The sequence below is a fragment of the Paracoccus broussonetiae genome (genome assembly GCF_031854425.1).
Lineage (GTDB): Bacteria > Pseudomonadota > Alphaproteobacteria > Rhodobacterales > Rhodobacteraceae > Paracoccus > Paracoccus broussonetiae.
In genome coordinates this window covers 1-115,343 of sequence record NZ_JAVRQI010000016.1, presented here as the reverse complement: position 1 = coordinate 115,343, position 115,343 = coordinate 1, and the positions used below count along the sequence as shown (strand labels likewise).

Here is a 115,343-nt window from a genome sequence, read left to right as displayed (position 1 = left end):
CGGCCATGCCGGGTGCGCCCCAGAAGTCGCGGACAGCCCGGCGATGGTCGGGGTTCTCGATGTCCAGGTGGCAAGCCAGCATGTTGGCAAGACCGCCCACCTCACGTCCGCCCATGGCATTCGGCTGGCCGGTGACGCTGAATGGGCCCATACCGGGCCGACCGATGCGCCCGGACGCCAGATGGCAATTCAGGATCGCGTTCACCTTGTCGGTGCCGCTGTCCGATTGGTTGATCCCCTGTGAATAGACAGTGACCACCTTTTCGCTGCCGCACCACAGGTCGTAGAACTGCCACAACTGGCTGTGCGCCAACCCCGTGGCCTGTGGCGAGACCGCATTTGCCGCGGTCAGCGCATCCTCGATGTTATCGATGTCATCACGGCAAATAATTGATCTGCGCGACAATTCTGACAGCAGCAGGTTGAACAAAGCGGCATCCGAACCCGGCGCGGGTCGCAAGTGCAGGTCCGCAATGTCGCAGGTCGCAGTGCGGCGCGGATCGATCACCACGACGCGCAGTCCTGGTCGCTTTTCCTTTGCGGCCGCCAGGCGCTGATACAAAACAGGGTGGCACCAGGCAAGGTTTGAGCCGACCAGCACGACCGTATCGGCCAGCTCGAGATCCTCGTAAAGCCCCGGAACGGTATCGCTGCCAAAGGCGCGCCGGTGCCCCGCGACCGAAGACGCCATGCAAAGACGAGAGTTCGTGTCGATGTTCCCGGATCCGATGAATCCCTTCATCAGCTTGTTGGCGACATAGTAGTCTTCTGTCAGCATCTGACCCGAGACGTAGAAGGCTATCGAATCCGGGCCGTGGCGGGCGATCGTCTGCGCAAAGCGGCGGGCGACAAGGTCCAAAGCCTCGTCCCAGGTGGCAGCCCGCCCGCCTATCTGCGGCGCGAGCAGGCGACCGCCATGCCCGACCGTCTCGCCAAGGGCCGATCCCTTGACGCATAACCTGCCCAGATTGGCCGGGTGATCGGGGTCGCCCCTGACACTCAAGCCACCCTGACCATCAGCATTTGCAAGCACCCCGCAACCAACGCCGCAGTAGGGGCAGGTCGTGCGGATTGTCGGTTTCGCGGGATGCGTCATATCCAACCCTCACTCGGCCGGGACAGCCAAAGGTTGCTCATCCGCCGTATCCGGGATGCGCGCGGGTGAGGTTTTGTAGTGCGTCGCATAGATCATTGCGCCGACAAAGGTCAGGCCGCCGACCATATTGCCCAGAACCGTCGGAATTTCGTTCCAGATCAGGTAGTCCATGATCGTGAACTTGCCGCCCAGCAGCAGTCCGGCGGGAAACAGGAACATGTTCACGATCGAATGCTCGAACCCCATGTAGAAAAAGATCAGGATCGGCATCCACATCGCCATGATCTTGCCCGAGACGCTCGTGGACATCATCGCCGCAACGACCCCGGTCGAGACCATCCAGTTGCACATGACGGCCCGCACGAACAGGGTCAGCATCCCCGCCGCGCCATGGGCGGCATAGCCAAGCGTCCGCCCCTCGCCGATATGGCCGATCTTCTGGCCGACCTCGTTCGGAGCCTCGGAAAACCCGAAGGTCACGATGATTGCCATGAAGACGGCGACGGTGAAGGCACCGGCGAAATTCCCGGCGAAGACCAGCCCCCAGTTTCGCCATAGCCCCTTCATCGTCACGCCGCGGCGGCGGTCGATCAGCGCGAGCGGAACAAGCGTGAAGACCCCTGTCAGAAGGTCGAAGCCCAGCAGGTAGAGCATGCAGAACCCGACCGGGAACAGCAGCGCGCCGATCAGCGGATTGCCCGTGTTCACCGTAACTGTCACAGCAAAGGCCGCGGCGAGGGCGAGGATCGCGCCTGCCATATAGGCGCGGATCAGGGTGTCTCGGGTGGACATGAACACCTTCGCCTCACCAGCGTCGACCATTTTCTTAGCAAAATCAGTAGGATTGATGTAAGACATGATATGACTCCTCAGGCTGCCCGGCGGGCCATCAATTCGGCGCTGATCAGGATGCGGCCATTTTCGACGCGGATCGGATAGGTGCGGACGGCGCCTGAATCTGCGCCCTGCGCCTCACCCGAATTCATGTCAAAGACCCAGTTGTGCAGGGGACAGGTGACGCGATCGCCATGGACGATCCCTTCGGAAAGCGGGCCGCCCTTGTGCGGGCAGCGGTCATCCAGTGCAAAGACCCGGTTATCGGCGGTGCGAAACACCGCAATGCAGCCCTGCTGCGTTTTCACCACGCGCGCGCCCTGCTGGGGCACATCCGAAAGCGCGCCGATATCGATGAAACTGGTCATTCGGCTGCCTCCAGCGTCAGGTCTGCAAGGGGGCCCCATTTGGGCGTTTCGGCGGGGGTGGACAGCTCGGCCCAGGGGTCGGTGCGATAGACCGACTGGCTGATCTCGAAACGCTCGACCAAGGCCTTGCGGTTTTCCAGATCATCGACGACCTGCGCCTTGATCCAGTCAAGGCCGACCTTGCCCATCCACTTCCAGAGCCGGTCCAGATATTTGCCGTTCTCACGGTAAAGCTGGGTCACGGCCAGGATGATCTGGATGGTTTCTTCCTCGGAGGGGGTCGAGGCCAGATGCTCGGTTTCCTTGACCTCCATCCCCGCCGCGCCGCCGATCGAGATGTTGTAGCCAGAGTCGACGCAGACGACGCCGATATCCTTGCAGGTCGCCTCGGCGCAATTCCTAGGGCAGCCGCTGACGCCGAGTTTCAGCTTATGCGGCGTCCAGGAACCCCACATGATCTTTTCCAGCTTGATGCCAAGCCCGGTCGAATCCTGCGTGCCGACGCGACAAAATTCCTTGCCGACACAGGTTTTGACCGTGCGCAGACCCTTGGAATAGGCGTGGCCCGAAACAAGGCCCGCCTCGTTCAGATCGGCCCACATATGCGGCAGGTCTTCCTTCCTGACGCCCAACAGGTCGATGCGCTGACCGCCGGTCACCTTGACCATCGGCACGTTGTATTTGTCGGCGGCATCCGCGATCGCGCGCAATTCGTCCGGAGTGGTCACGCCCCCCCACATGCGCGGCACGACGGAATAGGTGCCGTCCTTCTGGATATTGGCGTGGTTGCGTTCGTTGACGAAACGCGACTGCCGGTCGTCCTTGTACTCCAGCGGGTATTCGGCCAGCAGGTAATAGTTCAGAGCGGGACGGCAGGAATGGCAACCGCCGACGGTCTTCCAGCCCAACTCCTGCATGACGGCGGGAATGGATTTCAGCCCCATAGTCTTGATCAGGCGACGCACGTCCTCATGCGTGTGATCGGTGCATTTGCACATGCCGTCGGGGGCGTCCTGCACCTCGCCGCCCAGAGCAAAGGCCATGATCTGTTGCACCAGCCCCGTGCAGGTGCCGCAAGAGGCGCTGGCCTTGGTGCAGGCGCGCATCTGGTCCAGCGTGCAGGCTCCGCCCGCGACCGCGTCCATGATCGAACCCTTGGAGACGCCGTTGCAGCCACAGATCTCCGCCTCAGGCGGCAAGGCTGCAACGGCCGCCATAGGGTCCAGCTTGGACCCTCCCTGGAAGGCCGGGCCAAAGATCAGGGTCTCGCGCATCTCACTGATGTCGGTTGCGTCCTTCATCAGCCCATAGAACCAACTGCCGTCGCCGGTCTCACCATACATGACGGTGCCGATGATGCGGTCGTCCTGCAGGACAAGACGCTTGTAGATGCCACGGCCCGGGTCGCGGAAGACGATGTCCTCTCGGCCCTCGCCTTCGGCAAAATCGCCCGCGCTGAACAGGTCGCAGCCGGTGACCTTCAGCTTGGTCGCGGTCTGGACCGGGGTGAATTCGGCGGCGTCACCCAGCAAGGTTTTCGCCAGGACCTTGGCTTGGTCGTAAAGCGGCGCGACCAGCCCGAACAGCTGCTTGCGATGTTCGACACATTCGCCCAACGCGAAGATATGCGGGTCGCTGGTGCGCATCGCGTCATCGACGACGATGCCGCGCTCGACCTCCAGATGGGCGTCATTGGCGAGGCGGGTTTCCGGACGGATACCGACAGCCATGCAGACCAGATCGGCGGGATAGACGGTGCCGTCTTCCAGCAGCACGGCCTCGGCGCGGTCGGTGCCAAGGATCGCCTTGGTCGCACCCTTGCAATGGACGGTGATGCCGCGCTTCTCCAGATCCTTCTGCAGCAGATAGCCTGCGGCGGGGTCCAGCTGACGCTCCATCAGGTGGCCCATCAGGTGAATGACGGTGACGCGTGCGCCGCGTGCCGCCATCCCTGCCGCGGCCTCAAGACCCAGCAGACCGCCACCGATCACGACGGCATCCTTGCCCGCCGTGTCCATCATTGCCTGCGTATCCTCGAGGTCGCGATAGGCCACGACGCCGGGCAGGTCCTTGCCGGGGACAGGGATGATGAAGGGGGCCGAGCCGGTCGCGATGACCAGCGCGTCATAGGGCGCGCCGCCCTTGTTCGAGTAGACGATCCGGCGCTTGCGGTCGATCTTGACCACCGGCTCGCCAAAGCGGCAATCAACGCCGTGCGCGGCATACCAGTCATCGTCATGCGTGACGATCTGCTCATAGGTCTTTTCGCCCGACAACACCGGGGACAGCATCAGGCGGTTGTAGTTCCCGCGCGGCTCGCCGTTGAACAGGGTGACTTCGTAGGCATCCGGGGCGGCGTCGAAGAGCTGTTCGAGCATTCTGCCCGAGGCCATCCCGGCGCCAATGACCACTAGTTTCTTTTTCATGGCTTGGTTTCCTTTCAGGCGGTTTGCAGGGCGGGGGCGCGGTTTAGGCGGCGGATCGAGACATGCATCCAGGTCAGGCAAGCGGCGACGAGCAGGAACAGGACCGCAAAGCAGCTGGACCACAGCCCGGTCGTGTCCTTCAGCCAGCCGAACAGCAGCGGCAGGACAAATCCGCCCAAGCCTCCTATCATGCCGACCAGCCCGCCGACCGCGCCCACGTTCTGGGGGTAATAGGTCGGGATGTGCTTGTAGACCGCCGCCTTGCCGAGGCTCATGAAGAAGCCGAGGACAAAGATGACCGCCAGGAAGACTGGCGTCGGAACGCCCGTGGGAATGGCAAGGATCGCGGTCGCAAGCAGCGAAACGGTCAGCGTCCAGTACATCACGGTCCGGGCACCGATCCGGTCCGACAACACCCCGCCATAAGCGCGGAAGATCGAGGCGGGGATGGAATAGGCCGCGCCGATCATGCCTGCCGTTTTGACCCCGAAGCCATAGACCCCGATCAGGTAATGGGGCAGCCAAAGCGCCAGCGCGACAAATGCCCCGAAGCTGAAGAAATAATAGGCCGAGAAGCGCCACACCTGCAGGTTTCGCAGCGGTGCGAATTCGGCCTTGAGGCTGCGCAACGGGGCGCGGGTGCCGCGTCGCTGGACGGTCACCGGGTCATCCTTGCTGAAGACCCAGAACAGGACCGCCGTCAGCGCCAGCGCACCGGCCCAGATCTGCGCGGTCGCCTGCCAACCCCAGGCCAGCATGACGAAGGGGGCCAGGAACTTGGTGACCGCCGCCCCGACATTGCCGACGCCGAAGATGCCAAGCGCCGTGCCCTGTCTGCCCGCGGGATACCAGCGCGAGACATAGGCGACGCCCACGGCAAAGGATCCTCCGGCCAGGCCGACACCAAGCGCGGCCAACAGCATTTGCGGATAGGTGGTGGCCCAGCTCAGCAGGAAGGTCGCGCAAGAAGCGGCCAGCATGGTCAGGGTATAGACGGTGCGCCCACCCATCCGGTCGGTCAGGACGCCCAGGATGATGCGGACCAGTGACCCGGTCAGGATGGGCATCCCGACCAGCAGGCCGAATTGCGTCTCGGTCAGGGAAAGCTCTTCGCGGATCTGGATGCCGATGATCGAAAAGATCGTCCAGACGGCAAAACAGACAACGAATGAGGTGGTCGAAAGACTCAGCGCGCGGCTGGCATCGTCGGTCGAGGCGGACATGGGTGCTCCGATGGCAAAACTGGGGTGCAGTGGCTGTCGGAAAGCGATGAACAAAGAACGTGCCGCCAAAGGGCGAACAGTCACGGCGTCAACGCTTTCGGGGATTCCGCGTCCTCGCGGGATCAGTCATGCCGCATCTTTGCGAGCGGGCCGGTGGCGCGCCATTGCGCCGGGCCATGACCAAAAGATGTCAGCATCGCGGCATCGCAGCAAGCTTTCGCGCCATTGCAGCATGGCGGGCGCATATCAGGCATCTGATCGACACGGAAATTGCGCGATTTCGCGGCAAACTGCCCGGCGAACGATCAGCCTTGGGTCAGGGCGCCACCGGGGGTTCGAATGTGAAGCCGTCGAAGAAACGGTCGGCGCGCAGAATCATCTGCCCCTTTTCCGCCGGGACGACACGATCTTGCGACAGCGCACCTTCAAGCCGCAGGGACGCGCCAGGCAGCGCGGCGCCAGCAGGACGCAGATGCTGGCGGTAAAGATCGGTGCGAAAATGCGGCATCGCGCGCGCCATCGCCTCGGCCACGTCCAGCCCGCGACGCCGCGCGATCCTGTCCGCGATCATCGCCGCAATGCTTTTCCACGGAAAGCTGGCCGCTCCGGCGTGAAAGGCGATGAAACCCGGTGCCTCGCGCAGCTCTCCACCCGAGGCGATCATCAGCCTGCCGGCGAAGCCACGCTCTGCCAGTTCAGGAGGCAGGTCCAGATAGGCGGGACGCGACAGGATTTCAGATGCAAGGGCGCGGTGGCCGAGTTCGTCCAGCCAGCGTCCGGCCCGCCACAAGGCCCGCATCAGCGCGCCGGTCTCGTCCGGGCGGGTGTCGGCAAAGTCGCGGCGCAGGACCAGTCCTTTTTCCGGCGCCGCCGACCAGATGGCCGCGCCGGGCAGAAGCAGGGCTGCGCCACCGCTATCGACGGCGAATGAGGCCCAGGGCTCGCCCACGCAAAAGGCGTCCACCTCGCCCGCGGCCATGACCTCGGCCATCTTGGGAGGCGGCACGGTCACAAGCTCAAGCTCGGCCGCGCCAAAGCCGCTGGCCAGAAGCCAATGGCTGACCAGTTCCAGCTGCGTCGAAAACAGAAACGGCACGCCCACGCGCAACCGGCCCTGCACGACCCGACGCAGGGCACGGCCAGCGGCCAAAGCATCCGCGAAGTCGAAAGGATGCCCGATTGCCCGCAACTGCTGCTCGATCCGGTTGTTGACGGCGATGGCCTGACCGCCCTGCGACAGGAACATGACCAGGTCGAAGGCCGGCAGATCCGGACCCAGCCCCAGCGCCTGTCCGACAGGCATCGGCACCAGCATATGCGCCGCGTCGATCAGCCCCGCCCCCAGCATGTCGCGGCTTTGAGCCCAGGCCGTCAGGCGGACCAGGTCCAGCTGCAACCCCTCTTCCGCGGCAAAGCCCATTTCCTGCGCAATGACCAGCGGGGCCGCATCGATCAGCGGCAGATAGCCAAGGCGCAGCCGGGTCAGCGGCATGTCAGCAGCCCCGCCGCCATCACCAGTTGCTGGGCGATGTCGGCCACGCGCTTGCCCTGATCCATCGCGGTCTTGCGCAGCAGCGCATAGGCGGCCTCTTCATCGATCCCGCGCGCTTTCATCAACACTGCCTTGGCGCGGTCAATGATCTTGCGCTCTTCCAGCGCGGCGCGGGTTGCGGCCAGTTCCGTGCGCATCCGCTGGAACATGTGGAAGCGCGCAATCGCGGCGTCCAGGATCGGCTTGATCCGGTCGGGGCGCAGCCCGTCCACGACATAGGCCGATACACCCGCCTCAATCGCGGCGCGGGTCAATTGCTCGTCCGAGCGGTCGACGAACATGGCGACCGGTCGTTCGGTCGGGCCAGAGGCCAGCGCCAGTTCCTCAAGAATGTCTCGGGAGGGATTTGCAAGATCGATCAGCACGACATCGGGCCGAAACTCGGCGATCTGGCGGGCCAGACCGGTTTCCTCGGCGATGATGCGGATGTCATGGTCACCCAGTTCGCGCAGCCCGTCGACAATGGGCAATGCGCGTTCCTTGTCGGGTTCGACGATGACGATCGTAAGACGCTTTTCCATGCCCGGCCCAGTGGATCCGCCCCCGCCTTGCCATTCCCCGTGTGTCAAAGGCAACGCAGGGCAAGGCGCCAAGGATCCGATCCCGCTGCACTGCCGCATCCTTGTGCAGAGCTTGCGACGGTGACGGATTTCAGGGCAGATCAGGCAGCGAAGATCGCGTCAACGATCTCGGCCTCGATAGCGGCGATTTCGGCGCTGCCACGCCGCACGGGGCCGACGCGCAGGATATCGACGCGGTGCAGGATTCCGCCCTGCCCCAGCACGATAACCCGGTCGGACAAGGCCACGGCCTCGGCCACGTCGTGGGTGACAAGGACGGCAGTGAAGCCCGCTTTGGCATGCATGTCGCGGATCAGGTTCTGCATGGTCAGCCGCGTCAGCGCGTCCAGCGCCCCCAATGGTTCGTCAAGGACCAGCAGCTTCGGGTTACTGACCAATGCCCGTGCCAGCGCGACGCGCTGACGCTGGCCGCCGGACAACTGCGCGGGCCAATCCCCGGCCTTGTCGGAAAGCTGGACCGAGGCCAGAGCGCATTCCACCGCCGTAGGATCGGGCCCTTCGCGCAGGCCGACCGCGACATTATCGGCCACTGAGGCCCAAGGCAGCAGGCGCGGTTCCTGGAACATGATGCGCAGGCGGTCTCCGGCCCGTTCGGCTGGCACTCCGTCCACGGTCACGCTGCCAGTGGTCGGGCGGTCCAGCCCCGCGATCAGGCGCAGCAAAGTGGACTTGCCGCAGCCGCTTTTCCCGACGATCGACACGAACTCGCCCGGCCGAACCTCAAGGTCGAGGTTGTTCAGGACGCGGTTCCCGTCGAAGCTGCGCGAGACATTCGCCAGCCTTACGGTGACGCCGGTATTCTCGCGCAGCATTGGCGGGACCGGGATGTCGCGGGGCAGGATGTTAACGGCCTGCATAGGCGGGGCTCCATTGCAGCGCGCGGCGTTCCAGCGCGCGGGTCAGCGTATCGGCAAGCTTGCCAAGTGCCGCGTAAAGCAGGATCGACAGCACGACGACGTCCAGCACCATGAATTCGCGGGCCTTCATCGCCATGTAGCCAAGCCCCGAAGATGCTGAAAGCGTTTCGGCCACGATCAGCGTCAGCCACATGATCCCCAGCCCATAGCGCAGCCCGACAAAGATCGACGGCAGCGCCCCCGGCAGCACGATCCGCCGGAACAGTTGCCGCCCGGTCATGCCATAGGCCCGGCCCATCTCGATCAATTGCGGATCGACATTGCGGATGCCGTAAAGCGTGTTCAGGTAGATTGGAAAGAATACTCCCAGCGCGACAAGAAACAGCTTCGCGCCCTCGCCAATCCCGAACCACAGGATGACCAGGGGGATTAGCGCCAGGTGCGGAATGTTGCGGACCATTTGCAGGGTCGAATCCGTCAATGTCTCGCTAAGTCGGGAGACGCCGTTTCCCACGCCCAAAGCAAAGCCGATGCCGCCCCCGACCAGAAGCCCGGCCAGCGCGCGCATGGCCGAAACGCCCAGATGGGTGAGCAACTCCCCCGACAGCGTCATTTGCACCGCGGTCGACAGGATCGTCGACGGGCGCGGCATGATGGTGTCGGCGATCAGGCCTGCCGCGCCCGCGATCTCCCACAGTGCAAGGATTGCGGCCGGGACGGCGTAAGGCAGCAGGCTTTCCGCCTTGGGAAGCCGCAGCCGCCACCCCGCGCTGCGATCCCGGGCGGGACCAAGGCTGTCAGTCAGACTCATCTGCTATCTCCGTCAGCTCGAGGTTTGCGGGGTCCAGACAACCGAAGCGATGTCAAGCTGGCGGGGAATGATGCCCAGCTTGTAGAATTCGTCAGCGACGCCCTGTTCATAGGTGACGTGCCGATCCTCGACGAACCCTTGCTTGCCCAGATCGGCGCCCTTGCGGGTCAGCGCGCGTTCCAGAACCGCCTCGCTTAACCCCGTTTCCTTGGCGAAAGTCTTGATCGTGGCGGGCAGATCGGCCTGGCCCTGCTCACCAACCTGACGGATCGTCTCGACCACGCGGCGAACCAGAAGGGGATTGTCCTTGGCGTAATCCTTATTTGCGGAAAAGAAGCCGTAATCCGGCTCGACAATGGCGGTCGTCTGCAGGACGCGTGTGTTCGGGCGTGCTTCGGCCATCGCGAAATATGGATCCCAGATCGCCCAGGCGCCAATCGCACCGGCATCGAAGGCGGCAATCGCGTCTGGTGGCGACAGGTCCTGCGGCTGAATGTCATCCAGCGTCAGCCCGGCCGTCTGAAGCAGCTTGATCGTCGCATAATGGGCCGAGCTGCCACGTTTGAAAGCGACCTTCTGGCCCTTCAGGTCCGCAAGCGACTGAATGGCCGAGTCCCTCGGAACCAGGATCGCATGGCCTTCACGGGATCCTTCGCTTGCCCCGACGAACACCAGGTTGCCGCGCGCCGCATGGGCGAAGATCGGCGGGACGTTTCCAGTATAGCCAAAATCCAGTGCCCCCGCCGACAGAGCCTCAAGCAGCGGCGGACCCGAGGTGAACTCGGACCAGCTGACGGAAACGCCCTGATCGGCAAAGGTCTTTTCGAATGCCCCGGCCCCCTTCACCAGCCCCAGAAGACCACCTTTCTGCCAGCCGACGCGCAGCTTGGTGGCGGGTGCTGCCCGCAGCAGGCCCGGGGCGGCCAGCGCCGCCAGCCCGAAGCCTAGCGCCGTGCGGCGCGTGAATGTCGTCAAGGTCATGGGCTTTGATCCTTTTACAGGGCGTGCAGGATCGGCGCGGCACTCTCGCCTCGCACCGGGACAGGGTAATCGCTGAGGTATGGCGCAAACTGGCCAACGGCACGGCTCAGGCGGGCGCGCGCGGCTTCGTCCACCAGCTTACCGCCGACGAAGTCCCGGTCCGAGACATAGACCCCGGTGGCCAATGGCTGCGCCTCGAAAAAGCCGAAAAGCGGGCGAAGCTGATGTTCAACCACCAGCGCATGGCGGTCGCCGCCGCCGGTGGCCGCCAGCAGAACAGGCTTGCCGTGCAACATGCCCGGATCGAGCAGGTCGAAGACATGCTTGAACATGCCGCTGTAGCTGCCCTTGTGGACGGGGCTTGCGATCACCAGCGCGTCCGAACGGACAAGTGAGGTGACAAGCTCCAGCGCCTCAGGGGAAAGATCGCCCAGCTGGCGCGCCGCACCAAGCGAGGGGCCAAGCTCACTCAGGTCAAAGACCTGGCCCACCGCGTTGAAGCGGTCCGCGGCAAGGTCCACGGCCTGCTCGACAAGGGCCCGCGTGCGCGAGGGCGCAGAAAAGCTTCCGGCAAAACCGGTGATGGTCAGGATCGACATGATGATCTCCTGTGGTTCGAGGTGATTCCAGCCCTTCAGGCCGGGTTCGCTGCACGGCCCTCGGACAGGCCGGAATGCCGCAGAATGGGGGCAAGGATAGCGCGTTTGGCGATTTCGCGGGCAATCGACCGGGCGTGTGCCGCACATTCCGGCGCGCCGATCAATTCCCCCACATGGCCACGGGCGAGGGGTCCGGCGACCAGAATGCGTTCGCTTGCCTGACCCCTGACATCCAGTGCGCGGCAGGTATCGGTTGTGGCCAGCCCCAGCCCCAGCGGATCGGGGGCAATCATGCCCAGCCGGGCCAGAGCGGCAAGCGCCGGGTTCCAGTCGATACACCGTCCTTGCGCAGGGCCGGTGGTCACGACGATCTGGTCAAAGACGCCGCTGACCAGATCCTGCCCGCCACGGCGCCGCCAGGTCACGCGGACACCGTTCCATTCCCGCTCGGCCGAAATCAGATGCGCGGCCTGATAGTCCAGACGCCCGTCATCCTCCAGACGGTCCAGAATGGCGCCGATCTGCGGCGCAAGGCGATAGCGGTGGACGTCCCAATAGGTGCGCAGGTGACGCAGCAGGCGCGCGCGGGCCCGATCATCCAGCCCGGACCAGATCTGCTGGCCCTGCGTGCGCAATCGGGACAGCGTCGCGTGCCAGCTTTGCCCGCGCGCCTGATCGTCCACGATCGCGTGGCGGACCCGACGCAGCAACTCGGCCACGCTGGTGATCGGCGTCTCGGTAAAGTCCTGCGTGCTTTCCTGTGCGACGATCCCGTGCGACCGAGACCGCAGACCGTGACGCGACAGGCAGGTGATGCTGCCTTCGAACCCCTGCCCGTCCAGTGTCGCGATGACATCGGCGGAACCCAGCGCCGCGCCCAGGACCAGAACACGCGCATCGCGGCGGATACCCGCGATCCGCACCGGGTCATAGGGATCGGCCATCAGCTCGGGCGCGCCGGTCAGCCCGGCCAGAACCTTCGGCACCGCCGGCGGCGGATGTCCCGTGGCCAGCACCAGAAGATCGGCCCGGATCCGGCTGTCGTCCGACAGCAGAAGCACCAGCGCACCGTCGGGCGCGCGCTCGATATCGCCGACGCGGGCGCGGATATGCCGGATCCTGCCCGCGCGCAGATGCGGCGCGATCCTGTCGGCCACATATTCGCCGAACAGCTCGCGGCGCGGGAAACGCTCGCCCTGCGCGGTCAACGAGGAGGCGTCGTGGTCCAATCGGCCTTGCGCCTGTCCCTCTGCGATCCAATCGGCAAAGTCCTGGGGCCGGTCAGGGTCCATCGTCATGCGATGCGCCGGGACATTGATCCGGTGCGCGGGCTCGGTCGTCGAATAGGCCAGGCCCCGGCCCAGTTCGGCGCGCGGCTCGACCACGGTTACGATCGCCTGCACATGCATCTCGGCAAGTTGCCAGGCCAGTGAGGCGCCGGTGAAGCCGCCACCCATGATGACGACGCGCAGGCGCGGGGACTGGATCATGTTCATGCCCTAACCTCCTGTCACCAGAACCGGGCGCGGCATGATGGGCTCAGCCGCGGGGCGATAGTCATTGCCGACCGTCTCGCCAAATGGGCCCATGTTCGCGGCCGCGCTGGGTTGTGCCACCGGATGGTCCAGCGGCAGCAGCGGCAGCACGCGTTCGCCGAAGCTGTAGGCTTCCTCAAGATGCGGATAGCCCGACAGGATGAAGGTATCGATCCCGATGCGCCTGTATTCGTCGATACGCTCGGCCACGGTTTCGGCGTCGCCGACCAGCGCAGTGCCCGCCCCACCCCGGACAAGGCCGACCCCCGCCCACAGGTTCGGGCTGATCTCTAGCCCGTCGCGGCGACCGCCATGCAGTTCGGCCATACGCCGCTGGCCGACCGAGTCCATCCGGGCGAAGGTTTCCTGCGCGCGGGCGATAGTGGCATCGTCCAGCTTGCTGATCAGGCGGTCCGCTGCCTGCCATGCCTCGGCCTCGGTCTCGCGGACGATGACATGCAGGCGGATCCCGAAGGTCACTTCACGTCCTTCAGCCTCGGCCAGGCGGCGGACGCCCTCGATCTTGTGACGGACCTGCTCGGGCGGCTCGCCCCAGGTCAGGTATTTGTCGACCTGCTTGGCCGCCACGGCGTTCGCCGCCTCCGACGAGCCGCCAAAGAACAGCTTCGGCCCGTTTTCCTGCAATGCCGGAAACAGAAGCTTCCCGTCCACGATCCGGAAATGCTTGCTTTCGTAATTGACGGTCTGCCCCGCGAGCAATGCCTTATAGATGTCCAGGAATTCCCGCGTCACCTCGTAGCGTTCGGAATGGCTCAGGTGGATGCCGTCGCCCGCATTCTCGACCGGATCGCCGCCGGTGACGACATTGATCAGCAGCCGGCCACCCGAAAGCCGGTCCAACGTCGCGGTCATGCGCGCGGCCAATGTGGGCGATTGCAGCCCCGGACGCACCGCGACCAGAAAACGCAACTTTTCGGTTTGCGAGGCCAGAGCGGCGGCCACGATCCAGCTGTCTTCGCAACTGCGGCCCGTCGGCAGAAGGACGCCATAATAGCCCAGAGAATCTGCCGCCTGCGCGATCTGCCGCAGATAGGGCAGGTTCACCGCCCGCCCACCATCGGCAGTGCCCAGATAACGGCTGTCGCCGTGGGTCGGCAGGAACCAAAGGACCTTGATCTTTTGCGGAGCGGGAATGGTCATGTCCGTCCTTTCGTCGTTGAGCTTGGACAGGCGCAAGGGGCGCCGCGGCTACGAGGAAAGAATACATCAAATCACTACTGAGTATATAGAGATTTAGGAGTTTCCAGAAATGAAGATGGTTTTCCTCTCTCATGCCCCTGTGCTGGAAACCTGTTTTCGGCATGGGATCACGGCAAGAAGGCAGTTCGGAGAGATCGATGATAGTCAGGTAAGCGTTCGTAATTACGAGACAAATCCTCCGTCACCTTGCTTTTGCATCAGATCTTGGAAGTACGAGTGATGACAAAGCGGGCATTGCCTCCACCCACGCGACCGCCCATCGCGCCTTCCGCGCATGGTTGAGACATGTCCCCGACCTCCCTAGATTGAAGGATCAATCCTCAGACCAAGGAACCCGCTTCATGCCCCCTGCGCGCCCAGGATCAGCCGCACCCGCCCCGGCCGATACCCGGCCGATGACGCGCCGGGAAAGCGAGATCGGCCGCTTTGTCGCTGACCGCTATGGCATCCGCGGCACTCTTGCCCTGCATCGCGCAGCCATCGGCGCAGACCTGCTTCGCGCCCCGGCGAACGTGGCGTTGTCGCCCGTTTTCCTGCTGTTGCGTTTCGTCGCGATGATGTTGCGCCTTTGCGGCGCCCGGGGCGCAGCCAGCTGGCTGGACCGTCGCCAGATCTTCCTGACCACCGATGTCGCGCGCCGCATCGAGTCGGATCTAACCGAACTGCTCACGCACCTCGATTCGCAAGGGATCGCGCCCCGCGCGCCCGCTCCCTTGATCCAAAGCGCGATCCGATCCTATGCAGAAACCCGCAACGCGGTTTCTGAGATCACCACCTCGATCATCGTGCTTCTGTCGGGCTTCCTGATCTTCTATCAAGCGACGCCCGGCGTTTTGTCCTTGGCCACCCCCATCGCCGAAATGCGGGCGCACTCCCACGCGGTCGCGGACTTCGCGCTAGGAAGCTGGGCGGGCGGGATGTGGTATTCGGTTTTCCCGACGCAATTCTCGACGCTGGAACTTGTGCTGACAGGAATCGTGCTGTCCGTCTTGGCCGCGCTGATCACGACCTTTGCCGGAATCGTCGCCGATCCCGTCCAGGTCTGGAGCGGCATCCACAAGCGGCGCCTGCTGCGGTTGATGGCGCGGCTTGACCGGCAACAGGACGCCTCGGGGCTTGGCCGCGAACATGTTCTGGCGCGGCTGGGCGATCTTGGCGACCTTGCTTCGTCGATCTGGCGGGCGCTGCGCTAGGCCCGCGCCTTCACCGCGAAATCACGCGCATCCTGCGGGGCGGTGCCCAAGCCACCCGCTGCGGACAGGTCAAGCGCCGGAAAATCCCGCGCGACCAGTGCTGGCAACGAGCTGCCGCCCTTCACTGCCTCGGCGCAAAGCGCCTTGATCCTGGCCTGTGCTTCAGGACGGGGCATGTGCCGGGCCAGCGCAAAGGTGAATGCCTCGGCATGGATCAGTCCCGTTCCATCATCGATGCCGCGTGCCATCGCCGCCGCGTCCGGCGCAAGACGCCCGGCGACATCCAGCGCCAAGGCCATCGCGCGGCCGGCCGAAATGCAAAGCTGCGGCAGGGTCATCCATTCGACGAACCAGGCGGAGCCGTCGCGTTGCTGCCGGTGCAGCCCCGCGCCCTGCATCGCGCCCGCCAGCGCTACGGATTGCCGTGCCAGCGCAACAAGGACCGAAGGGCCGACGGGATTTTGCTTCTGCGGCATGGTCGATGATCCACCGGCACCCGAGATGCGGATTTCCTCGATCCCTGACTGGGTCATCAGGATCAGATCCTCGCCCATCTTGCCAAGGCTGACGCAAACTCCTGCCATCCAGGCGGCAAAGCCATCGATGCGGTCGCGTTCGGCGTGCCAGCTGTGGCCGGGATCGGCCAGTCCCAGCGCCTCGGCCAGGGCGGAGCGCACCGCCGGCCCTTCGGAACCCATCGCGGAGAGCGTTCCGGCCGCTCCGCCCAAAGAGACCGTCGCCAACTGCGGGCGCAGGGCCGCTAGCCGGTCCCGATGCCGCATCAGGGGATGACCCCAACCCGCCACCACGGCTCCGAAGCTGGTCGGTGTCGCTGCCTGCCCATAGGTCCTCGCCGCCATCGGCAGTTCGGCATGGGTTTCGGCCAGCTCTCCGAGGGACCGGATCAACTGGCCAAGCCGGTCGTCCCAGATCTCGATCAGGCGCCGCAAGCGCAGGGCAAGCGCGGTTTCCATGATGTCCTGGCTGGTCGCACCCCAATGCAGGAACTGCGCATGTTCCGGGGCCTGCATCGCCTTGCGAAAGGCTGCGACCAGCGCCGGGACCGGCACACCGTTGGTCGCAGTCTCAACCGCCAGTGCCGAGGGGTCGATCTGCACTTCGCGGCTGGACCGGTCGATATAGGCGGCTGCGGTTTCGGGAATGATGCCAAGCCCGCCCTGTACCCGCGCCAGCGCGCCTTCGACCAGAAGCATGGCGCGGATCTCGGCGCTGTCGGTGAACAGCGCAGCGCTGGCCTCGTCGCTGAAAAGCTGACGATAGATGGCACTGTCGGCGGCGGAAGCAGGCATGGATACGGTCCTTTGGATCGGTCGAAGCCGGGGGGCTGTCTGCCCCCCGGTCCCCCCGAGGGTATTTTCAAAACAGTGAATGGGGTGAAGGGGATCAGGCCAAGGGCGGACGCAAGCCAAGGATCTGTCGCGCCTGCTGCCAGTTTGCGACGGGGCGTTCGAACCTGTCGCAGATCTCGGCCGCGCGCCTGACGAGCGCCGCGTTCGAGGGAGCAAGCCGGTCGCGGTCCAGGCGGACGTTATCCTCGAGCCCGGTGCGCGCGTGGCCACCGGACGAGATCGCCCATTCGTTCAGTTGGATCTGGTTCGGACCAATCCCAGCGGCGCACCAGGGCGCGTCCGGGCCAAAGAGGCGCTGCACCGTATGGATATAATAGTCGAAAACATCGCGATCCGCGGGCATCGCATTCCTCACGCCCATCACGAACTGGACATAGGGCCGGTCCTTGATCCGACCATCGGCATGCATCCGGGCCGCCTGCAGGACATGGCTGAGATCGAAGGCCTCGATCTCGGGCTTCACATCGTGGCGGATCATTTCGGACGCCAGCCAGTCGACCAGATCCGGTGGATTTTCGTAGACACGGGTGGGGAAATTGTTCGAGCCCACCGAAAGCGAGGCCATGTCGGGGGCCAGAGGCAGCATCCCGCCCCTGGCCTGACCGGCGCCCGAACGGCCGCCAGTCGAAAGCTGGACGATCATGCCCGGACAGTGCTGCTCCAGCCCTTCCTTGAGGCGGGCGAAGCGGTCCGGGTCCGAGGTCGGTTTCCCCTCGTCGTCACGGACATGGCAATGGGCGATCGTCGCGCCGGCCTCGAAGGCTTCCTGCGTGGATTCGACCTGTTCGGCGATGGTGATCGGCACCGCCGGATTGTTTTCCTTGGTCGGAAGCGATCCGGTGATCGCCACGCAGATAATGCAGGGCCGGTTCGTCAGATCGCCCATCCTGTCCTCACATGTCGAAGAATACGGTTTCGTTCTCGCCTTGCAGGATAATATCGAAGCGATAGGTGCCGTCACCGGTTTTCCGGGCGATCAGCGTGTTCACGCGCTCGCGATGCTCGATCCGTTGCAGGACCGGGCAAGACTCGTTGTCCTCGTCCTCGAAATAGATCCGGGTCTGAAGGCCAAGGTTGATCCCGCGGGCAACCACCCACAGCGCGACATGCGGCGCCATCATGCGGCCATCCGGAAAGGGAACGCGGCCCGGCTTTACCGTCTTCAGCGTCCATTCACCGCTGTCGAAATCGGCAATGATGCGGGCCCAGCCGGAGACGTTCGGATCCGCCCCGCCGCGCGGGTCATTGCCGGGATAGATCCCTTCGGCGTCGGCCTGCCAGCTTTCGATCAGCGCATCGCGCAGGATCATGCCCGCCCCGTCGCGCACGGTCCCGATGATGGTGATCGCCTGCCCCTTGGCACCATCGCGGATCGGGCTTTCGCCCAGATCGACCGGATAGATGCCCGCGTTGCCCAGCTTGTTCGGCGTCAGGCCGATATGGACATAAGGTCCGGCCGTCTGCGAGGGGGTTTCCTTCAGATAGTCCAGCTTCTGCATCACAGACCCTCCTTGCGGTTTTCGAAGAACGACTGGCGACGGCCGCGCAGCACGATGTCGAACTTGTAGGCAAGGCAATCCATCGGGATCGCCCTGTTCAGGTCCAACGGCGCGACCAGGGCCTGAATGGCGCGGTCCTCTCCGATGGTCTTGATGATCGGGCACCGCTGGATCAGCGGATCGCCCTCGAAATACATCTGGGTGATGAGGCGCTGGCCGAATCCGGAACCGAAGACCGAGATGTGGATATGCATCGGGCGCCAGTCGTTGACCCGGTTCGGCCAGGGATAGGCGCCGGGACGGACGGTCAGGAACTCGTATGAGCCATCGGGACCGCTGATGGTGCGCCCGCAGCCGCCGAAATTCGGGTCAAGCGGCGCGGCATAGCCGTCCTTCTTGTGGCGGTAACGGCCCCCGGCATTGGCCTGCCAGATCTCGACCAGAACGTTGGGAACACCGCGGCCGGTTTCGTCAAGCACCCGGCCATGCATGATGATCCGTTCACCGATGGCGGGTTGGCCAGTGAAGTTCAGGATCAGGTTGTTGTCGAGATTACCGACCATCGAATGGCCAAAGGCCGGGCCGGTTTCCTCGCTCAGGGTCGAGCCAAGGGCGACAAGTGGCCGGAACGGCGCACGCGTCATCGAGGTCTTGTAGCCCGGCGTATAGGCGGCGGGGTGCCAGTCGCGGTCGCGGAAGAACAGGGGCCCGCGGTCGACTTCGTTGTTCTGGGTCATCACTTGCTCTCCATCTCCGCGAAGGTCTCCTTGGCGATCTTGATCGCATGGTTGGCGCGCGGCACCCCGGCATATATGGCGACGTGCAGAAGGGCATCCAGCACGTCCTCCTTGCTGGCGCCGGTATTGGCGGTGGCGCGGATATGCATTGCCAGTTCGTGATCGTTGCCCAGCCCGGCCAGCAGCGCGATGGTCAACATCGAGCGCTCACGGGCCGAGATCGTGTCGCGCGCCCAGACCGAACCCCAGGCGGCTTCGGTAATGAGCGTCTGGAAGGGTTCGTCGAAGGCGGTCTTGTTGGCCTCGGCCCGGTCGACATGGGCGTCACCAAGCACCCGGCGGCGCGTGACCATGCCCTGATCGAATCGTTCGGTCATTTCGAATTTTCCCTGAGAAAGTCCCGGAGGATCGCGGCGAATGCCGCGGGCTGCTCGACGCAGGGCAGATGGCCCGCATCGGGAATGACGTGGAAGGCGGCGCCCGGGATCAGGTCGGCGGTGGCCTTGACCAGTTCGGCTGTCGAGGATCCGTCCTGATCGCCCGCGATCACCGCGACCGGCAAGGAAAGGCCACTGGTCGCCGCGGTCAAATCAGCCGAAGCCAGCGCGCGGCAAGCCCCGACATAGCCGATGGCCGAGGTCCGCAGGACCATGTTGCGCCAGGCGGCCAACTCGGGGCGCGCGCGAAAGACCGGGGCGAACCAACGCTGCATGATGATATCGGCGATTGCGCCGATCCCGGTCGACTGAACGGCGGCGATGCGCTCGGCCCAGCTTTCCTTTGTCCCCATGCGGACTGCAGTGTTCGACAGGACCGCCGCGCGGACCAGGTCGGGACGGAGCGCCGCCAGCGTCTGCGCGATCATGCCGCCGATCGACAGGCCGACGAAAACGACGGGGCCAACGCCAAGATGTTCGATCAGCGCGACGGCATCCTCAGCCAGATCCTCGACACCGAAATCGCCGCCTTCGTCCGACAGGCCGTGCCCGCGCTTGTCAAAGCGGATCGCGCGAACCTCGGGCATCTCGGCAATAAGCTGGTCCCAAAGCCGCAGGTCGGTGCCCAGCGAATTGGCGAAGACGACGACAGGCCCATCGGCCGGGCCGTCAATCCGGTAATGCATCGCGCCCCAGGGGCGGGTCAGAACTTGCATGATGCTCTCCCTCTTTCCATAATCTCGCATAACGGTTCCGGCTTGGATAATGCAAAATCGGTCATGATGGATAACCATTCTGCTATGCATCCTGGGGTCAAGTTGCGCCATATCCGCGCCTTTCTGGACATCGCGGCCGAAGGTGGTCTGTCTGCGGTCGCCCGCGCGCAAGGCATCACCCAGCCCGCCCTGTCCCGCACCTTGGCCGAGCTTGAGGCGCTGCTGGGTCAGCCGATGTTCCTGCGCCAGGGCCGCAGGCTCGTCCTGACCGAAGGGGGGGCGGTCTTTCGACGCCACGCACTGACCGCCATCCAGGCGCTTGAGGCGGGTGCAGCGGCCTTGCGTCCCGGTGTCAGCGGCACCCTGCGGGTCGGCGTCCTGCCCACGGTCGCTACGCGGTTCATGCCGCGCGTGGTGCTTCGGTTCCGCGACTTGCGCCCCGAAATCCTGCTGGCCGTCGAGACAGGTCCCCATTTCCACCTGATGCGGATGCTGCGCGAAGGTCTGGTCGACCTCGTCGTGGGCCGCCTGCCCGGCGCGGCCGAGATGGCCGGCCTAAGCTTCGACCATCTTTACGAAGACGAAGTCGTGCTGGTCGGGCGCGCCGACCATCCGTTTCGCCATCGGCCAGCGCAAGAGGCCCTTGCGGCCTCTCCGGTGATCCTTCCACCCACCACCGCACTTATCCGTCCGGTGGTGGAAGATTATCTTGCCGCGAACGGCCTTGCCGGGTTGCGTCCCGCGGTCGAGACAGTGTCGCTGGCCTTGGGGCGCGGGATATGTCTCAGCTCGGACGCGCTGTGGTTCATTTCGCGCGGCGTGGTGGCGCATGAACTGGACCGCGGCGACCTGGCGATCCTGCCCACCGGAGCGCGTTTTCTGTCGGGCGCGGTCGGGATGACGCAACGTCAGGGCAGCGCTCCGACCGGGCTGGCCGATTTCGCGGAAATCGCCCGGGAAGTGGCCCGCGAGCGGCCCTGAACCCTCATCCCATCGACGATCCGGCGCAAGCTTGCCGTCCTCGCTTTGCCATTTACCACCATCGATCCCGCTGATAGTGGCCCCGCGTTCGGACCGGCGCGAGGAGCACGGTTCCGCATTCCGGAATTCGAGGAGGAACTGCATCTTGGTGACGGATGGACATAAGCGCCTGCTGGCCGGCGCAGGCTGGATCTCCAGCCTTTGCTGGGTCGCGGTGGTGCTGGACGGGTTCGATCTGGTGGTGCTCGGCGCCTTGATCCCAACGCTGACGGGCGGCGAATCGCCCTTTATGACCAAGCCCGAGGCGACCTTCGTTTCGACGATCAGCCTTGTCGGCATGACGCTGGGCGCCCTGTTGATCGGGGCGATGACCGACCGCTTCGGACGGCGCAAGTCGATGATCTGGGCCGTGGCCGCGTTTTCGCTGGCGACCCTCGCCTGCGCCTTTGCCCATGATTGGGTTCAGCTTGCGATCTATCGCTTCCTGGCGGGTTTTGGTCTGGGCGGCTGCCTGCCGACCGCGATTGCGCTGGTGACAGAGTTCTCGCGTGGGCAGGCCGGAAAGGCCTCGACCCGGGTGATGACGGGCTATCATGTCGGCGCGGTTGCGACCGCGCTGCTTGGGCTGGCCTTGTTGCCCACCCTGGGCTGGCGCGCCATGTTCATCGCCGGTGCGCTCCCCGGTCTGGTGCTGGTGCCGCTGATGCTGATGCACTTGCCGGAATCGCCCGCCTTCCTGTTGGCCAAGGGTCGCCGGGACGAGGCCGAGGCCATCGCCCGCGCCAACGGCATCTCGATCGAAATCGCCTCTGCCCCGGTCGAAGGTGTTCCGGCGCAAACCGCAGGCGCACTATTCCGTGCCCCCCTGCTGCGCAACAGCATCGGCATCTGGGTCACCTCATTCATGGGGCTGCTGCTGGTCTATGCGCTGAATACCTGGCTGCCCACGCTGATGATCCAGGCCGGATACGGTCTGCAACAGGGCCTGCTCCTGCTGCTTCTGATGAATATCGGCGCCATCTGCGGGCTTCTGGTCGCGGGGCAGGTCGGCGACCGGATCGGGTTGAAGCCCGCCGCGATCCTGTGGTTCCTGGCAAGCGCCGGTTTCCTTGCCGCGCTTTCCGTCAAGGTTCCGGCGCTGGCGCTTTACCCGCTGGTCTTCGTCACTGGCTGCTTCGTCTTCTCGGCTCAGGTGCTGGTCTATGCCTATACGGCTGCGAACCACCCGCCCGCGATCCGGGCCACCGCACTTGGAATGGCGGCGGGGATCGGGCGGATCGGCGCGATCTCGGGTCCGCTGCTGGGCGGAACGCTGGTTTCGCTTGGCGTCGGACACCCTTGGGGCTTTTATGTCTTTGCCGTCGTGGGCCTGCTGGCGGCGATCGCCATCACCACGACGCAGGTGATGAAACAAAAGGTCTGAACGACCCCTTCCCGCGCCCGATTTTTTTTCGGGCGCCGGACCTGGGCAAGGACGCGCCATGACCCGGACCCCGCAGACAGGTATCCCGCATTACTACCTCTATGGGGACCGGGATCAGGATGTCGAACTGGACTTCCTGCATGTCGAGCCGATCCTGGACCGCAGCGGTCCCAACGGCTGGCGCATCCAGGCCCATGCCCATCCCGATCACATGCAGATCATGCTGATCCAAAGCGGCGGCGGCACCATCCGGCTTGAGGATCGAAGCCAGTCGATCCCCGCCCCCGCCGTGCTGGTCCTGCCTGCGGGTTGCGTCCACCAGTTCGAATTCGACCCCGGCACCGACGGCTATGTCGTCACTGCGGCCCTTGGCTGGCTGAATGCCGCGACGGCGACCGATGCGCGGCTGGCTCTTGCCGTCGCACGCCCCGCCGTGATGGGTCTGACCGGGTCCGGTGTCGACATTCCCGCGATCATCGATACCTTCCATTGGCTGCACCGCGAGTTCATCTGGTCCGCCCCTGGGCGTCGCTCGGCCATCATGGCCCTGTTCATGCGGCTTCTGGTGATCGTCCTGCGGCTTGGCATCGCCCAGGAACCGACCGAGCTTGCCCCCGCCGACCGCGATCAGGATCTACTGATCCGGTATCGCGCACTGGTCGAGGCTCATTTTCGGGACCAGCGCTCGCCCTCTTTCTATGCCGCCGAACTGGCGGTGACGACCGCGCGGCTGAACGCCGCCTGCAAGCTGCGCGCGGGCCGCACCGCGACCGAGATCCTGCATGAACGCGTCCTGCTCGAGGCCAAACGCTACCTGATTTATACCGACAACAGCGTAGCGCAGATCGCACATATGGCAGGCTTCGACGACCCGGCCTATTTCAACCGCTTCTTCACGCAGCGCGTGGGGCTTTCGCCGGGAGCCTTCCGCCGACAGGGCGGGACCGACTGACGATCCGTCCAATCTTTCCGACGCCTCGTCCATTTCGTGGCAGGATGGCTTGCGCCATTTTGCCGCAGATCATGAGCGGCACGGTTTCGCCGCTCGAGGAGGAGAAAGATCATGCGCCATCAGGTCTGCATCATTGGCGGCGGTCCGTCCGGGCTGCTGCTTTCATTGCTTCTGCGCCGCGCGGGCGTGGATGCGGTCGTGCTGGAACGGCGCTCTCGCGACTATGTCCTGTCCCGGATCCGGGCGGGCGTGCTGGAACAGGGCCTGTGCGACATGCTGCGCGAAGCCGGCATCGGTTCACGGATGCAGGCGGAAGGTTTTGTCCATGACGGGACCATCATCACCGCCCACGGAACCACCGTTCATATCGACTTCAAGAAGCTGACCGGCAAGACCGTGACCATCTATGGCCAGACCGAGGTCACGCGCGACCTGTATGAGGAGCTGGACCGCATCGGCGCGCCCGTCTTTCACGAGGCCGAGGATGTCGCGATCCACGACGCCGACAGCGACGCCCCCCATGTCACCTTCACCCACCAAGGCCGTAGCCATCGCGTCGATTGCGATTTCATCGCCGGGTGCGACGGATTCCACGGTGTCAGCCGCAACACCATCCCCAAGGCGGTACGCCGCGAGTTTGAGAACGTCTATCCCTTCGGCTGGCTGGGGATTCTGGCCCATACGCCGCCGGTTGCGGACGAACTGGTCTATTCCGGGCATGAGCGCGGCTTTGCGCTTTGTTCGATGCGCAATGCCAATCTCAGCCGCCATTACCTGCAAGTTCCGCTGACCGGCAAGGCCGGGGATTGGAGCGATGACGCCTTCTGGGCCGAGCTGCGGCGGCGCCTGCCCCCGCATCTGGCCGAGACCCTGGTCACCGGACCTTCTATCGAGAAAAGCATCGCGCCGCTGCGCAGCTTCATCTCCGAACCGATGAGCTGGGGGCGCATCTATCTTGCCGGGGACGCCGCGCATATCGTGCCCCCGACCGGGGCCAAGGGGCTGAACCTTGCCGCCTCGGACATCCATTACCTGTCGAAGGCGCTGATCGCGCATTACGCGGGAGACGAAGGGCTGCTTGCCGCCTATTCCGCCACCGCGCTGGCGCGCGTCTGGAAAGCCTCGCGCTTTTCGTGGTCGCTGACACGGATGCTGCACCACTTCCCGGCCGAAGGATCGTTCCTGGCGCGGATGCAGGCGGCCGAGGTCGATTACCTTGCCCATTCCACGGCGGCCCAGACAGCGCTGGCCGAAAACTATGTCGGCCTGCCCTACTGAATGAAAAACGCCCGGCCTATTGGCCGGGCGTCTTTTTCTTATCCCTTGCGACCCTTGGCAAAGCCGGTCTTGCCGGTTTCAGCCTTGCGCCGCGGCGCGGGCTTGGCCCAACCGGCCTTCCCTTCGGCCTTGGCAGGCTTGCTTTTGGTCCAGGGGGCCACCGCGTCATTCGTGCGCTTGCCCGATTTTTCCGCCGTGGTCCAACGCGCCTTGCGGGCAGCCGGGGCGGCGGCTTCGGATTGCGGCTGCTCTTCGCGCCATTCGCCACGCGGGCGTTTTTCGAACGAGCCCTCGGGCTTCTTCTTCGGATAGCCCTTCTTGGCGGGCGCTTCGCGACGGGGTGCCGGGGCCCCGCTGCTGCGTTCGAAATTGGGCATACCGGGATGACGGACCATCATCAGGCCCTCTTCCAGCTCGGTCGCCTCGCCAAAGCGGTCGGCGGCGGCGGCAGCGATCTGCACGAAGCTTTCGTGATCACGCACCTTGATCGCGCCAATGACGTCCTTGGTGACACCCCCTGCTTCGCAGATTTTCGGCAGCAGCCAGCGGGCCTCGGCCCGGCCAGAATAGCCGACGGAAAGCGAGAACCAGACCGAATCCCCAAATTCGCGCGGTTCGCGCGGGGCGCTCGGCGCCGGACGCTCGGTCATCACAGCCAGTTCCTCGGCAGCGGGGCGGCCTTCGCGCCACAGCCGGATGAAGGCCGCGGCGACTTGCTCGGCCCCGAAGCGCGAGATCAGATCCCCCGCCTGCACGGCATCGTCACCGACTTCTTCCAGCAGCGCGGGATGTTCCAGCATCCGCGTGTCGTCCTTGGCCCGCACCTCGTCCGCCGAGGGCGCACCGGACCATTCGGCCTCGATCTTGGCGAATTTCAGCAGGCGCTGCGCCTTCTTGTATTCCGGCGCGATCACGATCAGGGCCGAGACCCCCTTGGACCCGGCGCGGCCCGTCCGACCAGAACGGTGCAGCAGCGTTTCGGCATTGGTCGGCAGATCGGCATGGATCACCAGTTCCAGCCCCGGCAGGTCGATGCCGCGCGCGGCCACGTCGGTCGCGATGCAAACCTGCGCGCGACCGTCCCGCAGCGCCTGAAGTGCGTGGCTGCGTTCCTGCTGGCTAAGCTCACCCGAAAGCGCAACCGCCTTGAAGCCGCGATTGGCCATGCGTGCCAGCAGATAGCTGACATTCGCGCGGGTCTTGCAGAAGACGATGGCCGTCTGCGCCTCGTACAGCCGCAGCAGGTTGAAGATCGCCGGTTCGCGGTCACGCGTCTGCACGCTGATCGCACGGTATTCGATGTCGCCATGCTGGCGAGCCTCGCCATGCGCAACAATGCGCAGCGCGTCGCGCTGGAAATCCTTGGCCAGCTTTTCGATCGCCGGGGGCACGGTGGCCGAGAACATCAGCGTCCGGCGCTCGGCCGGGGCCGCTTCAAGAATGAATTCCAGATCCTCGCGGAAACCAAGATCCAGCATCTCGTCGGCCTCGTCCAGGACCGCGGCGCGCAGGCCGGACAGGTCCAGCCCGCCACGTTCGATATGGTCGCGCAAGCGACCGGGCGTACCGACGACGATATGGGCCCCGCGCTCAAGCGCACGGCGTTCGTTGCGGTAATCCATGCCGCCGACACAGGTTGCAATGCGCGCACCTGCCTCGCCGTAAAGCCAGGCCAGTTCGCGGGCGACTTGCAGCGCCAGTTCGCGCGTCGGTGCAATGGCCAGCGCCAGTGGCACCTCGGCAGGCGCCAGGGTGTCGCCATCGCCCAGGATGTCGGGTGCCATGGCCAGGCCAAAGGCCACGGTCTTGCCCGAACCGGTCTGGGCCGAGACCAGCAGGTCGCGACCGGAAGTATCATCCGCCAGGACGGCATCTTGCACGGAGGTCAGGCTGGCATAGCCCTTGGCTGCCAGTGCCGCGGCCAAAGGCCCGGCAATACGAAGTTCTGTCATGTTTTCGCCAGAAAAGGGGGTGCCGAACACCCGATGAGCGGCACCAGACCCTTCGCGGCAGGGAACCAAACCCTTCGCCGCTCCGGACACGCGGAGCCAAAGGCCGCCGTTTAGACGACCCTGCTGCATAAGTAAAGGCGCTATTCGCCCGGCTGGCCCTTCCCGCGCAGGCCTGACCCAGCGTCACGCCCCTCAAGCACCGATCTGCGCGAGGCATAAAGCAGATAGAATGCCGCGGCGAGGATCAGCCAGATCGCCGTCATGCGGAAGACAATCATCGGCAGGCTGGAAATCAGGTAAAGGCAGCACAGGATGCTGAGGATCGGCAGTACCGGGAACAGCGGCACGCGGAACCCGCGCGGCGCCTCGGGGCTGCGATAGCGCAGGATGATGACGCCAAGCGACACCACGGTAAACGCCGTCAGCGTGCCCATGCTGGTCAGGTCCCACAGGATGTCCGCGGGCAGGAAGGCCGCGATGGCACCGACAAAGCAGGACACGATCACCGTGTTCACCGCAGGGACGCGGGTATGGGCGTTCACACGACTGAAGACCGGCGGCAGCAATCCGTCGCGCGACATGGCGAACAGAATGCGCGTCTGTCCGTAAAGCACCACCAGCGTCACCGAAAAGACCGAGATGACCGCACCCGCCGAAAGGATCACGGCGGGGATCGGCGATCCCGTCACGTTCTGCAGGATGACGGCAAGCCCGGCCTCCTGTCCGCCGAACATGCCTTGCGGCTGCGCGCCAAGCGCCGCCAGCGCGACCAGAAGGTAGAAGCCGATGACGATGAACAGTGCCAAAATGATCGCCAGCGGCAGATTCCGGCGCGGATTCTGCACCTCGTCCCCCGCGGTCGACACCGCATCAAGACCTATGAAGGTGAAGAAGATCGACCCCGCTGCCGCGCTGATCCCCGCAAAGCCATGGGGGGCAAAGGGCACAAGGTTCCCACTGTCAAAGGCGCTGAAGGCAAGGACGATAAACAGCGCCAGCACCGCCAGCTTGACCATCACCATGATCGCGTTGGCACGGGCGGATTCACGCGCCCCCCGCATCAGCAGCAGACAGCAAAGAAAGACCAGAAACGCGGCAGGCAGGTTGATCAGCCCGTCGCCGCCCCGGTGCAGCGTATATCCCTCGGCGACAAGCGGGGCGTGCAACAGAGCGCGCGGCAGCTCCAATCCGGTCGTCACGAAAATGAGGTTGTGCAGATACTCGCTCCACCCCACGGCGACCGCGCCGGCAGAGACGCCGTATTCAAGGACAAGGCAGGCCGCGACCAGAAAGGCCACGCCCTCACCCATCGTGGCATAGGCATAGGAATAACTGGACCCCGCGACCGGGATCATCGAACTCATCTCGGCATAGCAAAGGGCGGTCAGGCCGGCAGCGAAACCCGCGATCAGAAAGGAAACCAGCACCGCCGGTCCCGCCGTCGGCACCTGTTCGGCGAGCACGAAGAAGATGCCCGTGCCGACCGTCGCGCCGACACCGAGCATGGTCAACTGGAACAGCGTGATGCTGCGGCCCAGCTCTGCGCCCCGCTGTTCGGCGGCCTGCTCGGCGAAAAGACTGATCGGCTTCTTGCGCAAAAGCCGTTGCGCAAGCGACATCGGGTTCATCATCGTTACCAGCATTCCTTCGTGGTGCAGCGTCGGACGGGACCCCCGCCCGGATCAGGACTGCGCGTCCGAAAGCAGATAGGCCGCATCGCGGTTGTCGAATCCAGTGATCCTTTGGCCCCGGCCAAAGGCCTCGGTCAAGGCCCTGCGCAGGTCCATGCGCGCAAGCAGCGCAGCGTCAATGTCGCACAGCAGCAGCCCGTCAAGATCGGCAGGGATCGCAATGCGCGTGGACCCCGGCATGGGCGCGGGTCTGGTTCCGGCAGCCCGAAACGCCACCGCGGGACTGTCAAGCTGCCAGTCCACCATGACTCGGTCCGAGGGAAGCCCCGCGTTGATCCCCTCCATCACACCATAGTAGTTTTCAAGATATGTGCCGGAAGTCGCTCCCAACGCGCCGATATTCAGGCTGGCATTGACGGCGCGCAGGGGATCATAGGTCCAGCGAACCAACGTTAACCCGCGCGCCAGGCACCAGTCACGCTGGAACCATTTCAGCCGCAGGCCAAGCCTCAGCCCGCGCGCTTCCGGCAGAACCCCCAGCCGGTGCGAGTGCTGGACGCCTGGAGTCGCGCTCGGAAACGCGAACAGGAAGGCCAGCATACGCGCACCTTCGAACGCTCCAGCGACAAGTCCGCCTTCGTGCTGGATCGCCAGCATCAGATCGGCATTGTCAGCGGGATCTTCCTGACCCCAGACCGCACGCTGGAAATCCTCCGAGGCTTTCAGCTCGGCCAGTGTCGCCAGTTCGCGCAGCACGATTTCGGTCATGGCCGGAAGTCTTGCCGCTGGCTAGTCACGCTGTCGAGATAGGGGCGGTCCAATGTGACCCCAAGACCGGGGCCGTGACGCGGTATCGGCATCAGCCCGCCAACTGCCTCAAGTTGCTGCTCGACGATATCCCTTTTGAAGTAGCGGCTTGCGGAAGATGTATCGCCCGGTTTCGAGAAATTGGGCAGACTCGCCAGATGGATATTGTGTGCCCGGCCGATCCCCGATTCCAGCATCCCGCCGCACCAGACCGGAACATCGAAGGCCGCGCAAAGGTCGTGGATGGCGCGGGCTGGGCCAAAGCCCCCGACGCGCCCGACCTTGATGTTGATGACCCGCGCAGCCTCGGTCACCAGCGCCTTGCGGGCGTCGGTGGCGGAACGGATGCTTTCGTCCAGGCAGATCGCCGTCAACAAGTGACGTTGAATCCGGGAATGGTCGTCGATGTCGTCAAAGGCCAGGGGCTGCTCGATATAGTCCAGCCCGAACTGGTCCATCGTCTTCAGCAGGGGCAGATCCGGCAGGCGATAGTCGGTATTCGCATCGACTGTCAGCTTGATCGTGGGAAAGGCATTGCGCACCGCGGCCAGCAATTCCAGATCATGGCCACGGCGGATCTTCAGCTTGACGCGGCGATACCCCCCCTCGACCGCCGTCGCGACCCGTTCAAGGGTCGTGGGGATATCCGCGATGCCCAGGCTGACGCCCACCTCGACCGCCTCGCGGGTGCCGCCAAGGGCGGCAGTCAGGGGAATGTTCAGCGCCTTGGCCCACATGTCCCAGACCGCCATTTCGACCATGGCCTTCGCCATCCGGTGTCCGCGCCAGGGATCAAGGATCGCCGCCAGTTCCGCGGGCGAGGCAAAGCTGCGGCCCAGAATCTGCGGCAGGATCGCCTGTTCCAGGAAAGCCAGCGATCCGGCCTGCGTTTCCTCAAGATAATCCGGCAGGATGTCCATGACACCTTCGCCAAAGCCCTCCAATCCATCGCCCCGCAGCGTCAGAAGCGGAAAAATCTTGTCCGTCATCGTCCCGGTGGAGATGACAAAGGGGGTCAGCAGGGGCAGATGAACGATGCGGATCTCGGCCGCATCGATGCGGATGCCGGGAAATTGGGGCTGGGTCATGATATGCTCGCGTCCGTGACGCATCGCAAACTGCGGCGGAATTGACCCCAGCGCAAGCGGCCCACTGCGTCGCATCGGATCACCGTGATGCAGATCCGGTGATGCCCGCAGCCCCCGCAAGCTCGGCCTCGGGCAGGGCAGGCGGTTGATAAAGGCCCGTGGCAGGCACCTCGGACCGTGACCGGACCAGGACCGACACGGTGCCGTTGGTTTCCAGCACCGCCAGCAACACCTGTGAAAGATCGTCCACGCCCTTGTCGCGCAACTTCATGTAAAGCTCGTGCTCTCCGATCCCGCGGCTGCGGATCTTGTGGCGGTCGACGCGCCCCTCGATCACGACGACCTGCGGACTGCCTTCAAAGAACCGAGTCAGGCGCGACGACTGCATGATCGCAAGGTCCACCAGCTTGTTGGCCAGCACGACCAGCAGGATCGCCAGCATCGCCGGGATCAGAGGCACGTCAGGATAGAACAGCGAATCTCCGACCGCCGAGCCGATCGCAATGACCAGCAGGAACTCGACGATCGAAAGCTGCGCGATGCTGCGCCCGCCAATCCAGCGCATCAGCGCCAGCGTATAGAAATAGATGATGCAGGTGCGGAACAGGATTTCGGCCAGAAACAGCGGATCCTGCTCTCCCATGAAAATACGTTGCAGTTCTTGCGACATGGCCAATCTCCGAAAGCGGCAGATTGGAACGCAGCCCCCCTTCATCCCGGTTCCCGACTGCGCTAGACAGGGCCATGCTTGTTGATCCGAACAACCCCTTCTTCGACCGTCTCTGGGTACGCCTGCTTTGCGTCCTGGGCCCGCTGGCCTGGGCCGGGGTTGAGTATATCAACGGCGCACAGCTTTGGGCCGCGGGCTTTGCCGCGGCCGGGCTTTACCTCGCCTATGCCCTGTTCTGGCAGCGCGGACGCTAGCGCGTCGCCTCGCGGTCAAGCAGTTCGCGCTTGCGCTCGACGCCCCAGCGATAACCAGACAGCGCGCCATCATTGCGCACCACGCGGTGGCACGGGATCACCACCGCCAGCTTGTTCGCCGCGCAAGCCCCGGCCACTGCCCGCACCGCCGCAGGAGAACCGATCCGCGCGGCAAGTTCGGCATAGCTGACAGTCTCGCCCGCCCGGATGTCGCGCAGGGCCTGCCAGACGCGCTGTTGAAAGGCTGTCCCGCGAATGTCCAGCGGCAGATCCAGCCCCTGCCCCGGCGCCTCGACAAATGCGACGACGCGAGCAACCAGCGCCTCGAATGCGTCATCCCCGCCGATCAGCTGCGCCTTGGGGAAACGGTCCTGCAGCTCGGCCAGCAGAGGCTCGGGTTCGTCGCCGAGCGAAATCGCGCAGATGCCCCGGTGGGTGCTGGCGACCAGGATCGCCCCCAGCGCGCTTTGGGCCAGCGCAAAGCGGATCACCGCGTCTTCTCCGCCCTTGCGGAAAGCCGATGCTGCCATGCCGATCGCGCTGTCGGCACCATCATAGAAACGGCTGGCCGAACCAAACCCTGCCTCATGAATTGCCGCTGTGACACTTGCACCCGAGGCGAGGGCATCGCGGACTCGCGCCGCCCGATGCGCCGCCCCATAGCGGCGCGGCGTCATCCCGGTCACGGCCTTGAACTGGCGGTGAAAATGAAAGGTGCTGAGGCCGATCCGCCGGGCCAGATCCTCGGTCGAGGGCATTTCCTCGGCCTCTTCGATCATGCGGCAGGCGGCGGCGACCAGCACGGCATTGGCCTGCGCCGGGGACTGGCCGCGCGGATTGCAGCGCAGGCAGGGGCGAAACCCCTGCGCCTCGGCTGCGTCGGGGCTTGCGAAGAAGCCGACATTCCGGGGATTGGCGCGACGTGACGCACAGGACGGCCGACAATAGACGCCGGTCGTGCGCACCGCATAGACGAAAGTGCCATCGGCGCTGCGATCGCGTGACATCACGGCCTGCCAGCGGGGATCGAGCGCGGTCTTTTGATCCTGGTCCATCAACATGATATAGCCCTTCCCGTTCATGATGGGCAGAGCCTAGGCGATCGCTTCGACCGATACGCCCCGCTGCTTGCTGTCAAATTGCCCCTTCGCCGCGCAGATGCAGGCATTCATCGGGCAATAGCGGGCCGCGCGCCGCCGCATCCCCGGATCGGCGGGAACCGCCACTGCGCCTGCCGTCTTTACTTCGCAGTGGGTGCCGCCTCGTCTGTCGCGAACCCCGAACCTCGCACCCCTCCGGGCGCGTCGTCATCATGCAAGAGCATCATCTGAAAGGACGGATGGCTTGAAGGATATCACTGCCGAATTCTGTGCGCTCGATCTTGAGCGTTTTGCGTTTTTCTTTGATTTCGACGGCACTTTGGCCGAAATCGCACCGCGCCCGCAGGATGTGGTCCTGTCACCGGGCCTGCGCCGCGATCTTGGCCAACTATATCTTCGCACCCGCGGTGCGGTCGCCATCATCACCGGGCGCCAAAGCAGCGAACTGGTGTCCCTGGTCGGGCCGGATCTGCCGGTCGCCGGGTTGCATGGCATGGACTTCCCGGATGCCGCCCCGACCCCGGACCGCATCGTCGCCGCCCGCGTGGCGGCCATCCGGTCGCTTCTGCCCGATCTGGCACGGCTGATCGCGGACCACCCCGGCGCGCTGCTGGAGGACAAGCGGCAAGGCTTCGCCCTGCACTGGCGCGGCGCGCCCGAAGCCGAGGCCGCATTGACCCATGCCGCGCAGGAGGCCCTTGCCCGGCTCGGCGACGGCTGGTCCCTGCAACCCGGCAAAAGCGTAATCGAGATCCGCCCGGCCGGAGATGACAAGGGCACCGCGCTCCGCCGTTTCTTGACCCTTCCCGCCTTTCGCGGGCGCCGCCCGATTGCCTTTGGCGACGACCTGAATGACCTTCCCATGCTTGCCTCCGCGCAAGCCGCCGGCGGCATTGCCGTCGCGATGGGAGAGGTTCCTCTTGCCGCCGATCTGCGTCTTGCAGGGCCCGAAGCGCTGGCGGCATGGCTGAACGAAAGGTTGGCGGCATGACGGATCTGAGCGTGAAACCCTCGCTAGAGCTGGGCATCATCGGGAATGCCGCCACTGCCGCACTTGTCGACCGCTTCGGCGACATCGTCTGGATGTGCCTTCCGCGATTTGACGGCGACCCGGCCTTTTGCAGTCTGCTGGAACCCAAGGTCGGGCCACAGGACGGGGTCTGGTCCGTCCGCTGTGACGACTTGACCGAGACACGGCAAAGCTATCGCCGCAATACCGCCATTCTAGAGACGGTGCAGATCGACGCGCAGGGCAACAGCCTGCGCATCATTGATTTCCTCCCCCGCTTTCGCGACCGCGGGCGGATGTTCAGGGGCCGCACGCTGGTCCGGATTATCGAACCACTGCAGGGAATGCCGCGCATCACCACGCGCCTTCGGCCACGCCACGGTTATGGCGCCCATTCCGCCACGGTACGGCGCGGGTCGAACCACTTGCGTTATGAACTGGGTGAAGAACGGCTGCGGCTGACCACCTCGGCCCCGGTTGAGTTCGTGCTGAACGAGACGCCGTTCCTGCTGGACCGGCCGCGGGTCTTCCTGCTGGGCCCGGATGAACCGCTCAGCGAAGCGCCCGAGGTTCTGGCCGCAAGCTTTCTGGACCGGACGCAAGGCTACTGGGCCGACTGGGTGCGCGCGCTGTCGATCCCGCCCGATTACCAGGATGCCGTGATCAGGGCCGCAATCACGCTGAAACTGTGCGAATACGAGGAAACGGGGGCGATCGTCGCCGCGCTGACGACCTCTATCCCTGAATACCAAGGCACGGGACGAAACTGGGACTACCGCTATTGCTGGCTTCGCGACAGCTTCTTCACCGTGAAGGCGCTGAACAGTCTGGGCGTAACCAAGACGATGGAGGACTATCTCGAATATGTCCTGAACCTCGCCACCGGGTCGCCTGACGGTTATATGCAGCCCCTTTTTGGTCTTGGCCATGAACGCGTCATTGTCGAGGAAAGCTGCGACGCGCTTGCGGGCTATGCCGGGAACGCCCCGGTCCGGCGCGGCAATGCGGCCTATGTGCAGGTCCAGAATGACGGCTATGGCTCGGTCATCCTGGCAGTCAGCCAATGCTTTTTTGACGAACGCCTGCCACGGCTGGGCGGGATCGATCTGTTTCACCGGCTGGAGGTACTTGGCGAGCAGGCCGTTGCCCGCTGGAACACGCCGGATGCCGGGCTATGGGAATTCCGGACCCGCGAGAGCATCCACACCCATTCGGCCATGATGTGTTGGGGCGCCTGCGACCGGCTGGCCCGGATCGCGGCGCATCTGGGGCTTGAGGACCGCGCGACCCGCTGGGGAGCCGAGGCCGCCAAAATACGCGAGGCCATCGAAGCCTATGGTTGGAGCGAGACGCGCCAAAGCTATGTCATGGCCTTTGGCAGCGACGACCTGGACGCAAGCCTGCTGCTGATGACCGAGATCGGCTATACGACCGGCGCCAATCCCCGTTACCGCGCCACAGTGCTGGCCATCGAGGCCGAGTTGCGGCAGGGACATCACCTGTTCCGCTACAAGACCCCTGACGATTTCGGCGCGCCCGAAACCGCCTTTACCGCCTGCACCTTCTGGCTCATCGACGCGCTGAGCAGGCTGGGCCGGACCGACGAGGCGCGCGAGATCTTTGCCGCCGTGCTGGCACAGCGCAACAGCCTGGGGTTGCTCTCCGAGGGGGTCCATGTCGCCAGCCGCACGCTTTGGGGCAACTTCCCGCAGACCTATTCAATGGTAGGTCTCATCAATGCCGCCGGCAAGCTGTCGCGCCGGTGGGAGGACGTCGTATGAGCCGTCTTGTCGTGGTCTCGAACCGGCTGCCCGCGCTTGGCAAGGGTGTCGCCGCCGGCGGGCTGGCCGTGGCGCTGGAAGCGGCGCTGAAGGATGAGGACGGCCTGTGGCTGGGCTGGTCGGGCAAGACGAACGATGAGGCCGCAGCGCCCCGTCTGCAGGTCGAAGGCAGGGTCACCTATGCGGCGCTGGATCTGACGCAGGAGGATATTGCTGGCTATTATGAAGGGATCTCGAACAGCGTTCTCTGGCCGCTTTGCCATTATCGCGCGGATCTGCTGGAATATTCCCGCGGCGACATGGACCGCTATCTTGCGGTCAACGACAAGTTCGCAGATGCGCTGCTGCCGATGCTGCGGCCGGACGATCTGATCTGGGTGCATGACTATCACCTGATTCCGCTGGCCTCGGCCCTGCGCGACAGGGGGGTGCAGAACCGCATCGGTTATTTCCACCACATTCCCTGGCCCGCGCAGGACATGTTCCGGGCCCTGCCCCGCGCGCGCTGCTTCCTGTCCGCGATGCTCAGCTATGACGTCGTCGGGCTTCAGACCCGCGCGGATGTGCGAAACCTGCGCGACTCGGTCGAAGCGATGCGCGGCACGCTGGAGGCGACGACCCCTCCGCGCGGCACGCGGATCGGGGACTATCCCATTTCAATCGATACCGAAGGATTCGCCAGCCGGGCGCGCCGCGCCCGCAACCTGCCGCGTATTCGCGACCTTTATCAGCAATTCGGGCAGCGGGATCTGGTGATCGGGGTGGACCGGTTGGATTACTCGAAGGGCCTTCCCGAACGGCTGCGCGCGATCGAGCAGCTTCTGGACAATCACGGTGGCCTGCACAACCGCGTCAGTTTCCTGCAGATCACCCCGGCCTCGCGTAGCGGGATCGAAGGCTATGACCGCATCCAGCAGGAGGTGGCCGAGCGTGCGGGTCGCCTGAATGCCAGCTATGGAACGCTGGACTGGGTGCCGGTGCGCTATATCAACCGCGCCTTCAGCCACAGCCTTCTGGCCGGGCTTTATCGGCTGGCGCGCGTCGGGCTGGTCACACCGTTGCGGGACGGGATGAACCTTGTGGCCAAGGAATATGTCGCGGCGCAAGACCCCGAGGATCCCGGCGTTCTGGTCCTGTCGCAATTCGCCGGGGCCGCGGAAGAGATGGGCGCGGCCCTGATCGTCAATCCCTATGACGTCGAGGAGGTCGCGAATGCCATCGCCCGCGCCCTGACCATGCCGATCGAGGAGCGGCGCGACAGGCATTCGGTCCTGATGCGGCGGCTGGAAAGCTATCCGGTGTCTACCTGGGCAAGATCTTTCCTGCACGATCTGACACCGCCCGAAACGCGGGAACGGCTTAGTCTCCAAGCCGCCGATCCGCCCTGAGGACGTAGAACGCGCCAAGCGCCAAACCCGCGGCCATGGCGAACCATGTCAGCGCATAGCTGAGATGGCTGTTGCGGAAACTGACTACCGTCAGTCCACCGACCGGCAGGGCCTGCGGGTTCTGGCCTGGGTCGGCGTCGATGAAATAGGGGGCATGCGTGCCAAGGCCCGCATCTGCCGACAGGGCCTCGACATCGCGGGAATACCAGCGACCCGCCGCGGGATCATTCGAGCGAAGGAAAGCCCCGTCAGGCTGCGTGATCCGCAAAAGTCCGGATACGGCCTGGTCGCCGTTGGGCTGGATTCGGTCGGCGGCCTCGCGGCGATCCTGCGGAACGAAGCCGCGATTGATCCAGACTGCCCAGCCCTGATCCGTTTGCAGGGGTGTCATGACCCAGAAGCCGGGTCCCTGCTGCGTAACTGCCTGAACCAGCCGGTCACGGCTGAAATCGAATTGGCCCGTCACCTCGACCCGACGATATTCGTCGGGGCCGCTTGCGATCCCCGGCCATTCCGCCTCGGCCGGAGCCGGAACCGCCGGGGCGGCCAGCCTCGCCTCGACCCGCGCGATCAGGTCGGTTTTCCAGGCGAGGCGCTGCACCTGCCAGATGCCCAGTCCGCAAAACAGAATGACGCCCACCGTCGAGGCGAGCGCCATCAGGGTCCAGGCCAGTCGTGACCTGGACCGACGCGGCCCTTGGGGGGCCGCGCGCGATATCATGGCATGACCTGCAATTCGTGGTTCATCTGCGGCATCATGTTCGTGTTCAGGTGGAACATGACCCACAGCGAACCTGCCAGCATGATGACGACGATCATCACGGTGAAGATGGTGGACAGAAGCGTCCAGCCTTCTTCAGACGAGCTGTTCATGTGCAGGAAGTAGATCATGTGGACCAGCACCTGCGCCGCCGCGCACAGCACGACCACCGCGATGGTCAGTGCGCGACTGTCGAAGCCCCCGCCCATGACGATGCCGAAGGGGATCACAGTCAGGATCACTGCCAGCACGAAGCCGGTCATGTAGCTTTTGAAGCTGCCATGATCGTGGTGGTCGTCATGGCCGTGATGCGCCCCATGGTCCGCGCCATGATGGTTATGCGAATGTGCCATCAGATCACCCCCATGAGATAGACGACGGTGAAGACCCCGATCCAGATCAGGTCCAGGAAGTGCCAGAACAGGCTGAGGCACATCAGGCGCCTTTGGTTGGCCGCAGTCAGGCCGAACTTGGTGACCTGAACCATCAGCGTGACCAGCCAGATCGAACCGAAGGTCACGTGCAGCCCGTGGGTGCCGACCAGCGTGAAGAAGGCCGACAGGAAGGCCGAGCGCTGCGGCCCCGCCCCCTCGTGGATCATGTGGCTGAACTCGTAAAGTTCGATCGAAAGGAAGCACAGACCGAAGACCAGCGTGATCGCCAGCCATTTCAGCGTTCCCCCCTTGTCGCCGCGGGCCATGCGAAGCATCGCGAAGCCGTAGGTGATCGACGAGAAGAGCAGCATGGCGGTGTTGACCGCCACCAGTTCGAGGTCGAACAGGTCCTTCGGACCCGGCCCGGCCGCAAGGTTGCCGTGAAGCACCCCATAGGTCGCGAAGAGGACTGCGAACATCAGGCAGTCGCTCATCAGGTAGACCCAGAAGCCGATATTGGTCGAGGCACCTTCCGGGTGATGGTGGGGCTCGGTCTCCCAATAGTCGGCCGGGCCCTGGATTTGGGTAACGGTGCTCATCGCATCATGCTCCCTGTGCCAATTGGGCGTCGCGGGCATTCTCGACCGCGCGAACCTCTTCGGCGGGGACGTAGTAATCCCGGTCGTAGTTGAACGTGTGATAGATCGCGTAGCCGACCACGCCCACGAAGGACAGGATGGCAAGCCACCAGATGTACCAGATCATCGCGATGCCGAAGACCGTGCAAAGCGCAGCCAGGACCACACCCGAGCCGGTGTAATGCGGCATGTGGATCGGGATGTAGCTGGCCTGCGGACGCGCAGCCCCCGCCTCTTTCATCTCGGCCCAGGCATCAAGCCCGTGAATGACCGGGGTAAAGGCGAAGTTGTAGGCCGGCGGCGGCGACGAGGTCGCCCATTCCAGCGTCCGCCCGTTCCACGGGTCGCCCGTCACGTCGCGGTATTCGGGCTCGTTGCGCTTCCAGATGGAAATGCCGAACTGGACGAACATCGCACCGATGCCGCAAGCGATCAGGAAGGCGCCGATACCGGCGATGATGAACCAGATCTGCAGGCTCGGGTCGTCGAAGACGCGCATCCGGCGGGTCACACCCATCAGGCCCAGGATATAAAGCGGCATGAAGGCCACCCAGAAACCCACGACCCAGCACCAGAAGCTGACCTTGCCCCAGAAGACGTTCAGCTTGAAGCCGAAGGCCTTGGGCCACCAATAGTTGATCGCCGCGAAGACCCCGAACACCACGCCGCCGATGATCACGTTATGGAAGTGCGCGATCAGGAACAGCGAGTTGTGCAGCACGAAGTCGGCCGGGGGAACCGCCAGCAGAACGCCAGTCATGCCACCGATGGTAAAGGTCAGCATGAACGCGACGGTCCACATCATCGGCAGTTCGAAGCGGACGCGGCCGTGATACATGGTGAACAGCCAGTTGAACAGCTTCGCGCCCGTCGGGATCGAGATGATCATCGTGGTGATCCCGAAGAACGAGTTCACCGAGGCACCCGAACCCATCGTGAAGAAGTGGTGCAGCCACACGAGATAGCTGAGGACCGTGATGCAGACGGTCGCATAGACCATCGAGGTATAGCCGAACAGGCGCTTGCCCGAGAAGGTCGAGGTGACCTCCGAGAACACGCCAAAGAGCGGCAGGATAAGGATATAGACCTCCGGGTGACCCCAGATCCAGATGAGGTTGATATACATCATCGGGCTGCCACCAAGGTCATTGGTGAAGAAGTTGGTGCCGACATAGCGGTCCAGCGTCAGCAGGATCAGCGTCATCGTCAGGACCGGGAACGAGGCCACGATCAGGATGTTCGTGCAGAACGAGGTCCAGGTGAAGACAGGCATCTTCATCATGGTCATGCCCGGCGCGCGCATCTTCAGGATCGTCACCATCAGGTTGATCCCCGACAATGTCGTCCCGACACCGGCGACCTGAAGGCCCCAGATGTAATAGTCGACCCCGACCCACGGGCTATAGGCGATACCCGACAGCGGCGGGAAAGCCAGCCAGCCGGTTTGCGCGAATTCGCCGACGAAAAGCGACATCATCACGATGACCGCGCCGCCCACCGTCATCCAGAACGAGAAGTTGTTCAGGAAGGGGAAGGACACGTCTCGGGCACCGATCTGCAGCGGCACGACATAGTTCATCAGACCGGTGACGAAAGGCATCGCCACGAAGAAGATCATGATGACGCCATGCGCCGTGAAGATCTGGTCATAGTGGTGCGCATTCAGATAGCCCTCGGCCCCGTTGAAGGCCATGGCTTGCTGAAGGCGCATCATGACCGCGTCGGCGAAACCGCGCACGAACATGATGAGGCCAAGGATCATGTACATGATCCCGATCTTCTTGTGGTCGACCGAGGTGAACCACTCTTTCCAGAGATAACCCCAGAGCTTGAACTTGGTCAGCGCGGCAAGCAGCGCCACGCCGCCAAGCGCGACGACCACGAAGGTCGCCAGCACGATCGGCTCCTTCGGGATGGCGTCCCAGTTCAGACGCCCCAGAAGGAAGGTGGTTTCGACATTTGTTGGAATGGCCATCTGGGACTCCGGCTCAGAGTTGGGGCTCGACGGCGTTGGTCCGCCGTGCGTCCTGGATGAGCCGCGGCATGTCGATGCCAAGGCCTAGGCGATTTTCGGGGCGGGGCAGCGCGATGCCACGCATCGGCGACTGGTCCACACGCGTGACCGGCTGCGACTGGCGCAGGTCGTCGAACATGCGGGCCGAGTCGGCGGGCGTGCAGAAGCTGGTGACCATGAAGGGCTCTTGCCCCAGGACCGGGCGGGCAAGCCCGCGGCGGACGTTCTTGTCATGGGTCAGCTGGGCGACGTTGATCGTGCCGGCAAGGCCGGTTCCGCCCTGCGCGTCCAGCGCCATCATCTCGGCCATGCAGATCTTGTTCTGCTCGACACACATGTTGACGACGCGGTCGAACAGCTCGGGATCGACATCGGCGAAGGACATCGGCTTCACGTTCTCGGACGGCGCTTCCAATTCCAGGTAGCGCTGACGATCCAGCATTCCACCACCGGCACGGGCTTCGTCCACCCATTCGTCGAAGGCGGCCTGTTCAAGCGCGTGCGTCTTGAACCGCATCCCCGAGAAGCCGTGGCCCGAATAATGCGAGGCAAGGCCCTGATATTCGCCGGTATTGTTGAAGACGCCGTGCAGCGTCGTCTCCATGCCCGGCATGGCATAGATCATGCCCGCCATGGCCGGAATGTAGAAGGCGTTCATCACCGAGGAAGAGGTCAGGCTGAACTCGACCTCGCGGTCGACCGGCACGGCCAGTTCATTGATCGTGGCAATGCCTTGTTCGGGATAGATGAACAGCCATTTCCAGTCCAGCGCCACGACCTCGACCCGGAAGGGGTCCTTGTCGGGAACCGGCTGGCTGGCGCTTAGCCGGTCCAGCGGACGATAGGGGTCCAGCAGGTGCGTGCCGACCCAGGTCAGCGCACCAAGGCAGATGATGATCAGCAGCGGTGCTGCCCAGATGACCAGCTCGAATTTGGTCGAGTGGTCCCAGTTGGGCTTATAGGTCGCGTTGCGGTTCGAAGCGCGATAGCGCCACGAGAACAGCACGATCAGCACCATCACCGGAATGATGATGATAAGCATCAGGCCGGTCGAGGCCAGAAGCAGATCCTTTTGGCGTTCCGCGATATCGCCGGAGGGTTTCAGAACCTCCAACTTGCAGGCGGACAGTGCCAGGAAAACGGGAGCAAGCGCGACAAAGCGCGCCAAGCGGGGGAGTATACGCATGAAAGCCGTAACCTCACCTGAAGAGGGGGCATTGGGAAGGTGTAGATGGGGCCAACCCCCTAAGGGATCGTGACTGCGTCAGACATAGGACAATTTGCCACACCCTGCGCATCTTGAACATCATCGTTGACCAGACGAAGAACGCAGCCACTAAATGCCCTTAAGTCCCCTCGCCCCCTACGCTGTCGGGAGCCCCTGATTAGGTGAGCTAGACATGTGCGCAGCCACTCCCAATACCTCTACCCTGCCCCGTGAAGCGACGCCCGGTCATCACGTCTCCCCCTCGGATATCGCGGTGGGCGTCATCATCGGTCGCTCGTCCGAGTTCTTCGACTTCTTCGTCTTCGCGATCGCCTCGGTCATCGTCTTTCCGCAAAGGTATTTTTCCTTTGTCGATCCGTTGTCTGCGACTCTATGGTCCTTTGCCGTCTTCGCGCTGGCATTCCTTGCACGCCCGCTGGGAACGGCCTTCTTCACGGTGATCGACCGCAACTATGGCAAAAGCGTCAAGCTAACGCTGGCGCTGCTGATCCTCGGCACCTCGACGGTCGGCATGGGTCTGATCCCGTCCTATGATCAGGTCGGCGGCATCTCGATCGCCGTGCTCTGCCTTCTGCGAATCGGTCAGGGCTTTGCCCTCGGCGGGGCGTGGGACGGCCTGCCCTCGCTTCTGAACATGAACGCCCCCGAAGGTCGCCGCGGCCTTTACGTCATGGTGCCCCAGCTTGGCGCACCGGTCGGACTGATCGTGGCAAGCCTGCTGTTCGCCTATCTCCTGTCGAACATGTCGCAGGCCGATTTCCTGAACTGGGGCTGGCGTTATCCCTTCTTCGTGGCCTTCGCGATCAACGTCGTGGCCCTGTTCGCACGCCTGCGCATCGTCGTGACCCCGGAATATACCGAGGCGTTCCAGAACCACGAGCTGGAGCCGACCAGCTTCCGTGCAGCCTTCAAGACCGAAGGCGAGACGATCCTGGCCGGCGCCTTCGTGCCCCTGGCAAGCTTCGCGCTGTTCCACATGGTCACGGTGTTCCCGCTGTCCTGGATCTATCTTTATACCAATGAGACTTTGACCAGCTTCCTGCTGATCGAGTCGCTGGCCGCGGCCTTCGGCTTCGTCGCGATCATCCTGTCTGGGGTGCTGGCGGATCGGATTGGTCACCGCAAACTGCTGTTCCGGGGCGCCGTCGCCATCGCGATCTTCAGCCTGATCGCACCCCTTCTGCTGGCTGGCAATCAGCTTGGCGAAGCGATCTACATGATCGTCGGTTTCATCCTGCTGGGCCTTAGCTTCGGGCAAAGCTCGGGTGCGGTCGCCTCGCTGTTCCAGCCGCAGCGCCGCTATACCGGCTCGGCCATCGTGTCGGACTTCGCCTGGCTCTTCGGTGCGGGCTTCGCGCCGCTGGCGGCATTGGCTCTGGCAGCCTGGCTTGGCCTTCCGGCTGCGGGTCTTTACCTGCTTTCCGGTGCAGTCTGCACCATGGTAGCCCTGTGGTTCGCGCGCCAGCTTCGCCTGCGCGTATCCTGACCTGCCCTTAAAATCTGCAGTGAAGACGCCCGGCGCCACCTTGCGCCGGGCGTTTTTCTTGACAAGGCATCATCCCGCACCTATCTAGCCAGATAGCTAGCCAGCATATCGAGGACGCCATGTGGACCCTTCAGGACGCAAAGAACCGGTTCTCGGCCGTGGTCGAGGCAGCGCTTGCCGGACAGCCGCAGCAGGTCACGCGTCGTGGAAAACCCGCCGTCGTCGTGCTTTCGGCTGCGGAATATGCCCGGATGCAGGCAGCCGCGACTGAACGGCGCGGTTCGTTCATCACGCATCTGACGAACTTCCCTGCCGAGCCTGACGCCGCCCCGCGGGCGCAGGTCGCGCCAAGGGACGTGTCCTTCTGAGCGATGCTGATCCTTGACACAAACGTCCTTTCGGCGCTGCGCCGGCCTGAGCGCAGCCCCCAGATCCAGTCCTGGCTTTCACGGCAGGACGAGGCCACAGTTTACCTGTCGGTCATCACCGTGGGCGAGATCGAGCGCGGCATCGCCCGGCAAGAGACGACCAACCCGGCCTTTGCCCGCGACCTTCGCGACTGGCTGACACGCACCGTCACGATGTTCTCGGACAGGTTGCTGCCCTTTGGCGCGGCCGAGGCCCAGATCTGGGGCCGGCTTTCCGCGCGCATCGGGCATAACGGGGCCGATCTTCTGATCGCGGCAACCGCAATTGCCCATGACGCGACCGTCGTCACCGGCAACATCGCCGATTTCCAGCCCTCGGGTTGCCGACTTCTGGACCCGTTCGGCGAATACCCGGCCTGATATTCCCGGAAAACTCCAGATTCCGTCCCCCGACATTCGATCGGACCGGAACTTTGTTGCCACGTCGGGCGCTTGTCCAAATCGCCCGTGCTTATTTTTTGCTGCCCCTTATCCCGGCGCAAAGCTAAGACTAAACATATCATCCCGTACACTACCGGAGATGCGTCATGGCGTCGGTACTTCTCAATCTCGTCATCTTTGTCGCGCTGCTGGTCGGGATCTACCGGCTGCAGGGGCGCGGCCTTTCCCTGTCCGTGCGCGTGCTGATCGCGCTGGCCATCGGCACGGTCTTCGGCGTCGCGCTGCAACTGGCCGAAGGCAACGGCTCGACCAGCATCACCCAGACGATCAACTGGATCAACATCGTCGGCAACGGCTATGTCCAACTGCTTCAGATGATCGTCATGCCGCTGGTCTTCGTGGCCATCCTGAATGCCGTGTCGAAGCTGCACGACGCGTCATCGCTGGGCAAGATCTCGGTGCTGACGCTGGGCACGCTTTTGCTGACCACCGCAATCGCGGCCCTGGTCGGCGTGATCATGTCGTTGAGCTTCGGCCTCAGCGCGCAGGGCCTGGCGCAGGGCGTGGCGGAATCCGCCCGGCTGACGGCGCTGCAGACCAATTACGCGCCCAAGGTCGCAGACCTGACGGTGCCGCAACTGATCCTGTCCTTCATCCCGAAAAACCCCTTCGCGGACCTGACCGGCGCAAATCCGACCTCGATCATCTCGGTCGTGATCTTCGCCGCCTTCCTGGGCACCGCGGCCATCCGGCTGGTCAGCCGCGACCCGGAAAAGGGCCACCGCCTGATCGCGCTGATCGACCTGATGCAAAGCTGGATCACCCAACTTGTCCGCCTGATCATGGCCCTGACCCCCTATGGCGTCATGGCGCTGATGACCAAGATGGCGGCCACGTCGAACGCGGGCGACATCCTGAACCTCGGCAAGTTCGTCATCGCCTCGTATCTGGGTCTTGCAATCATGTTCGGCGTCCACGCGCTGCTGCTGACCCTGACCGGGGTGAATCCGATGACCTTCTTCCGCAAGGTCATGCCCGCGCTGAGCTTCGCCTTCTCCAGCCGCTCCAGTGCCGCGACGATCCCGCTGAGCGTCGAGATCCAGACCCGCCGTCTGGGCGTGCCGCAGACCATCGCTTCGTTCGCCGCGTCGTTCGGGGCCACGATCGGACAGAACGGCTGCGCCGGGCTTTATCCCGCAATGCTGGCAGTCATGGTCGCGCCGACCGTCGGGGTGAACCCGCTTGATCCCGCATGGATCGCGACCCTTGTCGCCATCGTCACGCTCAGTTCGGCCGGTGTTGCCGGTGTGGGCGGCGGGGCGACCATGGCGGCACTGATCGTCCTTCCGGCGATGGGACTGCCCGTCACGCTGGTGGCACTGCTGATCTCGGTCGAGCCGCTGATCGACATGGGCCGCACCGCGCTGAACGTGAATGGCGCGATGACCGCGGGAACAATCACCTCGCAGGTTCTGGGCCAGACCGATCGCAGCATCCTGGACAGCGAGGGTGCGGGCGAGCTTCGCAACGCCTGACCGGATCGAGAAAAAGGCCGCCCCTGCAAAGGCGGGGGCGGCCTGTCATCATCAGCCGCGCCGCAACTGATCCAGCAGCGCCGCGCTGGGTTCTCCCGTCACTGGAAGCCCGCGCGCGGATTGATAGGACCGGATCGCCGAAATCGTATTCGATCCGACATTGCCATCCACCCCCTGCGTATCGAAGCCGCGCGCCGTCAACAGGCGCTGCATCTCCTTGCGCTGTTCAAGGCGCAGGCCGGGCGCGTCCGCGGGCCAGGGATTGGACAGGCCCGGATAACCCTTGAGCCGGTCCGCCAGCAGCGCCACCGCCAGCGCGTAACTGTCGGCATTGTTATAGCGCAGGATCGCATGGAAGTTCCGCGTGATCAGGAAGGCCGCACCCGACGGACCGCCGGGGATCAGAAGCTCGGTCGAGGTTCCGGCGGGCGGCAGCGGGCGCGATGTCGCCTGCCGGACACCCAGCGCCTGCCAGTCGGCAACGCTGCGCCGCTTGCCCTTGCCCGCAAGGCCGGTGTTGAATCCCGGCGGCAAGGTCACTTCGACGGCCGCGGGCAGACCGTGCTGCCAACCGGATTTCGCCAGGTAGTTCGCCGTCGAGGCCAGCGAATCCGTCGGGTCGTTCGACCAGATGTCGCGGCGGCCGTCGCCGGTGAAATCGACGGCATAGGCAAGATAAGTGGTCGGGATGAACTGGGTATGCCCCATCGCCCCCGCCCAGCTGCCCGACATGTGCCCAGGGTCGATATCGCCCGATTGCAGGATGCGCAGCGCCGCCATCAGCTGGCTGCGGAAGAAGTCGCCGCGATATCCTTCATAGCTCAGCGTTGACAGCGCCTCGATCAGGGGCATGTCGCCACGCCGCTCGCCATAGGTGGATTCCATGCCCCAGACGGCGGTCACGACCTCCTTGTCGACTCCATAGGTCGCCTCGACCCGGCTCAGCGGACCGGAGAAGCGGGATAGCGCCGCGCGACCATTCGTCTGCCGCTTTTCCGACACGGCGTTTTCCAGATACTCCCACAGGGATTTCTTGAACTCGGCCTGACTTTGGCTACGGCGGATGACTTCGGGGTTATACGTCACGTCGCGGAATGCCAGGCTCAGCGTTGCGTCGCTGATCCCTTGCGAACGCGCCCGCGCCTTGAAGCCCTCGACCCAGCTTTGCATCCCCGCCACCTTGGCGGCGGGCGGATTCTGATAGCGGCCCCACTTGATTTCCTGGGTTTGCTGGCTGACGCCGCCGCCCCTTGGCCCATAGCCACCGCCCCCGCACGAGGCGAGGACCAGCGCAAGGATCGTAAAGCTTGCCGTATGCCTGAATGAAATACGCATCACTGCCTCCTGCTCACTTTTTTGGGAAGCCTAGCGTGGCTGCCGTCTGGCAGGAAGTCCAAATGCTCCCGCTGGCGGGACTGGAACAGGTGCGCGGGCGGCGATCAGATCGCCTCGCTGGCTCTTTCGGCGCCTTCCAGCACAACTTCGCGCATCGCAGCGTCGGCAGCATCGGGATCGCGCGCGGCGATCGCACTTGCAATACGCAGATGCTGCGAGGCGCAGCGAGAGATCCCCTCTGGGCTGAGCGCAGGAGACGATATCTGGAACGAGACCGCCAGCGCCGCCTCGATCAGGGTGGTGACCGAACGCATGAAGGGATTGCGGGACATCTCTGCCACCGCAAGGTGAAAATTCAGATCCTCCTGCGCGACGGATTCACGGCTGTGGTTTGGATTGTCGATGCGCGCGACGATGCTGAACAGCTCGACGATTTCCTCGCTGGTGGCGTAAAGGGCGGCCAGCCGGGCCGCAGCCGGTTCGAACGCAAGCCGCATGTCGCGCAGGTGCACGACAAATTCCCGGTCCATGCCCGCCTGCATCTTCCACGAGATCACGTCGGAATCGACGAAATTCCAGTCGTCGCGTGGATTGACGCGGGTGCCGACGCGGGATTTGGCGCAGATCAGGCCCTTTGCGGACAGTGTCTTCATCGCCTCGCGCAGCACGCTGCGCGAAACGCCGAACCGCTCCAGCAGCTGGGGGTCGCCCGGAAGGGTCTCTCCTTCAGCGAATTCGCCGGAAATGATCGCGCGCCCCAGCCCGTCCACCACGCGGGCATGACTGCTGCGCGGCTGGTTTCCGAACATGCGGCGACGCAGAACCCCCATCATCAGCCTCCGGCAGCTGCGCGAATGGCCGTCCGTCGTTCCGAGACCATCAGTATAAGCCGTTGCAGCAGGATGAAGGCAAAAAGCAGCAGCCCCACCACGATCTTGGTCCACCACGACGAAAGCGTTCCGTCAAAGACGATATAGGTCTGGATCAAACCCTGGATCAGCACCCCGAACAAAGTGCCCAGCACCAGCCCGGCGCCCCCCGTCAGCAGGGTGCCGCCCACGACCACCGCCGCGATCGCGTCCAGTTCGACCCCGACCGTCGCCAAGGAATAGCCGGCCGAGGTGTAGAGCGTATAGGCAAGCCCCGCCAAGCCGGCCATGAAGCCCGAGAATGCGTAGAGCTGGATCATCGTCTTGCGCAGCGGCACGCCCATCAGTTCGGCCGACTGCTCAGACCCGCCAATCGCATAGACATTCGCGCCGAACCGGGTGCGATGCGCCAGGATGACGCCGACGACAAAGGCCAGCAGCATCAGGATTGCCAGGAAGGTCAGTTTGCCCTTGTCCGGCAAACGGATCGCGATCCCCTTCAGCAGGCGCAGGAAATCATGGTTGATCGGCACGGAATCGGTCGAGATCAGGAAGGCCGCCCCCCGTGCCAGGAACATCCCCGCCAGCGTCACGACGAAGGCGGGCATCTTCAGCGCGTGGATCGTCAGCCCCATCAGTGCCCCGAACCCGGTCGAGATCACCAGTGCCAGCCCGAAGGCGATTGCTGGATGGACCCCGGCCCGGATCAGGACCGCGACGAATACCGAGGTGAAGGCGATGACCGCGCCGACAGACAGGTCGATCCCCCCCGACAGGATCACGAAGGTCATGCCGACCGCCGCGATGCCCAGGAAGGCATTATCCGTCAGCAGGTTTCCGGCGACCCGGAAGGACAGCATGTTCGGGAATTGCAGGACGCAAAGCCCATAGGCGACCAGAAAGATCAACACTGTCGCGACGAAGGGAAGATTGCGGGCTCGGATCATTTCTGGGCACCTCGGCGGCGGCGCAGCATGTCGCGCAATACTGCCAGTTCATCCGCGACCGCAGGGGATTGAAGCGTCAGAATGGCGACGATGACCACGGCCTTGACGATCAGGTTGAATTCTGGCGGCCAGCCCGAGATCAGAATCCCGGTGTTCAGTGCCTGGATGATCAGCGCCCCAATTAGCGAAGCGGTGATCGAAAACCGCCCCCCAGCCAGCGAGGTGCCGCCGATCACCACCGCAAGTATCGCGTCAAGTTCCAGCCACAGTCCCGCATTGTTCGCATCGGCGCCGTGAATATCGGCGGTCACGATCATCCCCGCCATGGCCGCACACAGACCCGAGATCGCATAGGTCGCCAGGATCAGGAACCGCGCGCGCACCCCGACCAACATCGAGCCGCGCCGGTTGATCCCCACCGCCTCGATCAACAAGCCAAGTGCGCTGCGGCGGACCAGCAATCCGACCGCCAGCCCCATCGCCAGCCAGATCAGGATCGGCATAGGAATCCCAAGGACTGCGCCAGAGCCGATAAAGGAAAAGGCCGGGTCGTTGAACGTCAGGATCACCCCCCCGGTGACGAGCTGCGCGATGCCTCGCCCCGCGACCATCAGGATCAGCGTCGCGATGATTGGCTGGATGTCCAGGAACGCCACCAGCACACCGTTCCAGATGCCGCAGGCAAGTCCAAGCAGCAGCGATACCGCCAGCACCACGGGAACCGGGTGGCCATCCGCGACCAGCGTCGCCGCAACTGCCCCCGTGATCGCCATGACCGCCCCAACCGACAGGTCGATGCCCTTGGTCGCAATGACAAGCGTCATCCCGATGGCCAGCAGCGCCACCGGTGCGACGCGCACACCCACGTCGATCAGGCTGCCGTAAAGCCGCCCGTTCTGCACCGTGACAGAAAAGAAACCGGGCGAGATCAACCCGATCAGCACCAGCACCACGGCCAACGCCAACAACTGCGGGCGAAGTTGCTTCAGTTTGCTCATGCGGCGTCTCCGGGCACGGCCATGGCCTCGACAATGGCTTCAGCGGTGATTTCCGCACCCGTAAGTTCGCGGACATGATGACGGTCCGACAGCACGATCACGCGGGTCGAGAAGGCGACCAGTTCCTCGATCTCGGACGAGATCACGACCAAAGACATCCCGCCTTCGCGCAGCTTGCCGATCAGGTTGATGATCTCGGCATGGGCGCCGATGTCGATGCCGCGGGTCGGTTCGTCCAGGATCAGCAGCCGCGGGTCGATTGCCAGCCAGCGGGCCAGGATCGCCTTTTGCTGATTGCCGCCGGACAGGAACTTGATCGGACGATTCGGATCGGGCGGACGGATGTCCAGCGCCTTGATATACCGATCCGCCAGCGCATCGGCCTCGCGCCGGGGGACCGGACGCGACCAGCCCCGCCGCGCCTGAAGCGCCAAGACGATATTCTGACGGACGGAAAGATCGCCGATGATGCCATCGGTCTTACGCTCCTCGGGGCACATGCCGAAGCCGTTCGAGATCGCGTCCTCGGGTGAATGCAGGATTACTGGCGAACCATCGACGCTGGCGCGACCGCTGTCGGGACGGTCGATGCCGAACAGCAGGCGTGCGGTCTCGGTCCGGCCAGAGCCAAGAAGCCCGGCAATGCCCACGACCTCTCCCGGCCGAATATCCAGGTTGAAGGGCGCGATCGAACCGCGTTTGCCGTAATCTTCGAACTGGAAAGCAGCGGGGGTATCGGGCACGACCGCGCCCGGATCGCGATGCCCCGTCGCCTCGGCCAGTTCCCGGCCCAGCATCAGCGAGACGAGTTCGCGGCGTGGAAGCTCGGAGATCGCCCGGCTGCCAATCATGCGGCCATTGCGCAGCACTGTGACGCGATCGGCGATCTGGTAAACCTGATCGAGAAAATGAGTGATGATGACAATACCCATACCCTGTGCGCGCAATTGGCGCAGCACGCCGAACAGGGCCTGAACCTCGCGCGCATCAAGGCTGGCAGTGGGTTCGTCCAGGAACAGCACCTTGCCGGACAGGTCGACTGCGCGGGCAATGGCAATGATCTGGCGGACGGCCACCGGGTAATGGGCAAGGGTTTCATCGGGGTCGGCGTTGATGCCGTAATGCGCCAGCAGCCCGGTCGCATCCGCGCGCATCCTGCGCCGGTCGACCAGACCCATGCGTCGTGGCTGGCGGCCCAGATACAGGTTCTCGGCAACGGTCAGGTTGTCGAGAAGGTTCACCTCCTGATAGACCGTGCCTATGCCCAGATCCTGCGCCTCGGCGACCGAGCGCGGTTCGACCTCGGCCCCGGCCAACTGCATTCGGCCCGCATCCCGACGATAAGCCCCGGTCAGGATCTTGACCAGCGTGGACTTGCCCGCCCCGTTTTCGCCCAGCAGGGCATGGATCTCGCCCGCCCGCAGGGTGAAGTCGACATTGTCCAGAACCTTGACACCAAAGAACGACTTGTCGATTCCCTGCGCCGAAAGCAGCGCATCATCTGTCATGCGTCATTTCCCAAAAGGGAGAGGGGCGAAGCTTATGGCACCCCGCCCCTCAGCCACTCAGTAGCCGAGGTCCTTCTTGGACTCGTAGACGCCCTTGGGGTCATCGGCCTGGGTGAACAGTTTCGACTCGGTCTGGATCCATTTTGCCGGCTGGGTGCCGTCGGCCAGGAACTTGTCGAGCGCGTCGAAGGCGGGGCCGGCCATGTTCGGCGTCAGTTCGACAGTGGCGTTGGCTTCGCCCTCGGACATGGCCAGGAAGATGTCCGGCACGGCATCGATCGAGACGACCTTGATATCGGTCCCGGGCTTCAGGCCGGCTTCCTTGATCGCCTGGATCGCGCCCACCGCCATGTCGTCGTTATGGGCATAGACAGCGCAGATATCCTTGCCGCCATTTTCGGCCTTGATGAAGCTTTCCATCACTTCCTTGCCCTTGGTCCGGGTGAAGTCACCGGTCTGGCTGCGGGCAATGGTGATGTTGGCATGGCCGGCGATGGCGTCTTCGAAGCCTTTCTTGCGGTTGATCGCCGGGGACGACCCGGTGGTGCCCTGAAGCTCGACCACCTTGCAGGCCTTGTCGCCGACGTCCTTCACCAGCCATTCGCCCGCGACCTTGCCTTCATAGACCTGGTCCGAGGTAACGGCGGTCAGATACAGATCCTCGGGCGCGTCGATCTGACGGTCCAGCAGGATGACGGGAATTTCGGCATCCTTGGCTTCGGCCAGAACGTCGTCCCAGCCGGTCGCGACGACCGGAGCGATCAGGATGGCGTCCACACCCTGCGCGATAAAGCCGCGGACGGCCTTTATCTGGTTTTCCTGCTTCTGCTGAGCATCGGCAAATTTCAGGTCGATCCCGCGTTCCTTGGCCTGTTGCTGCGTCACCGTCGTTTCGGCAGCCCGCCACCCGGATTCGGACCCGATCTGGGAAAACCCGACGGTCAGGTCGGCGGCAAAGGCCGCGCCGGACAGCATCAGGCACGCGACCGAACTGGCCGCAAGAAGCTTGCGATTCATTATTTTTCCTCCCCTGAGAAGGCTCCTCAACCTTCTGCTGTTAGGGATAAAGTATGATTATTGGGCCTGTCAACAATTCCGCATCTGTCGATAAGTATAGAAATTTCCGCGATGCCGGCGTCATAAATCAGATCATTTCCGGTTTTCAGGCATTTGTGGCGCAATGTTGCGGAGCAAGCAGTCGAAAGCCCAAACCGCCACTAGTCCGGAAGGCGCAGCATGTTCAGGCTGTCATCCAATGCCAACAGGTCGCGGATCCGAACACCGGAAGCGAGGGCCAGGCGCGGCAGCCCCATCGCTTGCCGGGGCAGATCAGTCGCCATCGCGATCGCCCGTTCAAGCGACAGGTCGGTCATCGCGATCAGACGCCGCATCGATTCCAGCATGTCTATATGCGCCCCCGCCAACGAGCCTTGGCTGTTCACCAGCGCTCCGTCCTGGACGTGGATGTCCATGCCATAAAGCGTGAAACGATCCGGCCCTCCGACCGTCGGCATGGCGTCCGAGACAAGAAAGCACCGATCCGTTCGCGGGCGGGCCTGCATCGCCACGCGCAGCATCTCGGCCGAGACATGGACGCCGTCGGCGATCAGCCCACACCAGCCCTCGGACAGGATGGCCGCTGCGATGATGCCGGGCTCACGCGAGGTCATCTGTGGCATCGCGTTGAAAAGATGGGTGAACATGGTAACCCCGGCCGCCATCCCCGCCCGTGCCTGATCCGCCGTGGCCGTGGTATGGCCGGCCGACAGCACAACGCCCAACGCGGTCGCTTCGCGCAGCAAGGCTGGTTCAGCCAGTTCGGGCGCGAGTGTCAGCAGCACGGGAATCCCGGCCGCGCGCAGCCGCCGCAGGACCACCATCGTTCGCGCGTCGAGGGGCCGGATGAAGCGAGGGTCATGCGTGCCGCGGCGTGCCACCGCGATATGCGGGCCCTCGATATGGATGCCCGCGATTCCGGGTTGCCCGAAGGCCGCGATGACCGCGTCGGCGGCAGCCTCCATCACCTCGGGAGCATCGGTGATGACCGTCGGCAGGATCTGCGCGGTCCCAAGCCGGTGATGAGCGGCGGCAATCATCTGAATCCCATGCGGAGTCGGGTCGGCATTGAACAGCACCCCGCCGCCGCCATTGACCTGAAGATCGGTGCAACCCGGCATCAACAGCGCCACGCGCTGATCGGGGCGGTCGCTTCCAAGCGGGCGCAGGGCCGAGACACGGCCAGCCACGACCTCGACCGCTAGGTCAGGAACCAGTGCACCGTCAATCCAGCAACGGTCGGCGGCAATCAGCATGAGCCGAGGCCTGGGTGAAAGGTCGAGGTCATTGCAATTCTCCGGTCATTCCGGCACGGGCCATCAGGGCGGCCCCGCGGGCACCGGAACTGTCACCATGCCGGGCGACCCTGATCTCGGGCAGGCGCACCTGCCCCAGCCGCAATCTCCCCAGTGCTGCGGTCAGCAGGCCGGGCAGGCCGGGTATATTGGACAGCCCGCCCCCCAATACGATCACCTGCGGATCCAGAATCAGTTGGGCGGTGTAAAGCATCTCGCCCGTCAGATCTGCCCAGATCCCCATGACCCGCGCCGCTTTGGCATCCTGTGCTGCGCGGCCCGCGATCACCGCTGGATCGCACTCGGCGATCCCGGCCCATTCCGCGATCCGCCGCAGCCCGGTGCCCGAAACATAGTTTTCATGGCAGGCCATACGCCCGCAACCACAGGGCCATGTTGGCAGGCCGTGACGCTGGATTGCACGATCGGGCATACCGACATGGCCAATCTCGACCGCAAGCCCGGCATTGCGACGCGGAATATGACCGTCGATCACCCAACCAGCCCCGACGCCGGTCCCAAGGATCAGGCCCAGCACAGAATCCGCACGCTCGCCCGCGCCGCCATGTGCCTCGGAATAGGCGAAGGCCATGCAGTCGTTCACCATCGGAAGCGACCGCCCCAGCGCGTCGCGCAGCGCCTTGCCAAGGTTCTGGCCCGAAACGGGAATGTTGGACGCGGTGGCGATCCCGCTTTGCGGATCGATCAGCCCCGCCATTGAGATAGCGACAGGAAGATGCTGATCTTGCGCCGAACTCTCAAGCCAGCGGATCTGCTGGACCAGCGCGGCGATGAAGCTTTCGAAATCCTCGCGCGGAGTGGCTGCGCGTTTCAGCGCGATGGTCTGCATGTTTCCGTCGAATAGTCGTGCCTCGATCTTGGTGCCGCCCAGATCGATCGCGCCGCAGATCATGCCTGCCATTCGTAAAGCCTTACTCCCGATACCACCCGTGTCAGGTTGCGCCCCGCGAACGGATCGTCAACAGGCAATCCCAGTGCTTCGGACCAGCGATGCGCCAATATCTGCGCAGGCAGGACGTATAGCACCGGATCGGCGGGCGTTTCCGTCAGGCTCAGCGATATGTCGCAACCCGGGCCGATGGTCGTCACCGCAACACCTGGAAACTGGCGCCGGATTTCGGACTCAAGATCATGGTCATAACGCGCGACCCGCGGATCGGGATGGATCATCACGAAGACGGCGGTGCGGTCATTGACGGCAGCCTTGGGACCGTGACGGAATCCAAGCGTGCTGTCCCATTGCGTGATCGTCCTCCCGGCCGTCAACTCCAGCACCTTCAGCGCAGATTCCCGCGCAATTCCGGTCAACGCGCCCGAGCCAAGGAAGATGGCCCGGTCCGGAAGCGGCGCGGGGTGTTGCCACAGGCCCGGCAGAACCGCCTGCGCCGCGTCAGCAAGGCGGGGCAGGACATCCTTGGCATCGAACTGCGCATCAAGGCAGGCAAGTGCGCTGAGATACAGCGTGGTAAAGGACGACGTCATGGCAAAGCCGCGATCATGGGTCGCCCCAGGCAGGATCAGACTCCGCGTCTGTCCCGGCCCCGGCCCTTGCCGCCGCGCCAGTGCGCTGTCCGCATTGCAGGTGATCTGCAACCGATCGATGTCCGGGCGATGCGCGTCCAGCAGGTCGATCAAGCCGATGCTCTCGGAACTGTCACCGCTGCGTCCGAACTGGATCGACAGGATTCCGCCCGGCGCGTCGCAAGCAAGCTGCGGAACCGAGACCAGGTCCGTGGTCGGCAGGGCGCGCAGATTCCCGCCCAACTGTCGCGCCAGCACCTCGCCGATATAGGCCGAGGTGCCCGCACCGGACAGCCAGACCTCGCGCGGGTCGCGCGACGCGATCCAGTCGCGTATCTGCCCGGCCTGACTGGCAAGCGGGGCCGCCCATTCGCGCCAGATCGCGGGTTGCGCGTCGATTTCCCGCGCCGTGAAGCTGTTCATGATCATTCCCTGCTGTTCTGGGCCGTATCCCCGGCGACGATCAGGCGGACGCCCGCACCTTCCAGCGCCGCGCAAATCGGCTCGGCGGGCTTCCGGTCGGTGACAAGGATCGCCACCCGCGCCAATCCGCAGATCCGGTGCAGGCGCGAGCCGCGAAACTTGGTGTGGTCGGCAAGAACGATGACACGCGTCGCCGCCTCGACCATGGCGCGGGTGACATGGGCCTCATCCTCGGAATAGGTCGAAAGGCCGCCCTCGGGGTCGATGCTGTCCGCGCCCATAACGAATGTGTCGAAATTCATGCCATTCAAACTGCCCTCGGCCAGCCGCCCGGTCAGCGACCCGGTCGAGGGCCGGATGACTCCCCCGGTCAGCATGACGCGGTGACGGCCATTGCGCAGCGCGTGCTGGGCGACCACAAGCCCCGAGGTCATGATCGTCATCGCGGGATGGGCATCGCTTTGGCCCAGAAGCTCGGCCACGATCTCGACGGTCGAACCATTGTCGATCAGGATCGCATGATCGTCCCGCAGCAGTTCCATCGCGGTGGTCGCGATGCGGCGCTTCGCATCCGGGTTGGCCAGACGGCGGTCGTCGGCCAGGGGATGGACGGCGGTCGCGGCACTTTGCGCAGCAAGAGCAAGGGCCAGCTCGATGCGGAACTCGGCCAGACCCGCGAAGCCAAGGCTGCGACAGAACCGGATCAAGGTCGGCTCGGACGTGCCCAGCCTGCCGCAGATCTCGCGCGAGGTCATGCGGATGAAGTCGGACGGATCCTCGGCCACGAAGGCCGCGATGGCGCGCAGCTTGGCAGGCATCGAGTCGCGCGCGGCCAGCACCGCCGCCCAAAGGGCAGCGCCGTGAAGCGGCTTGTCGTCCTGTGTCTGCTGCATCCCTGCCCGCACGCCCCCGTGATAAACTGTGGTGCCACAATGTTTTCGACCGCGATAGTTTTGTCAAACTAAAATTCTCGCCAAAAAATTTTAGGTCCGCACAAAAATCAGTTTACAGAAACTTTGTTTTGCTGTTGCCTCGGGATCGTGACGCAAGGGAGGCATCATGCAAGAACAATCCGGCGCCCCGCTTCTGGAAGTCTGCGTGGACGATCCCGCGGGACTTGCCGCGGCCATCGTGGGCGGGGCCGACAGGGTCGAGCTTTGCGCCGCACTGGCCGTCAGCGGCCTGACCCCTGCGCCTGGCCTGATCGCTTTGGCAGCGCGTGCGGAAATCCCAGTCTGCGCGATGATCCGCCCCCGACCCGGCGGCTTCACCTATAGCCCGGATGAAATCGAGGCGGCGCTGCTGGACATCGCGGCCGTTCGCGCCGCCGGGTTGGCAGGGATCGTGACCGGCGTCACGCTGCCCGACGGTCGGCTTGACCTTGACACCATGGCACGCCTACGCGACGCGGCCGGGGATATGGAGCTGGTGATCCACCGCGCCTTCGACATGGCCCCGGATCTTGACGAGGCGCTGGAGCAGGCAATCGGACTTGGCGCCTGCCGCATCCTGACTGCGGGCGGCACGCGATCGGCCCCGGAAGGTATCGAGGGGCTGGCCCGGCTGAGCCGTCTGGCCGGGAACCGGATCACGATCATGGCGGGCGGTGGCGTCCTGCCCGAGAACGCGGCCATGCTGCTGCAGGCGGGCGTGCATGACCTGCACAGTTCCTGCACCTCGGTCGTTGCCGATCAGGCGCTGGCCACGCGCATCAATATCGCTGCCAGCCGACCGCAGACCCTGCCCGAGAACGTCCGCGCCCTGCGAGTCGCCATGGAAAAGGCGCTGGAGGGGGCCGCATGACGAACGGGATGAAGACCGGCATCATCGGCCTTGGCCATCGGATCGCGGCCATTCTTCCCTTTCTGCGCGACAATTGCCCCGATCTCGACCTTGTCGCCGTTGCCGATCCCGGCCCCGGGCATGATGCGCGGCTGGCAGAGGCTGACCCCGCCCATCGCTATGCCGACCCGGTCGAGATGCTGGCGCGGCACAGGTTCGACCTGCTGCTGATCGGCTCTCCGAACCACCTGCACATGCAACACCTGCGCCTGGCACTGGCCAGCGACACCCCGCATATCTTCGCCGAGAAGCCTGTCGTCATCTCGCTGGACGAGACGCTCGAACTTGCGCGACTGCTGCGCGCCCATGACGGGGTTGGGCGGATCGCAGTTGGTATGGTGCTGCGATATTCGGCCCTTTATCGCGCGCTGCGCGCCGCCGCCGCCCAGATCGGCGAGGTCATGTCCATCGAGGCCTCAGAGCATATCGCGCCCTATCACGGCAGCTTCTTCATGCGCGACTGGCGGCGCGACAGCACGCTGTCGGGCGGCTTCATGCTGGAAAAATGCTGCCATGACCTCGACCTTTATCAGGGGGCCGCGGGGGCAAGGGCCGCGCGCGTCGCAAGCTTTGGCGGGCGCAAGAAATACCTGCCTGCACAGCGTCCCGCCGGGAGGCCGGATTACCTTAAGGTCATGTCGCCCCGCTGGGGCGGTACGGCCGACGCCTATTCGGGTCAGGGCGACCTGATCGACTATCAAACGGCCCTGGTCGAATATCAGAACGGCGCGAGCCTGGCGTTTCACACCAACCTGAACACGCCCGATGAATTCCGGCGCTTTGCCGTCATCGGCACGCAGGGCATGGCCGAGGGCGACTTCATCCGCAACTATTTCAAGCTGACGCGGGCCGAGGACGGGGCGGTCCTGATCGACGACCGCGACATCGGCACCGCTGGCGACATGAAGCACCATTATGGCGCAGACGCCGCAATGGCCCGCGACCTTGCAGCCCATTGGCGGGGCGAGCTGCCATCGCTTCCATTGACCGTCACGGACGCGTTGGAGGCCGGCGCGACCGCCCTTGCGATGGACCGCGCCCGGACCGAGGGCCGGGTCTTCGACCTTGCCCCCTTCTGGGCCCGGTTTGACGAGGCCCTGACCGGCAGGGCGGCAGCATGAGGCGCGCGGATCCGTTTCCCTACCTGCTTCTGGTCCCGGCGCTGCTGCTGGTCGGGGTCATCGCGGCCTGGCCGCTGGTCGAGACCTTCCGGCTGTCCTTTACCGACGCCTCGATGAAGCAGACGCAGGAATATGTCGGGTTTGCCAACTACGCCAAGTTCTTCCAGCGCGATTTCTGGCCGATTCTGGGGCGGACTTTGGTCTGGACGGCATTGTCCGTCAGCCTGAAACTGGTCATGGGCCTGATCGGCGCGGTGCTGCTGAACGCGGCAGTGCCGGGCCGCGCGCTGTTTCGCATCCTTATCATGCCGCCCTGGGTGGTGCCGGTCGCGGTCGGCTGCTTCATGTGGGCATGGCTCTACAACGGCCAGTTCGGCATGATCTCGGGGCTTGGCCAGCGTATCGGTTTGTTTTCCGGCCCGTTCGAATTCCTGGCCTACAAGCAGGCGGCGTTCATCTCGACCGTGGTGACGGATGTCTGGATCGGGACGCCACTGGTCTCGTTGTATCTTCTGGCGGCGATGCAGACGATCCCGAAGGATCTTTACGAAGCCGCCTGGACGGATGGCGCAGGGCGGCCCTATCGCTTCCGCCGGATTACCCTACCGCTGCTGATGCCCTCGATCACGACCATGGCGCTGCTTTCGACGATCTGGACGTTCAACAGCTTCGAGATCATCTGGATCCTGACCGAGGGGGGGCCACGCGGCTCGACCACGACCATGATCATCGACACCTACCGCACGGCCATCGCCCGCTTCCGCTATGGCGAGGGCGCGGCCCGGGCCGTGATGATCCTGATCTGTCTGATGGTCCTGTCGGCGATCTATCTGACGTTGCTGAACCGGCTGACCCGAAAAGGACGCGCAAGATGATCAACCGCTATCGCTGGTGGGAACTCGTCCTGATCTATGCCGGCATGGCCCTGTTCCTGACCTTCATGCTGGCCCCTTTTGTCGAGGCGTTCATGGTCTCGCTGCGGCCGCTGAACGAGGTGTTCCGCATCCCCTATCGCTTTATGGCCGAAGGGATGAACCTGTCGAACTATCACCAGATCTGGATCTCTCAGCCGATGCTGGGCCGGTGGATCGCGAACAGCTTCGGCATCGCGGTGGCGGTGACGCTGCTGTCCATGCTGTGCTCGATCCCGGCGGCCTATGCCTTTGCCCGCTTCAAGTTCAGGCTGCGCGACGGGCTGTTGTCGCTGTTCCTGGCAGTGTCGATGGTGGGGGCGGCGGTGCTGATCATCCCGCTTTACAAGCTGATGCTGGCGCTGGGACTGCTGAACACCTATGCCGCGATGATCGTGCCCGGCGCTGCCTTTACGGTCCCGACCGGGATTTTCCTGATGCGCAGCTATTTCATGCGCATCCCGGCCGAGCTTGAAGAAGCGGCCTATGTCGATGGCGCAAGCAGGCTTTACACGATGCGCCGGGTGATCCTGCCCATCGCAGCACCCGGCATGGTGGTCGTCGCGATCACGACCTTCATCACCGCCTATGCGCAACAGTTCCTGTTCGCGCTGACCTTCAATTCAAAGAACCACCTGAATCCGCTGCCCGTCGGGCTTTACCAGTTCTTCGGCCATCAGGAGGTTCGCTGGAACGAACTGATGGCCGCCAGCATCGTCGGCGTGCTGCCGGTGCTGGTGCTCTACGTCTTCCTGCAACGATACATCGTCGCCGGGCTGACCGCCGGCGCGGTGAAGGAATGACGGCTACGGTCGCAAATAACAGGGAGTAAGAAATTGAATATCCGTTCCATCATCCTCGCGTCGACCGCAGTCTTCGCGCTGTCGAGCGCCGCGCAGGCCGCGACCGAACTGTATCTGATCAACTGCGGCGCAGATAACGAGCCGCAGGCCCCCGTCCAGCAGACCCATATCGACGAATGGGTCAAGGCAAACCCCGACTATACCGTCCGGGTCGAGTTCCTGCCGTGGGAACAGTGCCAGGAAAAGACCCTGACCCTTGCTGCCGCAGGGACGCCACCCGCCGCGGCCTATATGGGATCGCGCGTGCTCAAGCAGCTGTCCGCCGCTGGCCAGATCGTCCCGATCACGCTGACCGAAGATGAGATGAAGACCTATGAACCCTCGGTCATCTCGACGGCGCAGATCGACGGGCAGACCTGGGGCCTGCCGCGCGCCTTCTCGACCAAGGCGCTTTACTGGAACAAGGACCTGTTCAAGGAAGCCGGGCTCGACATGCCCGACGGCCCCCAGACCTTTGACGACATGCTGACCGCCGCGAAGGCGATCAAGGAAAAGACCAAGGCCGCCGGCTTCGGCATGCCCGCCGCCGACATGGACAACACCTTCCACGAATTCCTGAACTTCCTGTACTCCAACGGCGGTCAGGTCGTCGATGCCGAGGGCAAGGTCGTCTTCGATAGCCCGAACAATGTCGAAACGCTGAAATTCTATCAGGAACTGGCGAAATATTCGCAGGAAGGTCCGGTCGCCTATGACCGCGGCAAGATCGAGCCGCTGTTCAAGGAAGGCCAGGTCGCCATGTACACCTCGGCCGCGTTCGGCATTCCCAAGGCCGAGGGCGTGAACTTCGGCGTCACCATGATCCCGGCGGGCCCGCAGGGCAAGCATTCGACGCTGCTCATCACCGACAGTCTTGTCGTGTTCAAGGGCACCGGGCTGGAAGAGCCGGCGCAGAACCTGATCAAGTTCCTGACCGCGCCCGAACGTCAGGCGGCCTTCGACGAGGCCGGCGGCTGGACCCCGATCCGCGCCGGAGCCAGCGCCGACGCGTTGATCGCCAAGGAGGCGAAGTGGAAGCCCTTCCTTGACGCCATCCCGACCGGCGGGCCTGAACCCCTGCTGCAGGATTACATCGCCATGCAGGACGTCGCGATCGAGGGTATCCAGGCCGTCATCACCGGCGAAGTCACGCCGGAAGAAGGCGCCAAGCAGATCAATGACGGCCTTGCCGCGCTGAACTGATCCCTGCCGGGGGCGGCACGCCCGCCCCCACCTTTCTGCCAAGGAGCAGCCGATGGGCGATCTGAAACTGACAGCCGTGGCCAAGGATTTCGGCACGGTCCGCGTCATCCACCCGACCGACCTGCATATCCGAGACGGCGAGTTCACGGTTTTCGTGGGCCCCTCGGGCTGCGGCAAGTCCACCATGCTGCGCATGATCGCGGGGCTGGAGGATATCACCTCGGGAATGCTTGAAATCGACGGGCGCGTGGTCAACGACCTGCCCCCCTCGCGCCGGGGGATCGCGATGGTGTTTCAAAGCTACGCGCTTTACCCCCACATGGACGTCTTCGAGAATATCGCCTTTCCCCTGCGGGTCGAGCGCCGCCCCGAAGCCGAAGTCCGCCAGAAGGTCCAGGCCGCCGCCGAGGTTCTGAAGCTGACCGAGCGGCTGAAGCACAAGCCGGGCGAATTGTCGGGCGGTCAGCGCCAGCGCGTCGCCATTGGCCGCGCCATCGTGCGCGAACCTTCGGTCTTCCTGTTCGACGAACCGCTGTCGAACCTTGACGCCGCGCTGCGTGGCGACATGCGGGTCGAACTGTCCCGCCTGCACATGCGGCTGGCAAACACCATGATCTACGTGACCCATGACCAGGTCGAGGCGATGACCATGGCCGACCGCATCGTCGTGCTGAACGCCGGGCGGGTCGAGCAGTCGGGCACCCCGCTGGAACTGTTCCATCGTCCCGCCAACCGCTTCGTCGCGGGGTTCATCGGCAACCCGAACATGAATTTCCTGCCCGCGACCGCGACTGGCACCGATGCACAGGGCATCGCCCTGCGCGTCGAGAATGGCGGTGACGTCACCGTGCCTGTCGATGGTCATGCCGCCGCGGATGAAAAGATGACCCTGGGTATCCGGCCAGAGGATCTGCGCCCCGATCCGCAAGGCCTGCCCTGCCGGGTGGACGTGGTCGAGCGGCTGGGCAGCAGCACCGTGATCCACGCGATCGCGCCGGGCGACCGGCCGATCTGCGCGCTGGCCGACGGCACCGCCGTGGTTACGCCGGGCGAGACGATCCGGCTGGGCTTCGATCCCGCCAATGCCCATCTTTTCGACCGCGACGGCCAGGCGCTGCACCGCAGGCAGGTGCCCGTCGACCTTGCGCGCATGCCGACCGCGCGAACCGCCTGAGTCTTGCCGAAGATGCGCGCACTGAAACTGAACGTCCACAACACGACCGAGCAGGCGATCACCGCTGCGGCCCGGCTGATCGCGGATCTGGTGGCGATCCGGCCGAACGCGGTGCTGGGCCTTGCCACCGGTGGCACAATGGAGCCGCTTTACACCCGGCTTGTCGAATTCCACCGCTCGGGCCTGAGCTTCCGGCGCGTGCGCACCGTCAACCTTGACGAGTATGTCGGCCTGGCCCCGGATCACCCGAACTCTTATCACAGCTATATGCAGCGGCATTTCTTCGATCACGTCGATATTCCCGAGGACGCAATCCACATCCCCCGCGGCGACGTGGAACCCGACCGTGCCGCAGCAGAGTATTCCGCGCTGCTGGATCGGGTCGGACCGGTCGACCTGCAACTTCTTGGGATCGGGGCGAATGGGCATATCGGCTTCAACGAACCCGGCACCCCGGTCAACGCCCCGACGCGCGTGGTCGACCTGCTGCCAGATACGATCAGCGCCAACGCCCGCTTCTTCACGGCCGAGGAACAGGTGCCCTCGCAGGCCGTGACGATGGGGACCGCGGCAATCCTTGCCGCCCGTAGCGTTCTTGCGCTGGCGACCGGCCCGGCCAAGGCGGAATCGCTGGCCGCGGCTCTGGACGGGGCAATCAGCCCCGACTGCCCCGCATCCTATCTGCGGCTGCATCCATCCTGCACGATCATCGCCGACCGGACGGCAGGCGCGCGGCTTGGAACGCTGAAGGCACTCGGCGCCGCGGCCTGACCCGCCTGCCCCACCGGACTGCCGATTTGTCGCGCATGTGAACGGGAAAGCCGCGCGCGGCGCGGCAAGGGTGGGAACCCGCGCGGCATATCCGTTCTTGTCTGCTCAAGGGGACGTGGCGGAGGGGCAGATGCAGGCTGATGGCGGCGAATTCGGCCCCCGAGATCCGGGCGCGCCGGACATGGCACACCCCTCGGGGTTTCCTGCGGCTGGCCGTGCGGTCATGGAACTGGGCCGTGCCCTGACGCCTGGACTGGACAGCAAGGCTGCCCAGATCGACATTGGCGAGGCAGAGCGTCAGCAAAGGTCGCTGTATCACCTTGCCCTCAGGGACGATGCCGAGGGTGAGCATATCACCACCGCCACGCGTTGGCTGCTCGACAACTACCACACCATTGCCGAGACCTATCGCCACCTCCACCGCGATCTCAGCCCCGATTTCCTGCGTTCGCTGCCACGCGGGACCGACCAGTCGGGCGGCCCGATCCCGCGCGTCTTCGCATTGGCCTGGGACTATGTCGCGATGACCGATGCAGACCTGCGCGAACGCAGCTTCTCCGAATTCATCGCGGGCGCCCAGCAGGTCGAATGGCTGACCATCGGAGAGCTTTGGTGCCTGCCCGCGATGCTGCGCTATGTCCTGCTGCTGCAGATGCTGCGCCTCAGCATCGAGGCAGCCCAGGCCCGGCAAGGACGGCGCGAGGCGAATGCGGCGATCGATCGGCTGATGGCCAAGGACGATCCGCGGCCCGAGGATTTCGACCTTGTCGTGCCCGATCATGCACTGATCAACCCCACTTATGTGGCACAGGTCATCTATCGCATCCATGCGCGGCTGGACCGCGGCCATGCCATCGCGTCGGACCTGTCGCGCCGGCTGGAAGCGCGGGGCAAGACCGCCGAACAGACCCTTTCCGACGAACAATCGCGCCAGACGGCCAACAACGTCACTGCCGGACATGTGATCCGGGCGCTGAAGCGACTGGACGAAATCGACTGGCGCGACTGGTTCGAGAATACCAGCCGGATCGAGGCGATCCTGCGCGATGACCCCGATCACCTGCGCCTTGCCCCCCCGACCCGCAACCTGATCCGCAATCGGATCGAGGCGATAGCGCGTCATTCCGACCTGACCGAGGCCGAGGTTGCCGAACGCGCATTGCGCGCAGCCGAACACCGCGCGCTGCCGGTCTCGGCCATCATGCTGGGGGACGAGGCGAGGGCGTTCGAGCAAGGCTGCGGCTATCGCCCGCCCTTGCGCGAAAGGGTGGTCCACGCGCTGCGGCGTCGCGGGGTTTGGGCGATGGCGCTGGTGCTGATGATCCCCATCGCCATCGCGGTCATGATCAGCGCCGCCTATATCCCGTCTCGTACGAATGCCCTGCTTGCGGTTGCGCTGATCCTGCTGTCGCTCCCGGCTTTCGCCGAGGCCTCCCTTGCCCTGATCCGCTTCCTTGCAAGCCGGTTTTTCCCGCCCGCGCAGCTGCCGGCCTATGGTTTCGACGAAGGTATTCCGCCGGACCATGCAACGCTTGTGGTCATCCCCTGCCTGCTGCACGGGTTGGATGCAATCGACGATGTATTGAACAATCTCGAGGTGCATTATCTGGCCAATACCGACCCTGCGATCAGCTTTGCCCTGCTGACTGACTTCGCCGATGCCGCCGAGGAGGCAACTGATCGCGACGCCGAGCTTCTGGCTTATGCCCGGCAGGGGATCAACGCGCTTGCAGACCGCTATGCCCATACCGGCAAACGCTTCTTCCTGCTGCACCGGCGGCGGCAGTGGAACGAGGTCGAAGGCGTCTGGATGGGGTGGGAACGCAAGCGCGGCAAACTAGTCGAACTGAACGCGCTGCTGCGCGGCTCCAAGGATACCAGCTTCGTCGACAGCGGACCGCGCCCGCCCGACAATATCCGCTATGTCGTGACGCTGGACGCCGATACGACGATGCCGCGCGACACGGTGAGGCAGCTTGTCGGAATGATCGCACACCCCGTGAACCGTCCGCATTACGACCCGGTCTTGGGGCGGATCACGCGCGGGCATGGGGTGATCCAGCCGCGTGTCGCGGCGCTGCTGGCCCATGGGCCGCAGACCTCGCCGTTTCAGCGCATCCTGTCGCAGGATGGCGGGCTGGATCCCTATGTCTTCACCGTTTCGGATTTGTACCAGGACGTGTTCGACCAGGGCACCTATACCGGCAAAGGCATCTATGATGTCGATGCCTTCACCGCGGCGGCACAGGACCGGGTCCTCCAGAACACGGTGCTGAGCCATGACCTGATCGAGGGCGCATGGCTGCGCGCGGCGCTGGCCACGGATGTCACCCTGGTTGAGGAATACCCGCGCCGCTTCGCGGTCGACCTGTCGCGCCAGCATCGCTGGGTGCGTGGCGACTGGCAGCTTCTGCCCTATCTGCTGAACCCGCATAACGGTTTGGACGCCTTGGCGCGTTTTCGCATGATCGACAACCTGCGTCGCAGCCTGCTGCCGGTCAGCCTGATGATGGCCGGCACGCTGGCATTGATCGGTCTGCCCCATGACGAGGGGATGATCTGGCTGGCGATCCTTGGCGTCTCGATGTGCCTGGCCCAACTGCTGGGCTGGCTGATGGGTGTTGTCCCGCGACAGGCCGGGGTCGCGCCGCTGCGCCACCTGACGGTGATCGGCAACGAATTCCTCGACCAGTTGATCGCCTTCATGCTGCGTCTGGCGCTGCTGCCGCAAGTGGCCTGGAGCATGATGGATGCAATCATGCGCACATTTTACCGGCTTTACGTCTCGCGCCGGCATTTGCTGGAATGGACCACCAGCCAGTCTGTTGCCGCGCGGTCGCACGAGACACTGGCCGACTATGTCCGGCTGATGCGGGGGGGCGTCGGGCTGGCCCTGGGTTTTGCGGCGCTGATCGTGCTGTTCCGCCCCGACAACCGCCCGCAGGCGCTGGCATTTACCGCGCTGTGGCTGGCAGCGCCCCTGATCGCCTGGATCAGCGCCCGCCCGATCCGCGACGAAGAGACCCGCCCCCTTGCGCCGGACGAGATCCTGGAATGGCGCGCCGAAGCGCGGCTGATCTGGCGCTTCTTCGAAAGTTTCGTGACCGAGGCGACGAACCACCTGCCGCCCGACAACTTCCAGATCGATCCCCACCCGAAACTGGCCGAGCGCACCTCGCCCACGAATATCGGGCTTTATCTTCTGTCGACGGTCACTGCGCGTGAATTCAACTGGATCACCCTGAACGAGACGCTGGAGCGGGTGGACGCCACGCTGGGCACGATCGAACGGATGGAGCGCGAGCGCGGTCATCTTTACAACTGGTACGCGACGGACACCCTGCAACCGCTGGGGGTGCGCTATATCTCGGCCGTGGACAGCGGAAACCTTGCGGGCCACCTGATCACGCTGTCCGCGACGCTGAAGGAATGGGCCCGAAATCCCACGCTCTACCTGCTTCCCGACCTGTCCGGCGCGGTCGATATCCTGACCATCATGCGGCGAATCCATGACGCGGTCCCGCGCGAAAGGCGCAGCCTGAACACCCTGCGCGACCGCATTGGAGAACGCATCCACGGCCTGTGGCGCGCGATGGGAAATGCAGGAGAGCCGGACGTGGCCGCCCTTCACGTCCGTACCTATGCCCGTGCCGCCGCGGATCTTCAAGTGCTGGTGCAGGGCCTTCTGGCCGAGGTTCCGACTGCCCCGGTGCGAGAGCTTGACTGGTGGGCCGCGCGCCTTGTCACCACCTGCGACGAGATGGAGGCCCTGGGCAGGATCGAACCGGCGCTGGTGCAGGTCTCGGCATTGCGTATGTCTGCATTGGCTGAACGCGCGCGGGCCTTTGCCTTCGAAATGGAGTTCAGCTTTCTCTATGACAACGAACGCCACCTGCTGGCGATCGGCTTCAACGCGGCGGACGGAACGCTAGACCATTCCTATTACGACCTGCTGGCATCCGAGGCGCGGCTTGCCTCGCTTTTCGGGATCGCCAAGGGGGATCTGCCGACCGAGCATTGGAACCGGCTTGGCCGGCCGATGACCACGATGACCTATGGCAGCACGCTGGTCAGCTGGTCGGGATCGATGTTCGAATACATGATGGCGCCCCTGGTCATGGACGAGCCGCCCGGCTCGATCCTGCATTCGTCCTGCGAGGTCGCGGTCGAGGCGCAGATCCGGGACGGGATGCGCGCCTCGCGGCCCTGGGGTGTGTCCGAAAGCGCCTATAACGCGCGCGACGGGATGATGAACTATCAGTATTATGCCTTCGGGGTCGCGGAACTGGCCTTGCGGCGCTGGCTGCGCGATGACCAGGTCGTCGCTCCCTATGCCAGTTTCATTGCGGCGGACCTGCGCCCGCGCAGTGCGCTGAAGAACCTGCGACGCCTGGCGAAACTTGGCGCAAGGGGAGAGTTCGGCTTTTACGACGCGGTGGATTTCACTCCCTCGCGCGTGCCAGCCGGGCGCAAATGCGTAACGGTGATGAACATCATGGCCCATCATCAGGGGATGAGCCTGCTGGCGGTGGCGAACTGCCTGATGCGCGGCATCCATCGCAAGCGTTTCCACGCCGACCCGGTGATCGAAAGCGTCTCGACGCTGCTGCAGCAGCGCAGCCCGCGCGAGATTTCCTCGCTGCTGCGGATCACGCCGCCACGCCGCCTGCTGGGTCTGGGAAGGGACAGCGGACAATCCGAAATCGTCGATGTCAGGGACGCGCTGTCCGCACCGCACACCGTGGCCCTGATGTCGAATGGCCGGCAATCCCTGCTTCTGGATGCCAGCGGCGGCGGGCGTTCGCGGCTGGGTCCGGTCGCCGTCACCCGCTGGCGCCCCGATCCCGCGGCAGATGTCTGGGGCGAATTCCTGTTCCTTCGCGACATCACAAGCCGCCGCTGGTGGTCGGTCACGGCAGCGCCCGGCTTTGACCCCCAGATCTCGTATTCGGCGCTGCTATTCGACTACAAGGCCTGCTTCTCGGCCCAGGGCGAGGGGATCATCTGCGAAACCGAGGTGATCCTGTCGGATGATCTGGACGCCCGCGGCACACGCGTGAAACTGCGCAATGTCTGGGAGGAAACGCGCCAGATCGACCTTGTCAGCTATGGCGAGATCGTACTGGACGACAATGCCGCCGACCGCGCCCATACCGCATTTTCACGCATGTTCGTCGCCACCAAGGCCGAGGTGGATCAGGCCCGCATCTTCGCGCGGCGCAACAAGCGCAATCCGCAGGATCCCGACCTTCATCTGATGCACATGTCCGCGGGGGCCGGAGTTCCTTCGGCAGCAATCACGGATCGGCGCGAATTCATCGGTCGCGGTCGGAATCTGCGCACACCGCTGGGGTTGGAACATCCCGGTCGCCTGACACCTCCGCCGCAGGAAGAAAGCTATACCCTTGACCCGGTTTTCTCGCTGTCTCGCCGGCTGACCCTGGCGCCGGGGAAAGAGGCGGTGGTGACATTCTGGACGGTCACGGCAACCAGCCGCGATCAGCTTTATGAAGCCCACCGCCTGCTGTCGGACGAATCCGCCTTCGACAACGAATACCAGATGGCCTGGACGCGCAGCCAGGTGCAGTTGCACCATGCCGACATCACCCCGGACGAAGCAGCGCTGTTCCGGCGCTATGCTGCGCTGCTGGTCTATCCCAACCAGGTGTTGAACCCGCACCAGATCCGGCACGCGATGGGGCGGCAATCGGCGCTGTGGCCGATGTCCGTCTCGGGTGACAACCCGATCATGGTGCTGCGCATCAACGACCCGGACCTGATGCCGGTCGCGCATCAGGCAATCAGGATGCAGGAATACCTGCGGATGCGCGGGCTGGAATGCGACCTGGTTATCCTGAACGAACAGAGGGTCAGCTATGCCGCAAGCATGAACGAGGCGCTGAACAACCTGTGCCACAGCCTGCACCTGCTGCATTCGCGCCCCTCGGTCTTCGCGGTCGATGCGAATGCTCTGGAACCGCTGACACAGGACACCCTGCTGGCCGTCGCCCGCGTTGTCGTCCACGCCCAGAACGGCAGCCTGTCCGAGCAGATTCAGCGGATCGAGGCGGCGGAATTGCAGCGCGGTATCGTCCGGCCAGCAAGCCGTCCCCTGCAGCGCGCCCCGCTCCGTACCGATTTCCCGGCCGAGGACCTGCGTTTCTGGAACGGCATCGGCGGCTTTGACGCCAACGGCAATTACGTCACCCGCCTGCGCCATGCCCAGACAACCCCCAATCCCTGGATCAACGTCATCGCGCGCGAGGATTTCGGCTTTCACATCTCGGCGGAGGGGGCTGGCTTCTCGTGGTCGGCCAACTCGCGGGATCATCAGCTGACGCCGTGGTCGAATGATCCGGTCAGCAATCCCAGTGGCGAAGGGATGTTGATCCGCGAGGTCGGGACCGGTGCGATCCATACGCCCTATGCGGCGCTGTCCAGCCAAAGAACCGCCCTTTACCAATGCCGGCACGGGGCCGGATTCTCGGAATTCACCTCCTGGTCGGGCGAGTTGGAGATCACCGCAACCCACAGTCTTTTGCCCGATGCGCCGCTGCGCGTGATCGGCGTGGCTCTAACCAACCGGTCCGACCGTCCCCTGACGCTGGATGTCGCGCAGTTTCTTGAGCCGGTCATGGGCGGTTCCCGTGCCAAGGCCGCGCCCTATCTTCAACCGCGCTACCTGCCGAACCACCGCGCCATCGAGTGCAGGAACCCCTATTCCATCGATTACACCGGACAGCGGATGATCCTGTCGGTGGATCGCGAGGTGACGGGAATGTGCCTGTCGCGCCTGATCTGGCAGGGGCGCAATCGCGACTTGTCCATGCCTGCATGGTTCGACTCGGCCCTGAGCCACCGCTTCGTGCATCGCCACGACGGAGACCCCGTCATGTTGCTGGAAACGCGGATCGAGCTGGAACCCGGCGCGACAGAAGAGATCACATTCCGCCTTTCGGCGGGGCCCGACGCGGTGGCCGAAACGCTGATGTCGCGGACCGACACCGCCGCGCAGGCGAAATCTGAGCAGCAGACGGAATGGGACGGCATCTTCGGAAACCTTCAGGTCCAGACGCCTGACCCTGCGTTCGATCTGATGGTGAACCGCTGGCTGCCCTATCAGGCAATCGCCTGCCGCATCCGGGCGCGCTCGGCCTTTTTCCAGGCCTCGGGTGCGTTCGGATTCCGCGACCAGTTGCAGGATACATCGGCGATGCTGGTCTATGACCCCGGCCTTGCGCGAACGCAACTGATCCATGCCGCTTCACGCCAGTTCCCGGAGGGTGACGTCCAGCATTGGTGGCTGCCTGCGACAGGCGCCGGGGTGCGCACGATGATCGCCGATGACGTGGTCTGGCTGGGCCATTCGCTGGCGCGCTATCTGGAAGTCACCGGCGACCGCACGATCCTGGACGAAAACCTGCCCTTCCTGACTGGCCGCCCGCTGGAGCCGGGTGAGCACGACGCGTTCTACACCCCCGAGGTCAGCGCGAGATCCGCATCCCTTTACGAACACGCCGCACGGGCGCTGGATCTTGCCGTGACCCGCACGGGCGCGCAGGGTTTGCCCTTGTTTCTGGGTGGGGACTGGAACGATGGCATGAACCGCGTTGGGGCCGCGGGGCGGGGCCAATCCGTCTGGCTGGGTTGGTTCCTTGCCCGCACGCTGGAAATGATGGCGCCCATTGCCGCCGAGCGCGGCGAACCCGCCCGCGCGAGCGCTTGGCAGGCACATCGCGACGCGCTGTCGAAAGCGTTGAATGACAGTGCCTGGGATGGGGGCTGGTATCTGCGCGGGATCTATGACGACGGCACGCCCCTTGGTTCGCATCTGTCCGACGAATGCCAGATCGACTCGATCGCGCAAAGCTGGTCGGTGATCTCGGGCGCGGGGGCCAAGCGTCGCCGGGGTCCGGCGCTGGACGCGGCGCTGTCGCACCTGCTGGACGAAGACGGAATGCTGCTGCGCCTTTTCACTCCGCCTTTCGCCCAGACGGCGCAGGATCCGGGCTATATCAAGGGCTATCCCCCTGGTGTGCGCGAGAATGGCGGACAATACACCCATGCCGCGATCTGGATGGTTCAGGCGCTGTGCATGGCCGGGCGGGGCGATGATGCCTGGCGCGTGTTCCGGTTGCTGAACCCGATCAGCCATGCCAGCGACCCGGAGACCATGCATCGGTATCGGGGTGAACCCTACGTCGTCGCGGCCGATGTCTATGGAGCGGATGAAAAGCGCGGGCGCGCGGGATGGACCTGGTATACCGGCTCGGCCGGTTGGCTTCATCGGGTTGCGGTCGAGCATATTCTGGGCCTGCAGATCCGCGAAGGGAACCGGCTGGAGGTCGTGCCCACCCTGCCCTCGGATTGGCCCGGATATACCGCGACGATCAGGGTGGGCGGCACACTGCAGCAGGTGCAGGTCACGCGCGAAGGTGACGGCTCTCTGCGGACGCGGATCAGTTGAAGCCCCCAACTCGGCGGGCTACATGAGGCGCTTCTGTCAACGGATACGCCCATGAAACTTCTGATCGACACCGATCCCGGCATCGACGATGCCATGGCCATCATCTTTGCCGCGCGCCATCCGCGCATCGAGTTGGTCGGTCTGACCACGGTCTTCGGGAACGTGCCGGTCGAGATCGCGACCCGGAACGCGCTGGCGCTGGTCGAGCATTGCGGCCTTGATATACCCGTGGCGCAGGGCGCCGCGCATCCGCTGGTGCTGCCGCCCTTCACCCCACCCGCCCATATCCACGGGGCCCAGGGTTTCGGGCACCTGCCCGCGGCGCAGCCCATCCGCCGAGCGGTGGACGAGACGGCAGCGGAACTGATGACCCGTCTGGCCCGCGAAAACCCCGGCCAGATCACCCTTTGCCCAATCGGCCCCATTACCAACGTGGCCGAGGCCCTGCGTCTGGATCCCGATTTCGCACGCAATATCGGGCGGATCGTCCTGATGGGCGGTGCGCTGGATGCGCCGGGAAATATCACCCCCCATGCCGAGGCGAATACCTATCACGACCCCCATGCGCTGGAGGAAGTCTTGGGTTCGGGTGCCGAGATCCAGCTGATCGGCCTGGATGTCACCATGCGCGCCCAGCTTGGCGCGGCGGACTTTCATGCGCTGGCTGAAGCCGCACCCCATGACGGTGGCTTCCTGAACGGAATGGCGGGGCTTTATCTGGATTTCTATCGCTCGGTCGGACAACCGGGTTGCGCGCTGCATGACCCGATGGCGGTCATCGCCTGCCTGCATCCCGAACTGTTCACCATGGAGGAGACAGCGATGGGGGTCGTGCTGGAAGGGGAAGAAATCGGGCGGATCAAGCGGATTGAACGCCGGCACAGGTCCGCAGCCGCGCTTGACTGCGACTCCGGTGCGATCAAGAGCCTGTTCATGGACGTCATCCGCGAAGCGGCTTAGCCGCCGACGCTCCACAGCCGGAACCGCCTTGCGCCGGTGATCTCGCGCAGAAGGCCCATGGCCTGCATCCGGGCAAGCAATCGCTCGGCCGTGTCGCGGCTGATCCCGGTCGCGGTTTCGACCATCGCCGTCGACATCAGCGGATGGGCGGCCAGAACCGCGATCACGCGCGCCGGGTTGTCGCCCTTGATCCCGGCGGTTTCGCGGCGGGCGCGGTCGGCCCAGTCCGAGACACGCTTCAATTCGCGCCGCGCCTCGATCGCGCCTTGCAGCACGGCTTCAAGCTGTCGCGCCATCCGATCGGCAGGGGGGCCGGTGTCGATCCAGACCCGGCGACCGCTGCGACCCAGGGGAACAAATTTCAACGCCTCGCATCCATCCGCCATGTCGCGTGCTGTCCAGCAGGCGGGTTCGGCAAGGCATTCCGGTGCCGAGAGGTCGGCGATACGCCAGGCGACCCGCAGGGCCGGCGCACGGGCAATCGGCTCGATCCCGGCAAGTGCGGCATGGCCGGCCAGGAATTCCTCGGCCCCATCGTCGAAAGCGGCGCCAACAGGACGCGCGGCAAGGGCATCGGTCAGGCCCGGACCTTCGCTGCGGTAAAGTCCAAGAAAGTTGCGCAGGTTCGACGCAGAGCCCTGCCCCTCAAGCCGACGCAAACCCCAGCGCGCCAGCCGCATGGCCGACAGGTCCGTCCCGGCCCTGGCATCCATCAACTCTCGCCCGATTTCCTCACGTCGAAGGGGCGTGCCCTGCGCCCATAGCATCGCTTCGACCTCGATCAACGCCAGTCGGCGGGTCGCACCTTCCTGTGCATCCGGGTCAAGAGCAGCAACCGTCGCATCCAGCCGCCCGACAGCCGCAGCGGCCCGGGACAGCAGGCCCGACTGCGCCCGCTGCGCCGCGAGCCAGTCATCCGGGCGCATCAACGGCGGTGCTGGTCCTTCGTCAGGATCGAACGACAGGGTGGGCGTCGGAATCGGATCGGTCATGTGGGGGAGCCTAGACTTTTTCCCATCCGCGAACAGCCCCCAGATATGGCCCGCTATTGCGCGATGGCGCGGTCCAGATGCACATAACCGCCATCGGGATGCAGCCATTGTCCGGTCATGTGACTGGCCCGATCCGACAGCAGAAAGGCACAGCAATCCGCGATTTCCCGTGCCGTGGTCATGCGCTGGCCCAGCGGAATGTTCCGCGTGATCGCGCCCAGTCGGGCATCTGGATCGGGCATGGTATCCAGCCAGCGGCGGTAAAGCGGCGTCATCACCTCGGCCACGACAATGGCGTTGACTCGCACCGCGTGGGGCAGGAATTCGACCGCCCATTCGCGGGTCAGGCCCAATTGCGCCGCCTTGGCCGCGACATAGGCAGAGGTCCCCCCCTGCCCCGTCAGCGCCGTTTTCGAGGTGATGTTGACGATCGCCCCCTGCGAGGATTTCAGATCCTCCTGCAACAGGTGCACCATCTGGTAATAGTGGATCAGGTTCTGCTCCAGGCTGGCCCGGAACGCATCCGGTCCCTTGTCCAGACCCACACCGTCATTTGCCCCCGCGTTGTTGACAAGTCCGTGCACCGGACCGTGGCTGCGACGCAGTTCGTCCACCGCCGCGCGGCAGGCGGCATCGTCGGACAGCTCGACCTTCAGGAAATCCGCGCCGGTCTTCTGCAACCACCCGGCCTCCGGGGCACTGCGGGACAGAATGACGACCCGCGCCCCTTCTTCGCGCAAAACCTCGGTAATCCCGGCGCCGATCCCCGAGCCGCCGCCGGTTACGACGACCAGCTTGTCTTTCAGATGCAGGTCCATCATTTCCCCCGGAAGCGATAGGTTTCAAGGCTTTCCGGCTTCATCTCGATAGAGAAGCCCGGCATCGAGGGCGGCATATAGGCCGCGTCCCGGATCGTGCAGGGATCAAGGAAATGCTCGTGCAGGTGGTCGACATATTCGATGACCCGACCTTCACGCGTGCCGGCGATGCAGAGATAATCGATCATCGACATGTGCTGGACATACTCGCACAGGCCGACGCCCCCCGCATGGGGACAGACCTTCAGCCCGTATTTCGCGGCCATCAGCATCACGGCCAGAACTTCGTTCAGACCGCCCATGCGGCATGAATCGATCTGCACCACGTCGATCGCACCGCGCATGATGAATTGCTTGAACATGATCCTGTTCTGGCACATCTCGCCGGTGGCAACCTGCACCGGGGCGACGCCCTCGCGGATCTTGCGGTGACCCTCGACATCGTCGGGGCTGGTCGGCTCTTCGATGAACCACGGCTTGGCGAAGGCAAGCTTGCCGACCCAGTCGATGGCCTGATCGACCTCCCACACCTGGTTGGCGTCGATCATCAGGTTGACGTCGGGGCCGATCTCGTCCCGGGCGATGGTCAGACGCCGGATGTCATCCTCCAGATCGCGACCGACCTTCATCTTGATGTGCCGGAAACCCGCATCGACCGCCTCGCGGCACAGGCGGCGCAGCTTCTCGTCATCATAGCCGAGCCAGCCCGCGCTGGTCGTGTAGCAGGGATAGCCCTCGGCTTTCAGGGTGGCGATGCGCGCCGTCTTGCCCTCGGCCTGCTTGGTCAGGAAATCGAGCGCCCATTCCGGGGTGATGCAATCGGTCAGGTAGCGGAAATCGATACAGCGGACCAGTTCGGCGGGCGACATCTCGGCCACGAGCTGCCAGACCGGCTTGCCCTCGGATTTGGCCCATAGATCCCAGACGGCGTTCACGACCGCACCCGTGGCAAGATGGATCGCGCCCTTGTCCGGACCGATCCATCTTAACTGGCTGTCCGAGGTGATGTGCCGCCAGAAGCGGCCCATATCCTGCGCGATCCAGCCCAAGTCCAGGCCCGTCACGATGGACCGCAGCGCCTCGATCGCGGCGACGCAGATCTCGTTCCCGCGCCCGATGGTGAAGGTCAGCCCGTGACCTTCATGCGGGCTGTCGGTTTCCAGGATGACATAGGCGGCCGAGTAATCCGGATCCGGGTTCATCGCGTCCGAGCCATCCAGATGCTGGCTGGTCGGGAAACGCACATCGACGGTGCGCAGGCCGGTGATCGTGGTCATGCCTTAACCTCTTGCCGGCTGGGGCGGCCGTCGCATCTGGGCGTCATCTTGTCCTCATTCTATGGGCCGGGGGCGGTCCGCCCCCGGCGAGTTGCCGATCAGTCGTACAGGACCGCCGCGATTTCCGGCGCGTCGATGTTCGACTTGTCATACCAGTAGAAGCCGGTATCGATGTTCTTCTCGACTTTCTCACCCTTCGATACAGCGACGGCGGCTTTCACTGTCTCATAGCCGATGCCGACCGGGTTCTGGGTGATCGCGCCCGCCATCGAGCCGTCGCGGATCGCGTCCTTCTGCGCCTTGCCAGAATCGAAGCCGATCACCACGACCTTGGCCTTCATCTCGCGCACGCCGTTCAGCACGCCGATGGCCGAGCCCTCGTTGGTGCCGAAGATCCCCTTGATGTCGGGATTGGCAGCCAGGATCGCCTTGGTGATCTCGGTCGATTTCAGGTGGTCGCCATCGCCATATTCGATGGTCACGATCTCAATGTTCGGGAATTTCGCCTTGATCTCGTCGACAAAGCCGTCGCGACGGTGGATCCCGGTCAGCGAGGTCTGGCTGTGACCCACGACCGCGATCTTGCCTTCGCCGCCGATCAGTTTGCCCATCTTGTCTGCAGCCATGGCCGCCGCGGCAATGTTGTTCGTCGAGGCGGTCGCAACCGGAATGTCGCTGTCGACACCGGAGTCGAAGGCGATGACCGGGATATTGCTTGCCTGGGCCTTTTTCAGCAGGGGAATTGCTGCCTGGCTGTCCAGCGCGGCGAAGCCGACGGCGGTCGGCTGCTTGGCGAGCGCGGCGGCCAGCATGTCGATCTGTTTGTCGACCTGGGTCTCGTTATCCGGCCCCTCGAAGCTGACATCGACCCCCAGTTCCGCGCCTGCCTTGTCGGCTCCGATCTTCACGGCCTGCCAGAACTGGTGCTGGAAACCCTTGGAGATCAGCGCGATGTAGGGCTTATCCTGGGCCATCGCGCCGCCCGCCCCGGCCATCAGTGCCAGCGCGGTTGCCGCGCCGATCAGTCTGCGTCTTGTGAACATGTTTTCCTCCCTGATGTTCACGGTGAAATCAGTTGGCTGAGCGCCGGCGAAGCTGGTCCGCATAGACGGCGACAATGATGATGATACCGGTGACGACAGTCTGCCATTCGGGTGCGACCGAAAGGACCCGCAGGCCGTTGGTCAGCACCGACATGATGAGCGCCCCGACCAGAGTACCGGTGATCGTGCCGCGCCCACCCGACAGGGACGTGCCCCCGATGACCACGGCCGCGATGGCTTCAAGCTCGTATCCGAGACCCAGGGCCGGTTGGGCAGAGTTCAGTCTGCTGGAGATCAGGATACCGCCGATCCCGCAGATCGCACCGGCCAGGGCATAGATCGCCATTTTCCAGCGGTCGGTATTGACGCCAGACAGGCGCACCGCCTCTTCGTTCGAGCCGAGGGCAAAAGTATAGCGTCCCAGCACGGTCCGGCCCAGCACCCATGCGATGATGCCCGCGACAAGGAACAGGATCAGCACCCCGTTCGGCAGCGGAAATTGAGGGATGATCTTCCCGACAAGTGATCCCTGCGAGATCTCGGTATAGCCCTCGGTATCGTTGAAATAGATGGGCTTCGTACCGGTCACGATCAGCGACAGGCCCTTCAGCACCAGCATCATGCCAAGGGTGGCGATGAAAGGCGGTATCTTGGCCTTGGCGACCAGAGTCCCCGAGATCAGGCCACATATCGCGCCAGTCGCCATCCCTGCCGCGACGCCAAGCAGCAGCGGCGCCCCCAGCCATGTCAGCACCACGCCCGTCATCACCGCGCAAAAGGTCATCAGCGTGCCGATCGACAGGTCGATACCACCGGTGATGATGATCATCGTCACCCCGACCGCCAGCACCCCGTTGACCGAGGTGGCTTGCAGGATCGACATGATGTTATCGACCTGAAAGAAGCGGGGACTGGCCAGCGAGAAGCCAACCACCAGCACGATAAGGCTGGCGAAGGCCAGCAGCTTTTGTTGGGCCGCGCCGCGGCGGGCCTGCTTCTCGCCCATCTTCGCTGTCTCCTCGACCATCATTCTGCGGCAAGCCCCTCTCGTTTGGTGGCCAGAGCCATGATTTCTTCTTGCGAGGCACCGCCGGGCAGGATGCCGGTCAGCCGTCCCTCGCACATGACGGCGATCCGGTGGGACAAACGCAGCACCTCGGGCAATTCGCTGGAGATCACGATGATCGCCTTGCCCGCTGCCGCCAGCTCGTTCAGGAGGCGATAGATCTCTGCCTTTGCTCCCACGTCGATGCCGCGTGTCGGTTCGTCGAATATCAGGATGTCGCAGTCCCGCAGCAGCCATTTCGCAATGACGACCTTCTGCTGGTTGCCACCGGACAGCAGACGCACCTCCTGCCGGTCGCCGGGTGTGCGGATGCTGAGCGCGCGGATGTAATCGCCCGCGACCTTTCCCAAGCCCGCCTCATCGATGCGGCCCAGCCGATCGGTATAACGTGGCAGGCTGGCCATCGCGATATTGGCGCGCACATCCATGCCAAGGGCCAACCCGTAATGCTTGCGGTCCTCGGACAGATAGCCGATGCCGGCGCGGACGGCATCCGCGGGTGTGCCGATCTGCACGGGTTTTCTGTGGACCAGAATCTCGCCCTGCGTCGCGGGTTCGGCGCCGAAGATCGCGCGGGCAAGCTCGGTCCGTCCGGCGCCCATCAGGCCGGCGAAGCCCAGGATCTCGCCCCGTTTCACCGAAAATCCGATATCCCGAAGTTCGCGTCCGCGCGACAGGTGGCGCACCTCAAGCGCGGTTTCCGCCCGCGACAGATCGGGAATCGTCGCGGTTTCGTCCGTCAATTCGCGCCCGACCATCATCGAGATGATCTTCGAGATGGGCGTATCCGCCGCCTCGACGGTCCCGACATAGGCACCGTCCCGCATCACCGTCACTCGGTCCGAGATGCGTTTGATCTCATCCATCTTGTGGCTGATATAGATGATGCCGACGCCTTCGGAGCGAAGCTTGCGGATGATCGCGAAAAGCTCGGCGATCTCGGCATCGTTCAGGGCCGCGGTCGGCTCGTCCATGATCAATACGCGAGAGCGATAGCTGAGCGCCTTGGCGATTTCGACCATCTGCTGGCGCGCGATGGTCAGACCGCCCACCGGGGCGCGCGGGTCCATGCGGATATGCATCGCCTCGAAGATCGAGGCGGCGTCGCGGTTCAGCTTTGCTTCGTCCAACCGGCCAAAGGACAGCCGGGGCTCACGCCCGATGAAGATGTTCTGCGCCACTGTCAGGTCCCGCATCAGGGCGAGTTCCTGGTGGATGATGCCGATGCCCTGATCCTGCGCGGCTTTGGGGGTCGGCAGCGTGACTTCGGCCCCGTCGATCAGGATGCGGCCTTCGTCCGCATGATAAACCCCGGACAGGATCTTCATCAGGGTGGACTTGCCGGCACCATTTTCACCCATCAGCGCATGCACTTCGCCCGCGCGCAGGTCGAAGCTGACCGACTTCAGCGCGTGGACGCCGGGAAATCGCTTGTCGATCCCCTCCATCCGCACAAGATCCGTCATGGCGTCCCCCCAGGACTGCGGTCGGTTCGCCGATGCCCGCAATCGCCGTCAAGTTTCTGCATCGCCGTCCCTCCCCTGACCACGAAACGCTTGGATCAGATCATTACGCCCCCATCGACCAGCATCGCCTGACCCGAGACAAAGCGGCTTTCGTCCGACAGCAGATACACGACCATCGGCACGATATCGTCGACGGTCGCAAGCCGTCCCATCGGTTGACGGGCGATGAAGTCCTTTTCCGCCTGCACCGGGTCCGCAGCGGCCGCGATGCGACCGCGCAGGCTGGGCGTGTCGACCGTGCCCGGACACAATGCGTTGCAGCGGATTCCCTGCTTGACGTAATCGGCAGCGATGCCTTTGGTCAGCCCGATCACCGCGGCCTTGGATGCGCCGTAGGTGGTGCGATTGGTAAAACCTTTGATCGCAGACGCCATCGACGCCATGTTCACGATCGACGCCGTTCCGGTGACCGCCGCGCGGTCCAGCATCCCCGGCAGGACGGCCCGACAAAGGCGCATCATGGCGGTGACATTCAGGCTGAAGGCAAAGTCCCAGTCCTTGTCGTGGATATCCAGAAGCGCGCCGTTATGGACGACGCCCGCGCAGTTGAAGAGCCCGTCAAGCGGTCCCACCCTGGCCGCGATCGTCTTGATGGCTTCGGCATTGGTGACGTCCAGAACCTCGGTCGCGATGCCGTCAAGGCCGGTCAGCAAGTCAGCGTTGATGTCGGTGGCGATGACTTTTGCACCTTCGGCGGCAAGGGCCAATGCGCTGGCGCGTCCGATCCCCTGGCCAGCTGCCGTCACGAGGATCACCTTGTCCTTCAGCCGCATCAGACCCTCCCCAGTCGTCCGCCATGTTCTTATATGAATATGCTATCCACATATGAACATATGTGGCAACTGTTTTTTCGGAGGAGGAGAAGCCATGTCCGACGAGAATCAGGAAGCCCCCGCAGACCGTTACCGCGCCCCCGCGCTGGACAAGGGACTCGACATTCTGGAGGTTCTGGCCGACCAGGCGCGCGGACTGACCAGGGCCGAGATCGTGAAGGCAATGGGCCTTAGCCCATCGCAGATCTATCGTATGCTGGAGCGGCTGGTCGCCCGCGGATATGTCACGCGGATCGAAGGTGGGGATCGCTATGCCCTGACGATGCGGCTGTACCTGCTGGCAACCCGGCATCCGCCGCTGCGCCGGCTGGTTGCGCAGGCCCAGCCCCTGATGGATGATTTCGCGCGTGACCTGCGGCAGTCCTGCCATCTGGTCGTGCCCGAACAGGGCACCGGCATCGTTGTCGCCCAGGCCAGCCCCACCGGACATTGGGAATTCCGCGCCCGCATCGGCGGTCAGGTCGGCCTGTTCACGACAGGATCCGGCCTTGCGCTGCTTGCGTTCCAGAAGCCCGAACGCATCCTGCAGACCCTTGGCCTGTGGGGGGTATCCTCGGCCGAACGCCAGTTGCGGGCTGTCGCCGCGCATCTTGCGACGGTTCGCGAACAAGGCGCGCGGGTCGAACCTTCGGGGCAGCTGGTCGGCGTCACCGACCTGAGCGTTCCGGTCTTTGGCCCCGGCGACGAAGCAATCGCGGTCCTGACCTGCGCCTATATCGAGCACCCGGAGGTGCAGCGCGACGAGAGCCGGGAACACGCCCTTGCCGCGCTGAAAAGGCTTTCCGCCGAACTGTCGGGGCCGGACGCCGCGATCTAGCGCGCAAGTCCCAAGCGGTTCAGCCATTCGACCGACGGCAGGATCCCCGACTTGTCGCGCAGCTCAAGGATGAGGCGCGGGTTCGACGAGAACTCGCCCAAGGCCCGGAACACGGCGGCCCAGCGGATGGTGCCTTCGCCGATCGCCCAGTGCCGGTCGGCATAGCCATCCGCATCCTGCAGGTGGATATGCTGCAAACGGTCCCCTGCCCGTCGGACATAGAAATCGACCGGCGGCGCCCCGTTCGTGCCATGCGCGTAATGAGCGTGACCGGTGTCGATCGAGACGGCCACGGCGGCCGAGTTGAAGCTGTCCGCAAGGATGCGGCGAATGTCCGGGTCCTTGTCCTCGATATTCTCGATCACCAGCGTCGTCCCGATATCTTCGGCGCGACGCACGACCTCGGACATGGTCTTGTGGCAGTTCTCGACCACGAAGTCATAGGCCGAACGGTGCGAGAAATTGTCCAGGTTATTGAAATCCCATGCAGTATAGGGCGAGTGGATCACCATCTGGGTCGCGCCCAGATATTCGCAGACCTCAAGGCCTTGCAGGAATTTCCGCGCGATCACCACCCGCAGGTCGGGATCCGGGCTTGCAATGTTCAAGCCCCAGAACGGGCCGTGGATGCCCAACCGGCCCTTGTAGCCCGACAGTAGTGCCTTGGCGCGGTCGGCAACCTGTTTCCAGTCGCCATTGAGCAGCTCGGCATCGAAGAAATCCTGCAGCTCAAGGTCGCGATCCTGCGACAGGATGAAGTCCTGAAAATGCTCCAGCTCCGAGGTCGGAAGGGCGGCGCCAAGCAGGGGAAGGTCGGTCATGATCAGGCCAATTTCTTGCAAAGGGGAATCGAAAGGTCACGAAGGAGGGCATGGAAATCCGCCATGCCGTAAACGATGTGATCCGCACCCGCGGCGGCAAGCACATCGGCATGGTTGGCGCGATGCTCCGACGGGCCGATAAAGCCGACCGCCAGGCACCCCGCCTCGCGCGCGCAAAGGATGCCGTGGGGGTTGTCGTCAATAAATATCGCCTGCTCTGGGCGGATGCCCAACCGCCCCGCGGCAAAGATCGCAAGGTCGGGGGCCGGCTTGGCGCGCGCCACCTGTTCGGCGGAATAGATATGTGGACCGAAGCGCGCGGCCAGCGACGTGCGCACCAACGACCTGTCCAGCCGCCGCAGGTTCGAATTCGAACAGACCGCCATGGGCAGGTCGAAATCACGCATTATCTGCTCGATCCCCGGAATAAGCGGGATCGCGTGATCGAACATCTCGAAAAGAAGTTCATCCGCGCGGGCGAAGACGCTTTGGGCGTGCAGACCCGCCTGCTCCATCCAGGCAAGGCTCGCATCTGCGCCGTTCCCGGAAAAGATCTGCGTCGCCTGCTCGCGCGTCATCGGATGACCGGCGGCGGTGATTGCCTGTGCCAGCGCCTCGCAACCCAATGGCTCGCTGTCCAGAAGGACGCCGTCGCAGTCGAACAGAATGGCGGAATAGGTCATGCGGGGCAGTCCTCGTTCATCAGTTCTCGTACCAGGACGGGATTGTCCGACACGACAAAACCCGGACCCCGCGCAATCCAGCGCCGGATCAGGTCGGAGTCATTGACCGTCCAGACCGAGGTTGCCCCGATCGGGCGCAAACGCTCGATCAGCTCAAACTCGGCTTCGTAGAGTTCATGATGGATGCCGACGACATCCACCAGCCCCTCGACGTCGGAAAGAAAGGCACCGATGCCACCCTGCCTCTCGGCCCATTCGCGATTGACCGAGATCAGACAGCCGAATTCGGGGGCCATTTCGCGGATTTCACGCACCACGGCAATGTCGAAGCTGTGCAGGACCGAACGGCTTTGCAAGCCCCGTGCGCGCAGGATATCGGCAATCTTCGCGACCATGCCGGGATATGGCCGACCCGTCTCGTCCGATTTCAGCTCGACATACAGATCGACCGGATGTGGCGCGAGGATGTCCAGCACCTCGGCAAGGCTGGGCACGCCTTCGGCAATCAACGCGCCGTCCGGGCCGCGCAAGCGCAGGGTCTTGCGCGACTCGGGCGTCAGGTGCCGGACCGGGCCCGTGCCATCGGTCGTGCGGTCAAGCGTGGCGTCATGAATGACTACCAATTCATCGGCATCGGTCAGGTGCACGTCGAACTCGATCGCGTCGAAGCCATGCGCCACCGTCTGGCGAAAGCCATGCGCCGAGTTTTCGGCCCAAAGGTTGCGGGCGCCGCGATGCGCCATGATCTTGGACATGTTGAAGATTTCCTTAACGGGTTGTGGGGTCCAGTCGGTCGCGCAGCCAGTCGCCCAGCAGCGACACGCTGAGCGTGGTGACAACGATGACGAACGACGGCGCCAGCATGATCCAGGGCGCGCGGGTCAGATACTCGCGCCCGAAACCGACCATGTTGCCCAGTGAGGTCTGTGGTGGCTGCACCCCAAGTCCCAGAAAGCTGAGACCGGATTCCATCAGGATGATCTCGGGGAAGGTCAGCGTCATCGAGACGATCAGGGTCGAGGCCACGTTCGGAAGTATGTGCCGAAGATAGACCCGCCGTGGGGTCGCCCCAAGCTGCACCACCGCCGCTGCATATCCCTGTGCCGAGGCCGAGATGGCAAGACCGCGGGCAATGCGGGCATAACGCTCCCAGCCGTAAAATCCCATCAGGCAGACAAGCAGGACCATCGACGATCCGAAGAATGCCAGCACCGCCAGCGACATGATCATGAAAGGCAGCGCAGCCTGAAAATCGGCCAAGGCCATGACGAGATTCTCGACCCAGCCCCGAAACTGGGCCGCAAGAAATCCCAGCGTCGTGCCGAAAAGCGCAGAGAGGACCGTCGCACCGAATGCAATGATCAGCGAGACACGGATGGATTGTATCAGGCGCGACAGCAGGTCACGCCCAAGTTCGTCCGTGCCCAGCCAGTGTCCCGGCGTGCCCATTGGGGCCAGGCGCGCCGTCAAATCCATGCGCGTGATGTCATAGGGACGAAGCTGGTCGGCAAAGACCGCCGTCAGGACCATCAGCGCAAGCCAGGTCGCCGAAAGCACGACCAGCACGGGGGCCTTGATGCGCAGGCGGGTCACCAGCCGGGGGGCGGGAAGAACGGTTGCAGTCGTCATCATTCAGTCCTCAATGCGCAGCGGCCTTGGCGCGCAGGCGGGGATCCAGCAGGCCATAGGCGAAATCGACCAGCAGGTTCGCGACCACCATCGATGCTGCGATTACCAGAAGCAGGCATTGCACCACGGCAAGATCGCGGTTCGCGACCGAGACGACGATCAGCCTGCCGACGCCCGGCCATGAAAAGATGCTTTCGACCACGACCGCGCCGGCAATTAGCGCGCCGACCATGAAACCGACCAGCGTGACGATGGGAACGGCTGCATTCGGAAGGGCGTGGCGCCAGACCACCTCGCGCCAGGGCAGACCTTTGGCCATCGCGGTGCGGATATAGGGCTGGCCCAGAACCTCAATCATTGCCGAGCGCGAAAACCGCGCGAGGATGCCGATGCCGCCGATGGAAAGCGTCGCGATGGGCAGGATCGCGTGACGCCAGCTGTCCTGCCCGCCCGAGGGCAGCCAGTCCAGCTTGACCGCGAAGATCAGCACCAGCACCAGTCCCAGGACAAACGAGGGGATGGTGAAGCCGAAGATCGACATCATGATGACCCCCCGATCCGCAATCGATTGGCGATGCAGCGCGGCATAGACGCCGGCGGGAATGCCGATCGCCAGTTTCAGGATCAGCGCGGGCACGGTCAGGGCCAGGGTGGCCGGGATCCGTGCAAGAACAAGATCGATGGCCGGTGACTGGTCCCGCATCGAGATACCGAAATCCAAGCTGAGGATCTGCTTCAGATAGGCCAGATATTGCTGCCAAAGCGGATCGTTCAGCCCCCAGCGCGCGCGGAAGGCATCAACCGCGTCCTGAGGAGCGTCCGGCCCCAGCAGGATCTGCGCGGGATCACCCGACATGCGCAACACGATGAAGGCAAAGGTCATCACCAGCAGGATGGTCAGCACCGCGCGGGAAAGCTTTGCAAGGATGAAGCGTATCATGGGGACCTCAGGCGGCGGATTGCCGGGCTGGGCCCAGCTTCAGGCAGGCGGCAAGCCGTCCGTCGTGGATTTGCAGCTGCGGCTGGATTGCGGCGCAGCGCGCGTCGGCCAAAGCGCAGCGCGGATGGAAGGCGCAGCCCGCCGGTCGCTGCGCGGGGTTGGGCGGCTCGCCAGTCAGGATGATCCGCCTGTCGAGACCTTGTCCCGGCTTCGGAATCGAAGATACCAGCGCCCGCGTATAAGGATGGCGCGGATCGGTGAAGATGCGGTCCGCAGGCGCTTCCTCGACCACGCGGCCCAGATACATCACCGCAACCCGGTCGCAGATATTGCGGACGACCTTCAGGTCATGACTGATGAAGACCATTCCCATCCGCTCGTGTTGCTGTAAATCCCGCAGCAGATTCACCACCTGCGCCTGAATCGAGACATCGAGCGCCGAGACCGGCTCATCACAGACCAGGAAGCGTGGGCCTGTGGCCAATGCGCGGGCGATGACCACGCGCTGTCGCTGCCCACCAGACAGCTCATGCGGGTAGCGATCCCCCTGATCGCTGCGCAGACCGACCCGGAGCATCAGTTCGGCGGCGCGCGCCTTGGCTTGCTCACCCTTGGCCAGGCCGTGGATCTCCAACGGCTCGGCAATCTGGCGAATGATGGTCATGCGCCTGTCCAGCGCTGCCAGTGGATCCTGAAAGATAAGCTGCATTTCGGCACGAAGGCGGCGCCACTCGGGGGAACCCGGCACGGGCATCGGCTGTCCGCGATAATGCACATCGCCCTGATGGGGCGTTTCCAGCCCCAGCAGCATCCGTCCCAGGGTCGACTTGCCCGAACCGCTTTCCCCGACGATGCCCAGGATTTCACCCTCGCGCAGGGTCAGATCGATACCGTCGACGGCCCGGACCTCGGTCGCCATGCCAAACAGAGGCTTCGCGGTGACATAGCACTGAACCAACCCCCGCGCCTGCAGCAGCGCGCTCATGCCGGAACACCCTGAAACGCTGGGGCAACCCCCCTTGCCGCATGGACGGGGTGGAAGCAGGCGACATGACCGCCTGATCTTTGCTCCTTCAACTCCGGCGAGTAGTTCGCGCAAATCGGTGAAACCGCGCCGCAGCGCGGGGCGAAGGCGCATCCCGGTGGCAGGGCGCGCGGGTCGGGAACCGTGCCTTCGATAGGGCGCAGGCGTGATGTCCCCGCATCCAGATCGGGGATCGCCCGGAACAAGCCCTGAGTATAGGGATGCGATGGGGTGGCAAACAGGCTGTGGATGTCATTCGCCTCGACAATCCGGCCGGCATACATCACCGCAGCACGGTCGCAGACCGCAGAAACGGCGCCCAGATCATGACTGATAAAGACCAGCGCCATGCCGGTCTGACGCCGCAATTCGGACAGAAGTTCAAGGATCTGCGCCTGGATGGTGGCATCCAGTGCGGTCGTCGGTTCATCGGCGATCAGCAGATCCGGCTGGCCCGCCAGCGCCATCGCAATCATGATGCGCTGGCACTGGCCGCCAGAAAACTCGTGTGGATAAAGATCGATCCGGCTTTTCGCAGCGGGAATACCGACCATGTCCATCAGGCGCAGGGTCTCGGACCGTGCCGCGGAACCGCGCAGGCCACGATGCAGGCGCAGGCTTTCGCCGATTTGTCGCCCGACGCGCTGGACGGGGTTCAGCGAGGATGAGGGATCCTGGAAGATCATCGCGATACGGGCACCCCGAACGCGCTCCAATGACGACCGCGATGCGCCGACCAGCTCCTGCCCCTCAAGCCGGACCGAACCCTGAATCCTTGCCTTGCCGGGCAGCAGGCCAAGCGCGGCAAGCCAGGTGACGGACTTGCCGCAGCCGCTTTCGCCGACCAGCCCGATGGCCTCGCCCCTGTCAATGTCGAAATCGATTCCGTGCAGGACCGGCACGCCATCGAAGGCCACCTTCAGGTCCCGGATGGAGACGAACGTCATGCGCCGCCCTCCTGTCTTGCTGGGTCGAAAGTTGGGGGCAGGACGACGCGTCGCCGCCCTGCCCCGTCGTGATCACGCGTTCCAGTTTGAAGAGCGGAAATCCATCGCGAAGGCCGGCGCAGCCTTCCAGTTCAGGTCGGCCTTCATCCCGGTGAAGACCGCGTTCTGGTGCAGGACGGTATAGGCCGGATCCTCGCGCTCGCAGATTTCCAGCAGCCGGGCGATCGCCTTCTTCCGGTCGGCATGGCTGGTCGAAGTTTCCATGACAATCGAAAGCTGATTGACCTCATCATTCCAGAAGTCGCGCTTCTGCTGCGCCTCGCCGTTCGGGCCGAACTGCACCACCAAGGGGGTGATCGGGTCGTTGATGTTGTTCGAGGCCGACCAGTCGCGAACGCCCTTGACCCCCTCGGGATCATGGATCTGGGCCCAGTTCTCTTTCATCTGGATCTCGACGTTGAGCCCAACCTGTTTCCACATCTCGACCAGGATCTGAGCCGTGGGGGTCTGGTTGGTATAGTAATTGTTCAACAGCCGATACGGGATCGGATCACCCTTGTAGCCCGCCTGCTTGAGCAGATCGCGTGCCAGTTCAGGGTTGTACTCCGGCACTGTCCATCCTTCGACGAACATGTCCGAGGTCTTGAAGCTGTCAAACTGCATTCCGGCGGGGATTTCGGTCTGCCCACCCCACAGCGCATCAACAATGGCCTTGCGGTCGATCGAGTGGGTAAACGCGCGGCGGACCAGGGGATCGGCCAGGATTTCGTTCTGCTTGTTGAAGACGGTGACACGGTGGTTCCAGATGGTCGACGACTGAACCTGCAGCCCCGGAGCCGCCTGAACGGTCGCGATCTGGTCCGGCGGAAGGTCACAGGCAAAGTCATATTCGCCGGACAGAAGACCGTTAACGCGGCTCGCGACCTCGGGTACTTCGACGAAGCGGATGCGCGCCAGCGGGGGACGGCCACCCCAGTAATCGTCAAAGGCCACCAATGTCAGCGAAACGTCGGGACGATAGTCCTCGACCATATAGGGGCCGGTGGTCACGGGCTTTGCGGCCCAAGCGGCATAGCTTGCGGCCTCGTCCCAGGCCCGCTTGTTCGCGATCTGCGAGCCAAAGGCATAGAGCCGACCCTCAAGCGTCACGTCGGGCGTCGCATTGTGGAAACGGACCGTATATTTGTCGACCGCTTCGACGCCGCGCAGCGCCGGCCACAGGCGGCGGGCGATGCCGGGAATGTTGGCAGGCAGTTCCTTGGCGCTTTGCGGCTTGAAGCTTTCTTCATACAGCGTCTTGCCACCAGCCGGCTCGGTTCCGGCAAACAGCCGTTCGTCCGAGAACGAGAAGACCACGTCTTCGGCCGTCAACTCGTCGCCGTTGTGAAAGCGGACACCCTGGCGCAGCTTCAGTTCGATCGTCTTATCGTCCAGGCGCCGCCATTCGGTTGCGAGTCCGGGAACGGGACCCTGATTGCCCATCCAGTCGCGCAGGATCAACCCTTCCCACAGGTTCGGGAAGAAGACGCGTTCGCCCACGTTCGACTGTTCGTTCCAGATATCGAGCGTGTTGTTGTTGGTGATCTTCTGCACCGCGATCGTGATCTCGCGGCGCTGGCCCTGCGCCATCAGACGGCGCGGCAGGATAAGCGAGCCAGCGGCGGCACCGAACAGGCCCAGGGTGTGGCGACGGTTGATGTGCATTCTTCCCTCTTGCATTGGTCCGGGGCAAATTTCCCCAGAAGTCGCAAGGCCTTTGCGCCCCGAATGTGGCGTTGGGTTGAGAATACGGTGACGGTTCTGCGAAGTTGCAGTTGGGCACACCGGCTTGGCGGCCGGTGCGAAGACGTCCATTCCGCGGGTCAGCGGGACGGATCTGCGCCTTCTGTCGCTGCGGCGAAGCAGCCGCTGGATATGAAAACGCGCGCCCCGTGTTCAAGCGGGGCGCGCGCAGAGCAGGTCTTGGATCGTTTTATTGCGGCGCCACCACGGGGCGGTGGTTCTGGGCCAGGCGAACGGCCAGCTTGCGCGCCTCGCGCCCGGACAGCAACTGACGCGCCGCCGAGGGAACGTGATCCAGATTCCGAAGCTCAGGGAACAGCTGATAGATCTCTTGCACGGCGGCAGGACCGACAGATTTCAGCGCCTGCGGGCCGGGATAAAGCGACTCGGTTTCAGCACCGTTCGAAGTGACAATCTCGTGCTGATCGAAGAGCATGTGGAAGTATTCGACCTCGGCCATGTCCGTCGCGATGTCGATGCCGTCAAGCTGCAAGAGTTGCTTCGCCGCAGCAAGCACCTCCATCGCCCCAAACATCCGCATGGCCACTTTCGAGCGGACCAGCACACGATGCTGTGGCGAGACCAGCAGATCCTGAACCGGCAGACCCTGCCCCAATGCGCCGGCGCGAATGCGGATCGGGCGCAGCTTGGGGTTCGCCAGAAGCCGCAGCGCCGAAAGCTTGGAAGAGCCGATCCAGCGAATGGGCTGCGGGCCATTGTCGCGGCTCAGGACCAGGTCGCCGACCTTCAGATCCTCGATCGCGATTTGACCATTCGGCGTAGCGATCTGAACACCCCGCGTGAAGCAGACCTGGCTTTGCGACGGATCGAAGGTCTGGTTGTCCGAGTCTTCCACCCCTTGCCAGACAGAGGTCAGCGGCGTGTCTTCGGGCGGCCATTCCCCGGCAAAGGTATAGCCAACCACCACGCCATTCGCGCTGAGGGCGACCAGCCGATATTCCCTGACTTCGCCATCAACCTCTGCGGTCAGGGTGATCTGGAATTCGCTTTCCACGACAGTCCCCGGGGGGAAATCGCTGACCTGATCGACCAATTGCTGGGTATTTTCGCCGCCAGTGTAATCGTTCAGCAGCGTATCTTGGGCATCGGTATCATTGATCGTGATCGCCGTCATATCCGCGCGGCTATAGGTGAAGGTCCCCTGCGCGAAAGCCCAGCTTGAGCCATCGGGCGGAATATAGCCGTCATTGAACGGATGATAGGAACCTTCGGCATCGGTAAATGCCCAGGTGGGCAGAGCATTAAACGTGTAAATCGCCATAGTTAACTTCCACCAAACCAAGAGTAACAGACACGCTTCCGACGGGAGCGCACCGAATTAGTCGATGGAGAATAAGTTCGAGATCGTCGAGCTAACCATAAACTCTGAAACCAAACACATTCGACCACCTCACCGGGCAAGATACACAGTTGCCGGGCTTGTCATCCTTTTTATCCGCGAACCCCAACCCTGCCAATCCTTGCTGACATGTCGTTTTGGACAGGTGCCGTTAACCGTTGATATGTCTAAATTGGGGATGCGAAAAATGACATTATCCCATCGCGCCGGCGGAGTCCGGCAGACCTGCCTTGGCGAAGCCGGCGGGACCTTGCGCCTTTGGGGCGCTTTCCCGGAAGCCTCTTGCCAGAACGGGGCCGACTAACATAGCGATGTGGCATCATAAACGCGCCCTTCGCGGCGCCCCAGATCATGAAACGGAGTTCAGATCTTGCACCTTCGCAGACCCGCCGCCCTTTGCGCAGCCGCCTTGGCCCTCGCGCTGAGCCAGCCGCTGCTGCTGCCGTCGACAGGTGCCGCCTTCGCCCAGGATGCGGCTTCATCCTTCCAGCCAAGCCTGGGCGAGTCCCGGCAGTTCAGCTTCGAGGAACTGACCGACAGGGCCCGCAAGATCGCCGCAGAGCCTTATGTCGCGCCCAAGGTCGAGCAGCCGGAGGTATTGGACAAGATCGATTATGATGCGCACTGGCGGATCAGTTTTCGACCCGAGACGACCGTCAAGGTTGGCGATGTCCCGGTTCAATTCTTTCACTTGGGAACTTATTTCCGAAACCCGGTCAAAATGAGTATCGTGGAAAATGGAAAGTCCCGAGAGATCCAGTATGATCCGCGTTTCTTCGACATGCCGTCGGACAGCCCTGCGAGGCAATTGACCCGAGGAACCGGATTCGCCGGATTCCGTCTCATGAATGCAGACCTTAAAACTGACTGGATCAGTTTCCTTGGTGCGTCTTATTTCAGGACCGCAGGGCCCGAGGGTCAATACGGAATGTCCGCGCGCGGACTGGCAATAAACTCTGGCATGAGCGAGCCAGAAGAGTTTCCGATATTTACCGAATTCTACATTGAAAAGCCCAAGGACGGTGGTGCGGACGTTACCATATACGCGCTGCTGGACAGCCCCTCGGTCGCCGGTGCCTATCGCATGGATATCAGCAAGGGTGCCGAGGGCGAAGGCCAGACGATGGAGATCTCCTCGCGCCTGTTCTTCCGCAATTCGGTCGAGCGACTGGGGATCGGTCCGCTGACCTCGATGTACTGGTACTCAGAAACGAACCGCGTCCTGGGCTTTGACTGGCGCCCCGAAGTTCATGACGCCGATGGTCTGAAAATGATCATGGGCAACGGCGAGGTGATCTGGCGCCCCCTGATGAACCCACCGCGGGTGGTGACCTCAAGCTATATGACCGAGAATCCCAAGGGCTTCGGACTGTTGCAACGAGATCGCAGCTTCGAAAACTACGAAGACGACGGCGTGTTCTACAACAAGCGCGCTTCGGTCTGGATTGCTCCGAAGGGCGACTGGGGCAAGGGTCAGGTCCAGCTTGTCGAAATCCCCACGGATGACGAAATCTATGACAATATCGTCACCTTCTGGAATCCGGAGCAGAAGCCGCAGGCCGGTCAGGAACTTGATTTCGATTATACCCTGACCTGGATGGGCGACGCGCCCGTGTCGCAGCCGCTTGCGCGGACCGTTGCGACCAGGATCGGGGCCGGAGGGGTTCCCGGGCTGCCGCGTCCGCGTGGCCACCTGAAGGTTGCGATTGATTTCGAGGGTGGTGGCCTGGACAAGCTGGGTCAAGACGATGGGGTCGAGCCAGTGGTCAGCGTACCCGACGGCGTCGAGATCGTGCAGGCCTATGCCCTGCCCGTGGTTGGGACCGGGAGATGGCGCCTGATCTACGACATCGCCGCCGAGGGTGTCGAGACGGCCGATATCCGGGCTTATCTGCAGCGGGATGGCGCACCGCTGACAGAGACCTGGCTCGGCCAGGTCCACCCCGCGCAATTTGACCGCGCTCGCCCCGATGCCGGCGAGCCCGTCTCGGAAGTCTCGGCCGAAAAGCCTGCCACCGCCGGAAACTGACGCGCTTCCTATGGAAAGCCACAAAGGGACGCCACTGGCGTCCCTTTTCCCGTTTCACGACCGCCTCTAGTTTCAGGACTTGAAAATCGACGCGTAGCGTGAGACATGCGACGCGGCGGCGGTGAATACCCATGGCGCGATTCTGCGCCGCTTTTCCTTATACCTTTCTCATACAGGCAGTCCGATGCGTGACCCCATGTTCCGCATGGCCCTTGTTCTGGGCCTGCTTTCCGCCGTCGGTCCATTTGCGATCGACATGTATCTTCCCGCCCTGCCCCAGGTCGCCACTGACCTTGGCACGACCGAGGCCGGGGCGGCCTTGACCCTGACCGCGTATTTCATCGTCTTCGGCTTTGCGCAGATGATCTATGGCCCCATGGCCGACGCCTTGGGGCGCAGACGTCCCCTGATGATCGGGGTCTCCATCTTTCTGGTCGCCGCCATTGCGGCAAGCCTTGCACCCACGATTAACTGGCTGGTCGCTGCTCGGGCGCTGCAGGGCCTTGGCGCTGCCGCATTGATGGCGGTGCCGCGTGCGGTAATCCGCGACGTGGCAACCGGTCCACAGGCGGCGCGCGTCATGGCAACGATCATGATCGTGATCTCAGTCTCACCCATGCTGGCGCCACTGACAGGTTCGATCGTCATGGCCTGGGGCAGTTGGCGCGAGATCTTCGCGATCCTCGCCTTTGCCGCACTGATCAGCCTGACGCTGATCGTGATGGTCTTGCCCGAGACCCTGCCCGTAGCGCGGCGCCAACCGGTCCGGTTCGCCGCCATTGCCAGCGGTGCGAAACGGCTTCTGTCGGACCGGCGCTTCATGGGTCTGACGATGATCGGCGGCTTTGGCATGGCCAGCTTCTTCGTCTTCCTGGCCTCGGCTAGTTTTGTCTATACCCGACAATACGGACTAAGTCCTACCGGCTTCTCGGTCGCCTTCGCCATCAATGCGATAGGCTTTTTCTCGGCATCACAGTTGGCGGCCCGCCTTGCGGAGAAGTTCGGGATGGAGCGGGTGATCTCTCTTGCCATCACGGGCTTCTGCGGGATCATGGTCGCGCTATCGCTTGTGGTGTGGTCGGGCTTCTCGGCCCTGCCCATTGTCATCGCGGGCCTGTTTCTGGGCAACGCCTGCCTTGGCCTGGTGATGCCGACCGCCATGGTCATGTCGTTGGATCCTCATCCCGATATCGCCGGGCTCGCATCCTCCCTCGGCGGGACCTTTCAGATGCTGACAGGTGGGTTGATGATCGCGGTGACCAGCCCTTTCCTCAACAACACCGCCGAAACCATGGTTCCGGCCATTGCCCTGTGTTCGATCCTGGCCTGGTCAGCCGCTGCGCTTTCACTGCCTCGCCTGCGCTTCTGAGAACCTTTCGCGGGAGGCACACCTGCTTCCCGCGAACACCACAACTCGCAGCGTCGCGACAAAGCTGTCAGGGTGAAATGACCCGGACACGAAGGATCGTCCCGTCGCAGCGTCGCACAGCCGTCCGCAGCCTCTCGGACAGATGAGTCTGAACATAGTTGGCGTGAAAACGCGTCGGGGCGACAAGGGTAAGACACCCGCTATCGATCCCTGCATCGGTCATCGACGAAAACCAGCTTTCATACAGCACCCTGTCTTCTGCCAGCAGGCGCTGCGACGCTTCGGCCCAGACCCCCTGCCCTGCCGGTGGGACCGGTGCAGGTCGATGCAACGGAACGACATTATCGGATACCGTCGCGTCCTGACCGGCAAGACGTTCAACGAAGTCTGGACCGATATTCTGCCACTCCTGTTTGGTGTCCAAAAGGATGCGGTCCAGGTTTAGCCCAAGCACCGAGACCCGGCCCCGCGCGCCTTGTTGCTTCACCTCGACCCAGCCCAGCGTTCGAAAGCGGGCCATATCTCGCTTGACGGTTCGTTCGTCGACACACCACAGGCGGGCCACTTCTCTTTGCCCCACGGTCAGCTCGTCCCGTTGCCAGTTATATCTGGCCGTGATCAACACCATCAGCCGCAGGACAAGCCGTTGCCGGTGCTTGTCCCCCGCGAGGGCGTGCGCCATCATCGCGGAAAGCAAATCATATTTCTTTGCCGCCGCCTCTCGGCCAACGGCACGGATCACCTGCATGTGCTGCCCCTGCTCCGGTTTTCCGGATGCTGTGTTTTCTTTGCCTGCTCTGCTCTCAGGTCTTCGATGGGGAATCAAACGCTTTTCGCCACCTTGGGTGTATTTGCGTCCTGTTTGACGATTCTGTCAAGCACGTCGCCCAGATCGCTGCTTTTCTTCAGCAGAACAAGAAAGAAATCGGTATCAATGGTATAGGGGGACAGACTAAGTGGCCCGTATTTGGGTGACTTTGTCCCCCATTTTGCACATCAGCCACGAGTAGGCGTCCCCCACTTTCCTTTGTCTCGAGCATCCCGGTGTTTAGCGCCGATTCGCTGGAAGTCCCCGGATATTCTGCAAAATGAGCAAAGTACGGATTCATTGAAAACGCCTTTTGCATGGAATGCAAATTCGACGTAAATAGGAAGAACAAGAAAATCTACGTCCAGATACACAGGCAAGACATGTATACGCACGATGACCTCGCCAAGCTGCAGGCCCAGTCTCTTAAGATGCAAGGGTGGATCCGGCGGCAGACATTCAGCCCGTCGAATGAAAAAACCCTGCGCCGCTTCTCCAGCTGGGAGGTGTCGGAACTGATCTTCCGCATCAACCAGTCGACGTTCCGGGGCAAACTGGCGGCAGATCCGAACCTTCCCCTTGGGGAAGTTGAAGAGGATGGACGTCAGCGCTGGTTCTCGCTTGAGGAGGTGAATGAACTGCGTCGGCGTATCAAGATCAATCGCAAGACGCTGATGCCGCCCAGGCCCGAGGGGAAGCGCGCTTTCCGCGCGGCGATCGCGAACTTCAAGGGCGGCGCCGGGAAATCAACCGTGGCTTTGCATTTTGCTCATGCCGCTGCGCTGGACGGGTATCGCGTATTGGTCGTCGACTTTGATCCCCAGGCGACGCTGTCCCATTCGATGGGACTTACCGACGTCGGTGAGGATCACACCGTCTGGGGAATCATGGCTCGTGATCTTGAGCGCGAGACGGATCGTATGAATGCTGCCGCTGCGGGTGCGGAGACTGGCACCGCCCTGCCCCGCCGAAAGCTGCCGGCGTCGATCCGGGACATGGGACTTGGGACCCTGCGGCCAGCAGACTTCATCAAGTCGACCGCTTGGCCGACCATCGATATCGTGCCCAGTTGCGCCAACGCTGCCTTCGTCGAATTTGCGAGCGCGCAATACCGACACCTGAACCCGGAATGGACCTTCTTTGGTGCGGTGTCACGCTTTCTGGACGCTCTGGCGGACGATGCCTATGACCTTATTCTGTTCGATTGCCCTCCAGCAATCGGCTACCAGTCAATGAACGCCGTCTTTGCTGCGGACATGCTTTATATCCCGTCGGGGCCGGGCTATTGGGAATACGATTCGACGACCAGTTTTATCGGGCAGCTTTCAGAGGCACTTGAGGATCTGTCGCACGGGTTCGAGAACTTCCCCACGGGGAAGATCCGTCTGCCGAAGGCCTTTCTTGATATTCGTTTTCTGATGACGCGCTTTGAGCCCTCGAACGAGTTGCATCAGGCCATGATGGTGGCCTTCAAGCAGGTCTTTGCCGGACGCATGGCCGAGCATCCGATCGAACTGACCCGCGCCGTCGAGCAGTCGGGGCGCTTCCTTTCGTCGATCTATGAAATCGACTACCGCGAGATGACGCGTGGCACCTGGCGCCGGGCGAGGGCGACCTTTGATCAAGCCTATGAGGAATTCCGCAACCACACCATCGCTGCGTGGGCCAATCTGGAGGATCAGGCATGAGCCGGAAGCGTCGCATGTTTGACATCGACATGCCGGATGAAGCCGTCGAGAGCTTCCCCGCAGGGAAGGTCGAGGCGGAGGAGAAAGATGTCCGCCGGGGTCCGATGGCAACCGCGATCGCCGAAACCGCAGAGTCAAGTCGCGAGCGCTCGCGTGTTGAAGCGGAGATTCGGGCAGAAAATGACGCCCTGGCGCAAGAACATGTCCGCCTGAAGCGCGCCGGACTGATCACCGACCTCATCGATCTGGACGCCATTGATGCCCTGAAACTCACGCGCGATCGCGCGCCAGGGGAAGACGAGGAGTTGAAGGAACTGATCCAGTCCATCCGCGAAATCGGCCTGTCCAACCCCATCCGCGTCGAGCCTGCGGCGGGGGGGCGGTATGAGTTGATCCAAGGGTGGCGCCGCCTGTCGGCCTATCGCGCATTGCTGGTCGAGACGGGCGATGTCGCGGCTTGGGGGCGGATCCCGGCCGGGATTGCAGCCCGAGGTGACGAGCTCGAACAGCTTTACCGCAGGATGGTTGACGAAAATATGGTCCGCAAGGACATCTCCTTTGCCGAGATGGCGCAGCTTGCGATCCGCTATGCCGCTGATCCGCAGACCGCGGAAGGAGACCCCGAGAAGGCCGTTGCGATCCTTTTTCGCTCGGCCGGTTATCAGAAGCGCAGCTATATCCGGAACTTCATCCGGTTGATGGAGGCGCTGGGTGACAGCCTTCTGCATGCTTCGCAGATACCGCGCGCCCTTGGGCTGGCGCTTGCACAAAAGCTTGACGAAATTCCTGCGGCCGCTCCCGCGATCCGGGCTGAACTGGATGGGTGGGACGCGCGCGGCGTATCGGACGAGTTGGACGTTCTGCGGCGCTATGCGGGGCAGGGGGCGCTGGCAGAGGGAACTCCACCGGAGCCGAAATCGGCACCCGCGCCGGCCGCCAAGGCGCGAACGACATTCCAGATCCAGCGGCCCCAAGGTAGCGCGAAATGCACCGCAGCAAATGGAAGGCTTGAGGTTCGACTGCCGCGCGATTTCTCAGCCGTGGATCGGAGAAAGCTTGAGGCAGCGGTGAGAACTATGCTCGAGAGCCTTGAGTAGTCTTCCCCGCGGGGAAGCTACACTCGGCCATCCTCGAGAGTGATCCGCATATGTCGCTAATTATGCGGATAAATGTGATTTTGGCGAGCGGGGTCTTGATCTTCTCAAGATGCCGTTCGTCAATCGCGCACCCATCATACGCAGCTCAGCTCCTCGGCCTGATCAGCGCCGGCCTGCCAAGGCCAAGCAAATCGACCAATCAACCAGCTTCTTGACATGCACCAACCAACCGACAGCCGGGCGGGAAGCGAGAACACAATGGAACAAAGGGCCAGAGGGCTAGCGAATGTTCAGACCTAGACCCAGCCGACGCATGCTGCGCATGACCTCTATCGGGGTAAGGTCGGTTTCCTGGATCCGGTCGGCGCTGACGATGGCGACGCTACCGGATGTTGCCGATGGCGCGCCGGGAAGGAATACCACGACCTCACGGTTTGGCCGTCGTTCGATCAGGAAGGCGGTGCAGCTGTAGTCGTCGAACCTGACCAGCACGACGGTGTTTGTCTCACCCACAGACAGGCTTTGGCCGCTTTCTGAGAAGTCTTCGATCATTTGCCGCAAGATGGTATAGGGCGGCAGTCGCGTCAGAAATGCACCTTCTAGCCAGTGAAACATCCTGCGTCCCGGGGCGCTGCGTGCGAACATGCCGGACACGAAGGCCACTGACAAAAGGATCAGTACGGCGAAGACGACTGGCCAGATATGTGATGGTGATCCGGGGAACATCGTATCGTGAATGCCGCGGCCCAAAGGTTTTGCCGCTGCGTAGAGCCTTTCGACGACCATCAGGATGATGCCGAAGGGCAGCAGGAACACCAGCCCTCCAATGATCGTGGCGCGGATGAAACCTACAACGGCATGAAGGCCGGAACTGCCGACCGGTTTCATGAGCGGACCGTAGCCGTGTGCACTGCTGCGGGGAAGGTGCTGTGGAATGAAGACATGGACCGCGTCTGAACCCTGAAAGTTTCATAGCCCTACGATCCTAGCCGAAAAGAAAGCGCGGGTGCCAGCCCCGGACCGTGGCATCTTCGATCAGAGTTTGGTGGCTGCCAGCTCTCCCCAAGCGCGAGATTCGGAAAATGACTGCTGCCAGGCAGCGTCCCAAGAAAACGATCATCTCTTTCCGTTGCCTTCGGCGAAGGAGCTGTTCCAAATATTCACGATCACAATTATCGAGATTGAAGTTTCTCTGTCCGGATAGAATTATCTTCTCCGAAACAGCGATATGGACGGACAAATGCCAGCGCAAACCACTTTTCTTACGACACTTGCAGCGACATTGTTCTTTGCCGGTGGCGCGCTTGCCGAAGCGGTGCCTGCTGGGACCAAGCTGGTCGTTGCGGACCAAAGCGAGTTCATCCGCAACCTGCTCGATGCCAGTGGCGAAGATGACAAGATCACGTCGGATCTTGAATTGCCGAATTTCGCAGGTGGTCCGGCGATCCTCGAAGCGATGCGGGCAGGGGCCCTTGATATCGCCTACGTAGGCGACACGCCGCCGATCCAGGCAAGGGCGTCGGGAACGCTGCTTCCCATCATCGCGACCGTCCAGCGCGAGAAATCCGAATATCACCTTGTGGCGCGCCCGGGGCTGAAGATCGACGATCTGGCCCAGCTTCGTGGCAAGCGCGTCAGCTATATCGAAGGTTCCGGGCGCCAGGTCTTCCTGATCGAGGCGCTGAACCGCGCCGGTCTGACGCTGAAAGACGTGACGCTTGTCCCGTTGCGGGTGGCCGACCTGCCTGACGCGATCCGCACCCAGTCAGTCGATGTGGCGGTGCTCCAGGAACCGCATGTCACGCGTCTGGTGCAGCAGATCGGGGCCAGCACAATTGCCGACCCGAGAGAGCGCGAGCTTCTGCCCGGCACCTGGTATATCTATGCCCGTCCCGATGCGCTCGCGGATCCCGCCAAGCATGCGGCGATCGCCGAATTCCTCGGCGCGACCATCCGTGCCGCTGAATGGAGCAATGAAAATCGCGATGAGTGGGGCAAGGATTATTACACCGGATTCCAGCGCATCGCGCCGGAGGACACCGCGGCAATCCTGGCGTCGCAATCGCTGATGCAGTTCCAGACCTCGGTCGAGGGGATCCCGCACCACCAGCGTCTCATCGACATTCTGGCGCAGGCGGGCGAACTGCCCGAAACATTCGACGCCAAGGGATCGTTCACGGCCGATTTCGATCCGGTCATCAAGGCTGCACGCTGATCCCCGGGGGCACCATGAACGACATGTCATCCGAACGCATCGAGGCCATGGTGATCCGCAAGGATCGTCCAGCACCCCAGCGGCCGCCGATGCTTGCCCCTGGCAAGCTGCCTCGCGGTACGCGGCTTCTGGGCCCGCTTCTGGTCGTGGTACTGTGGGAGGCTGCATCCCGCTTTGGCCTGCTATCCCCCTATACGCTCGCGGCCCCATCGACGGCGGTTGCGACCGGGATCTCGATGATTGCCGATGGCAGTCTGCTGCCGCATCTGGCGGCTTCGGCGGGACGCGCCTATGCCGGGCTGTTCCTGGGCGTCGTCGCAGGTCTTGTCCTTGCGCTGGCGGCGGGGCTGACCCGGACCGGAGAGGCGCTGCTTGACGGGTTGGTCCAGGTCAAGCGCGCGATTCCGACACTGGCCCTGATTCCGCTTGTGATCCTGTGGCTGGGGATTGGCGAGGTAATGAAGGTCTTCCTGATCTTCACGGCGGTCCTGGTGCCTGTCTACATCAATACTCACGCGGCCCTGCGCGGCATCGACATGGGGCATGTCGAGCTTGCACGTACGCTGGGGCTGACGCGGGCCGAGTTCATCCGAAAGGTTGCCCTGCCGGGCGCTTTGCCGGGCTTCTTTGTGTCCCTGCGGCTGGCGGTGACGTTGTGCTGGACGTCGCTTGTGGTTCTTGAACTGATCAATACCCAGACCGGCATCGGCTACCTGATGAATAGGGCACGCGACTGGGGTCAGACCGACATCATTGTGGTCGGCATCTTCATCTATGCCGTGCTGGGCCTGCTTTCCGATGCGGTAGTTCGCGTCATCGAGGCCCGCGCGCTGTCTTGGCGGAGGTCCATCGGATCATGAGCATCCACGATTTCAAGGGGGCGGTCTTCACGCGCGATCTCAGTCGCTCCTTCAAGGGGCGCGAGGTTCTCGGCGGGGTGACGCTGGACATCCCGCGTGGGCAATTCGTGGCACTTCTGGGCGAATCCGGTTCGGGCAAGACGACCCTGCTGCGGGCGCTGGCTGGGCTGGATGATGACGCTGATCACGGAGGTACCTACAGCGTGCCCCAAAGCGTTTCGGTCCTGTTCCAGGATTCGCGGTTACTGCCCTGGCTCAGCGTCATCGACAACCTGACATTGGGGCTGCGCCACGATCGCGCCGTGCCCGAGGCGCAGGCAATGCTTGAGGCGGTCGGTATCGGCGACAAGGCCAGGGTTTGGCCGGGCACCCTGTCCGGTGGGCAAAAGCAGCGCGCGGCGCTGGCCCGCTCGCTGCTGCGCAGCCCGGACCTGCTGCTTGCGGATGAACCCTTCGGTGCGCTGGACGCCCTGACCCGGCTCAAGATGCACGCGTTGCTGTTCCGGTTGGTTGAGCGCCGCCGCCCGACGGTGATCCTCGTGACCCATGACGTGGATGAGGCGCTTCTCCTGGCCGACCGTATCCTGGTCCTGCGAGATGGCGCCATCGCCGAGGACCACGCTGTCCCGCTGTCCCATCCGCGCCGAACCAGCCATCCCGAATTCGAACATCTGCGCCTGCGGCTGCTTGCCAGCCTTGGGGTGGAAACCAATCTTGTCTGAGGCCACTTCATGACCCGAGAATTACACCTGAATCTGTTCCTCATGCCGCGCGGGCATCATGAAAGCGCCTGGCGTCATCCCGGATCTGCCCCCGAAAGGCTGACAGATCTTGCCCTTTACGCCAAGGCGGCCCGGATCGCCGAGGACGCGAAGCTGGATGCCGTATTCCTGGCGGACGCGCTGGTCGCGCCTGCCTCTGGCGGGCTTGTCGCTTCGGGGACGCTGGAGCCGATTACCCTGCTTTCCGCATTGGCGGCCGTAACCGAACGCATCGGGCTGATCGGAACGGCGTCGACGACCTACAGCCTTCCCTATACCCTGGCGCGACAATTCGCGACGTTGGACCATCTGTCGAACGGTCGTGCCGGGTGGAACATCGTCACTTCTTGGGCCCCGCAGGCGGGGCAGAACTACGGCTATGACACCGAGCCGGGCCATGCTGAGCGATACCGCATGGCGGAGGATTTCATGCGGGCCGTGGACGGGCTTTGGCGCAGTTGGCCAGCCGAAGCACTGCTGGATGACCGCGCCCGTGGCGTGTGGTCCGACGATAGCCGGATCCACCCGATCAACCATCGTGGTCCGTTTCACCGCACGCGCGGCCCCCTGAATGTGCCGGGCAGCCCGCAAGCGCGACCGGTCTATGTGCAGGCCGGTCAGTCGGATGATGGCCGTGCCTTTGCCTCCGAATGGGCCGAGGTCATCTTTACCGCCCATATGGCCAAGGATACGGCGCAGGCCTTCTATACCGACATCAAGGCGCGCGCCGCTGCACGCGGACGTCCCCCGCAAGCCATCGCGATTCTTCCCGGCCTCAGCGCCGCCATCGGCTCGACCCAGGCCGAGGCTGATCGGGTGTTCGAGGAACTGGATGCACTGACCGCGCCCGAAATCGGCCTGACCCGCCTTTCGGCGCGCTTCGGGGGGCATGACTTCACGGCCGTTCCCTTGGATCGTCCGCTAAGGGCAGGGGACTTCCCCGACCCAAACCAGGTTGAAGCGTCGAAAAGCCGTGCGACGGGATACGCCAGAACCGCGTTGGCCGAGGGGCTGACCCTGCGCCAATTGCTGCAGCGACTGGCCGGGGCGCGCGGCCACCTGACGGTGGCGGGCACACCCGAACGCGTCGCAGACGTCATCCAGGATTGGTTTGACTCGCGGGCAGCCGACGGCTTCAACGTGATGCCGCCGATCATCTATCAGCAGCTGGAACTTTTCGCTTCGGAAGTGGTGCCGATCCTGCAGAAGCGGGGATTGTTCCGGACCGAATATCGTGGCCGCACGCTGCGAGAGCATTTCGGCCTGGCCCCGGTCGAGACGGAAGAGCGCCTGACTGCCACGGCCTGACTTACTCGAAGCAACGCAGGGGCCCGAAACCCGGGCCCCGCATTCATTCGTGGGAAAGGCGGCTCAAGCGCTTGGGCCATGGATCGATCCTCCGGCACAGGCGGGCAGCAGCAGCGCTTATAGTGGGTAGTGGCCGGGCTGGGTTTCGACGGTGATCCAGCGCAGCTCGGTGAATTCGGCAATCCCGGCCTTGCCACCAAAGCGGCCGTAGCCAGAATCGCGAGTTCCACCGAAGGGCATTTGTGCCTCGTCATGTACCGTTGGGCCGTTGATATGGCAGATGCCTGACCTGATCCGGCGAGCGACCGTCAGCCCGCGCGCGATGTCGCGGGTGAAGACGGCGGCCGACAGCCCGTATTCCGTGCGGTTGGCGATCGCGACGGCGTCTTCCTCGTCCCTGGCGCGGAAGATGGCGACCACCGGGCCGAAGCTTTCCTCGGTGGCAATGCGCATCTCTGCTGTCACCATATCGACGACCTGCGCGGGCATCAGTACGCCCTGGGCAGCACCGGCGCTGTGGATGGTCGCACCCTTGGTCCGCGCATCCTCGATCAGCGCGGTAACTTTTTCGACGGTATGCGCGTCGACGACCGCGCCAAGCGGGGCCTGGCCTTCGCGGGGGTCTCCCGCCTTCAGCTGGGCAGCGCGCGCGACGAAACGGGCCACGAAGTCATCCGCGATTTCGGGCGCAAGAATGATGCGCTCCGTGGACATGCAGATTTGGCCCTGGTTGAAGAACGCTCCGAAAATCGCGGCCTTCACAGCTTCGTCCAGATCGGCGTCCTTCAGCACCACGAAGGGCGCCTTGCCGCCCAGCTCCAGAAGCACCGGCTTCAACTGACGCGCGGCCCGTTCGGCAATGATCCGGCCCACCTTGGTCGAGCCGGTGAAGTTGATCCGACGAACGGCCGGGTGATCGATCAGCGCGCCGACGATTTCGGCGGCATCTTCGGGTGCATTTGTCACAAGGCTGACCAGTCCGGAGGGCAGGTCGCCTTCTTCCAGGGCCTCGACGATCAGCGCATGGGTGCGCGGGCAGATTTCCGAGGCCTTGAACACGACCGCATTGCCACAGGCCAATGGCGTCGCCAGCGCGCGGACGCCCAGGATCACGGGCGCGTTCCATGGCGCGATGCCCAAGCAGACGCCCGCAGGCTCTCGCACCGCCATCGCAAGGCAACCGGGCTTGTCCGAGGGGATCACCTCGCCCGCGACTTGCGTGGTCAGCGCCGCCGCCTCTCGCAGCATCGACGCGGCGATCATGACGTTGAAACGGGCCCAGGGTTCTGTCGCACCGGTTTCAGATGCCATCGCCGCGACGAAGGCATCTCCTCGGGCGGCAAGCGCGTCGGCTGCCTTCAGAAGCGCGGCGCGACGGGCGTTGGGGCCAAGCGCGGCCCAGGCGGGCATGGCCGCAGCTGCCCCTTCCGCAGCGGCGATGGCATCGGCGGCGCTGGCAGCCGCAGCCTCGCTGGCGGTCTCGCCGGTGACCGGGTTCAGACGCCGGAACACGCGGCCGTCCGAGGCCCCGCGCGCGTCGCCTGCGATCTTCATGCTCACGAAACTCATGCTGTTCTCCGTTCAGGGCTTTGGTCGCATCTAGCACCATTCCGCGGTCGACGGGAATGATCGACGGGACGCACTGGGATTCGGAGACCTTCCCCGGCGCGGATGCATCCGGGGCGAACTCGGGGTTTGTGGCTATCCCGAGTTTGCCATCGGTGCGCTGGTCGATGGTGCAAATCCCCAGGTGCTGATGAACCGGGGACTGACCGCGCGGGATTTGCCCACTGACTATCTTGCGACCGACATCCGGCGCCTCCTGGCAGATATGGCCCGGCAGCGCAAAATATACTTGCAGAATGGCCCGCCGATACCGCTGGCGGGCAGGCGGATCATCCCGGTCGATGACGGCATTGCCACCGGCGCCTCGATGCGTGTTGCCTTGGCTGCGGTGGCGCAGCTTGACGTGCTTGGCGTCGTCATCGCGCGCTACCCGATCTGAGGAAGGCGCGCACGACCCTTAGCCCATGACCGAAAAGCTGGACTGGGCATTGACCCGGCGCTTGCGGCTGTAGGTCCCAAGATCGATGCGGCCTCCGGTCCGCTCCAGGCGGAAGGACAGGGGGGCCGCGTCGTGGTCATGACCCGCTTCGGTTTCCGTGATCAGATGGGTCATCAGCTTGCCGACCACCGGTGCCATCTTGAACTGGTTCCCGGAAGTTCCGCAGGCCATGTAAAAGCCCGGCATGCTCGTCCTGTCATAGATCGGCAGCCAGTCATCGGATGTGTCGTAAAGCGCGACCAGCCCGCTGGCCTGTCCGGGGATGCGCATCTCGGGCAGGCGCATGGCGCCGCGCATGACGATGGCGGTCCACTGGTCGGTAAAGCGGGTGTCAAGCGCGTCTGGGTCTTCGACCCACTCATGCGTGTCGCAAGCCGGGTCGGTAGAGCCGACGCAGATGCCAACGGGATCGGGACGGGCATAGAACTCGGCATCCAGATCCGCGATCACGATGCCGTCGCGGCGATAATCCATGTTCTCCGGCCCGGGGATATAAGCGACCTCCTGGCGGTTCGGGCGGTTGCGGATGGTCATGTCGCCGGTCACGCCCGCCATGCGATTCAGGCCGGCTGACCACGGCCCGCCTGCATTCACCACCACGTCAGCAGGCAGGATGGTCCCATCCGCAAGCCGGACGCCCGAGACGCGACCCGCCGCGGTCTCGATCCCCTCGACCTTGCTGCGGAAACGGAAGCTGGCGCCTGCGCCCTCTGCCGCCCATTGCAGGTTTTGCGCCGCCAGTTTCGGATCGTTCACATACCCGGCCTGATGGAAAAAGACCGCGCCGCCGACCTGTTCCGGGTTTGGTTCGCCGAAATCCGGATGGTCGAGGCGTTTCGCGGGGGCATAGGATTGCAGATCCGCCATCGGCACATAGGCGCGGATCCCTTCGGGCGTGACGCGATCATAAACGCCGCCGATCCGGTCCATGATGTCGGTGATCCGGGCCATCCCCGCGCCGTCGCCGGAATAGATGACCAGCGAGCCGGTCTCTCTATAGGTTGCCAGCGGTCGATCGGCAGGCAGGTCGACATAGCCGGCCCAGTCGCGCCAATAGGTCCACCCCTCCAACGCCATGGCGCAGGTCTCCATCACCGAATAGTTGATCCGGATCACTGCCGAGGAATTTGAGGTCGAGCCGTAGCCAGCCTCGGGCGCCTTGTCGACCACGGTGACGAGCCAGCCCGCCTTCGCCATTTCAAAGGCGATCGCACCCCCGATGATCCCCGCGCCGATGATGACGACCTGCTTCATTCCCGTTCCCTCTTGGTAAAGGCGCGACATTCTGCCGCAGTGGCTTGTTGCCTAAGGCTTTGCCGATGCTATACGCAGGCCTTCGGGGCGGGCAAACCAGTTCGCCTTGCGGGTGCGACAGGTCAGCTAAACTAACGACCAGCGAGCGGGGGTTCACATGGCGCAGCTTCCCCCTTTGCGCGCGATGCAGATCTTCGAGGTGTTCGGACGCCTCGGCACGGTCCATGCGACGGCGCAGGAACTGAACGTGACGCCGGGCGCGGTCAGCCAACAACTGCGCCTGCTGGAAGAGCATCTGGACATGGTCCTGCTGGTCAAGGACGGCCGACGCGCCGCCCTGACCCCGGCCGCGCGCGGGTATCATGAACTGATCTCGCAGGGGTTCGGGCGCTTTGCGCTGGCGCAGGACTATATCGCCGAACACCGTCTGGCGCAGGAACTGACGATCTCGTGCCTGCCGACCCTGTTGCAGCGCTGGTTGAATCCGCTGCTTCCGGCATTTCAGACCGCGGCGCAGGATTCCACCCTGCGTTTGATCGCACAGGATCTTGAGCCGGATTCGCACATGCTGGAGCACACCTTCAGACTGACCTATGGTGAGGCCGGGCGGCGCTATACCCATTCCCGGGTGCTGTTCACGGATTACTGCTTTCCAGCCGCATCGCCAGATTTCCTGGCCCGCCACCCCGAGGCGCGGACCGCCGAAGGGTTGTCGCGCCTGCCGCTGGTCGGGATCGATTGGGGCGCGCAATACACGACCGAGCCGCATTGGCGCGACTGGTTCAAAAGGCAGCTTGCCAGCGATCCCGCGCCGCTGCGCCATGTCGCGGTCTATTCCGCCTCGGGGATGGGGTTGGAGGCCGCAGCGGCGGGGCAGGGCGCGGTGCTGGCGCAATGGTCCTTTGCCCGCGACGACCTGACATCCGGACGCCTGGTCCGACTGTCGCAGGATCGGCTGTATCTGCCCGATCCCTATTTCGTCTGCTGGGGCCAGACCACGCTGGACCAGCCCGTCGCGCGACAGTTCCTGAACTGGCTGATGCAGATGACAAAACCGATGCGGGACCAGATGCAGCAGGAAAACTAAACAATTGCCGAATCCTTCTGCGCTTATCCTGCGACTGCCCGGCGATAAGCTTGGCGAAACACAGCTACGAAGGATGCAGCCATGTTTCTGAAGAACGCCTGGTACGTTGCGGCCTGGAGCCATGAGGTCACGCGCAACCTGCAGCAGATCGTCGTTCTGGGAGAGAAGATCTGCGTCTTTCGCAATAGCCAGGATGAAGTGATCGCGCTTGAGGATGCCTGCCCGCATCGCAAGCTTCCTCTCTCCAAGGGACGGATCAAGGGCGACAATGTCGAATGTGGCTATCACGGTCTGACCTTCGATTGTGCCGGTCAATGCGTCTGGGCGCCGGGCGGTGGGCGCATCCCCTCGGCGGCCAAGGTCCGGCCCTATCCGGTGCATGAGAAATATGGCCTTGTCTGGATCTGGATGGGCAATGCCGCCATTGCCGATGCCGACGACATCATCGACATTCCGAACTTCGACAGTCCGGACTGGGGCATCAACCGTGGTGCCGCGATGGAACTGCACTGCAACTACCTGTTGATGTGCGACAACCTGCTGGACCCGACCCACGTCGCCTGGGTCCATGAAGGCAGCTTTGCCCAGGCCGCCACCAAGGACGCGCCGCTGAAGGTGACGCGCACCGACAACGGCGTCATCGTTCACCGCTGGATGATGGATGTCGAACCCGCGCCCTTCTACAAGAAGATTGTCGAGTTCGACGGGAACTGCGACAGGCTTCAACATTATGAGGTGCGCTATCCCAGCCATGCGCTGATCCGGGCGGTGTTCACACCTGCGGGTACCGGCGGGCCTGATGGGACGCTGGACGAAAAGACCTTCGTCATGGACAGCTACAACTTCATGACCCCGACGACCGAGACCGAGACCCGCTATTACTGGTTCCAGCTGCGCAACATCCGCCCCGATGACGAGGACCTGTCGCGGATGATGTCTGAGGACGTTCGCCACGCGTTCGAGGAGGATCGGGCAGTGCTGAACGAGGTTCAGGTGGGCATGACCACCAAGACCTCGCCCCATATCGACCTGTCGATCGACGCGGGCCAGTTGCGCTTCCGCCGCCAGCTTGAGGCGATGATTGCCGAAGAGCGCATGGTCGATGAAAAGATGCGGGCGTGACCATGGCCGGGGCCTTTCGCCGGTTCCGGGTGGCGCGGAAGCTGCCGGAAAGCAGCGTCATCACCTCGTTCCATCTGGAACCCGAGGATGGCGGCCCGCTTTGGGACATGCGTCCGGGGCAGTATCTGACGCTGCGCATCCCCCTTGCCGAGGGACCGGTGCTGCGCACCTATTCCCTGTCCGCGCTGGCCGAGGGGGAGGATCATCACCGGATCAGCGTCAAGCGTGAGCCAATGGGTTCGGGTTCGGCTTGGCTTCATGACTCGGTCGAAGAAGGCGACTTCATCGAGATCGCGGCTCCGCGCGGCAGCTTCTGTCTTGATGAGGCCAGCGAACGCCCGGTCCTGCTGCTGGCGGGCGGCGTCGGGCTGACCCCGCTGCTTGCCATGCTGCACCGGCTCGCGCACACCACACGCCGTGCCTGGTTCGTTCATGCCGTCGAAAACGGCGATGTCCACGCGCTTGGCAACGAAGTCCGTGGAGTGGCCGAAGCCTCGGACGGGCGGATCACCGTGCGGAACGTATATCGCGCGCCGACCGACAAGGACCGCGCGACGGGCCGCTTTGACGCAGAGGGTGTGGTCGACCGCGCGCTTCTGCAATCGCTGCTGCCGCTTGACGACTACGACGTCTATCTGTGCGGTCCGACACCCTTCATGGTCGCGATGTGGCGCCTGCTGACCGGCCTGGGGATCGCCCCCCAGCGGATCGCCTACGAATTTTTCGGCAAGGGAGGATCGCTTGCGGCGCTTGCCGATGCGCCCCCGCCGGTGGCGCAAATCGACCGTCGAATGCCTACCCGTGCTCCGCACTCGCTGTCGAAGCTGGAGTTCATCACCGACCCGGACGCGCGAGCGCTGCCCGATCAACTTGTGCGGCAGGCTTCGCCCCCGGCGGTTGCTGGTGCGACCGAGGTGGTCTTTGCCCGCTCGGGCGTGACCCTTCCCTGGACCGATGCAGTGGGATCGATCCTTGAACTGGCCGAGGGGGCGGGGCTGGACCCCGACTTCAGCTGCCGAGAAGGGATCTGCAGCACCTGTCGCTGTGGTATCGCCGAAGGCGAGGTTGAATATTTCTCGGATCCGCTGGACCCACCGCCCTCCGGCCAGGTGCTGATCTGCTGCTCGCGTCCTACTGGACGCGTCGTCCTGGACCTGTAAGGACATGGCCACCTTGCAACCCGGCGCAGAATGCCGCACCTGTCAAAAAACAGGCGGTAGGAACGCGGGATCAATTGCAGGGTCTTTCCGAATCCCAACCAAGGGGAAGCGACTTCATGGCCTTCATGCCGCTTGATTACCCGACCATGCGTGCCGAGTTCCTGGACGCCGCAAAGGCAGCCGGTGCGGAGCTGGCCGAATATCGCCACCCCTTGCCCGGCCCCCATGCCGAGGCCCTTGCGACCGACGTGGCTCTGATCGGCAAACGTAACGCTACCAAACTGCTGATCGTCAATTCCGGAACGCATGGAGTCGAGGGGGCCTATGGCTCGGCCGCGCAGGTTGCATGGATGCGCCGGCACACGCCGTGGCACCTGCCAGAGAATGTGGCCGTCCTGATGATCCATCTGGTCAACCCCTGGGGCACGGCCTGGTCTCGTCGCGTGAACGAAGACAATGTCGACCTGAACCGGAACTTCATCGACTGGTCGCGCCCTATGCCCGAGAACCCGGGCTATGCGGCGATCCATCCGGCCCTGACCTTCACCGACCTTGACGGCCCTGATCGGGCGCGGGCGCGCGCGGCCTATGAGCTGGCAAGGCAGCAGGCGGGCGGATATGCCGGACTTGCCCCGACGGTCGAGGCGGGACAGTATACCCATCCCGACGGGCTTTTCTTTGGTGGGAGCGGGCCTGTCTGGTCGAATGCGACGCTGAACCGCATCCTGTCGGATTTCGCGTCCGATGTCGAAGACGCGGTCGTCTTTGACCTGCACACCGGGGCGGGCCCCTATGGCTATCCGGCGTTGCTGTCCGTCGCGGTCGACAACCATGCCGGGCTTGACTGGGGCACGGCCCTGTTCGGTCCCGCCATGTCCGTCGTGCTGACGGGCGCGGGCAAGACTACGGATACCGGTATTGCGGCGACCGCGACGGGCTATGTGTCGGATGCCGTGCGCAAGGGGATGCCGCAGGCGCGCGTCCTGCCGCTGGTGATCGAATGCGGCACCCTGCCGGGGGAAGAAGTGAACGATGCCGTTCGCTCCGACAACTGGCTGCATCTGCATGGCGATGTCGCCTCTGCCCAGGGGCAGCAGATCAAGGACCGGCTGCGCCACGCCTTCATTCCCGCCGACCCGGAATGGCAGACACAGGTCCTGGCGGTCAGCCTGTCTTATTTCGACCGTGCGCTGGCCGATCTTGACGCCAAGGGCGGCAGCGCCCCGAAACGCGCCGTGGCGGCCAGTCCCGTCGCTGCCACCCCTCAATCCGGGCGCCCGGCGGTCGAAATCCACGACCTTCACAAAAGCTATGACGCGCTTGAAGTTCTGAAGGGCGTGGATCTGGTCGCACAGCCGGGCGAGGTGGTGTCGATGATCGGCTCGTCCGGGTCCGGCAAGTCGACTTTCCTGCGCTGCATCAACCTGCTTGAACAGCCGAAAAGTGGCCGCATCCTGATCGACGGCGAAGAGATCCGCATGAAGCCCGGCAAGAACGGCGTCTCGATCCCCGCCGATCAGAAGCAGGTCGAACGCATCCGCGCGCGGGTCGGCATGGTGTTTCAGAACTTCAACCTGTGGCCGCATTTGTCCGTCCTGGACAACATCATCGAGGCGCCTGTCCACGTCCTCAAGGAATCCAAGGCCGAGGCTAGGGCGCACGCGCATGAGTTGCTGAAAAAAGTCGGGCTTTCCGACAAGCACGCGCATTTTCCCGGCCAGCTTTCGGGCGGCCAGCAGCAGCGCGCGGCCATCGCGCGGACGCTGGCGATGCGGCCCAAGGTCATCTTGCTGGACGAACCGACCTCGGCCCTTGATCCCGAGCTTGTGGGCGAGGTGCTGCGCGTGATCCGCCAGCTTGCCGAAGAGGGGAACACCATGATCCTTGTCACCCACGAGATGCAGTTTGCGCGTGAAGTCTCGCATCACGTCAAGTTCCTGCATCAGGGCCGGGTCGAGGAGGAAGGCTCCCCCGACCAGATATTTACCAATCCGCGCTCCGAACGGCTGAGCCAGTTCCTCGCCAGATGCAACTAGCCCGGCCCCGGGCGCGGCAATCGCACGATCACACAAGAAAGAATGTGACGTCATCCAACCAAGGGAACCAAGTATGAAACTGAAACTCCTGTCTCTTGCCGCCATTCTTGCCTGCGGACTTTCCCCGCTTGCCCATGCCGCCGAAGGCGAACTGGTCATCGGGACCGAAGGGGCCTATCCGCCCTTCTCGATGGCCGATGCCAATGGCAACGTGACCGGCTTCGACGCCGATGTCGGCAACGCGGTCTGCGAAAAGCTGCAGCTGAAATGCCGCTTCGTCGTGCAGGCGTTCGACGGTCTGATCCCGGCGCTGAACGCCAAGCGGTTCGACATCATCATCTCTGGGATGTCGATCACGGATGAACGCCAGAAGCAGATCGATTTCTCGAACAGCTATGCGGAATTCCCCAACCAGTTCGTGGCGAAGAAGGACACCGACCTGGCGGCCGCCAAGGATTTCGACACGCTGAAGAAGGATCTGAGCGGTCTGCGCGTCGGCGTGCAATCTGGCACGACCCATGCGGCCTATGTCGAGAAGGTCATGCCCGACGCGCAGTTGATGACCTATGACACGCTCGATCAGATGCAGATCGACCTGTCGAGCGGCCGTCTGGACACGTCTTTCGCCGATACCTCGGCGCAGAACGACTTCCTTGCCAAGCCCGAGGCCGCTGACTTCCAGCTTGTCGATGTGGTGATCGATTCCGCGTCGGACGCAACACTGGGAAAGGGGCTGGGCATCGGCATCCGCAAGGACGAGGGTGACCTGAAAGCCCGGATCAATCAGGCGCTTTGCGATCTGGGCGAGGATGGGACCCTGAAAACTGCTTCGGAGAAGTGGTTCAAACTGGACATCTCGCAGAAATGCAAATGAACCACTGACGAAGGGAAAGGTGAAATCCGCCTTTCCCGACCCACCCATCCAGGCAGGCGAAATCAATGCAATTCGGGCTAATGCAGCTTTGGGACGGCGGCTGGGTCGGCGCGATCCTGCGCGGCGCCGGGATCACGATCCTGGTCGCCATCGGTGCGATGTTGCTGGGGTTGGTGACGGGTATTGCCTGCGGCCTGATCAAATGGGCGCGCGTGGTGCCGCTGAACTGGCTGGTCGACATCTATACGACCGTCGTGCGGGGCGTCCCCGAGCTTCTGATCATCTACTTGCTTTTCTTTTCGTCGGTCGAGTTCGTCGCCCGGATCGGAACCGCGTTCGGCTGGGCCGGGCTTGCTGAAACCGGCTATCCATTCCTGATCGGGATCATCGCCATCGGGGCAATCTCGGGTTCCTATTCGACCGAGGTCGTGCGAGGGGCGCTTGCGGCGATCCCGACCGGACATGTTGAGGCCGCCCGGGCCCTGGGAATGCCTCGCGAGCGGATTTTCCGCCGCATCATCCTGCCGCAGATGCTGCGTATCGCCGCGCCCGGCGTGAACAATGTCTGGCAGGCGACGATGAAGGATACAGCGCTGATCTCGGTCGTGGGTCTGCAGGAACTGATGCGGACGGCCTATGTCGGCGCCGGTTCGACCCGCAGTCCCTTTATCTTCTACCTGGTTGCTGGTGCGGTCTATCTTGCCATCACCTTTGTCAGCCAAGTGGGCTTCAAGCGTGCAGAACGCGCGCTCGTCCTGAAGGGAAGGGCCTGAGATGGATTGGGACCTGCTTCACCGCGCTGTGACGACGATCGGCAAGGGTGTCGGGACGACCCTGACGCTGGCTTCGATCTCGCTTGCTATCGGCTTTTGTCTGGGACTGGGGCTTGCGGTCATGCGCGTCTCTGGCAACCGGCTCCTGTCGGGCTTTGCCGAATATTACAGTGCCGTCTTTCGCGGCACGCCGCTTCTGGTGCAGCTGTTCCTGTTTTACTACGGGCTGGGGCAGTTCGATTTTGTTCGCGACAACCCGGTCCTTTGGTGGGTGGTCGGCGGCGGCATGCATTGTGCAATCATGGCGCTGGCGCTGAACACTGCCGCCTATACGTCCGAGATCCTGCGTGGCGGGCTGATGTCGATCCCGACCGGCCTGATCGAGGCGGCCAAGGCCGCGGGCATGTCACGCATTCTGCGGTTTCGCCGGATCGAGTTTCCGCTGGCGATCCGCCAGGCCCTTCCCGCCTATGGCAACGAGATGGTGCTGGTCATTAAGGGCACCAGCCTTGCCTCGACCATCACCGTGCTTGAGATCACCGGCCACGCCAAACGACTGATGAGCCAGACATACGCCATTTTCGAGATCTTCGCGATTGCCGGGATTTTCTATCTGCTGATCAACACGGCGCTGATCCTCGCCGTGCGCTGGATCGAAAACCGCTTGACCAGCCCCGGGCGATAACCTGTGGCTTGCCGGTTGGTCTGGGCGCGTCAAGCGAGTTTACAGTCTGGTTCAATGTCTTAAGGTGATGCGCAATTCGGGATCGGGGGGCGGATTGTGGAAGATGTCACATTAAGCAGGGGGGACCTGCGAATGGTGCTCCGGCCCGAATGGGGTGGCCGCGTCCGCGAACTCAGCCGCGCGGGGCGGGACATCCTGCACCCGCTGCAAGGGGCTGACGAGACATTCGATCCCACGATCTGGCCCAAGGGTGGCGCCTATCCCCTGTTTCCGTTTCACAACCGCATCTCTCAGGGACGGTTCAAATGGGACGGTCGCGAGGTTCAGCTTCCTCTGCATCCGCATGAGGCCGCGACCGTTCACGGCCACGGTCACAAGCTGCCGTGGCAGGTTGTCGAGCAGGGGCCGGATATGGTCGAGCTTCGGTTGAGCGACCAGGGCGATGGCGTCTGGCCCTTTCCCTTCACGGCGGTGCAAAGGTTCCAATTGACCCAAGGGGGGCTGGAACTCGTCCTTTCCATCCGCAATGACGGCGATGCGACCATGCCCGCCGGTCTGGGCTGGCATCCCTATTTCACAAAATGCCGAACGGTCCGCAGCGATGCCGCGCGCGAATGGGCGATGGACGAGCATTTCCTGCCCGACGGGAACTGGGGCTCTGTCACAGAGTCGGAAGCCACGACCCGCTATCTGTCGGACTGGTCGCGGGTCGACATGGAGTTGTCGGATGGTCGCCGGCTGACGCTGCTGGCGGAGGAACCGTTGTCGCACCTGGTTCTGCACGATCCGGCCGGGGCCTATACCTGCGTCGAGCCGGTGAGTCACTTGGCGAATGCGCTGAACTTGCAGCCCGAGCGTGCTGCTGATTGCATGGTTGGGCTTGCCCCTGCCGAGACGCTTCGGGCCGGGGTCATGCTGGACTGCTGAAGCTGCTCCTTACGACTTTTCCACCGGATGATGGGGGTCGTGCTGCAGCCAGGTCAAAACCAGATCGTGGAAGACCGCCAGCACGACCGGGCCAAGGAACAGCCCGATCAGCCCAAAGCTCAGCGTTCCGCCGATGACACCCATGAAGATCACCAGTGTCGGGGTGCTCAGGCCGCGGCCCATCAGCATGGGCTTCAAAACATTGTCCATGAAGGTCAGGGGCACCAGAACCACAGTCAGTAACAGGGCCTGCGCGGGTGTCATTGTCAGCCAACTCCAGATCAGGACCGGCAGGACGATCAGGGCCGGCCCGATCTGCAGGATGCACAGGAACAGGATGATCAGCGCCAGCAGCCCCGCGCTGGGAACCCCTGCTGCTTGCAGGACGACGCCGATCAGGATCCCTTGCAGCAGCGCGATCCCCACTACCCCGCGCGAGACATTGCGGACGGTCACGGTGGCCAGGTCCACGAACTGCTCACCCCGTGGGGCGACGATGCGCGCCGCGATCCTGCGCCCCCAGCCCGCAAGACGGGGGCCGGGGATCAGCAGCAAACCGGCCAGCACGATCGAAAGCACGAATTTTAGCAGATCAAGGCCAAGCTGGGATACGAGCGCGATCATCTTTGCCCCGATCGGGGCAAGGATACGGTGATAGCTCAGCACGACGCTTTCCAGGTTGGCGCGGGCCGAGGTCCAGAAGTCGTGGATCTGCTGACCCACCAGCGGCAGTGTCTCCAGCCGAGCAGGCGGGGGAGGTAGCTTCAATTGGCCGGAATTGGCCCGTTCGACAAGGCTTTGGACGGATTCGACCATATTGCTGGTCAGTGCCGCCACCGGACCGATCACCACGCAAAGCGCGGCAAGGGTCACGATCATCGCGGCAAGGCGTCGATGCCCCTGCAACAGCCGGGTCAGCCAGTCGTGAACCGGGGCCAGCGCGACGGCAAGGATCACCCCCCAGGTGGTGATCGCTAGGAAGGGCCGGATCAGGGCCAGCGACAGATATGCGAAAAGCCCAAGCAGGATCAGGCGGATGACAAGATCGACGACGCGCGCCTCGATCAGTTCGATCCGATCCGGGGCGGCGGGGGGACTGCCGGAGCTGGCGGCGGGGTCGGGATTCTCGGGCAAGGGCGTGGGCATGCTCAGAACTTCCACCTCATTCCCATGAGGAAAGCGCTCATGTCCTGGTAGTCTGCGTCGGTT

The 115,343-nt window shown here is 63.7% G+C and carries 101 protein-coding genes and 1 pseudogene (1 of these 102 running past the window's edge); 41 read left to right on the top strand and 61 right to left on the bottom strand.

Translation table 11 applies throughout. The features are described from left to right. From RM190_RS19190 to ssuD, 13 genes are all read right to left on the bottom strand, one after another. Positions 1 to 1,096, bottom strand: the beginning of a protein-coding gene (locus RM190_RS19190) for a molybdopterin-dependent oxidoreductase (RefSeq protein ID WP_311761079.1). It extends 1,568 nt beyond the left edge of the window; 1,096 of the gene's 2,664 nt are visible here — the first part of the coding sequence; it begins with the start codon at positions 1,094 to 1,096; its stop codon lies beyond the left edge, outside the window. A 9-nt stretch (positions 1,097 to 1,105) separates the two neighbouring features. Beyond that, the gene (locus RM190_RS19185; protein WP_449301382.1) at positions 1,106 to 1,918 is read right to left on the bottom strand and encodes a formate/nitrite transporter family protein; all 813 of its coding nucleotides are present in this window, start codon (positions 1,916 to 1,918) and stop codon (positions 1,106 to 1,108) included. Between the two features lie 47 nt (positions 1,919 to 1,965). Beyond that, on the bottom strand, positions 1,966 to 2,298 hold the full coding sequence (nirD, locus tag RM190_RS19180; protein WP_311761077.1) for a nitrite reductase small subunit NirD: 333 nt from the start codon (positions 2,296 to 2,298) through the stop codon (positions 1,966 to 1,968). Further along, positions 2,295 to 4,724 carry a nitrite reductase large subunit NirB gene (nirB, locus tag RM190_RS19175; RefSeq protein ID WP_311761076.1) on the bottom strand — a complete coding sequence of 810 codons (2,430 nt, stop codon included), beginning with the start codon at positions 4,722 to 4,724 and terminating at the stop codon, positions 2,295 to 2,297. The genes nirD and nirB overlap by 4 nt, the downstream gene beginning before the upstream one ends. Before the next feature lie 14 nt (positions 4,725 to 4,738). After that, on the bottom strand, positions 4,739 to 5,947 hold the full coding sequence (locus tag RM190_RS19170; protein WP_311761075.1) for an MFS transporter: 1,209 nt from the start codon (positions 5,945 to 5,947) through the stop codon (positions 4,739 to 4,741). A gap of 316 nt (positions 5,948 to 6,263) precedes the next feature. After that, positions 6,264 to 7,439: an ABC transporter substrate-binding protein gene (locus tag RM190_RS19165; protein WP_311761074.1), complete on the bottom strand. Its 1,176-nt coding sequence runs from the start codon at positions 7,437 to 7,439 to the stop codon at positions 6,264 to 6,266. Beyond that, complete coding sequence (locus tag RM190_RS19160; protein WP_311761073.1) at positions 7,430 to 8,020, bottom strand: ANTAR domain-containing response regulator; 591 nt, start codon at positions 8,018 to 8,020, stop codon at positions 7,430 to 7,432. Before RM190_RS19160 ends, RM190_RS19165 begins: the two co-directional genes overlap by 10 nt. Before the next feature lie 140 nt (positions 8,021 to 8,160). Beyond that, positions 8,161 to 8,937 carry an ABC transporter ATP-binding protein gene (locus RM190_RS19155; protein WP_311761072.1) on the bottom strand — a complete coding sequence of 259 codons (777 nt, stop codon included), beginning with the start codon at positions 8,935 to 8,937 and terminating at the stop codon, positions 8,161 to 8,163. Further along, positions 8,924 to 9,748 (bottom strand): ABC transporter permease subunit, encoded by an 825-nt coding sequence (locus tag RM190_RS19150; RefSeq protein WP_311761071.1) that lies wholly within the window; start codon positions 9,746 to 9,748, stop codon positions 8,924 to 8,926. The genes RM190_RS19155 and RM190_RS19150 overlap by 14 nt, the downstream gene beginning before the upstream one ends. A gap of 12 nt (positions 9,749 to 9,760) precedes the next feature. Further along, positions 9,761 to 10,729, bottom strand: a complete 969-nt coding sequence (locus RM190_RS19145) for an aliphatic sulfonate ABC transporter substrate-binding protein (RefSeq protein ID WP_311761070.1) — start codon at positions 10,727 to 10,729, stop codon at positions 9,761 to 9,763. A gap of 14 nt (positions 10,730 to 10,743) precedes the next feature. Beyond that, entirely contained in the window at positions 10,744 to 11,328 is a 585-nt protein-coding gene (locus RM190_RS19140) for an NAD(P)H-dependent oxidoreductase (protein WP_311761069.1), read from the bottom strand. A 35-nt stretch (positions 11,329 to 11,363) separates the two neighbouring features. Continuing rightward, positions 11,364 to 12,824 carry an FAD/NAD(P)-binding protein gene (locus tag RM190_RS19135; protein ID WP_311761068.1) on the bottom strand — a complete coding sequence of 487 codons (1,461 nt, stop codon included), beginning with the start codon at positions 12,822 to 12,824 and terminating at the stop codon, positions 11,364 to 11,366. Between the two features lie 3 nt (positions 12,825 to 12,827). Then, a complete protein-coding gene (gene ssuD / locus RM190_RS19130; RefSeq protein ID WP_311761067.1) occupies positions 12,828 to 14,024 on the bottom strand; it encodes an FMNH2-dependent alkanesulfonate monooxygenase in 1,197 nt (398 codons plus the stop codon). A 401-nt stretch (positions 14,025 to 14,425) separates the two neighbouring features. Between ssuD and RM190_RS19125 the strand changes: the two genes are divergently transcribed. Continuing rightward, positions 14,426 to 15,277, top strand: a complete 852-nt coding sequence (locus RM190_RS19125; protein WP_311761066.1) for a DUF6635 family protein — start codon at positions 14,426 to 14,428, stop codon at positions 15,275 to 15,277. Here RM190_RS19125 and RM190_RS19120 read toward each other — a convergent pair. The 6 genes from RM190_RS19120 to pcaD all read right to left on the bottom strand — a co-directional run bounded on the left by RM190_RS19120 (position 15,274) and on the right by pcaD (position 20,036). Continuing rightward, complete coding sequence (locus RM190_RS19120) at positions 15,274 to 16,587, bottom strand: class-II fumarase/aspartase family protein (RefSeq protein ID WP_311761065.1); 1,314 nt, start codon at positions 16,585 to 16,587, stop codon at positions 15,274 to 15,276. The genes RM190_RS19125 and RM190_RS19120 overlap by 4 nt on opposite strands. A 94-nt stretch (positions 16,588 to 16,681) precedes the next feature. After that, the gene (locus RM190_RS19115) at positions 16,682 to 17,533 is read right to left on the bottom strand and encodes a BKACE family enzyme (protein ID WP_311761064.1); all 852 of its coding nucleotides are present in this window, start codon (positions 17,531 to 17,533) and stop codon (positions 16,682 to 16,684) included. Positions 17,534 to 17,540: 7 nt separating this feature from the next. Further along, positions 17,541 to 18,146 (bottom strand): protocatechuate 3,4-dioxygenase subunit alpha, encoded by a 606-nt coding sequence (pcaG, locus tag RM190_RS19110; RefSeq protein ID WP_311761063.1) that lies wholly within the window; start codon positions 18,144 to 18,146, stop codon positions 17,541 to 17,543. Then, positions 18,146 to 18,883 (bottom strand): protocatechuate 3,4-dioxygenase subunit beta, encoded by a 738-nt coding sequence (gene pcaH, locus RM190_RS19105; RefSeq protein ID WP_311761062.1) that lies wholly within the window; start codon positions 18,881 to 18,883, stop codon positions 18,146 to 18,148. The genes pcaG and pcaH overlap by 1 nt, the downstream gene beginning before the upstream one ends. Next, the gene (pcaC, locus tag RM190_RS19100) at positions 18,883 to 19,260 is read right to left on the bottom strand and encodes a 4-carboxymuconolactone decarboxylase (protein ID WP_311761061.1); all 378 of its coding nucleotides are present in this window, start codon (positions 19,258 to 19,260) and stop codon (positions 18,883 to 18,885) included. Before pcaC ends, pcaH begins: the two co-directional genes overlap by 1 nt. Continuing rightward, positions 19,257 to 20,036: a 3-oxoadipate enol-lactonase gene (gene pcaD / locus RM190_RS19095; protein ID WP_311761060.1), complete on the bottom strand. Its 780-nt coding sequence runs from the start codon at positions 20,034 to 20,036 to the stop codon at positions 19,257 to 19,259. Before pcaD ends, pcaC begins: the two co-directional genes overlap by 4 nt. Positions 20,037 to 20,138: 102 nt before the next feature. Between pcaD and RM190_RS19090 the strand changes: the two genes are divergently transcribed. The 4 genes from RM190_RS19090 to pobA all read left to right on the top strand — a co-directional run bounded on the left by RM190_RS19090 (position 20,139) and on the right by pobA (position 24,670). Continuing rightward, the gene (locus RM190_RS19090; RefSeq protein ID WP_311761059.1) at positions 20,139 to 21,017 is read left to right on the top strand and encodes a LysR substrate-binding domain-containing protein; all 879 of its coding nucleotides are present in this window, start codon (positions 20,139 to 20,141) and stop codon (positions 21,015 to 21,017) included. Positions 21,018 to 21,165: 148 nt separating this feature from the next. Further along, complete coding sequence (locus tag RM190_RS19085) at positions 21,166 to 22,440, top strand: MFS transporter (protein WP_311761058.1); 1,275 nt, start codon at positions 21,166 to 21,168, stop codon at positions 22,438 to 22,440. A 58-nt stretch (positions 22,441 to 22,498) separates the two neighbouring features. Then, positions 22,499 to 23,392, top strand: a complete 894-nt coding sequence (locus RM190_RS19080; protein WP_311761057.1) for a helix-turn-helix domain-containing protein — start codon at positions 22,499 to 22,501, stop codon at positions 23,390 to 23,392. 111 nt (positions 23,393 to 23,503) lie between these two features. After that, the gene (pobA, locus tag RM190_RS19075) at positions 23,504 to 24,670 is read left to right on the top strand and encodes a 4-hydroxybenzoate 3-monooxygenase (RefSeq protein ID WP_311761056.1); all 1,167 of its coding nucleotides are present in this window, start codon (positions 23,504 to 23,506) and stop codon (positions 24,668 to 24,670) included. A 38-nt stretch (positions 24,671 to 24,708) separates the two neighbouring features. On the opposite strand, the gene RM190_RS19070 is transcribed toward pobA, so the two are convergent. The 5 genes from RM190_RS19070 to RM190_RS19050 all read right to left on the bottom strand — a co-directional run bounded on the left by RM190_RS19070 (position 24,709) and on the right by RM190_RS19050 (position 30,818). Next, positions 24,709 to 26,622 carry a DEAD/DEAH box helicase gene (locus RM190_RS19070; RefSeq protein WP_311761055.1) on the bottom strand — a complete coding sequence of 638 codons (1,914 nt, stop codon included), beginning with the start codon at positions 26,620 to 26,622 and terminating at the stop codon, positions 24,709 to 24,711. A 140-nt stretch (positions 26,623 to 26,762) separates the two neighbouring features. Further along, positions 26,763 to 28,253, bottom strand: a complete 1,491-nt coding sequence (locus RM190_RS19065) for an amino acid permease (protein WP_311761054.1) — start codon at positions 28,251 to 28,253, stop codon at positions 26,763 to 26,765. A gap of 51 nt (positions 28,254 to 28,304) precedes the next feature. Further along, positions 28,305 to 29,021, bottom strand: coding sequence for a GNAT family N-acetyltransferase (locus RM190_RS19060; protein ID WP_311761053.1), 717 nt, complete (start codon positions 29,019 to 29,021; stop codon positions 28,305 to 28,307). After that, a complete protein-coding gene (menC, locus tag RM190_RS19055; RefSeq protein WP_311761052.1) occupies positions 29,018 to 30,148 on the bottom strand; it encodes an o-succinylbenzoate synthase in 1,131 nt (376 codons plus the stop codon). The genes RM190_RS19060 and menC overlap by 4 nt, the downstream gene beginning before the upstream one ends. A 79-nt stretch (positions 30,149 to 30,227) precedes the next feature. Further along, entirely contained in the window at positions 30,228 to 30,818 is a 591-nt protein-coding gene (locus tag RM190_RS19050) for a DUF421 domain-containing protein (protein WP_311761051.1), read from the bottom strand. A gap of 74 nt (positions 30,819 to 30,892) precedes the next feature. On the opposite strand from RM190_RS19050, the gene RM190_RS19045 reads away from it, so the two are divergent. Then, positions 30,893 to 31,072: a hypothetical protein gene (locus RM190_RS19045; RefSeq protein ID WP_311761050.1), complete on the top strand. Its 180-nt coding sequence runs from the start codon at positions 30,893 to 30,895 to the stop codon at positions 31,070 to 31,072. On the opposite strand, the gene ada is transcribed toward RM190_RS19045, so the two are convergent. Beyond that, a complete protein-coding gene (ada, locus tag RM190_RS19040) occupies positions 31,069 to 32,127 on the bottom strand; it encodes a bifunctional DNA-binding transcriptional regulator/O6-methylguanine-DNA methyltransferase Ada (protein ID WP_311761049.1) in 1,059 nt (352 codons plus the stop codon). The two genes, RM190_RS19045 and ada, sit on opposite strands and share 4 nt — an antisense overlap. 289 nt (positions 32,128 to 32,416) lie before the next feature. Between ada and otsB the strand changes: the two genes are divergently transcribed. The 3 genes from otsB to RM190_RS19025 are packed head-to-tail and all read left to right on the top strand — an operon-like array spanning position 32,417 to position 36,350. After that, entirely contained in the window at positions 32,417 to 33,163 is a 747-nt protein-coding gene (otsB, locus tag RM190_RS19035) for a trehalose-phosphatase (RefSeq protein ID WP_311761048.1), read from the top strand. After that, positions 33,160 to 34,962: a glycoside hydrolase family 15 protein gene (locus RM190_RS19030; protein WP_311761047.1), complete on the top strand. Its 1,803-nt coding sequence runs from the start codon at positions 33,160 to 33,162 to the stop codon at positions 34,960 to 34,962. Before otsB ends, RM190_RS19030 begins: the two co-directional genes overlap by 4 nt. Further along, positions 34,959 to 36,350, top strand: a complete 1,392-nt coding sequence (locus RM190_RS19025) for an alpha,alpha-trehalose-phosphate synthase (UDP-forming) (protein ID WP_311761046.1) — start codon at positions 34,959 to 34,961, stop codon at positions 36,348 to 36,350. The genes RM190_RS19030 and RM190_RS19025 overlap by 4 nt, the downstream gene beginning before the upstream one ends. Here the strand turns inward: RM190_RS19025 and RM190_RS19020 are convergent. From RM190_RS19020 to cyoA, 5 genes are read right to left on the bottom strand one after another with little or no spacing between them, the layout of a single operon-like run. Then, on the bottom strand, positions 36,322 to 37,008 hold the full coding sequence (locus tag RM190_RS19020; RefSeq protein ID WP_311761045.1) for an SURF1 family protein: 687 nt from the start codon (positions 37,006 to 37,008) through the stop codon (positions 36,322 to 36,324). The two genes, RM190_RS19025 and RM190_RS19020, sit on opposite strands and share 29 nt — an antisense overlap. Positions 37,009 to 37,067: 59 nt before the next feature. Then, the gene (gene cyoD, locus RM190_RS19015; protein ID WP_311761044.1) at positions 37,068 to 37,463 is read right to left on the bottom strand and encodes a cytochrome o ubiquinol oxidase subunit IV; all 396 of its coding nucleotides are present in this window, start codon (positions 37,461 to 37,463) and stop codon (positions 37,068 to 37,070) included. Further along, positions 37,463 to 38,083 carry a cytochrome o ubiquinol oxidase subunit III gene (gene cyoC / locus RM190_RS19010; protein ID WP_311761043.1) on the bottom strand — a complete coding sequence of 207 codons (621 nt, stop codon included), beginning with the start codon at positions 38,081 to 38,083 and terminating at the stop codon, positions 37,463 to 37,465. The genes cyoD and cyoC overlap by 1 nt, the downstream gene beginning before the upstream one ends. A 4-nt stretch (positions 38,084 to 38,087) precedes the next feature. Beyond that, positions 38,088 to 40,097, bottom strand: coding sequence for a cytochrome o ubiquinol oxidase subunit I (gene cyoB, locus RM190_RS19005; protein ID WP_311761042.1), 2,010 nt, complete (start codon positions 40,095 to 40,097; stop codon positions 38,088 to 38,090). 13 nt (positions 40,098 to 40,110) lie between these two features. Continuing rightward, positions 40,111 to 41,322: a ubiquinol oxidase subunit II gene (cyoA, locus tag RM190_RS19000; RefSeq protein WP_311761041.1), complete on the bottom strand. Its 1,212-nt coding sequence runs from the start codon at positions 41,320 to 41,322 to the stop codon at positions 40,111 to 40,113. 214 nt (positions 41,323 to 41,536) lie between these two features. On the opposite strand from cyoA, the gene RM190_RS18995 reads away from it, so the two are divergent. From RM190_RS18995 to RM190_RS18980, 4 genes are all read left to right on the top strand, one after another. Next, positions 41,537 to 42,850, top strand: a complete 1,314-nt coding sequence (locus tag RM190_RS18995) for an MFS transporter (RefSeq protein WP_311761040.1) — start codon at positions 41,537 to 41,539, stop codon at positions 42,848 to 42,850. Positions 42,851 to 42,969: 119 nt separating this feature from the next. Beyond that, complete coding sequence (locus RM190_RS18990; RefSeq protein ID WP_311761039.1) at positions 42,970 to 43,218, top strand: type II toxin-antitoxin system Phd/YefM family antitoxin; 249 nt, start codon at positions 42,970 to 42,972, stop codon at positions 43,216 to 43,218. A 3-nt stretch (positions 43,219 to 43,221) separates the two neighbouring features. Next, a complete protein-coding gene (locus RM190_RS18985) occupies positions 43,222 to 43,638 on the top strand; it encodes a type II toxin-antitoxin system VapC family toxin (RefSeq protein ID WP_311761038.1) in 417 nt (138 codons plus the stop codon). A 167-nt stretch (positions 43,639 to 43,805) separates the two neighbouring features. Continuing rightward, the gene (locus RM190_RS18980; RefSeq protein ID WP_311761037.1) at positions 43,806 to 45,194 is read left to right on the top strand and encodes an L-cystine transporter; all 1,389 of its coding nucleotides are present in this window, start codon (positions 43,806 to 43,808) and stop codon (positions 45,192 to 45,194) included. Between the two features lie 51 nt (positions 45,195 to 45,245). On the opposite strand, the gene RM190_RS18975 is transcribed toward RM190_RS18980, so the two are convergent. From RM190_RS18975 to RM190_RS18930, 10 genes are all read right to left on the bottom strand, one after another. Beyond that, positions 45,246 to 46,529 carry a lytic murein transglycosylase gene (locus RM190_RS18975; RefSeq protein WP_311761036.1) on the bottom strand — a complete coding sequence of 428 codons (1,284 nt, stop codon included), beginning with the start codon at positions 46,527 to 46,529 and terminating at the stop codon, positions 45,246 to 45,248. 104 nt (positions 46,530 to 46,633) lie between these two features. Next, positions 46,634 to 47,362: a FadR/GntR family transcriptional regulator gene (locus tag RM190_RS18970; protein ID WP_311761035.1), complete on the bottom strand. Its 729-nt coding sequence runs from the start codon at positions 47,360 to 47,362 to the stop codon at positions 46,634 to 46,636. Further along, positions 47,362 to 48,345, bottom strand: coding sequence for a galactofuranose ABC transporter, permease protein YjfF (yjfF, locus tag RM190_RS18965; RefSeq protein ID WP_311761034.1), 984 nt, complete (start codon positions 48,343 to 48,345; stop codon positions 47,362 to 47,364). Before yjfF ends, RM190_RS18970 begins: the two co-directional genes overlap by 1 nt. Further along, positions 48,342 to 49,343: an ABC transporter permease gene (locus RM190_RS18960; protein WP_311761033.1), complete on the bottom strand. Its 1,002-nt coding sequence runs from the start codon at positions 49,341 to 49,343 to the stop codon at positions 48,342 to 48,344. The genes yjfF and RM190_RS18960 overlap by 4 nt, the downstream gene beginning before the upstream one ends. Beyond that, complete coding sequence (locus RM190_RS18955) at positions 49,340 to 50,851, bottom strand: sugar ABC transporter ATP-binding protein (RefSeq protein WP_311761032.1); 1,512 nt, start codon at positions 50,849 to 50,851, stop codon at positions 49,340 to 49,342. Before RM190_RS18955 ends, RM190_RS18960 begins: the two co-directional genes overlap by 4 nt. 57 nt (positions 50,852 to 50,908) lie before the next feature. Further along, positions 50,909 to 51,868, bottom strand: a complete 960-nt coding sequence (gene ytfQ / locus RM190_RS18950) for a galactofuranose ABC transporter, galactofuranose-binding protein YtfQ (protein WP_311761031.1) — start codon at positions 51,866 to 51,868, stop codon at positions 50,909 to 50,911. Between the two features lie 200 nt (positions 51,869 to 52,068). Beyond that, positions 52,069 to 53,163: an N-acetylglucosamine-6-phosphate deacetylase gene (locus RM190_RS18945; protein ID WP_311761030.1), complete on the bottom strand. Its 1,095-nt coding sequence runs from the start codon at positions 53,161 to 53,163 to the stop codon at positions 52,069 to 52,071. A gap of 28 nt (positions 53,164 to 53,191) precedes the next feature. Beyond that, positions 53,192 to 54,124 (bottom strand): ROK family protein, encoded by a 933-nt coding sequence (locus tag RM190_RS18940; RefSeq protein ID WP_311761029.1) that lies wholly within the window; start codon positions 54,122 to 54,124, stop codon positions 53,192 to 53,194. After that, positions 54,112 to 55,167 carry a phosphosugar isomerase gene (locus tag RM190_RS18935; RefSeq protein WP_311761028.1) on the bottom strand — a complete coding sequence of 352 codons (1,056 nt, stop codon included), beginning with the start codon at positions 55,165 to 55,167 and terminating at the stop codon, positions 54,112 to 54,114. The genes RM190_RS18940 and RM190_RS18935 overlap by 13 nt, the downstream gene beginning before the upstream one ends. Before the next feature lie 2 nt (positions 55,168 to 55,169). Next, complete coding sequence (locus RM190_RS18930; RefSeq protein WP_311761027.1) at positions 55,170 to 56,060, bottom strand: DeoR/GlpR family DNA-binding transcription regulator; 891 nt, start codon at positions 56,058 to 56,060, stop codon at positions 55,170 to 55,172. Between the two features lie 166 nt (positions 56,061 to 56,226). On the opposite strand from RM190_RS18930, the gene RM190_RS18925 reads away from it, so the two are divergent. The 9 genes from RM190_RS18925 (at position 56,227) to RM190_RS18885 (ending at position 72,458) form a co-directional block, all read left to right on the top strand. Beyond that, on the top strand, positions 56,227 to 56,970 hold the full coding sequence (locus RM190_RS18925) for a copper homeostasis protein CutC (RefSeq protein ID WP_311761026.1): 744 nt from the start codon (positions 56,227 to 56,229) through the stop codon (positions 56,968 to 56,970). Next, a complete protein-coding gene (locus RM190_RS18920; RefSeq protein ID WP_311761025.1) occupies positions 56,967 to 58,130 on the top strand; it encodes a Gfo/Idh/MocA family protein in 1,164 nt (387 codons plus the stop codon). Before RM190_RS18925 ends, RM190_RS18920 begins: the two co-directional genes overlap by 4 nt. After that, positions 58,127 to 59,005 (top strand): carbohydrate ABC transporter permease, encoded by an 879-nt coding sequence (locus tag RM190_RS18915; protein ID WP_311761024.1) that lies wholly within the window; start codon positions 58,127 to 58,129, stop codon positions 59,003 to 59,005. The genes RM190_RS18920 and RM190_RS18915 overlap by 4 nt, the downstream gene beginning before the upstream one ends. Then, on the top strand, positions 59,002 to 59,844 hold the full coding sequence (locus RM190_RS18910) for a carbohydrate ABC transporter permease (RefSeq protein ID WP_311761023.1): 843 nt from the start codon (positions 59,002 to 59,004) through the stop codon (positions 59,842 to 59,844). Before RM190_RS18915 ends, RM190_RS18910 begins: the two co-directional genes overlap by 4 nt. A 33-nt stretch (positions 59,845 to 59,877) precedes the next feature. After that, positions 59,878 to 61,086: an extracellular solute-binding protein gene (locus RM190_RS18905; protein ID WP_311761022.1), complete on the top strand. Its 1,209-nt coding sequence runs from the start codon at positions 59,878 to 59,880 to the stop codon at positions 61,084 to 61,086. Positions 61,087 to 61,138: 52 nt separating this feature from the next. Continuing rightward, a complete protein-coding gene (locus RM190_RS18900) occupies positions 61,139 to 62,260 on the top strand; it encodes an ABC transporter ATP-binding protein (protein ID WP_311761021.1) in 1,122 nt (373 codons plus the stop codon). Between the two features lie 12 nt (positions 62,261 to 62,272). After that, positions 62,273 to 63,031, top strand: a complete 759-nt coding sequence (nagB, locus tag RM190_RS18895; RefSeq protein ID WP_311761020.1) for a glucosamine-6-phosphate deaminase — start codon at positions 62,273 to 62,275, stop codon at positions 63,029 to 63,031. Between the two features lie 130 nt (positions 63,032 to 63,161). Further along, on the top strand, positions 63,162 to 71,498 hold the full coding sequence (locus RM190_RS18890) for a GH36-type glycosyl hydrolase domain-containing protein (RefSeq protein WP_311761019.1): 8,337 nt from the start codon (positions 63,162 to 63,164) through the stop codon (positions 71,496 to 71,498). Between the two features lie 51 nt (positions 71,499 to 71,549). After that, a complete protein-coding gene (locus tag RM190_RS18885) occupies positions 71,550 to 72,458 on the top strand; it encodes a nucleoside hydrolase (RefSeq protein ID WP_311761018.1) in 909 nt (302 codons plus the stop codon). Here the strand turns inward: RM190_RS18885 and RM190_RS18880 are convergent. The 7 genes from RM190_RS18880 to RM190_RS18850 all read right to left on the bottom strand — a co-directional run bounded on the left by RM190_RS18880 (position 72,455) and on the right by RM190_RS18850 (position 79,953). Beyond that, entirely contained in the window at positions 72,455 to 73,450 is a 996-nt protein-coding gene (locus RM190_RS18880) for a helix-turn-helix domain-containing protein (RefSeq protein WP_311761017.1), read from the bottom strand. The two genes, RM190_RS18885 and RM190_RS18880, sit on opposite strands and share 4 nt — an antisense overlap. A 53-nt stretch (positions 73,451 to 73,503) precedes the next feature. Continuing rightward, positions 73,504 to 74,268 (bottom strand): SDR family oxidoreductase, encoded by a 765-nt coding sequence (locus RM190_RS18875; protein ID WP_311761016.1) that lies wholly within the window; start codon positions 74,266 to 74,268, stop codon positions 73,504 to 73,506. Continuing rightward, the gene (locus tag RM190_RS18870; protein WP_311761015.1) at positions 74,268 to 75,545 is read right to left on the bottom strand and encodes an L-fuconate dehydratase; all 1,278 of its coding nucleotides are present in this window, start codon (positions 75,543 to 75,545) and stop codon (positions 74,268 to 74,270) included. Before RM190_RS18870 ends, RM190_RS18875 begins: the two co-directional genes overlap by 1 nt. A gap of 98 nt (positions 75,546 to 75,643) precedes the next feature. Beyond that, positions 75,644 to 76,588: an ABC transporter substrate-binding protein gene (locus RM190_RS18865; protein WP_311761014.1), complete on the bottom strand. Its 945-nt coding sequence runs from the start codon at positions 76,586 to 76,588 to the stop codon at positions 75,644 to 75,646. 28 nt (positions 76,589 to 76,616) lie between these two features. Then, the gene (locus RM190_RS18860; RefSeq protein WP_311761013.1) at positions 76,617 to 77,615 is read right to left on the bottom strand and encodes an ABC transporter permease; all 999 of its coding nucleotides are present in this window, start codon (positions 77,613 to 77,615) and stop codon (positions 76,617 to 76,619) included. Then, positions 77,615 to 79,120: a sugar ABC transporter ATP-binding protein gene (locus tag RM190_RS18855; RefSeq protein ID WP_311761012.1), complete on the bottom strand. Its 1,506-nt coding sequence runs from the start codon at positions 79,118 to 79,120 to the stop codon at positions 77,615 to 77,617. The genes RM190_RS18860 and RM190_RS18855 overlap by 1 nt, the downstream gene beginning before the upstream one ends. Before the next feature lie 95 nt (positions 79,121 to 79,215). Continuing rightward, positions 79,216 to 79,953 (bottom strand): SDR family oxidoreductase, encoded by a 738-nt coding sequence (locus tag RM190_RS18850; protein ID WP_311761011.1) that lies wholly within the window; start codon positions 79,951 to 79,953, stop codon positions 79,216 to 79,218. Positions 79,954 to 80,047: 94 nt separating this feature from the next. Between RM190_RS18850 and RM190_RS18845 the strand changes: the two genes are divergently transcribed. After that, entirely contained in the window at positions 80,048 to 80,830 is a 783-nt protein-coding gene (locus RM190_RS18845) for an IclR family transcriptional regulator (RefSeq protein ID WP_311761010.1), read from the top strand. Here the strand turns inward: RM190_RS18845 and RM190_RS18840 are convergent. The 9 genes from RM190_RS18840 to RM190_RS18800 form a co-directional block, all read right to left on the bottom strand. Beyond that, positions 80,827 to 81,651, bottom strand: a complete 825-nt coding sequence (locus RM190_RS18840) for a sugar phosphate isomerase/epimerase family protein (RefSeq protein WP_311761009.1) — start codon at positions 81,649 to 81,651, stop codon at positions 80,827 to 80,829. The two genes, RM190_RS18845 and RM190_RS18840, sit on opposite strands and share 4 nt — an antisense overlap. A gap of 2 nt (positions 81,652 to 81,653) precedes the next feature. Continuing rightward, positions 81,654 to 82,334, bottom strand: coding sequence for an HAD family hydrolase (locus tag RM190_RS18835; protein ID WP_311761008.1), 681 nt, complete (start codon positions 82,332 to 82,334; stop codon positions 81,654 to 81,656). Then, positions 82,331 to 83,089, bottom strand: coding sequence for a glycerophosphodiester phosphodiesterase family protein (locus RM190_RS18830; protein ID WP_311761007.1), 759 nt, complete (start codon positions 83,087 to 83,089; stop codon positions 82,331 to 82,333). Before RM190_RS18830 ends, RM190_RS18835 begins: the two co-directional genes overlap by 4 nt. Before the next feature lie 13 nt (positions 83,090 to 83,102). After that, entirely contained in the window at positions 83,103 to 83,963 is an 861-nt protein-coding gene (locus RM190_RS18825) for an ABC transporter permease (protein WP_311761006.1), read from the bottom strand. Between the two features lie 10 nt (positions 83,964 to 83,973). Further along, on the bottom strand, positions 83,974 to 84,903 hold the full coding sequence (locus RM190_RS18820; protein WP_311761005.1) for an ABC transporter permease: 930 nt from the start codon (positions 84,901 to 84,903) through the stop codon (positions 83,974 to 83,976). Between the two features lie 7 nt (positions 84,904 to 84,910). Further along, entirely contained in the window at positions 84,911 to 85,888 is a 978-nt protein-coding gene (locus RM190_RS18815; RefSeq protein WP_311761004.1) for an ABC transporter ATP-binding protein, read from the bottom strand. After that, positions 85,885 to 86,874, bottom strand: a complete 990-nt coding sequence (locus RM190_RS18810) for an ABC transporter ATP-binding protein (protein ID WP_311761003.1) — start codon at positions 86,872 to 86,874, stop codon at positions 85,885 to 85,887. The genes RM190_RS18815 and RM190_RS18810 overlap by 4 nt, the downstream gene beginning before the upstream one ends. Before the next feature lie 72 nt (positions 86,875 to 86,946). Continuing rightward, positions 86,947 to 88,578 carry an ABC transporter substrate-binding protein gene (locus RM190_RS18805; RefSeq protein WP_311761002.1) on the bottom strand — a complete coding sequence of 544 codons (1,632 nt, stop codon included), beginning with the start codon at positions 88,576 to 88,578 and terminating at the stop codon, positions 86,947 to 86,949. Between the two features lie 268 nt (positions 88,579 to 88,846). Further along, on the bottom strand, positions 88,847 to 89,938 hold the full coding sequence (locus RM190_RS18800; RefSeq protein ID WP_311761001.1) for a Hint domain-containing protein: 1,092 nt from the start codon (positions 89,936 to 89,938) through the stop codon (positions 88,847 to 88,849). Between the two features lie 448 nt (positions 89,939 to 90,386). Between RM190_RS18800 and RM190_RS18795 the strand changes: the two genes are divergently transcribed. Further along, positions 90,387 to 92,045 (top strand): glucan biosynthesis protein, encoded by a 1,659-nt coding sequence (locus RM190_RS18795; RefSeq protein WP_311761000.1) that lies wholly within the window; start codon positions 90,387 to 90,389, stop codon positions 92,043 to 92,045. 184 nt (positions 92,046 to 92,229) lie between these two features. Further along, positions 92,230 to 93,414: a multidrug effflux MFS transporter gene (locus RM190_RS18790; protein WP_311760999.1), complete on the top strand. Its 1,185-nt coding sequence runs from the start codon at positions 92,230 to 92,232 to the stop codon at positions 93,412 to 93,414. 67 nt (positions 93,415 to 93,481) lie between these two features. Here RM190_RS18790 and RM190_RS18785 read toward each other — a convergent pair whose 3' ends face one another. Further along, entirely contained in the window at positions 93,482 to 94,162 is a 681-nt protein-coding gene (locus RM190_RS18785) for a DnaA N-terminal domain-containing protein (protein WP_311760998.1), read from the bottom strand. A 443-nt stretch (positions 94,163 to 94,605) separates the two neighbouring features. On the opposite strand from RM190_RS18785, the gene RM190_RS18780 reads away from it, so the two are divergent. After that, positions 94,606 to 95,910: an AAA family ATPase gene (locus RM190_RS18780; RefSeq protein ID WP_311761091.1), complete on the top strand. Its 1,305-nt coding sequence runs from the start codon at positions 94,606 to 94,608 to the stop codon at positions 95,908 to 95,910. Then, positions 95,907 to 97,007: a ParB/RepB/Spo0J family partition protein gene (locus RM190_RS18775; protein WP_311760997.1), complete on the top strand. Its 1,101-nt coding sequence runs from the start codon at positions 95,907 to 95,909 to the stop codon at positions 97,005 to 97,007. The genes RM190_RS18780 and RM190_RS18775 overlap by 4 nt, the downstream gene beginning before the upstream one ends. A 279-nt stretch (positions 97,008 to 97,286) precedes the next feature. Here RM190_RS18775 and RM190_RS18770 read toward each other — a convergent pair whose 3' ends face one another. Beyond that, the gene (locus RM190_RS18770) at positions 97,287 to 97,895 is read right to left on the bottom strand and encodes a DUF502 domain-containing protein (protein ID WP_311760996.1); all 609 of its coding nucleotides are present in this window, start codon (positions 97,893 to 97,895) and stop codon (positions 97,287 to 97,289) included. A 352-nt stretch (positions 97,896 to 98,247) separates the two neighbouring features. Between RM190_RS18770 and RM190_RS18765 the strand changes: the two genes are divergently transcribed. The 4 genes from RM190_RS18765 to RM190_RS18750 are packed head-to-tail and all read left to right on the top strand — an operon-like array spanning position 98,248 to position 102,151. Next, positions 98,248 to 99,222, top strand: a complete 975-nt coding sequence (locus RM190_RS18765; RefSeq protein ID WP_311760995.1) for an ABC transporter substrate-binding protein — start codon at positions 98,248 to 98,250, stop codon at positions 99,220 to 99,222. 14 nt (positions 99,223 to 99,236) lie between these two features. Beyond that, positions 99,237 to 100,082 (top strand): ABC transporter permease, encoded by an 846-nt coding sequence (locus RM190_RS18760; protein WP_311760994.1) that lies wholly within the window; start codon positions 99,237 to 99,239, stop codon positions 100,080 to 100,082. Next, positions 100,079 to 100,804 (top strand): ABC transporter ATP-binding protein, encoded by a 726-nt coding sequence (locus RM190_RS18755; protein WP_311760993.1) that lies wholly within the window; start codon positions 100,079 to 100,081, stop codon positions 100,802 to 100,804. The genes RM190_RS18760 and RM190_RS18755 overlap by 4 nt, the downstream gene beginning before the upstream one ends. Positions 100,805 to 100,813: 9 nt before the next feature. Next, entirely contained in the window at positions 100,814 to 102,151 is a 1,338-nt protein-coding gene (locus RM190_RS18750) for an LLM class flavin-dependent oxidoreductase (protein ID WP_311760992.1), read from the top strand. A 117-nt stretch (positions 102,152 to 102,268) separates the two neighbouring features. On the opposite strand, the gene RM190_RS18745 is transcribed toward RM190_RS18750, so the two are convergent. Then, positions 102,269 to 103,720, bottom strand: coding sequence for an aldehyde dehydrogenase (locus RM190_RS18745; RefSeq protein ID WP_311760991.1), 1,452 nt, complete (start codon positions 103,718 to 103,720; stop codon positions 102,269 to 102,271). A gap of 181 nt (positions 103,721 to 103,901) precedes the next feature. Here RM190_RS18745 and RM190_RS18740 point away from each other — a divergent pair, with 181 nt between their 5' ends. Then, positions 103,902 to 104,156: a hypothetical protein gene (locus RM190_RS18740; RefSeq protein WP_311760990.1), complete on the top strand. Its 255-nt coding sequence runs from the start codon at positions 103,902 to 103,904 to the stop codon at positions 104,154 to 104,156. An 18-nt stretch (positions 104,157 to 104,174) separates the two neighbouring features. Here the strand turns inward: RM190_RS18740 and RM190_RS18735 are convergent, their stop codons facing one another. Further along, a complete protein-coding gene (locus RM190_RS18735; protein WP_311760989.1) occupies positions 104,175 to 105,470 on the bottom strand; it encodes an NAD(P)/FAD-dependent oxidoreductase in 1,296 nt (431 codons plus the stop codon). A gap of 157 nt (positions 105,471 to 105,627) precedes the next feature. Between RM190_RS18735 and RM190_RS18730 the strand changes: the two genes are divergently transcribed. The 9 genes and pseudogenes from RM190_RS18730 to RM190_RS18690 all read left to right on the top strand — a co-directional run bounded on the left by RM190_RS18730 (position 105,628) and on the right by RM190_RS18690 (position 114,134). Further along, positions 105,628 to 106,557 carry a LysR substrate-binding domain-containing protein gene (locus RM190_RS18730; protein WP_311760988.1) on the top strand — a complete coding sequence of 310 codons (930 nt, stop codon included), beginning with the start codon at positions 105,628 to 105,630 and terminating at the stop codon, positions 106,555 to 106,557. Positions 106,558 to 106,638: 81 nt separating this feature from the next. After that, positions 106,639 to 107,679, top strand: coding sequence for an aromatic ring-hydroxylating dioxygenase subunit alpha (locus RM190_RS18725; RefSeq protein WP_311760987.1), 1,041 nt, complete (start codon positions 106,639 to 106,641; stop codon positions 107,677 to 107,679). A 2-nt stretch (positions 107,680 to 107,681) separates the two neighbouring features. Continuing rightward, the gene (locus tag RM190_RS18720; protein ID WP_311761090.1) at positions 107,682 to 108,839 is read left to right on the top strand and encodes a 2Fe-2S iron-sulfur cluster-binding protein; all 1,158 of its coding nucleotides are present in this window, start codon (positions 107,682 to 107,684) and stop codon (positions 108,837 to 108,839) included. A 116-nt stretch (positions 108,840 to 108,955) separates the two neighbouring features. Next, positions 108,956 to 109,990, top strand: a pseudogene (locus RM190_RS18715) (DUF2817 domain-containing protein); the annotation flags it as partial. 84 nt (positions 109,991 to 110,074) lie between these two features. Then, positions 110,075 to 110,875, top strand: a complete 801-nt coding sequence (locus RM190_RS18710) for an ABC transporter ATP-binding protein (protein WP_311761089.1) — start codon at positions 110,075 to 110,077, stop codon at positions 110,873 to 110,875. Positions 110,876 to 110,948: 73 nt separating this feature from the next. Then, on the top strand, positions 110,949 to 111,749 hold the full coding sequence (locus RM190_RS18705; RefSeq protein ID WP_311760986.1) for a transporter substrate-binding domain-containing protein: 801 nt from the start codon (positions 110,949 to 110,951) through the stop codon (positions 111,747 to 111,749). Between the two features lie 65 nt (positions 111,750 to 111,814). Beyond that, positions 111,815 to 112,522 (top strand): ABC transporter permease, encoded by a 708-nt coding sequence (locus RM190_RS18700; RefSeq protein WP_311760985.1) that lies wholly within the window; start codon positions 111,815 to 111,817, stop codon positions 112,520 to 112,522. A 1-nt stretch (position 112,523) separates the two neighbouring features. Continuing rightward, on the top strand, positions 112,524 to 113,207 hold the full coding sequence (locus RM190_RS18695; RefSeq protein ID WP_311760984.1) for an ABC transporter permease: 684 nt from the start codon (positions 112,524 to 112,526) through the stop codon (positions 113,205 to 113,207). A gap of 96 nt (positions 113,208 to 113,303) precedes the next feature. Further along, positions 113,304 to 114,134 (top strand): aldose epimerase family protein, encoded by an 831-nt coding sequence (locus RM190_RS18690; RefSeq protein WP_311760983.1) that lies wholly within the window; start codon positions 113,304 to 113,306, stop codon positions 114,132 to 114,134. Positions 114,135 to 114,143: 9 nt separating this feature from the next. Here the strand turns inward: RM190_RS18690 and RM190_RS18685 are convergent, their stop codons facing one another. After that, complete coding sequence (locus RM190_RS18685; RefSeq protein WP_311760982.1) at positions 114,144 to 115,280, bottom strand: AI-2E family transporter; 1,137 nt, start codon at positions 115,278 to 115,280, stop codon at positions 114,144 to 114,146. Positions 115,281 to 115,343 lie beyond the last annotated feature (63 nt).

Coding starts and splice junctions, on each gene's coding strand:
- RM190_RS18910 (WP_311761023.1), top strand. CDS start 59,002: ATGATCAACCGCTATCGCTGGTGGGAACTCGTCCTGATCTATGCCGGC.
- RM190_RS19135 (WP_311761068.1), bottom strand. CDS start 12,824: ATGAACATGATCCAGTCCCCGCGCCTGCGCGTCGTCATCATGGGTGGC.
- cyoA (WP_311761041.1), bottom strand. CDS start 41,322: ATGCGTATACTCCCCCGCTTGGCGCGCTTTGTCGCGCTTGCTCCCGTT.
- RM190_RS18960 (WP_311761033.1), bottom strand. CDS start 49,343: ATGAGCAAACTGAAGCAACTTCGCCCGCAGTTGTTGGCGTTGGCCGTG.
- RM190_RS18865 (WP_311761014.1), bottom strand. CDS start 76,588: ATGTTCACAAGACGCAGACTGATCGGCGCGGCAACCGCGCTGGCACTG.
- RM190_RS18750 (WP_311760992.1), top strand. CDS start 100,814: ATGACCCGAGAATTACACCTGAATCTGTTCCTCATGCCGCGCGGGCAT.
- RM190_RS18800 (WP_311761001.1), bottom strand. CDS start 89,938: ATGGCGATTTACACGTTTAATGCTCTGCCCACCTGGGCATTTACCGAT.
- RM190_RS19025 (WP_311761046.1), top strand. CDS start 34,959: ATGAGCCGTCTTGTCGTGGTCTCGAACCGGCTGCCCGCGCTTGGCAAG.
- RM190_RS19150 (WP_311761071.1), bottom strand. CDS start 9,748: ATGAGTCTGACTGACAGCCTTGGTCCCGCCCGGGATCGCAGCGCGGGG.
- menC (WP_311761052.1), bottom strand. CDS start 30,148: ATGACCCAGCCCCAATTTCCCGGCATCCGCATCGATGCGGCCGAGATC.
- RM190_RS18925 (WP_311761026.1), top strand. CDS start 56,227: ATGCAAGAACAATCCGGCGCCCCGCTTCTGGAAGTCTGCGTGGACGAT.
- RM190_RS19165 (WP_311761074.1), bottom strand. CDS start 7,439: ATGCCGCTGACCCGGCTGCGCCTTGGCTATCTGCCGCTGATCGATGCG.
- RM190_RS18900 (WP_311761021.1), top strand. CDS start 61,139: ATGGGCGATCTGAAACTGACAGCCGTGGCCAAGGATTTCGGCACGGTC.
- RM190_RS18995 (WP_311761040.1), top strand. CDS start 41,537: ATGTGCGCAGCCACTCCCAATACCTCTACCCTGCCCCGTGAAGCGACG.
- RM190_RS18915 (WP_311761024.1), top strand. CDS start 58,127: ATGAGGCGCGCGGATCCGTTTCCCTACCTGCTTCTGGTCCCGGCGCTG.
- pcaH (WP_311761062.1), bottom strand. CDS start 18,883: ATGACCCAGAACAACGAAGTCGACCGCGGGCCCCTGTTCTTCCGCGAC.
- RM190_RS18755 (WP_311760993.1), top strand. CDS start 100,079: ATGAGCATCCACGATTTCAAGGGGGCGGTCTTCACGCGCGATCTCAGT.
- RM190_RS18990 (WP_311761039.1), top strand. CDS start 42,970: ATGTGGACCCTTCAGGACGCAAAGAACCGGTTCTCGGCCGTGGTCGAG.
- RM190_RS19160 (WP_311761073.1), bottom strand. CDS start 8,020: ATGGAAAAGCGTCTTACGATCGTCATCGTCGAACCCGACAAGGAACGC.
- RM190_RS19115 (WP_311761064.1), bottom strand. CDS start 17,533: ATGGGCGATCTGACGAACCGGCCCTGCATTATCTGCGTGGCGATCACC.
- RM190_RS19020 (WP_311761045.1), bottom strand. CDS start 37,008: ATGGCGCTCGCCTCGACGGTGGGCGTCATTCTGTTTTGCGGACTGGGC.
- RM190_RS18685 (WP_311760982.1), bottom strand. CDS start 115,280: ATGCCCACGCCCTTGCCCGAGAATCCCGACCCCGCCGCCAGCTCCGGC.
- RM190_RS18775 (WP_311760997.1), top strand. CDS start 95,907: ATGAGCCGGAAGCGTCGCATGTTTGACATCGACATGCCGGATGAAGCC.
- RM190_RS18845 (WP_311761010.1), top strand. CDS start 80,048: ATGTCCGACGAGAATCAGGAAGCCCCCGCAGACCGTTACCGCGCCCCC.
- pcaG (WP_311761063.1), bottom strand. CDS start 18,146: ATGCAGAAGCTGGACTATCTGAAGGAAACCCCCTCGCAGACGGCCGGA.
- RM190_RS18815 (WP_311761004.1), bottom strand. CDS start 85,888: ATGAGCGCGCTGCTGCAGGCGCGGGGGTTGGTTCAGTGCTATGTCACC.
- RM190_RS19140 (WP_311761069.1), bottom strand. CDS start 11,328: ATGTCGATCCTGACCATCACCGGTTTTGCCGGAAGCTTTTCTGCGCCC.
- nirD (WP_311761077.1), bottom strand. CDS start 2,298: ATGACCAGTTTCATCGATATCGGCGCGCTTTCGGATGTGCCCCAGCAG.
- RM190_RS18760 (WP_311760994.1), top strand. CDS start 99,237: ATGAACGACATGTCATCCGAACGCATCGAGGCCATGGTGATCCGCAAG.
- RM190_RS18725 (WP_311760987.1), top strand. CDS start 106,639: ATGTTTCTGAAGAACGCCTGGTACGTTGCGGCCTGGAGCCATGAGGTC.
- yjfF (WP_311761034.1), bottom strand. CDS start 48,345: ATGATCCGAGCCCGCAATCTTCCCTTCGTCGCGACAGTGTTGATCTTT.
- nirB (WP_311761076.1), bottom strand. CDS start 4,724: ATGAAAAAGAAACTAGTGGTCATTGGCGCCGGGATGGCCTCGGGCAGA.
- RM190_RS19030 (WP_311761047.1), top strand. CDS start 33,160: ATGACGGATCTGAGCGTGAAACCCTCGCTAGAGCTGGGCATCATCGGG.
- RM190_RS19080 (WP_311761057.1), top strand. CDS start 22,499: ATGACCCGGACCCCGCAGACAGGTATCCCGCATTACTACCTCTATGGG.
- RM190_RS18765 (WP_311760995.1), top strand. CDS start 98,248: ATGCCAGCGCAAACCACTTTTCTTACGACACTTGCAGCGACATTGTTC.
- RM190_RS18770 (WP_311760996.1), bottom strand. CDS start 97,895: ATGAAACCGGTCGGCAGTTCCGGCCTTCATGCCGTTGTAGGTTTCATC.
- RM190_RS18890 (WP_311761019.1), top strand. CDS start 63,162: ATGCAGGCTGATGGCGGCGAATTCGGCCCCCGAGATCCGGGCGCGCCG.
- cyoB (WP_311761042.1), bottom strand. CDS start 40,097: ATGGCCATTCCAACAAATGTCGAAACCACCTTCCTTCTGGGGCGTCTG.
- RM190_RS18880 (WP_311761017.1), bottom strand. CDS start 73,450: ATGACCGATCCGATTCCGACGCCCACCCTGTCGTTCGATCCTGACGAA.
- RM190_RS19060 (WP_311761053.1), bottom strand. CDS start 29,021: ATGACCGAAATCGTGCTGCGCGAACTGGCGACACTGGCCGAGCTGAAA.
- RM190_RS18745 (WP_311760991.1), bottom strand. CDS start 103,720: ATGAGTTTCGTGAGCATGAAGATCGCAGGCGACGCGCGCGGGGCCTCG.
- pcaD (WP_311761060.1), bottom strand. CDS start 20,036: ATGCAAGTTCTGACCCGCCCCTGGGGCGCGATGCATTACCGGATTGAC.
- RM190_RS19125 (WP_311761066.1), top strand. CDS start 14,426: ATGCCCCCTGCGCGCCCAGGATCAGCCGCACCCGCCCCGGCCGATACC.
- RM190_RS18825 (WP_311761006.1), bottom strand. CDS start 83,963: ATGACGACTGCAACCGTTCTTCCCGCCCCCCGGCTGGTGACCCGCCTG.
- RM190_RS18780 (WP_311761091.1), top strand. CDS start 94,606: ATGTATACGCACGATGACCTCGCCAAGCTGCAGGCCCAGTCTCTTAAG.
- RM190_RS19170 (WP_311761075.1), bottom strand. CDS start 5,947: ATGTCCGCCTCGACCGACGATGCCAGCCGCGCGCTGAGTCTTTCGACC.
- RM190_RS18705 (WP_311760986.1), top strand. CDS start 110,949: ATGAAACTGAAACTCCTGTCTCTTGCCGCCATTCTTGCCTGCGGACTT.
- RM190_RS18810 (WP_311761003.1), bottom strand. CDS start 86,874: ATGACGTTCGTCTCCATCCGGGACCTGAAGGTGGCCTTCGATGGCGTG.
- RM190_RS19050 (WP_311761051.1), bottom strand. CDS start 30,818: ATGTCGCAAGAACTGCAACGTATTTTCATGGGAGAGCAGGATCCGCTG.
- RM190_RS18875 (WP_311761016.1), bottom strand. CDS start 74,268: ATGGACCTGCATCTGAAAGACAAGCTGGTCGTCGTAACCGGCGGCGGC.
- RM190_RS18735 (WP_311760989.1), bottom strand. CDS start 105,470: ATGAAGCAGGTCGTCATCATCGGCGCGGGGATCATCGGGGGTGCGATC.
- nagB (WP_311761020.1), top strand. CDS start 62,273: ATGCGCGCACTGAAACTGAACGTCCACAACACGACCGAGCAGGCGATC.
- RM190_RS18720 (WP_311761090.1), top strand. CDS start 107,682: ATGGCCGGGGCCTTTCGCCGGTTCCGGGTGGCGCGGAAGCTGCCGGAA.
- RM190_RS18700 (WP_311760985.1), top strand. CDS start 111,815: ATGCAATTCGGGCTAATGCAGCTTTGGGACGGCGGCTGGGTCGGCGCG.
- RM190_RS18835 (WP_311761008.1), bottom strand. CDS start 82,334: ATGACCTATTCCGCCATTCTGTTCGACTGCGACGGCGTCCTTCTGGAC.
- pcaC (WP_311761061.1), bottom strand. CDS start 19,260: ATGACCGAACGATTCGATCAGGGCATGGTCACGCGCCGCCGGGTGCTT.
- RM190_RS18785 (WP_311760998.1), bottom strand. CDS start 94,162: ATGCAGGTGATCCGTGCCGTTGGCCGAGAGGCGGCGGCAAAGAAATAT.
- RM190_RS18985 (WP_311761038.1), top strand. CDS start 43,222: ATGCTGATCCTTGACACAAACGTCCTTTCGGCGCTGCGCCGGCCTGAG.
- RM190_RS18840 (WP_311761009.1), bottom strand. CDS start 81,651: ATGACCGACCTTCCCCTGCTTGGCGCCGCCCTTCCGACCTCGGAGCTG.
- RM190_RS19065 (WP_311761054.1), bottom strand. CDS start 28,253: ATGATGAACCCGATGTCGCTTGCGCAACGGCTTTTGCGCAAGAAGCCG.
- RM190_RS18945 (WP_311761030.1), bottom strand. CDS start 53,163: ATGCTGATTGCCGCCGACCGTTGCTGGATTGACGGTGCACTGGTTCCT.
- RM190_RS19070 (WP_311761055.1), bottom strand. CDS start 26,622: ATGACAGAACTTCGTATTGCCGGGCCTTTGGCCGCGGCACTGGCAGCC.
- RM190_RS18885 (WP_311761018.1), top strand. CDS start 71,550: ATGAAACTTCTGATCGACACCGATCCCGGCATCGACGATGCCATGGCC.
- RM190_RS19145 (WP_311761070.1), bottom strand. CDS start 10,729: ATGACCTTGACGACATTCACGCGCCGCACGGCGCTAGGCTTCGGGCTG.
- RM190_RS18920 (WP_311761025.1), top strand. CDS start 56,967: ATGACGAACGGGATGAAGACCGGCATCATCGGCCTTGGCCATCGGATC.
- RM190_RS18850 (WP_311761011.1), bottom strand. CDS start 79,953: ATGCGGCTGAAGGACAAGGTGATCCTCGTGACGGCAGCTGGCCAGGGG.
- RM190_RS18975 (WP_311761036.1), bottom strand. CDS start 46,529: ATGCGTATTTCATTCAGGCATACGGCAAGCTTTACGATCCTTGCGCTG.
- RM190_RS18695 (WP_311760984.1), top strand. CDS start 112,524: ATGGATTGGGACCTGCTTCACCGCGCTGTGACGACGATCGGCAAGGGT.
- RM190_RS18955 (WP_311761032.1), bottom strand. CDS start 50,851: ATGACAGATGATGCGCTGCTTTCGGCGCAGGGAATCGACAAGTCGTTC.
- pobA (WP_311761056.1), top strand. CDS start 23,504: ATGCGCCATCAGGTCTGCATCATTGGCGGCGGTCCGTCCGGGCTGCTG.
- ssuD (WP_311761067.1), bottom strand. CDS start 14,024: ATGACCATTCCCGCTCCGCAAAAGATCAAGGTCCTTTGGTTCCTGCCG.
- RM190_RS18860 (WP_311761013.1), bottom strand. CDS start 77,615: ATGGTCGAGGAGACAGCGAAGATGGGCGAGAAGCAGGCCCGCCGCGGC.
- RM190_RS19185 (WP_449301382.1), bottom strand. CDS start 1,918: ATGGTCGACGCTGGTGAGGCGAAGGTGTTCATGTCCACCCGAGACACC.
- RM190_RS18980 (WP_311761037.1), top strand. CDS start 43,806: ATGGCGTCGGTACTTCTCAATCTCGTCATCTTTGTCGCGCTGCTGGTC.
- RM190_RS19120 (WP_311761065.1), bottom strand. CDS start 16,587: ATGCCTGCTTCCGCCGCCGACAGTGCCATCTATCGTCAGCTTTTCAGC.
- RM190_RS18790 (WP_311760999.1), top strand. CDS start 92,230: ATGCGTGACCCCATGTTCCGCATGGCCCTTGTTCTGGGCCTGCTTTCC.
- RM190_RS18870 (WP_311761015.1), bottom strand. CDS start 75,545: ATGACCACGATCACCGGCCTGCGCACCGTCGATGTGCGTTTCCCGACC.
- RM190_RS18805 (WP_311761002.1), bottom strand. CDS start 88,578: ATGCACATCAACCGTCGCCACACCCTGGGCCTGTTCGGTGCCGCCGCT.
- cyoD (WP_311761044.1), bottom strand. CDS start 37,463: ATGGCACATTCGCATAACCATCATGGCGCGGACCATGGGGCGCATCAC.
- RM190_RS18940 (WP_311761029.1), bottom strand. CDS start 54,124: ATGGCAGGCATGATCTGCGGCGCGATCGATCTGGGCGGCACCAAGATC.
- RM190_RS19045 (WP_311761050.1), top strand. CDS start 30,893: ATGCTTGTTGATCCGAACAACCCCTTCTTCGACCGTCTCTGGGTACGC.
- RM190_RS18820 (WP_311761005.1), bottom strand. CDS start 84,903: ATGATACGCTTCATCCTTGCAAAGCTTTCCCGCGCGGTGCTGACCATC.
- RM190_RS18930 (WP_311761027.1), bottom strand. CDS start 56,060: ATGCAGCAGACACAGGACGACAAGCCGCTTCACGGCGCTGCCCTTTGG.
- RM190_RS18855 (WP_311761012.1), bottom strand. CDS start 79,120: ATGACGGATCTTGTGCGGATGGAGGGGATCGACAAGCGATTTCCCGGC.
- RM190_RS18935 (WP_311761028.1), bottom strand. CDS start 55,167: ATGAACAGCTTCACGGCGCGGGAAATCGACGCGCAACCCGCGATCTGG.
- ada (WP_311761049.1), bottom strand. CDS start 32,127: ATGGACCAGGATCAAAAGACCGCGCTCGATCCCCGCTGGCAGGCCGTG.
- RM190_RS19155 (WP_311761072.1), bottom strand. CDS start 8,937: ATGCAGGCCGTTAACATCCTGCCCCGCGACATCCCGGTCCCGCCAATG.
- RM190_RS18730 (WP_311760988.1), top strand. CDS start 105,628: ATGGCGCAGCTTCCCCCTTTGCGCGCGATGCAGATCTTCGAGGTGTTC.
- cyoC (WP_311761043.1), bottom strand. CDS start 38,083: ATGAGCACCGTTACCCAAATCCAGGGCCCGGCCGACTATTGGGAGACC.
- RM190_RS18830 (WP_311761007.1), bottom strand. CDS start 83,089: ATGTCCAAGATCATGGCGCATCGCGGCGCCCGCAACCTTTGGGCCGAA.
- ytfQ (WP_311761031.1), bottom strand. CDS start 51,868: ATGAATCGCAAGCTTCTTGCGGCCAGTTCGGTCGCGTGCCTGATGCTG.
- RM190_RS18970 (WP_311761035.1), bottom strand. CDS start 47,362: ATGATGGGGGTTCTGCGTCGCCGCATGTTCGGAAACCAGCCGCGCAGC.